Genomic DNA, 100,822 nt, shown 5'->3' with positions numbered 1-100,822 from the left:
GTGCCGAGGGCACCGCCCGCCCTTCGCGCGTTCCGCGGGGGCCCGTCTAGAGCAGCCCCCACCAGTACAGAACGCAGGCGAGCACCCAGACGACCACGGTTTCCATCGCTTGCTCCACTCTCCTCGATGTCGCTGTCCTCCATCATTCCCTTCCGGGCCGCCCACCGTTACGGCTCCCGAGAATTCCGGCATTTCCGGCCGCAAGGTCTTGTTAAGCGGGCCTTGAGCAGCGGGTCGCAGAGTAGTTCCCGTACCGAACAACCCGAATCGCCCGCGAGGGGTGGCGATCCGGGAACGAGGGGACGTCCGGCCGGACCGGTGCACGAGGGGTGATCGGTCCGGCCGGGTCGTCGGGGATGGGATGTGCAGCAGGCTCTTCCGGGTGCTGAAGGGCCGGCGCCGCGGGAGGCGGATGCCCGGCCACTGCCGAAGGTAACCGTTGCCGCCACTGCCCGACCCGTCCCGATTCGCACACGGACGGGCCGGCCGCGGGGGCGGGCCCGCACGGTCACCGCGTCGCGAGATACGCCTTCCAGCCGCCGTGCGCGGTGATGTCGGTACCCGCCACCGCGGCGTCGTAGCCGCAGCCGAAGCCGATCACACTGCGCCCGTCCGCGAGGTCGACGCTGGTCAGCGCCATGGGTGCGGGAAGTTCCGCGAGGAAGGCGCCGAGCCAGGCGCGCGACACCAGGAAGAGCTCGCCCGCGATCGGGGCACCGAGCCCCGGCCCGTGCCGCACCAGCCCCGGCTTCGGCGGCACCGTGTCCAGCGCGGCCAGCCGGTAGGCGTCGGTGGTGGCGATCTCCCCGGCGAAGCGGGCGTGCAGCGCGGTGAGCTGGTGGTGCAGCGGCTGCCCGCGCAGGTGCGCGCCGAAGACCGCGAGCGGTACCGCGTCGGGGATCAGCAGCGGCGGCTCGTCGCCGGTGACCAGCGCGGCGATGTCGACGGCGAGCTGATCGGCGAAGGCGGGGACCACGGCCATCACGCCGAAGGGCAGCCCGGCCGCGGTGGGTAGGCCGGGCACCGCGATCGAGGCCATGTCGAGCAGGTTGCAGAAGTTGGTGAAGGTGCCCATGCGGCGGTTGATCGCCAGCGGCTCGGCCTGCACCGCGGCGATCGTCGGGTGCTCGGTGGTGGTCGGCAGCAGCAGCCCGGCGCAGCCTGCGAGCAGGGCGGCCGCCTGGGCTTTGATCCGGGCCAGGGTGTCCAGGTCGGCGGCGAACGCGGCGGCGCTCGGCGTGGCGGCGGCGCCGATGATGGCCGCCACGGTCGGGTCGGCGCCCGCGGGGCCGGTCGCCAGGAACTCGCCGACCGCCGCGTACCGCTCGGCCACGATGGCGCCGTCGTAGAGCAGCCGCGCGGCGTCGAGCAGCGGCGCGATGTCGACCTCGGTCAGCTCCGCGCCGCGCTCGCGCAGCAGGTCGAGGGTGCGGTCGAAGGCGTCCCGGTACTCCGGGGTGAGCGCGGCCAGGTTCGCGGCGGCGGGCACCGCGATGCGCGGCGCCGCGGCCAGCGGGGTGTCGGCGGGCCAGCTCCGGCTGCGCGGGTCGCGCGGCTCCGGCCCGGCCATCACCCGGATGGCGGCGATGGCGAGCGGGAGTTCGGCGGCGAAGACGGTGACCGCGTCGTAGTCCGCGCAGGCGGGCAGGACGCCGTGCGCGGGCACGATGCCGAGCGTCGCCTTCACCCCGACGATGCCGTTGAACGCGGCGGGCACCCGGCCGGAGCCCGCGGTGTCGGTGCCGACCCCGATATCGGCGATGCCGAGCGCCACCGCCACCGCGGAGCCGGAGCTCGACCCCCCGGAGACCAGCTCAGGGTGCGGCGCGCTGCGGACCGCGCCGTAGGGGCTGCGGGTGCCGACCAGCCCGGTGGCGAACTGATCCAGGTTGGTCTTGCCGAGCAGCACCGCCCCCGCCGCCGTGAGCCGCTCGACCGCCGCCGCGGTCTCGCTCGGGGTCCTGGCGAAGCCGGGGCAGGCGGCGGTGGTCGGCACCCCGGCCACGTCGATGTTGTCCTTCACCGCGACCAGCAGCCCGGCCAGCGGCAGCTGTTCCCCGGCTGCCAGCCTGGCCTGCACCGCGGCGGCGTCGGCGCGGACCTCGAGTTCGGGGCGCAGGGTGATCCAGACCTCGGGGCGGTCCACCTCGGCGATCCGGTGGTAGGCGGCGCGCACCCGGTCCACCGGCGACGGGTGCAGTGCGGGTTCGTCGAGCAGGGCGGTCATGGCGGCTCCGATCAGGGGTTGCGGTCGGTGGCGAGCGACATTGCCGCGACGGCCCTGGTCACGCGGTCGAGGACGACGTCGAGCGATTCGCCGATGTGGGTGTGCAGCAGGCGGTAGGCGAGCGCGAGGTCGTCGGCGAGGACCGCGTCGAGGATGCCGAGGTGCTCGGCGATGGTGGTCTCGATCCGGTTGTTGACCATGAAGTCGTACATCCGCACGTGCCGGATCCTGGAGTTGACCTGCACCAGCGCGCGGACCAGCTCGGCATTGCCGGACGCGGTCAGCAGCGTCACGTGGAACTCCTCGTCCCGGACGACGAACCCCGGCTGCTGCTCCGGCGGGTCGGCGCGCAGCTCCAGCCAGCGCTCCCGCTCGGCGGCCAGCGCGGCCCGGTCGTGCCGGACCGCCGGGTTGGTCATGGCGCGCTGGATGCCGCCCAGCTCCAGGGTGATGCGCAGCTCGTAGAGGTCGCGGATGAGCGGGATGCTCGGCCGCACCGGGCTGAAGCCGTACTCCGCGCGCTCCAGCAGCCCGTCCGAGCAGAGCACGGTCAGCGCCTCCCGGATCGGCGTCCTGGAGATGCCGAAGCGCGCGGAGAGCTTGGGCTCGGTGAGCCGCTCGCCGAACTTGATGTCCCCGTTCATGAGTTCGCCGCGCAGCGCCTCGTAGACCACATCCCGCAGCGGGCGCCCCGCCGCGTCCGCGAGGGTACTCAACCGTGTCGACATGGCTGTATACGCTATGGACGCCGTGTTTCACGGGTGTGACGGTGCTGTAAGCGGTTGCGCACCCGGCCGGAGAATTCGCTCGCGTTTCCGCGCCGCACCCGCGATTGTTTCCGTGTGTCTGTACCTGAAACCGAGATCCTCCAGCGGACGGCGGCCAACCTCGCCGAGCACGCGGTCCACCTGCACCGCGGGCTGCCAGGGGCCAGGGTACTCGAGCCCGGCGACGTCACCATCGCGGACAGCGGGCTCGCCGACGACACCTTCAACCAGATCGTCGCCGCGCGCTTCACCGGTGGTCCGCGGATCGCGGAGGTGGCGGCGCTGGTCCGCGCCACCGGACGCCCCTTCTCGTGGTGGTCGGATTCGCCGGAGTTGGGCGCCGCGCTGACCGCGGCGGGCTGGACCGCGACCGAATCCGAGACCGCCATGTGGGCCCCGCTCGACGAGCTGCCCCCGATCGGTGGTGACCTGGCCATCCGGCCGGTGCGGAGCCGGGCCGAGCTCGCCGACTACGCCGCGGTGCTGGCCGCCAACTGGGAGCCGCCCGCCGCGACCGTCCGGCTCTTCTACGAGCGGACCGCCGCGGCGGCGATGGCCCCGGACTGCCCGGCCCGCTACCTGGTCGGCTACCTGGGGGAGCGCGCGGTCTGCGCGGCCGAGGTCTTCCGGTTCGCCGGGGTCGCGGGGATTTACAACATCGGCACGCTCGCCGCGTTCCGGCGGCGCGGCTTCGGCGGCGCCATGACCCGCGCGGCGCTGCACGCCGCGCGGGCGAGCGGCTACCGGACGGCGGTGCTGCAGGCGTCGGCGCAGGGCGAATCGGTGTACCGCGCGCTCGGCTTCGTGCCTGCAGGTGAGTTCACCGAGTACGCACTCTAGACACATCAGCGTATCTGTCTTACCGTCGGAACATGTTGCTCGATGAGTCTCGCGCCGTGTTCCAGCCGTGTACCGGCGCCACCTGGGCCGAGCCGTGGGGCATGTACCGCGCGCTGCGCGAGCACGACCCGGTGCACCACGTGGTCCCTGCCGAGCGGCCGGAGCACGACTACTGGGTGCTCACCAGGTACGCCGACGTCTACGCCGCGGCGCGCGACACCGCCACCTTCTCCTCGGGGCAGGGGCTCACCATCGAGTACGGCGAGCTGGAGCAGATCGGGCTGACCGCGAACCCGCCGCTGGTCATGCAGGATCCACCGCAGCACACCGAGTTCCGCAGCCTGGTCGCGCGCGGGTTCACGCCGCGGCGGGTGGAGGCGCTGGAGCCGATGGTGCGCGCCTTCGTCCGGGAGCGGCTGGAGCTGCTCGCCGACGGCGGCGATATCGTGCGCGCGCTCTTCAAGCCGCTGCCGAGCATGGTCGTCGCCTACTACCTGGGGGTGCCGGAGGAGGACCGCGACCGCTTCGACGGCTGGACCGACGCGGTCGTCGCGGGCGGCATCTCCGGCAGCGAGCAGGCGCGCGCGGCCTCCATGGAGATGGTCGGGTACTTCGCCGAGCTCATCCGGCGCAGGCGCACCGACCCCGGCGACGACACCGTCTCGCTGCTGGTGCAGGCCGGGCTCGGCGCCACCGACTCCGACGTGACCGGGCTGGTGCAGCTGCTCGCCTACACCTGGACCATGGTCGCGGGCGGCAACGACACCACCACCGGGCTGCTCGGCGGCGCCGTGCAGCTGCTGCACCGCAACCCGGTGCAGCGGGCGCAGCTGGTGCGCGAACCGGAGCTGATCCGCGCCGCCGTCGAGGAGTTCCTCCGGCTCACCGCGCCGGTGCAGGGGCTGGCCCGCACCGCGACCCGTGACGTGCAGATCGCGGGCGTGACCGTTCCGGCGGGCCGTAAGGTGCTGCTGGTGTACGGCTCCGCCAATCGGGACGAGCGGGTCTACGGCCCGGACGCCGCCGAGCTCGACATCCACCGCAACCCGCAGCGGCTGCTGACCTTCAGCCAGGGGCCGCACCACTGCCTCGGCGCCGCCGCCGCGCGCATGCAGGCGCGGATCGCGCTGGAGGAGCTGCTCGCCCGCTACCCCGGCTTCGCCGTCGACCCGGATGGCGTCGAGTACGCCGACGGCCCGTACGTGCGGCGCCCCACCCGCGTCCCGTTCCGGAGCGCCGGGTGAGCGACTGGCTGGCGGGGCCGCGCGGTGAGCTCGCCGCCGACCGCATCCTGGACGGGGTGCGCAGCCTCTTCCGGGCGCGCGGGCTGACCGGGGTCTCCGGGATCGGGATGGCCGAGGTGGCCGCCGCGGCGGGCTGCTCCCGCGCCACCCTGTACCGCTACTTCCCGAACCGGCAGGCGCTCTTCGTCGCCTTCGCCGACCGGGAGGCACAGCGCGTGGTGGCCCGGGTCTGGCGCGACCGCGGCGCGGTCGCCGACCCCGCCGCCGCGCTGCTCGACACCCTGGTCGCGGTGCTCGCCGCGGTGCGCGGCACCCCCTTCCTCGCGGTGTGGTTCGAGCCGGTGAACGCGGGCGTCGTCGCGCAGCTGGCCGACTCCTCGGACGCCGTCGATGTGCTCGCCCGCACGTTCGTCGCGAGTTACCGCCCGGACCTGGACGAGGACGCCGCCCGCAGGCTCGGCCGCTGGCTGGTGCGCAGCGTCGTCTCGCTGCTCACTATGCCCGCCGAGCCCGACGAGGAGCGGGAGCTGCTGCGCGCCTTCGTCATTCCCTTCCTGGTCGGCGCGCGCGTCCCGGCCTGATCAGCGCCGCGGCGCGGTGTCGCCGCGCTCGATCGCCGCGCCGACGCCGTCGATCGCGCCGCGGATGAGGTCGCCGTACGGGTCGGCGCCGAGTTCGGGGGCGTGCTTCCTGGCCAGGGCGAGGTGCTCGGCGGCGGGGGTGAAGGCGCCGAGGCGGCGGTAGTCGTCGGCGAGGTTGACGTGCAGCGAGGGGTAGAAGGCGGCGATCCGGAGCGCATCGTGGTGCTCTCGGGCCCGGTCGTCGGTGACCGACCCGGCGGCGTCGATGGCGCGGACGTTCCAGGCCAGGGCCTGGGCGGGCTCGTCGGGGTAGAGGTCGGCGAGGAAGTGCGCGAGGGTGCAGCGGTGGAAGGGGTCGCCCGCGGGGCCGATGCCCGCCCAGAGCTCGAGCAGGGCGGTGCGGGCGGCGCCGGTGTCGCCGTCGCGGCCGAGGGCGACGGCGTCCTGGATGGCGGTCATGGTGGGGTCGGTCATGGGGTTCCGATCTGTGGGTCGACGGGCATGGCGAGGGTGGTGAGGTCGCCGCGGTCGGCCGAGCGCAGGGTGATGGGCTGGTCCGGGGCGCGGAGGTCGAGCAGGAGCTCGGGGCCGATCGCGGTGGCGACGGCGGGGTGCAGGGTGGCGGGGTCGAAGTGCAGGGTCAGCGGCGGGCCGGTGACGGTCGCGGGCAGCGCGGTCGCGCCGACCGCGAGTTCGCCGGTGGTCGCGCGCAGCTCGACAGCGCCGCCGGGATGTTCCTCCAGCGCGCGGAGCAGCGGCTCCCGGCCGACGGTGACCCTGGTGCGGACGGGGGTGAGCGCGGCGAGCAGGCCACGGTAGTCCGGGAACTCCTCCGGCAGGATGCGGCAGCTCTGCGCGCCGAGGTGCAGGCGGTGCGCGGTGGCGCGCAGCGAGACCACCGGGGTGCGCCGGATCTCCGGCACCGCGGCGCGCAGCTCGGCTCCGGCGATCGGCGCCGACCAGCGCTCCGCGGACGGCTCCGCGGGGGCGATGGTGCGGGTGGAGAGCCGGTACCGGTCGGTGGCGGTGAGGATCACCGCGTCCGGCAGCGTCTCCACGAACACCCCCGCGAGCACCGGCAGCGCCGGGTCGACGCCGGTGGCCGCCAGCACCTGCTCGATCGCCGCCGCCAGCACCGGCCCCCGCACCGCGCCGAGCGCGTGCCCCGGCCCGGCCCCGAGCGCGGCCTCCAGCTCATCGGCGGTCCGCTCGGCGAGCGCCGCGTCCGCGGCCACCGCGGCGGCGTGCTCGCGAATCAGCCGCACCGCCTCCGCAGGCTCCCCCTCGAGCACCTGCAGCACCGGGGCCAGCGGCATCCCGATCTCGCGCAGCCTGCGCAGCACCCCGGCCCGCTCGACCTGGCGCTCGGCGTAGTAGCGGTACCCGGTCGCGGCGTCCACCTCGGCGGGGAGCAGCACCCCGGTGTCGGCGTAGAAGCGCAGCGCGCTGGCGGTGACCCCGCTGCGGCGCGCGAATTCCCCGATCGGCATGAGTTCTTCCGGCACGCGGCCATCATGGGGCTTCGAGCAACTCGAAGGTCAAGCCGCAGTCCGGCCTTTCGGCGAGTCCACGACTTCGGTCAGATGCCGTGCCTCTCCGCCAGATCTTGATCTACAATCTGCGGGCCTGGCTCGTCCGGGGCTGGTCCTGATCAGATTGGCCCGACAGTGGTCGTGCTGGGCTGGCCGGTTGGTGTAATGGTTGAACACGTCCTCCGGAAGGAGGAAGTTCCTGGGTTCGATTCCTGGGCCGGCGGAAGGCACGCGGCATGTGCCTTGCGCCGGCCTCGGAATACGTGATGGAATCTCGGCGGTGCGCAGTGAATCGTTCAAGCTGTGGTCCAAGTACCGCGAGAACCGCGACCTCGTAGATCAATCATTCGTAAGCGTATCTCGTTTGGGCAAGGACGCTATACGACAGGACGATCCTATCGCCCTCGAAGCGATCGAAAGCCTAGCCACTTTCTTGCTTGCAGCCTATGTCGAGAGCCGCCTGAATGAGACCATCTGGTACTATTCGGGGATGAAGGAAGTGCCTCGCGCGGCGCTGATGGAGCGCACCGTAGAGGAGCGTTGGTACCGGTTGATCGATATCGGTTTCGCGAAGCTGCGCGGTGTCGGTCTCCGGCAGATCCCGAATGGGCTCACCTTCACTGATCGAGCTAGGCGGGATGAACTCTACCTTGTAGTGTCGGAGTATCTGTCCCCGCTCATTACGGCTCGGAATTCCATCGCTCATGGACAATGGAAATATGCTTTCGCTTCTGACGGGAGCACGGTCAATCCAGGCCGCACTGCTTCACTGCGTAGGTACAGCATCTGGCGCTTGATCTTAGAGAAGAATTTGATCAATCATTTTACCTGGCTGGTGCACGACCTGGTAGTGACAGCTAGGACGCATGAGCGGGATTTCGACAAGCGGATCGCGGATCTTCATTCTGCAATCTATCGATTGAGAAGAGGTGATCGACAGCAGTGGGAGGACATGCTTCGTGACAGATATCATCGTCGGCCCCATGCCTAGGTACGCGCTGTCGGCTCACTAGAGGGGCGGTTGATCCCTTGTCTTTCGGGTCTCCGATTTCCCTGTGTTCGATAGCGGCGAATGTAACCTCTCCGACAACGTTGGGGACGGTGCCGCTAGAAAGGTGCGGTCCGACAAGAGACTGCTGGCCGATCTCGAAAGTCCTCTATCGAGTGTCGTCGAAATCGACTTCCTCGCTTGTGTCGCGTCGGGGTGAATACTGATCCTCTGGTTCCGGGCGGTTACAACAGCTTGTCGCAATGCTCCTGCTAAAGGCTGTCCCGTAAGCCGTTGTGCGGCACGGTAGTCTGCTGTCATGGCGGTAATCTCGGCGTCTGACCGGTGATGGTGGAGTTGTTCAGCGGCCTGCGCCCGCGCAAGTTCGCTGGTCTGATCACCGCGGCGCGAGGGCGCCGACGGCCCGTTGCGGGGCCCGCCCTGAACTTTTGGGGCTCGAGGACCGAGTACTGTTGGTGGCCTGCTACTGGCGGGCGAACCTGACGATGCGCCAGCTCGCAGCGGTATTCGGGACCTCGAAGTCGGCTGTGGCCCGGGTGATCTATCGACCTCGGTACTGCTCTTGCGGTCCGACCTCGGGCCCGCTTCCCACGGGGAACGGTGCTGATCGTGGACGGCACCCTGATCCCGACCCGCGACCACAGCATCGCCACGCAGTCCAAGAACTACCGGTACTCGACCAATCACCAGGTCGTCATCAACGCCGACACCGAACTCGTCGTCGCCCTGGGACGGCCCTTGCCGGGCAACCGCAACGACTGCCGCGCTTACGCCGAGTCCGGCGCCGCTCATGCCTGCCGCAATGCGACGGTGATCGCCGACGGCGGCTACCAGGGAACCAGTGCGATCATTCCGCACCGCAGGACGTCAGGCCGTGAGCTGCCCGCGTAGAAGCAGGCACACAACGCCTCTCACCGGCAGCTCCGGGCACGGGTGGAGCACGTCTTCGCGCGGATGAAGACCTGGAAGATCCTGTAAGACTGCCGCCCATGCGGCAACGGAGTAGCGGTCGCGATGGCCGGAGTCGCCCGGCTCGCGAACCTCGCCCACGCCGCCTGGCACTTCGGTCCGCTGCGGTCCTTCACAGCCTCGCAGGACTTACGGACAGCATTTAGAAGACGGTGTGTCGGTGGCAAGAGGGGATGCGAAGCGCAGGCTCGGATTGAAGTCTCGTTTCTGGGGTGTAATCGTCGCTGATATCGGCTTGGTCGAGGCTGCCCGGCGTGGGGATCTGGCGGGAGACGGGGATCGTTGACTGCACGGAACGGGATGCCGCAGGCATGGTTGGCCGAGGACGCCCATCCGGCTCGTTACCTGAGTCGGCTCGAAAGTCAGCGGATCGCGACGTTGCGGCAACGAGGGTGTCGATCCGTGAGATCACACGTCGGCTCGGTCGGGCGGCGTTCACGGTCGGCCGTGAAGTGGGACGCAATACCTTCGGTCACGATCGCGGCGGCTACGACTGCGACTCGGCTGATGCCGGGCCACTCAACCGGCGAACGCCGTCCGTCAGGTGCGTCCTCCTGCGATTGGGCGCGTCTCTTCGAGCTGGCGCTGCATGACCGCCGGTTGGACGTGCAAGCGAGTAGCGCCCGTCTCCGTAGCGCCCAGTAGTGAGCTGGTCGTCCGTTCGACGATCGGAATCAGCCGCGGCTAGGCGGACGCACTCGAACACTCAGGACTGGCCAGCCACTCACGATGCAAGCCACAATCGGCCTCCTGAACGCGTATCAGGAACCTGGGTGCCTGGACTGAGAGCGGTCTGGCCTGATTGACATCGGAGCCGGTGAGACACCGGTCGACCAACAAGAAGGCCCCTGACCAGATGATTCTGGTCAGGGGCCCTTCGTGTCTCAACCACACGAGTCGGGGTGACAGGATTTGAACCTGCGACCTCTTCGTCCCGAACGAAGCACGCTACCAAGCTGCGCCACACCCCGGGGAGGAGAACCTGAAGTAGCTTACAACAGGGGGCCTCCGGACGTTAAATCGGCAGGTCAGGGTTCGTAGGGGCGGATCGAGCCGACGATGCGCTTGGCGCCCGCCGGGTCGAGCGCCTGCGGGACGCCGGTGTCGGCGGCGATCACCATGACGAAGCTGCCGTTGGTGCTCGGCGCGGCCCAGGTGTACACCGAGTACTCGGCGGCGCAGCCGGGGGCGGGCTGCGTGATCCGGCCCCTGGTCTCCACGAACATTCCGTGCTGCCCGCCGTCCAGCGAGCTGAGCGGCTCGGCGGGGCCCGCGGTGCCGGGGTCGGCGTAGGCGAGCCGGGCCGCCTCGGCGCCGACGGCGGCGGCCGCGGCGGCGGGGTCACGCTCGGCGGCGGCGGTGAGGAAGGAGACGGTGCGGGTGGAGCCGGGGCAGTAGTCGCGGCCATCGGAGGCGTAGCCCTTGCCGGTGAGCGAGTCCGGGGCGCGGCCGAAGCCCGCCACCGTCTCCACCGGGGCGATCTGCCAGCCCGCCGGGACGTCGTAGGCGGCGTCCCGGTCCGGCGCGGGCACCACCCGGTAGCCGGGAATCACCGCGGGCGGCACCGCGACGCCCGCGGTCGCCTCCGTGGTCAGCGCGCTGACCAGTGGCGGGGCCCCGCCCTCCCGATCGTCCGAGCCGCGGGCGACGGCGACGGCGGTGGCGGCGGCCGCGAAGACGAGCACCGCGGCGCCCGCGGCGGGCAGGCTCCGGCTCGGGCCCGCGGGCTTGGCCCGGTACTCCGCGAGGAAGGTGTCGAAATCGTGCGGTGGCGGCACCGCGGGCCGATCCGGATCACGATCTCGGACGGCGGTGGCGCCCGCCGGGTGTGGCCCGGCGGCGTACGGCGAGCCGGATCCGTCCGGAAACGTCGGTCCGTTCCGCCTCCCCGCTTCGGATTCCAGCGCTCCGCGCGACGCCCCCGACTGCCCCCACGAGGTCGGGTCGGTGCGTCGCGCATCGGTTTCTGCCAATGTCGCGTCCCCTGCCTGATTTTCGGCCTCGGGACGCGACCTTAGCGGGCGATGGCCGCCGAAGCCGAACGGCCCCGGCCGGTTTCGGTCGACGGCTGCTTCGGCGGCGCGGCCACCAGGGTGAGCAGCGTCGCCTCCGGGCGGCAGCAGAAGCGGTACGGCGCCCACGGCGAGGTGCCGATGCCCGCCGAGACGTGCAGCCGGGTGTGCTCGCCCCAGCTGGACGGCCCCTTCACCCGGGAGCGGTCGATCCCGCAATTGGTCACCAGCGCACCGAAACCGGGGACGCAGAGCTGGCCGCCGTGCGTGTGGCCCGCGAGCACCAGGTCGTAGCCGTCGTCGGCGAAGCGGTCGAGGACCCTGGGCTCGGGCGAGTGGGTGAGCCCGATCCGCAGGTCCGCCAGCGGGTTCAGCGGGCCCGCGATGGTGTCGTAGCGGTCGCGCCGCAGGTGCGGGTCGTCCACCCCGGCGGTGGCGATCCTGATGCCGCCGACCTCGAGGTCGCGGCGCACGTGCGTCAGGTCCAGCCAGCCGCGCTCGTTGAACGCGGCGCGCAGGTCCTGCCACGGCAGCGGGGCGCCGTAGGTGCGGCGGTGGTCCTTCTTGAAGTACTTGAGCGGGTTCTTCGGCACCGGCGCGAAGTAGTCGTTGCTGCCGAACACGAAGAGCCCGGGGCGGGAGAGCAGCCCGCCGAGCGATTGCACGACGGCGGGCACCGCCTTCTGGTGCGACAGGTTGTCGCCGGTGTTCACCACCAGGTCGGGCTCCAGCCGATCCAGGTCGCGCAGCCACTGCTGCTTGAGCTTCTGGTTCGGCGTCATGTGCAGATCGCTGATGTGCAGCACCCGCAGCGACGCCGACCCCGGCTGCAGCACCGGCATGGTCGTCTCCCGGAGCACGAAGGCATTGCGCTCGACGAGGGAGGCGTAGCCGATTCCGGCGACCGCGGCTCCCGCGGCGACCGTTGCGGCGCGTCCGACGGCGGAGGTCGTGATGACGGGCATTTGACCAGCATAGGTGAGCCGTGCCGGTCCCGCCCCGTGTGTTCTCGCACAGCGGGTGCCACGGGCGCAAATGCGCTGGGAGCCGGGCTCCGGACGGGCTAGCGTGGGGGTATGTCGGAACTGAAGTCGCAGCTGCGGGCGGATCTCACCACCGCGCTGAAAGCCAAGGACACCCTGCGTCTCGGCACGGTCCGGATGCTGCTCGCCGCGATCCAGAACGCCGAGACGGCGGGCTCCGAGGCGCGCGAACTCTCCGACGCCGAGGTCGTCTCCGTGCTGCAGAAGGAGGCGAAGAAGCGCGGCGAGGCGGCGGAGGTGTACGCCCAGAACGGCCGCGGCGAGCTCGCCGCCAACGAGCACGCCGAGGCCAGGATCATCGACGAGTACCTGCCGACCCCGCTCACCGAGGCGGAGGTGGCCGATCTCGCCGACACCGCCATCGCGCAGGTCGCCGAGGAGCTCGGCGAGCGGCCTGGCATGCGGCAGATGGGACAGGTCATGAAGATCGCGACCGCGCTCGCCGCGGGCAAGGCGGACGGCGCCAAGATCTCGGCCGCGGTCAAAGCCCGGCTCTGAGCCCCGGATCGAGAACCGCCCCCGGCTTCGATGGCCGGGGGCGGTTCGCGTCTAGCGGGGGATCGGGATGGGGATGGGGATGGGCGGCAGGCGGAGCGGCGGCAACCCGGGGGCAACCGGGACGGGTGCGGGCGCGGGCGCCTGGGTCGGCACCTGCCGCTGGGTGCCGTCACTGACGTAGATGGTGATCACCGACCCCGGGATGGCCGACCCGTTCGGCGCGGTGCCCATCACCGTCCCCTTCGGCGCGGCGCCGCCCTGCGTCACCGCGGTCACCTGGAACCCCGCCCTGGTGAGCGCCGAGGTGGCGTCGCCCTGGGACATGTTGCTGACATCCGGCACCTGCGCCTGGTTCGACCCGCGCACGTACTTGTCGTCCAGCGGGGGGAGCACCGGCGGCGGGTACTGCCCGAGTACCGGCTTGACGGCGTTGAACCAGGTGCGCGCGGGTTCGTTGCCGCCGAAGAGGTCGCCGCTGTAGCAGTTGCGCAGCGGGAAGGAGCAGATCTCGCCGGGAGTCGGGCTGTCGCCGTAGACGTAGACCGCGGCGGCCAGCGAGTTGGTGAACCCGAGGAACCCCGAGGAGCGGTGGCTCTCGGTGGTGCCGGTCTTGCCCGCCATCGGCGCGTTCCAGGCGGCGGCCGCGGCGGCGCCCGCCGCGGTGCCCTGGGTGTCGTCCTTGCTCATGGCGTTCGCGAGGGTGTGCGCCAGCCCCGGCTCGACCACCTGCTCGCAGGCCTGCTGGGTCAGCGGAACCTGCTTGCCCTGGCGGTCGATCACCTCGCGGATCGGCGACGGCGGGCACCAGCGGCCGCCGGAGGCCAGGGTCGCGGCCACATTGGAGAGCTCGAGCGGGTTGATCGCGACCGGGCCGAGGGTGAAGGAGCCGAGGTTCTGCTCCTTGATCATGTCGGCCAGGCTCTGGTTGCTGAACCCGGAGGTGCCCGCCTCGGTGTACGAGCGCAGCCCGAGCCGGACCGCCATGTCCACCACCGGCGCCACCCCGACCGCCTGGATCAGCTTGACGAAGGTGGTGTTCGGCGAGGTCGCGAGCGCCTCGGTGACCGACATCGGGGACTTGTACCTGCCCGCGTTCTCCACGCAGTAGGTGGCCGCCGGGCAGCCGCGGGCGCCGCCGTTGCCCATGCCCTTGGCCTCGAAGCGGCCGGGCACGTCGAGCTGGGCATTGATGCCGAGCCCCTTCTCCATCGCGGCGGCGGTGGTGAAGAGCTTGAAGATCGAGCCTGCGCCGTCGCCGACCATGGAGTACGGCTGCGGCTGCACGGTCTCGTTGGCGTCCGGGTCGAGGCCGTACCGCCTGCTGCTCGCCATGGCGACCACGTCGTGCGAGTTCTCGCCCGGCGCGACCACCGACATCACCTCGGCGATGTTCGCCAGGTTGGGGTCGGCGGCGGCGCTGACCGCGTTGCGCACCGAGTCCTGCACGGCCGGGTCGAGCGTGGTGCGGATCAGGTACCCGCCCTTGTCCACCTGCTCGCGGCTGATGCCGGAGTCGGCCAGGTACTGCAGCGCGTAGTCGCAGAAGAAGCCGCGGTCGTTGGCGGCGATGCAACCGCGCGGCAACCCCTTCGGCTCGGGCAGCACGCCGAGCGGCTCGGTCTTGGCCGCGCGGAACTCGTCGGCCCGGCTCGGGATGTTCTGGATCATGGTGTCCAGGACGGTGTTGCGCCGCTGCAGCACGCCGTTCTCGTTGGTGTACGGGTTGAGCTTCGACGAGCTCTGCACCATGCCCGCCAACATGGCCGACTGCGCGACGTTCAGGTCAGCGGCCTCGACGCCGAAGTAGGTCTGCGCCGCGTCCTGGATGCCGTAGGAGCTGTTGCCGAACGGAACCAGGTTCAGGTAGCGGGTGAGGATCTCGTCCTTGGTGAGCTCGCGGTCCAGCGTCAGCGCCATCCGGATCTCGCGGATCTTGCGGGCCGGGGTGGTCTCGATGGCGGCCCGCCGCTCGGCGTCGGTCTTCGCCACCACCAGCAGCTGGAAGTTCTTCACGTACTGCTGGTCGAGCGTGGAGGCGCCCTGCTGGACCTCGCCGCTGGCGGAGTTGGTGAGGAACGCGCGCAGCGTGCCCTGCCAGTCGACGCCGTCGTGCTCGGCGAACCGGCGGTCCTCGATGGAGACGATCGCGAGCTTCATGTTGTTGGAGATCCGGTCGCTCGGCACCTCGAACCGGCGCTGCTCGTACAGCCAGGCGATCGGGTTGCCCGCGGTGTCGACCATGGTCGAGACGGCGGGGACGGTGCCCTCCACCAGCTCCGCGGACACGTTGTCGACGGCGTCGGCGGCGCGATTGGAGACGAACCCGAATCCACCGGCGAGCGGGAACAACAGCCCAGCGACGAGCACGGCGGCAAGCACACAGCTGCCTGCCAGTTTCGCGAGCGTTCGTGTCATCGGCACGGAGCCAGACTACGGGGTGCGCGGTACCCGGTCGCGAGGTGCGCAGGGCGAACGACACGCTGCCGGACGGCGGTGTCCGCCGCCCATGGGCGTGTCGCGGGATTTTCCCAGCGAGTCGGCCCGACTGGACGGTTCGGAAGTTGCTTCGCAGGCACGGACGTACCAAAAAGGTTGGAGCGCGGTCTTGCGTTGGTCCCAACCTTTACCTAGATTGAGAACCCAGTGTGATAGAGCTAACACTCAAAGTGGAATGTGGTGCAGTGCGCAGCGGGGTCTGGGTTGCCGCGTACTGAACGCGATTCCGGAGCGCCGGTTCATACGGTGTTCGGACTGCAAAGGGGCACACCAAATGCACATGACAACCCCCATCGCTCGCTTGAATGTGGAGCAGGCCGAGGCACGGATCGCCTGGGTCTCCGAGGCCCGATGCAAGGAAGTCGATCCGGACCAGCTGTTCGTTCGCGGTGCGGCGCAGCGCAAGGCAGCGACGATCTGCAGGCACTGCCCGGTGCTCATGCAGTGCGGCGCCGACGCGCTGGACAACCGGGTCGAGTTCGGGGTGTGGGGTGGCATGACCGAGCGACAGCGCCGCGCCCTGCTCAAGCAGCACCCCGAGGTCACCTCGTGGGCCGACTTCTTCCAGGCGCAGCGGCAGCACCAGATCGCGATGTAGCCCCCTGCCATACGTCCCCGCTACCGGAATCCGAGCCCGCAGCCGCGGGCTCGGTCCCGTTTCTAGGGGCGGACGTCGGCGGTCGGGCGGGGGCCTGCCAGCTGATCGCCGACCGCGCGCAGCGCGGCCAGGTCGGAGACCTCGAAGGGCAGCGCGCGCACCGCGACGATCGGCACCCGCGGGTGCGCCCCGGTGAAGCGCTGCAGCAGGTGCTGCTCCCGCTTCGCCGTCGCCACCCGCTGCGCGTGCACCCGCAGCACGGCGGCGGTCAGCGTCGCGTCGTCGCCGAGCTGCTCGGCCGCCGAGCGCGCCCGGTCGCCGGAGAGCGTGCTGAGCACCGGGTGCGTCCGGTTCAGCACCAGCCCGGCCAGCGGCATCCGCTCCGCGGAGAGCCGGTCGACGAAGAACGAGGCCTCGCGCAGCGCGTCCGGCTCGGCGGCGGCGACCACCAGGAAGTGCGTGCCCGGCTGGGCCAGCATGGCGAAGGTGCGGTTGGCCCGCTCCTGGAACCCGCCGAACATGGACTCCAGCGACTGCAGGAAGTTCGACGCGTCCTTCAGCAGCTGCCCGCCGACCACCGTCGAGACACCCTTGAGCGCCAGGCTCATGGCCCCGGTGACGAACCGGCCGACCCCGCGGCCCGGAGCCATGATCACCCGGATCATGCGGCCGTTCAGGAAGGTGCCGAGCCGCTTCGGCGCGTCCAGGAAGTCGAGCGCGTTCCGCGAGGGCGGGGTGTCCACCACGATCAGATCCCAGTCCTTGCGGCTGGTCAGCTGACCGAGCTTCTCCATCGCCATGTACTCCTGCGTTCCGCCGAAGGAGGAGGCGACGGTCTGGTAGATCGGGTTGGCGAAGATCTGCTGCGCCTTGTCCGGGCTGGTGTGCTCGAGCACCATCTCGTCGAAGGTGCGGCGCATGTTCAACATCATGGCGTGCAGCTCGCCGGGGACCTCGGGGCCGAGCTGCACCCGCTGCGGGGCGTTGTCCAGCTCCGCGACGCCGAGCGACTGCGCCAGCCTGCGCGCCGGGTCGATGGTCAGCACGACCACCCGGCGGCCCAGCTCGGCGGCGCGCAGCGCGATCGCGGCGGCCGTCGTGGTCTTGCCGACGCCGCCGGAACCGCAGCAGACCACGACCCGCGCGCTCGGGTCGGCGAGGATCGCCGCGACGTCGAGCCCGGCCCCTGTGCTCGGCGCTGTCATCGGACCCCCTGCTCGCTCAGCTTCTCGGCCAGTTCGTACAGCCCGCCGAGGTCGATGCCGTCGGTCAGCGCGGGCAGGTACAGCTGCGGCACGTCCACCTCGGCCAGCTCGGTGGCGCTGGTGTCCTGCGCGCGCAGCCGGGCCGCGTGCTCGACCGCCTCGGTGACCAGGCCGTCGAAGTCCTCGTCCGGCAGCGTGATACCCGCAGCGGCCAGCTCGGAGCGCAGCGCGTCCCGGTCCAGCTCGCCGTCGGCCACCGCGCCGCGCACGTCGGCGGGGAGGTAGCCGCGGCCCGCCCGGTTCACGATCACCGTGCCGATCCGCAGGTCGTTGGCGGTGAGCTCGGCGACGGCGTCGGCGGTCTCCTGCACCGGCAGCGCCTCCAGCAGCGTCACCAGGTGGATCAGCGTCTCGTCCGAGTGCAGCAGCTTGGAGACGCCCTCGGCCTGGCCCGCGATCGGGCCGCCGCGGGCGATCTCGGCCATGGCGGTGGTGACGTCGAGGAAGCTCGCGATCCGGCCGGTCGGCGGGGCGTCCACCACGATCTCGTCGTAGACCCGCTTGCCCGTTCCGCGATCCGTCCGGATCACGCACTCCTTGATCTTGCCGGTGAGGATGACGTCGCGCAGCCCCGGCGCGATGGTGGTGACGAACTCGATGGCGCCCATCCGGCGCATGGCCCGGCCCGCGAAGCCCAGGTTGTAGAACATCTCCAGGTACTCGAGGAAGGCGTGCTCGATGTCGAGCGCGAGCGCCCAGACCTCGCCGCCGCCGTCCGCGGAGGCGATCCTGGTCTCGGTCGGCGGCAGTGGCGGCAGGTCGAAGAGCTGCGCGATGGACTGCCTGCTCTCCACCTCGACCAGCAGCACCCGGCGGCCGCCCCTGGCCAGCGCCAGTGCGAGCGCGGCGGCGACCGTCGACTTGCCGGTGCCGCCCTTGCCGGAGACGTAGTGCAGCCTGGCGCGGGTCGCCCGTTCCGGCCAGCCCGTCGTCGGCGCTGCTGTTGGTGCTTCCACCCCAGCGAGCCTATAGGCCGGAAGACCGGTCCGTCCGTGTGATGCGCCACCGGCGGGTCCCGTTACGCTCTGCGCATGAGCGAAATCACCCAGTGGGAGTACGCGACCGTGCCGCTGCTGACGCATGCGACCAAGCAGATCCTCGACCAGTGGGGCGCCGACGGCTGGGAGCTGGTGACGGTGCTGCCCGGCCCGACCGGCGAACAGCACGTGGCCTACCTCAAGCGCGCGAAGTGACCGCGGCCGCCGGGTCCGCGACCCCGTGGCGGGAGAACCTGGCCAAGCTCGGCGTCACGCTGCCGCCGGTCAGCGCGCCGGTCGCCGCCTACGTGCCCGCGCTGCGCTCGGGCAACCTGGTCTACACCTCCGGCCAGCTGCCGTTCGTCGACGGTGAGCTCGTGGTCGAGGGCAAGGTCGGCGCCGAGGTCACCGTCGAGGCGGCCGCCGAGGCCGCCCGGCTCTGCGCGCTGAACGCGCTGGCCGCGGTGCACGACCTGGTCGGGCTGGACGAGGTGGTGCGGATCGTCAAGGTCGTCGGCTTCGTGGCCTCCGCGCCCGGCTTCGGCGACCAGCCGGTGGTGATCAACGGCGCCTCGCAGTTCCTCGGCGCGGTGTTCGGCGATGCCGGTGCGCACGCCCGCTCCGCCGTCGGCGTCTCCGAGCTGCCCCGCAACACCCCGGTCGAGGTGGAGCTCATCGCCGAGGTCCGCTGAGAAGCGAATCGAACCCGAAACACAGGGGGAGTGCCATGACCCTGACCCATCCCGCCTACGGACAGCTCCGCACCGTGACGCCGAACGCGTCGGTGCTGCTCGCCGACAATCCCGGCCAGATGACCCTGGACGGGACCAACACCTGGATCCTGAAGGCGCCCGAGAGCGCCGAGTACGTGGTGGTCGACCCCGGCCCGAAGGACCGGGCGCACGTGGACGCGATCGCCGAGGTCACCGGCGGCGCCATCGCGCTGACCCTGATCACGCACCACCACCACGACCACACCGGCGGCATCGACCGGCTGGTCGACCTGACCGGCACGGTGGTGCGCGCCAAGGACCCGACCTTCCTGCGCGGCACTGAGGCCGCGCTGGTCGACGGCGAGGTGATCGAGGCGGCCGGGCTGCGGATCGAGGTGCTCGGCACGCCGGGGCACACCACCGACTCGGTGAGCTTCGTGCTGGCCGACGGGGTGCTCTCCGGCGACACCGTGCTCGGGTTCGGGACGACGGTGCTGGAGAACCGCCCCGGCGCGCTCGCCGACTACCTGGGCTCGCTGGACCGGCTGCTGGCCGCGGGCGACGGCCGGGCGCTGCTGCCCGCGCACGGCCCCGACCACCCGGATCTGGGCCCGGTGCTGCGCTACTACATCGAGCACCGGCACCAGCGGCTGGAGCAGGTGCGCGCCGCGCTGGCCGAGCTCGGCGCCGACGCGGGCGCCATGGCGATCGTGCGCAAGGTCTACGCGGATGTGGACAAGAAGCTCTGGCCCGCGGCCAGAAGCTCGGTGCAGGCCCAGCTGGACTACCTGCGCGGTACCTGAGAAACAGCACAGCGCGCCGTGCGGACGAACCGCATCGGCGCGCTGTCTGCTGTGCGCGGAGGCTAGCGGGCGCGGCGCGCCAGCCGTTCCGAGTCGGAGATGAGCACGCTCTTGCCCTCCAGCCGCAGCCAGCCGCGGTGCGCGAAGTCGGCGAGGGCCTTGTTCACGGTCTCGCGGGAGGCGCCGACGAGCTGGGCGATCTCCTCCTGGGTGAGGTCGTGGGTGACCCGGAGGGCGCCCGCCTCCTGCGTGCCGAAGCGCTGCGCGAGCTGCAGCAGTGCCTTGGCGACGCGGCCGGGGACGTCGGTGAAGATCAGGTCGGCCAGGTTGTTGTTGGTGCGCCGGAGGCGGCGGGCGAGCACCCGCAGCAACTGCTCGGCGATCTCGGGGCGCTGGTCGATCCAGGCCTTGAGCGCGTCCCGGTCCATGGTCACGGCGCGGACCTCGGTGACCGTGGTCGCGGTCGAGGTGCGCGGGCCGGGGTCGAAAATGGAGAGCTCGCCGAACATGTCCGAGGGGCCCATGATCGTCAGCAGGTTCTCCCGGCCGTCCGGCGAGCGCCGCCCGATCTTCACCTTGCCGGTGGTGATGATGTACAGCCGGTCACCGGGCTCGCCCTCGTTGAAGATGATGTGGCCGCGCGGAAAGTCGACGGGCTGGAGTTGTTTGGCGAGGGCGGCCACCGCAGTGGGCTCGACGCCCTGGAAGATGCCTGCTCTGGCGAGGGCCTCGTCCACGAATGTGCTCCTTTGGGAAATGGCTTCCGTACCGGGACCGAATCGACCCGGCCACCAGCGGAGTCTACGCGGAGGGAGGCTCGGACAGTGACAGACACCACGTAAAGAGCGGATTGCGGGACGTTGATGGAACGAGTGATCGGAAGGCTCCGCGACCGGCTCACTCGGGCCGGACGCGGGGTGGGATGAGCTCAGCTCGCCCGGGCGACGTCGAGTTCGTCGGTGCGCGAGCGGCGCTTGCGCATCCGGGCGACGGCGGCGGGGAGACCGAGCTTGGTCAGCTCGCTGACCTCGGCATTGCTCGCCTTGTCCAGGTACTGCTGGACCTCCTCGTCGGGTTCGACGAGTTTCCGGAGGCGGCTCTCGAACCGCTCCATGCCGAGTGCGAACAGCATCATCGCCACTGGGAAGAGCACCACAGCGAGTCCTTGCATGACGAGCAGTAAACACGGTCGAGGTCTCAGATGGAACACGGCGGGAGAACTGGCAGGGCAACAGTGTCGGGCGGTTCCGTATGGTGGACGCGTGCGTTCTCCCGCTTCCCCCGCCGCCGCCGACGGCTCCGCCCGTACCGCGGCCGGGGCGGGGGCCGCGCCGGGCGGCGGCGTGGCGCCGCGCCGCAAATCCAGGGCGCGACAGGCGGAAACACGGCTCGGCCTCGTGCGCAGGGCGCGCCGGATGTATCGCACGCTGACCGTCGCTTTTCCGGACGCGCACTGTGAACTCGATTTCCGGACGCCGCTGGAATTGGCGGTGGCGACGATTCTTTCCGCCCAGTGCACGGACGAGAGAGTGAATCTCACCACTCCCGCGCTCTTCGCCCGGTATCGCGATGCCCGCGCCTACGCCGAGGCCGATCGCGCCGAACTCGAGGAATTCATCCGGCCGACCGGTTTCTTCCGCAACAAGACCAGTTCGCTCATCGGGCTCGGGCAGGCGCTGCTGGAGCGACACGACGGCGAACTCCCGCACACCCTGGGCGAATTGGTGCAATTGCCGGGAATCGGGCGCAAGACGGCCAATGTCATCCTCGGCAACGCGTTCGACGTCCCCGGCATCACCGTCGACACCCACTTCGGCAGGCTGGTGCGGCGCTGGGGCTGGACCGAGCTGGAAGACCCGGTCAAGGTCGAGCACGCGATCGGGGAGCTGATCGAGCGCCGGGACTGGACCATGCTCTCGCACCGGGTGATCTTCCACGGCAGGCGCGTGTGCCACGCCCGCAAACCCGCCTGCGGGGCCTGTCTGCTCGCCAAGGACTGCCCGTCCTACGGTGCGGGCCCCACCGATCCCGAGGTGGCCGCCAAGCTGGTGAAGGGGCCGGAGGCGCCGCACCTGCTCGAACTGGTCGGCCGGTGACGCGGTGGCCGGTCGCCGCCCGTCTCGCGCTCGTCGCGGTGATCGTCGCGGTGGCGCTGGCGGTGGCGCTCTGGCCGCGGAGCGCTGACGCGCCCGATCCCGGGCAGCAGGCGCCCCGCGCGGCGGCGGTGTCACCGGCGGAGCGGGCGGCGGCCGGCCTGCTCCCGTGCCCGGGCCCCGCAGGCGCTACCGCCGCGCCCGCGGAGTCGGGTGCTGCCGGAGAAACCCCGCTCGCCGGGCTGAACCTCACCTGCCTCGCCGACGGCGAGCCCGTCGACCTCGGCGCCGCGCTCGCGGGCAGACCCGCGCTGCTGAACCTGTGGGCCTACTGGTGCGCGCCCTGTGCCCAGGAACTGCCCCATCTGCAGGAGTACGCCCGACAGGCGGGTGACAGGATTACCGTGCTGACCGTGCACAGCGACCCGGAGGAGGCCAAGGCGCTCAGCAGGCTCACCGGCCTCGGCATCACGCTGCCCGGCGTGCTCGACCCCTCCGCCGCCCTGCGGAACGCGGTCGGCGCGCCCGCGGTGCTGCCGATCTCGGTGCTGCTGCGCGCGGACGGCACCGTCGCCGACGTCGTGGTGCGCAGCTTCACCGACACCGGCGATATCGGGCGGACCGTCGCGGCCGAACTGGGAGTTTCGCTATGAGGGTGGGAATGGCTGGGTCGGCGCGGGTTGTGCTGGTACAGGTAGTCCCATGAGCGTGCCCGCCGCCGGATCACCGGACCCAAGGGGTTTCCCCGCGCCCGCCCCGGACCCCACCGCGGCGCCCGCCTGGCTGCGCGCCGCCACCGAGCCGCCCGCGCCCGACTCCGGCGACACCCTGAGCATGGCCCGCACCCTGCGCCGCGCCATGACCATCACCGGCAAGCCGCGCCAGGCCGCCGTGCTCGTGCTCTTCGCGGGCAGCGAGCAGCCGGACCCGGCCGCGCCCGGCGGGCTGCCCGCCGACGCCGACGTCCTGCTCACCCAGCGCGCCGCCACCATGCGCCAGCACCGCGGCCAGATCGCCTTCCCCGGCGGCGCCGTCGACCCCGGCGACACCGGGCCGGTGCACACCGCGCTGCGCGAGGCGGAGGAGGAGACCGGGCTGGTGCCCGCGGGCGTGGCCCCGCTCGCCCTGCTGCCCGCGCTCTTCGTGCCGCCCTCGCGCTTCGACGTCACCCCGGTGGTGGCCTACTGGCGCGAGCCGAGCCCGGTCGGCGTCGTCGACCGCAGCGAGACCGAGCGGGTGGTCCGGGTGCCGATGGCCGAGCTGCTCGACCCGGCGAACCGGTTCCTGGTGCGCAGTGGTCTCGGGTACAAGAGCCCGGCTTTCCTGGTGGACAACATGCTGGTCTGGGGATTGACCGGCGGCATACTGGCCGGGCTGGTCAGCGCCGCGGGCTGGGAGCTGGAGTGGGACCGCTCCGACGTGCGTGACCTGGAGTCCGCGCTCGCCGCCGTGGGGATGGAGCTGTGAGCCCCTCCGGCTGGCTCGACCTGGCCGTCCTGCTGCTGGCGCTGCTCGCCGCCTCGTCCGGCTGGCGGCAGGGCGCGGTCTCCTCCGCGCTGGCCTTCCTCGGTGTCGTGCTCGGCGCGGTCGCGGGCATCCTCATCGCGCCGCACCTGCTGGTGCACGTGGACGAGGGCAGGGCGCGGGTGCTGGCGGGCGTGCTGCTGATCGTGGTGCTGGTGATTGTCGGCGAGGTCGCGGGCATGGTGCTCGGCCGGGCCGCGCGCAGCGGGATGCACAACCGGTTCGCGCGCGGGGTGGACAGCGCGGTCGGCGCGGTGCTGCAGGCGGTCGCGGTGCTGGTGACGGCCTGGCTGCTGGCGCTGCCGCTGGCCACCTCGTCGCAGCCCAATGTCGCGACCGCGATCAACGGCTCGCGGGTGCTGGCCGACGTGAACCAGGTCGCGCCGAACTGGCTGCGCAAGCTGCCGAACGAGTTCTCCCAGCTGCTCAACACCTCCGGGCTGCCCGACGTCATCGGGCCGTTCGGCCGGACCCCGATCGCGGCGGTGGAGCCGCCGGACGCCGGGGTGCTCGCGGGCCCGGTCGCGGCCTCGCTGCAGCAGAGCGTGCTGCGCATCCGCGGGGTGGCGCCGAGCTGCCAGCGCGCGCTGGAGGGGTCCGGGTTCGTGATCGCGCCGGAGCGGGTGATGACCAACGCGCACGTCGTCGCCGGGACCACCAGCGTCGCCGTCGACACGCCGCGCGGGCCGCTCGACGCCGAGGTGGTGCTCTTCGACCCGTCCAAGGATGTCGCGGTGCTCGCGGTGCCGGGGCTGACCGCGCCGGTGGTGCCGCAGGCGCCGAACGACGCGCGGCCGGGGGACAGCGCGATCGTGCTCGGGTACCCGGGCGGCGGGCCGTACACGGCCAGCGCGGCCAGGGTCAGGGAGACGCTCGACCTCACCGGCCCGACCATTTACCGCAACGGCACGGTGGAGCGCGAGGTCTACACGGTGCGCGGCCAGGTGCGCGCGGGCAACTCCGGCGGGCCGCTGGTCGACACCGGCGGCCAGGTGCTCGGCGTCGTCTTCGGCGCCGCGGTGACCGACGACGACACCGGCTACGTCCTCACCCTGGACGAGGTCGCCGACGAGCTGGCGATCGCGCCCACCGCGGCGAGCCCGGTCGACACCGGGGCCTGCGTCCTGAGCTGACCGCGCTCAGCCGAGCAGCTTGGCCAGTTCGGCGGTGACGAACTCCGGGTTCTCCTGGTGCGCGTAGTGCCCGGCCCCCGGCACCGAGACCAGCCGCCGCTCCGGCGCGAGCGCGCGGCCGCGGTGGAAGGTGGCGGGCAGGATGTACGGATCCCGCTCGCCGCGCAGCGCCAGCACCGGGATCGACACCGGCTCGCGCATGGTCGCCATGAACCGCCGCCCGTCCGGCCGCCACTGGCTGCGGAACGCCCAGCGCTGGTACTCCAGCGCGCAGTGCGCGGTGCCAGGGATCCGGATGGCGTTGCGCAGCCGCTCGGCGGCGTCGGCGAACTCCGGCCCCGCGGCGAACTCCGCGCCCGCCCGCGCGCGCAGCAGCCGCTCCACCGCGGCGCCGTCGTTCTTGGTCAGCTGGTGCTCCGGGTAGCGCGGGAGCTGATAGCGCAGGAATCCGGGCAGCCAGACCCGCCGCTGCCTGCGGTCGCGCAGCACCGAGCGCTTGAGCGCGGCCGGGTGCGGCGAGCCGACCAGCGCGATCGAGCGCACCAGCCGGGGGTGCAGCACCGCCGTCGTCCAGCAGCCGAGCCCGCCGTCGGCGTGCCCGACCAGCGTCGCCTCGGTGTGCCCGAGCGCCCGGATCAGCCCGGCGATGTCACCGGCGGTGGTCCAGCCGTCGTAGCCGCGCGGCGGCTTGTCGGAGTCGCCGTACCCGCGCAGGTCCACCGCGACCGGGCGGTACCCGAGATCGGCGAGCGCGGTCAGCTGGTGCCGCCACGACCACCAGAAGTCGGCGAAGCCGTGCAGCAGCAGCACCAGCCTGGCATCGCTCCGCTCCGGCGCCGCCTCCACGATGTGCAGCCGGATGCCGTTGGCGCGGACGTCCCGATGCGTCCACGGGCCCGCGTAGCGGACGCTGGACGGGTCAGGGGGAAAGGTCGCCGACACGCCGAAAGCCTAGTCGGTCAGCTGCGGAGCGCCTTCGGCTCGTCGTGGCTCGCGCCGAGCCCGCCGGGCAGCACGGTCTTGGCCTGCTTGAGCGAGTCGATGGTCTTCTCCGGCGCCCGCAGCTTCTTCACCCGCAAATAGCCGAGCAGCGCGAGCACCGCCGTCGCCACCACCATCAGCAGGAAGACGATGAGGAAGGCGGCCCAGCGCGCCAGCCAGACGTCCAGCAGCTCGCCGAGGAAGAAGAAAAAGAAGAAGGTGCTGAAGAGCAGCACGGTGAGCGCGAGGATGAAGAAGACGCTGCCCTGCAGCCCCTTCTTGACCTCCGCCGTCACCTCGGCCTTGGCCAGCTCGACCTCGGCGCGCACCAGCGTCGACATCTGCTCGGTGGCGTCGCGCACCAGGCTGCCGAAGCTGGCCGAGCCCACCGGGTCGGCGTCGGAGAGCGGGATGGCGGTGACCGGCCGGCCGCGCTGCGCGTCGTTTCCGTTACCGCCCTGTGTGAAGCTCACTTGGTCGACCCTTCTCCCTGTCCCGGCTCTCGCTGTACTCATACCCGCGTCGTCTCATTCCAGCGCACCGGTTCCCCGCCGCGCGAGCGGACACGCTCACGCGGCAACACTAGCGCCGAACCCGGGGGCGCCGTCGGCGACGTCGCCCCCGGGGCGCGGGGTTCAGGCCTTGTCCGCCCGGATCTGCTCGAACACCGACGGGTCGACCAGGGTGCTGGTGTCGCCCAGCTCCCTGCCCTCGGCGACGTCGCGCAGCAGCCTGCGCATGATCTTGCCGCTGCGGGTCTTGGGCAGCTCGGGGACCACGTGGATCTCGCGCGGCCTGGCGATCGGGCTGATCTCCCGCGAGACCTCCGCCTTGAGCTCGTCGACCAGCGCGTCGCCGGTGTTCTCGGTGGTGGCGGTGAGGATGACGAAGGCGACGATGCCCTGCCCGGTGGTCTCGTCGGTGGCGCCGACGACGGCCGCTTCGGCTACTCCGGAGTGCCCGACCAGCGCCGATTCCACCTCGGCGGTGGAGATCCGGTGGCCGGAGACGTTCATGACGTCGTCCACCCGGCCGAGCACCCAGAGGTCGCCGTCCGGGTCGAGCCGGGCGCCGTCACCGGCGAAGTACCAGCCCTGCTCGGCGTAGCGGTCCCAGTAGGTGGCCTGGTAGCGCTCCATGTCGCCCCAGATGCCGCGCAGCATGGACGGCCACGGCTGGTCGAGCACCAGGTAGCCGTTGGCCTCGGTCTCGCCGAGCACGACGGGGTTGCCCTCTTCGTCGACGACCTGCGCGGAGATGCCGGGCAGCGGGGTCTGCGCGGCGCCCGGCTTGGCGGCGGTGACGCCGGGCAGCGGGGAGATCATGATGGCGCCGGTCTCGGTCTGCCACCAGGTGTCCACGATCGGCGTCTTCCCGCTGCCGATCACGCTGCGGTACCAGCGCCACGCCTCCGGGTTGATCGGCTCGCCGACGCTGCCGAGCACGCGCAGGCTGGACAGGTCGTGCGCGTCCGGGATCTGCCTGCCCCACTTCATGAAGGTGCGGATCAGGGTCGGCGCGGTGTAGTAGATGCTGACGCCGTACTTCTCCACGATCTGCCAGTGCCGGTGCTCGTCCGGGAAGTTCGGGGTGCCCTCGTAGACCACCTGCGTGGCCCGGTTCGCCAGCGGCCCGTAGACGATGTAGCTGTGCCCGGTCACCCAGCCGATGTCGGCGGTGCACCAGTACACGTCCTGCCCCGGCTTGTGGTCGAAGACGTAGTGGTGGGTGTAGGCGGCCTGGGTGAGGTAGCCGCCGCTGGTGTGCAGGATCCCCTTGGGCTTCCCGGTGGTGCCCGAGGTGTAGAGGATGAAGAGCGGGTGCTCGGCGTCGAAGGCCTGCGGCTCGTGGTGCGGGTCGGCGTTGGCGACCGTCTCGTGCCACCACAGGTCGCGGCCCTCGGTCCACGGCACCTCGGTCCCGGTGCGCCGCACCACGAGCACGTGCTCGACGCTGTGCGGCACATCGCCGTTCGCGTACAGCGCCTCGTCCACCGCCTCCTTGAGCGGGGCCGCCTTGCCGCGCCGCCACTGCCCGTCGGTGGTGATCACCAGCCGCGCGCTGGCGTCGTCGACGCGCTGCCGCAGCGCCGATGGCGAGAAGCCTGCGAAGACCACCGAGTGGGTCAGCCCGAGCCGGGCACTGGCCAGGATGGCCACGATCGCCTCGGGGATCATCGGCATGTAGATGGCGACCCGGTCGCCCGCCTCGAGGCCCAGCTCGGTGAGGTAGTTGGCCGCCCGGCTCACCTCGGCGCGCAGCTCGGCGTAGGTGATGTCGCGGGAGTCGCCCGGCTCGCCCTCCCAGTGGATGGCGACCTGCTCGCCGTGGCCGTCCTCGACGTGCCGGTCCACGCAGTTGTAGGCGACGTTGAGCCTGCCGCCGACGAACCATTTGGCCACCGGCGCGCCGGACCAGTCGAGCACGTCGGTCCACTTCTGCTCCCAGTGCAGCCGGTCCGCCTGCTCGGCCCAGAAGGCGAGCCGGTCCGCCTCGGCCCGCTCGGCGAGCTCGGTGCCCGCGTTGGCCGCGGCCGTGAACTCGGCGGACGGTGCGTAGGCGGCCTGGTGTTCGGGGTTCTCGGTCATCTCGTGTCGCCCTTCCGTGGTTCGCTCGGCGTCGACATTAGTTCCCCCGACAAGCGCGGTCGGTCCCATACTGTCCTGACCAAGTTCTCGATCTTCGCGAAACGGGGAGATGCGTTGCGATCGACACGAATCACCGCACTGCTCGCCGCCGGGGTGCTCGCGCTCGGGCTCGGCGCGACGGCCTGCTCCACCGGCCCGGCCGACACCGAGGTGGTCACCGTCAACGGCGGCGAGCCGCAGAACCCGCTGGTGCCGACGAACACCAACGAGAACCAGGGCGGCCGCGTGGTCGACCGGCTCTTCGCCGGGCTCAAGTACTACGACGCCGACGGCGAGGCGCACGACGAGCTGGCGGAGTCCATCGAGACCACCGACCGGCGCAGCTACCGGATCACGCTGAAGCCGGACTGGACCTTCACCGACGGCACCCCAGTCACCGCGAAGTCCTTCGTCGACGCCTGGAACTACGGCGCGCTGAGCACCAACGCCCAGCTGCAGAACTACGTCTTCACCCCGATCGTCGGCTTCGACGAGGTGGCCGCCGAGAACCCGACGCAGACCACCATGTCCGGGCTGAAGGTGGTGGACGACCGCACCTTCACCGTCGAGCTGAAGGAGCCGTCGATCGACTTCGAGTCCCAGCTCGGCTACGCCCCCTTCTACCCGCTGCCCGAGGCGGCCTTCCGGGACATGAAGGCGTTCGGCGAGAACCCGATCGGCAACGGCCCGTACATGTTCGACGGGCCGGGCGCCTGGCAGCACAACGTGCAGATCGACCTGAAGCCGAACCCGGACTACCCCGGCGCGCGCCCGGCGAAGAACAAGGGGCTGCGCTTCGTCATGTACCAGTCCTTCGACACCGCCTACGCCGACCTGCAGGCGGGCAACCTGGACGCGCTCGACACCGTCCCGGACAGCGCGCTCGGCACCTACCAGCAGGATCTCGGCGACCGCGCGATCACCAAGCCCACCGCGCAGAACCAGCACATCGGCGTGCAGACCTCGGTGCCGCACTTCGGCGGCGCGGAGGGCGTGCTGCGCCGCAAGGCCATCTCACTGGCGATCAACCGGGAGCAGATCGCGCAGAACATCTTCAACGGCACCAGGATTCCGGCCCGCGACTTCACCGCGAGCACGCTGCCCGGCTTCGACGGCACCCTGCCCGGTTCCGAGGTGTTCCGGTACGACCCGGAGGAGGCCCGCCGGGTCTGGGCGCAGGCCGACGCCATCGCGCCGTGGTCGGGGCGGTACGAGATCACCTACAACAGCGACGGCGGGCACCAGGCCTGGATCGACGCCGTGGCCAACAGCGTCAAGAACACGCTCGGCATCGAGGCGGTCGGCCGCGCGCTGCCCACCTTCAAGAACGTGCGCGACGAGGTGAACGCGGGCACCATCGGCACCGCCTTCCGCTACGGCTGGCAGGGCGACTACCCCTCCATGCTGCAGTTCCTGACCTCGCAGTACTACAGCTACTCGGAGACGAACAACGTCGACTACAACAACCCGGAGTTCGACCGCCTGCTCGACGCCGCGCTGGCCGCGCCGACCCAGGACGAATCGCACCGGATCATCGCGCAGGCGCAGACCCTGCTGATCCGGGACATGGCCGACATCCCGGTCTTCGACTACGTCGCCGCGGCCGGGCGGTCGGATCGGGTGGTCCGCGCCGAGCTGGCCTGGAACGGGCTCTTCGACTTCGAGAACATCGAGAAGTAGCCGCGGCATGGGCTGGTACGTCGGACGGCGGCTGCTGCAGATGATCCCGGTGTTCCTCGGCGCCACCCTGCTCGTCTACGGTCTGGTCTTCCTGATCCCTGGCAATGCGATCCAGGCGCTGGCCGGGGAGAAGCCGCTCACCCCCGCGGTGGAGGCGCAGCTGCGCGCCCGCTACCACCTGGACCAGCCGTTCATCATGCAGTACCTGCTGTACCTGAAGGGGATCGTCACCCTCGACCTCGGCACCTCGTTCTCCGGGCGCCCGGTCAGCGAGGAGCTGGCCAGGGCCTTCCCGATCACACTGCGGCTCGCCTTCATGGCGGTGCTGATCGAGGGGGTCCTCGGGGTGCTGTTCGGGCTCGTCGCCGGGTTGCGCAAGGGCAGGCTCTTCGATTCGACGCTGCTGGTGGCGAGCCTGGTGGTGATCGCGGTGCCGGTCTTCGTGCTCGGTTTCCTCGCCCAGTTCCTGCTCGGCGTGCAGTGGGGGATCGCGCCGGTGACGGTCTCCGGCCGGGCGAGCCTCGCCGAGCTGCTGGTCCCGGCGCTCGTGCTCGGCTCGCTCTCCTTCGCCTACGTGCTCCGGCTGACCCGCAACGCGGTGGCGGAGAACATGATCGCCGACCACGTGCGCACCGCCACCGCCAAGGGGCTGCCCCGGCGGCGCGTCGTCACCGTGCACATCCTGCGCAACTCCATGATCCCGGTGGTCACCTTCCTCGGCGCCGACCTGGGCGCGCTCATGGGCGGCGCCATCGTCACCGAGGGGATCTTCAATATCCCCGGCGTCGGCGGCACGCTCTACCAGGCGATCACCAGGGTCGAGCCGCCGACGGTCGTCTCCTTCGTGACCGTGCTGATCGTGATCTTCCTGCTCACCAACCTGCTGGTGGACCTGCTCTACGCCGCGCTCGACCCGAGGATCCGCTATGCCTGAACGGCCCGGCCAGGAGTACTTCGTGGCGCCCGTGGACGACGAACCGGTGGTCACCGACAAGGTCCGGCTCACCGGCGGGCCGACCAGCGTCTGGGGCGACGCCTGGCGCAGGCTGCGCCGCAACCCGGTCTTCCTGGTCGCGGCCGTGCTGATCGTGCTCGTCGTCCTGGTCGCCGCCTTCCCGCAGCTCTTCACCGACCAGGACCCGCGGTACTGCAACGGCGACTTCAGCATGGACCCGCGCGGGCCGGGCCACCCCTTCGGCTTCGACCGGCAGGGCTGCGACATCTTCGCCCGCACGATGTACGGCGCGCGCGCCTCGGTGCTCACCGGGCTCGGCGCCACCCTGCTCTTCGTCGCCATCGGCGGGACGCTCGGCGCGCTCGCCGGGTTCTTCGGCGGCCCGCTGGACTCGGTGATCTCCCGGATCGCGGAGATCTTCTACGCGCTCCCGCTCATGCTGGCCGCCATCGTGCTCATGCAGCTGCTCACCCAGCGCGCGGTGTGGACGGTGGTGCTCATCCTGGCCGCCTTCACCTGGCCGCAGGCGGCCAGGATCGCTCGCGGCGCGGTGCTGGAGGCGAAGAACAGCGAGTACGTGACGGCCGCCGAGGCGCTCGGCGTCACCCGGCTGCGGGTGCTGCTGCGGCACGTGCTGCCGAACGCCGCCGGGCCGCTCGTCGTGGTGACCACGCTCTGGCTCGGCGTCTTCGTGGTCACCGAGGCGACGCTCTCCTACCTCGGCGTCGGGCTGCCGCGCACCATCGTCTCCTGGGGCGGCGACATCGCCACCGGGCAGCGCGAGCTCCGCACCGCGCCGATCCTCTTCTACCCGGCCACCGCGCTGGCCGTCACGGTGCTGAGCTTCATCATGCTCGGCGACGCGGTGCGCGACGCGCTCGATCCGCGGGCGCGGGTGCGATGACCTCGGACACGCCGCTGCTGCGGCTCTCGGACCTCGACGTCGACTTCGGCTCGGTGCCCGCCGTGCGCGGGGTGAACCTCGCGGTGTACCCGGGGCAGACGGTCGCGCTGGTGGGGGAGTCCGGGTCGGGCAAGTCGACCACCGCGCACGCCGTCATCGACCTGCTGCCCGGCACCGGGCGGGTGACCGGGGGCTCGATCGAGTTCGACGGCACCGAGCTGACCACGGCGTCGAAGCGCGCCATGGTCGGGATCCGGGGCACCGGGATCGGGCTGGTGCCGCAGGACCCGATGACCAACCTGAACCCGGTGTGGAAGGTCGGCTTCCAGATCCGGGAGACGCTGACCGCCAACGGCATCGCCAGGGGCGAGGCGGCCCGCGCGCGCACCGTCGAGCTGCTCGCCGAGGCCGGGTTGCCGGACGCCGCGCGCCGGGCCGGGCAGTACCCGCACGAGTTCTCCGGCGGCATGCGGCAGCGCGCGCTCATCGCCATGGCGCTGGCCTGCAGGCCGAAGCTGCTCATCGCCGACGAGCCGACCTCGGCGCTGGACGTCACGGTGCAGCGGCAGATCCTGGACCACCTGGACCGGCTCACCGGCGAGCTCGGCACCGCGGTGCTGCTCATCACGCACGACCTCGGGCTCGCCGCCGAGCGCGCCGAGCACGTCGTGGTGATGTACCGCGGGCGGGTGGTGGAATCCGGCCCGGCGCAGCGCATCCTGCGCGAGCCGCAGCATCCGTACACCCGGCGGCTGGTGGCGGCCGCACCCGCGCTGGCGAGCAGGCGCGGGGCCGAGCGGGAACGCGCCGCGGTGCGGGTCAGGGCGGCCAGAGCCGTCGAGAAGGAGCTGCCCGACCACGTCGTGGTCGCCGAGCGCCTGGTCAAGACCTTCCCGCTGCGCGGCCGGGTGCCGTGGCGCTCCGAGACCGTGCGCGCGGTGGACGACGTCTCGTTCCGGGTCGAGCGCGGCACCACCACCGCGGTGGTCGGCGAATCCGGCTCCGGCAAGTCAACGCTCGCCCGGCTGGTGCTCGGGTTGCTCCCGCCCACCTCGGGCAGCGTGACCTTCGACGGCCGGCCGGTCACCGGGCTCGACCGCGCCGCCGAACTGGACTTCCGGCGCCGGGTGCAGCCGGTCTTCCAGAACCCGTACGGCTCGCTCGACCCGCTCTTCACCATCGCCCGCGCCATCGAGGAGCCGCTGCGCACGCACCGGGTCGGCACCCCCGCCGAGCGCGCGGAGCGGGTGCGCGACCTGGTCGAGCGGGTCGCGCTCCCCGCCGACGTGCTGCGCCGCTACCCGCACGAGCTCTCCGGCGGCCAGCGCCAGCGGGTCGCCATCGCCCGCGCGCTCGCGCTCGCGCCGGAACTGGTGATCTGCGACGAGGCCGTCTCCGCGCTCGACGTGCTGGTCCAGGCGCAGATCCTGGAGCTGCTCGACGAGCTGCAGGCCGAGCTCGGGCTCACCTACCTGTTCATCTCGCACGACCTCGCCGTTGTCCGGCGGATCGCGGACCACGTGCTGGTCATGCGGGACGGCCGGGTGGTGGAGGAGGCGCCCGCCGCCGAGCTCTTCGAACAGCCGCGCGCCGAGTACACCCGCGCGCTGCTGGACGCCATCCCCGGACGCGACCTGCGGGTGGGCTGAGCGCCGCCGGTAGCCTCGTATCCCGTGACCGACCCGCTGCAGCCCCTCGTCGACCTGCCCGGCGTCGGCGCCGCCGCCGACCGCGCCCGCGACGCCCTCGCCGCGGTGCACCGGCACAAGAGCAACCGTCGCGGCTGGCCGACCACCGCGGCCGAGGCGGCGGTGCGCGCCGCCCGCTCGTCGGCCGCCATCGACGGCGGCAGCACCGAGCTGCCCAGCGCCGACGGCCGGGTCGACGACCCGATCCTGGCCGGCTCGCTGCGGGTCGGGCAGGCGCTGGACGGCGACGCGCTGCGCAACCTCACCAGCACCTGGCAGCGCGCGCCGCTGCAGGCGCTGGCGCGGCTGCACCTGCTCGCCGCCGCCGACCTGAGCGCGGAGGCGGCGCTGGGCCGTCCGCGCGCCGACGCCGGGGTCGCCGAGCGGCTCGACCTGCTCGCCCAGATCGCGCTGACCTCGACCGCCCCCGCCCCGGTGATCGCGGCGGTGGTGCACGGCGAGCTGCTCGCGCTGCGCCCCTTCGGCACCGCCGACGGCGTGGTCGCCAGGGCCGCCGCCCGGCTGGTCACGGTCTCCAGCGGACTCGATCCGCACGCGCTCGGCGTGCCCGAGGTGTTCTGGCTGCGCCGCAGGCAGGCCTACCTGGACGCCGCCGCCGGCTTCGGCTCGGGCGAGCCGGAGGCCGTCGGCGGCTGGGTCATCTTCTGCTGCGGCGGGCTGGAGGACGGCGCGCGCGAGGCGACCTCGATCGCGGACGCGGCTGCCGGACAGTAGCCACACACCACAGCGGGCGGTGTGTCGACATCGACTCACCGCCCGCGAGCACGGATCACCGGGCTACCAAGCGTGCTCGGTGGGTTGTGTTCTCCGGCCTCGGCGGATGGACCGGACTCCGGCGGTTCATCCCCGCAACCTGTGCGAGGCCATCGCCGCCACCAATCCGGAACCCGCAGGCCCACAACGCTTCTGCCCTTTCGCGGCGCGCTCCGCGTGGGTACCTGGCGTCCGTGCTGGGGAAGAAGGTCGGGAGACTGAGCCTTCTCTTCCGGCTCCGCCCTGGCCTTCCGTCCTCCCGTGGCACCCATTCTTACATTGTGACCGCACTCACATCAAGGGCTTCCAGCTATGGATTTGCGGGCCGGTTCTACCGTTTGCGCAGCAGTCGATAGCTGACCGCGCCCGCAACCAGCGCCCCGATTCCGACCACCGCGGTGGCCGCCACCGTGGTGGGGGAGGAGCTCGGGAAGCGCGACCAGAGCGACACCGGATTCGAGAAGGTCAGCACCGGCCAGCCGCGCGCCGTCGCCTCCCGGCGCAGCGCGCGGTCCGGGTTCACCGCCGTCGGGTGCCCGACCGCGCTCAGCATGGGCAGGTCGGTCACCGAATCCGAGTAGGCGTAGCACCGCGCGAGTTCGTAACCCCGGTCCGCGGCGAGCTTCTCGATCGCGGCCACCTTGCCCGGGCCGTAGCAGTAGAAGTCGAGCTCGCCGGTGTAGTGGCCGTCCGCCACCACCATCCTGGTCGCCGCCACGTGGTCCGCGCCGAGCGCCGCCGCGATCGGGGCGACGATCTCCTCACCGGAGGCGGAGACGATCACCACGTCGTGCCCGCGGATCCGGTGGTCGGCGATCAGGTCCATCGCCTCGGCGTAGATCAGCGGCTCTACCAGCTCGTGCAGCGTCTCCGCCACAATGGATTTCACCTGCTCCACATCCCAGCCCGCGCACATGCTGGTGAGGTGCGCGCGCATGCGCTCCATCTGGTCGTGGTCCGCGCCGGAGAGCTGGAAGAGGAAGTGCGCGTAGGTGTTCTCCAGCACCGAGCGCCGGTTCAGCAGCCCCTGCGCGTAGAACGGCTTGCTGAACACGAACGTGCTGGACTTGGCGATCACCGTCTTGTCGAGATCGAAGAACGCGGCCACGTGCCTGCCCCGATCCGGGGGCTCGTTCCGCGCGGCGGGGTCGTCGGCCGTCATCGGTCCAGGATAGGCATGCCGGGCGCGGGTGTGCCGGTCCGCGCGGTCCGGGGTCACTGCGGGTTTGCCACGCCGCCGAGCCGCTGCTCGCGGAGTGTTCGCAGCCCGCGCGCCGCGCGACACCGCCACGCGGAATGTGGCACGTCGGACTTGCGTCCGATGGCGATCGTGGGTGTAGTATGGCGAGTACCTGGACATCGTTCCAGGCGTGTTCAGCCCGACCCCCCGGGGCTGAACCCCGACGGCCCCAGCCTCCTCCCCCCCCGGCTGGGGCCGTCCCTTATTTCCAGCACGGTGCCCCGGGCCCGGCAGACACTCCCCGCGCGGTCCCCGGTGAGTTGTCCACAGCCTCGGAGTTATCCACATTCGCCGAGCGGGGGCTGGGCGGGCTCCCCGGATTCCACCACGCTGAACTGCATGGATACCGAGAACGGGAGTGCAGCCCCCGCCCTTGCGCTGGTGGCGGAGAGTGCGCTGCGCGCCGAGGTCCGCCGGGTCGCCGCGGCCGCTCAGCGCGCGCTCACCGAGCCATCGCCGCCGGTCGGCAGGCACGCCTGGAGCGCGGCCCCGCTCGTCGTGCTCGACACCGCCGCCGCCACGGGCTGCGCGGCCGCCGGGCACCCGCGCCGGGTCGGCGTCGTCCTGGTCACCGCGGGTGAACCGGAGCTGCCCGACTGGCAGGCCGCCGCGGCCGTCGGCGCCGAGCGGGTGGTCGCGCTGCCCACCGCCGCCGTCGAGCTGGTGCAGAAGTTTGCTGAGCACGGTGAGCCGCGCGCGGGCGACGGCGTCGTCGTCGCCATGGCGGGCGCGGTCGGCGGGGCGGGCGCCTCCACCCTGGCCGCCGCCACCGCGCTGCGCGCCGCCGCGCAGCGCTTCCGCGGGCACACCGTGCTGGTCGACGGCGCACCGCTCGGCGGCGGCATCGACCTGCTGCTCGGCATCGAAAGCGCGGCAGGCCCGCGCTGGGCCGACCTCGCCATCGAGGACGGCAGGGTCGCCGCGAGCGCGCTGCACCACGCCCTGCCCAGCGCCGCGCCCGGCCTCGCCGTGCTCTCCTGCGCCCGGCCCGCTGCCGGAATGTTGCCCGCCCCGATCGGCCCCGCCGCGAGCCACGCCGTGGTCGAAGCAGGCCGTGCCGCAGGGGATCTCGTGATCTGTGACATATCCGGCGAGCGCGGGCCGCATGCCGAGCAGATGCTGGACGCCGCGGATCTGGTCGTACTGGTGGTTCCCGCGCGGTTGCGGGCGCTCGCCGCGGCGGGCGCCGTCGCCACCGCCATCCGCCGCCGAAACCCGAACCAGGGGCTGGTGATCCGCGGCCCCGCCCCGGGAAACCTGCGCGGCGCGGAGATCGCCGAGGCGCTCGACCTCCCGCTGCTCGCCGCCGTCCGCGCCGAGCCGGGGCTGGCCGGGCGGCTGGAGCGCGGCGGGCTCGGCGCGAGCAGCAGGGGTCCGCTGGTCCGCGCGGCCGACGCCATCCTCGGCGTCCTCGGTGAAGGGGGCGCCCGATGAGCGCCCTCGTCACCGCCGAGCTCCTGGACCGGGTGCGCGAGCGGCTCGCCACCGGCACCGGCCCGCCCGAGCCGGAGCAGCTCGCCGCCGCCATCCGCGCCGAGGCGGGCGGCGTCCTCGGCGACACCGACCTGCTGCGCGCCCTGCGCCTGCTGCAGACGGAGATGACCGGCGCGGGCGCGCTCGAACCGCTGCTGCACGACCCCGCCGTGGCGGACGTCCTGGTCACCGGCCCGGACGCGGTCTGGATCGACCGGGGCGGCGGGCTGGAGCGCACCAGCGTCAGCTTTCCCGACGAGGCGGCCGTGCGCAGGCTCGCCCAGCGGCTGGCACTCGCCGCGGGTAGGCGCCTCGACGACGCGCAGCCGTGGGTCGACGGCAAGCTGCCCGGCCCCGAAGCCGGGATCGGCGCAGGATTCGGGGTCCGGCTGCACGCCGTCCTCGCCCCGGTCGCACACGGCGGCACCTGCCTCTCGCTGCGCGTACTCCGCCCCGCCACCCAGGGCCTCGACGCGCTCCTGCGCGCCGGTGCCGTCGCCCCCGCCGCGGGCGAGCTGCTCACCGCCGTCATCCGCGCCCGCCTCGCCTTCCTGGTCGTCGGCGGCACCGGCGCAGGCAAGACGACGCTGCTCTCCGGCCTGCTCGCCACGGTGCCGCCGAGCGAGCGGATCGTCTGCGTGGAAGACGCCGCCGAGCTCGCGCCGCCGCACCCGCACGTGGTGCGGCTGGTCGCGCGGCCCGCCAATGTCGAGGGCGCCGGTGCGGTGACCGTGCGCGACCTGGTCCGGCAGGCGCTGCGCATGCGGCCGGACCGGATCGTGGTCGGCGAGGTGCGCGGCGCCGAGGTCGTCGACCTCCTGACCGCCCTGAACACCGGGCACGACGGGGGAGCGGGCACCGTGCACGCCAACTCGCCCCGCGAGGTGCCCGCCCGACTCGAGGCGCTCGCCGCACTCGGCGGCATGGGCCGCGCCGCCCTGCACAGCCAGCTCGCCGCCGCCGTCCAGGTGGTCCTGCACGTGCACCGCCGCGCCGACGGGTCGCGCGGGCTGCGCGAAATCGGCGTGCTGCGCCGTGCCGCCGACGGCGAAGTGCGCATCGAGGCGGCGTGGAGTGCCGAAGCGGGCCCGACACCGGGCGCCGCCATCCTCAGCGCGCTGCTGACCGAGCGTGGAGTCACGGGGTGGTGGACATGAGCGCAGGATTCGCCCTCCTCGCACTCGCCATGCTGGTGGTGCCGCCCCCGGTCGCGCGCAGGCGGCTGGCGGCGCTCGGCTTCGGCGGCGCGCCGCGGTCCACCGGCGTTCGGCTCGTGCCGGGCAGGTGGTTCCCCGTCGAATCGGCGGCGTCGCCGCGCACCAGCCGGCGCAGCGAGCGCGGCGGCATCGTCGAGGCAGGCTGCCTGCTTGCCACCGCGGCAGCCGCCCTGCTCGGCATCGGCGCCTGCATCGCCACCGGCATCCTCGCGGGCACCGTCGTGCTCCGCCACCGCCGCTCCCGCGCTGATCGCACGCGGCGAACCGGCTCCGCCGACCTCCTGGACGCGCTCGAGCTGGTCGTCGCGGAGCTCCGGGTCGGTGCCCACCCCGGCGCCGCCGCCGAAACCGTCGCCACCGACGGCCGCGGTGAAGCCGCACGAGCCTTCGCGGTAGCAGCAGGCCGCAGCAGACTCGGCGGCTCCGCCGCGGACGGTCTGGAACACCCGACCTCGCCGCTCGCCCTCGAACTCACCCGCATCGCGACCGCATGGCGAATCGCCGAGCAGCACGGCCTCGCCCTCGGCGAGCTGATCACCGCCGCCCGCATGGACCTCCGATCCCGCCTCCGCTTCCGCGCCCGCACCGAGGCGGCCCTCGCAGGCGCCCGCGCCACCGCCACGGTCCTCGCCGCCCTCCCCGCACTCGGCATCGCCCTCGGCCACCTCATGGGCGCCGCACCCCTCACCGTCCTACTCGGTTCCGGCGCGGGCACGATCCTCCTGCCCCTCGGCGCCGCCTTCGCCTGTGCGGGCCTCCTGTGGACCGACGCCATCACCCGATCGGTGCTCCCATGACCAACACGCTGCTTGTCCTGTCCCTGCTGCCGTCCGCGCCCCTGCTGTCTGCGCCGCTCCTGCCGCCCGGGCCGCCCCTCTCAGCTGCGTCGAACCTGTTGGCCGCGCCGCTTCCGCCGGCCGCGTCGCCTCTGCTCTCTGCGTCGGTCCTGCCGTCCGCGTCGCTCCTGCCTCCCGTGCCGACCTTGCTCCCCGCCCCGCTCCTGATGCTCGCGGTGGCCCTGCTCGCCATACCGCCCCGCGCCCCGGCGCTGCATCGCCTGCGCATCCCCGGCAGTCGACCCCCGGAGCCGAAGGCCGCGCGCACCACCGACCCACTGGCGGGCGCCTCGGTCTTCGACCTACTGGCCGGGTGCCTCCGCGCCGGACTCCCGATGGCGTCCGCGGCCCGCGCGGTCGCACCGACGGCCCCACCGGCAACAGCCGCGGCCCTGCGCCGCGCCGCGGACCTGCTCGGACTCGGCGCGGAGGCAGGCACCGCGTGGCAGCGCGCCGCCACCGAGTGCGCGGGCACCCCCGGCGCCGAGGCGATCGATGCCCTCGCCCGCCTGGCCCGCCGCTCCGCGCGCTCCGGCACCGCACTGGCGACCGCCGTCACCGAACTCGCCGACCAGCGCAGGGCAGCGGTCGAGGACGCGGCCGCGGCGCGCGCCGAGCGCGCGGGCGTCCTGATCGCGGGCCCGCTCGGCCTCTGCTTCCTGCCCGCCTTCCTCTGCCTCGGCATCGTGCCGGTGGTGATCGGGCTGGCCGGCCGGGTCCTCGGGAACGGGCTGCTGTGAAGCGGCACAGGAACGGGCAGGCGCGCGGGGCGCCTGCCGAAGAGGAAGGGGAGAGGAATGACCGCAACGGGGAGGACCACGCTCGGCGCGCGGTTGCGCCACGCACTCGGCGCCGAGGACGGCATGTCCACCGTGGAGTACGCGATCGGCACGATCGCGGCCGCCGCCTTCGGTGCGGTGCTCTACACCGTGGTGACCGGCGACAACATCGTGGACGCGCTCACCGGCATCATCGACCGGGCCCTGCAGACCACGGTCTGACCGCCGCGCTCCGCGGCGACCGCGGTGCCGTGACCGTCGAGTCGGCCATCGCGATCGCGACCCTGGTCGCGGTGGTCGCGCTCTGCCTCGGCGCCCTGCTCGCGGCGTCGGCACAGGTGCGCTGTGTCGACGCCGCCCGTGAAGCCGCCCGCCTCGCGGCCCGCGGCGATCGCCCGCACGCCGAGGCGGCGGCGCGGATGGTGGCGCCGCCGGGCGCCGCCATCACCCTCCGCACCGACGGCGCGCTCGTCGTCGCGCAGGTCACCGCGTCGGTGCCGCTCCTTCCCGGGCTGCAACTCCGGGCCGAGGCCGTCTCGGCGCTCGAACCGGGAGCGGGCTCATGACCGGGCGCGGCAACGTGGGCCCGCGCGGCAGAGGAGGTACAGGAAGCGGCGCGAGCACGGATACCTGCGCAAGCACGCCCAGCGGCGCGAGCACGGCGGGTGCGGGCTCTCGCACGCGTAGCAGTGCAGGTGCGGGTCCCGGCGCGAGTCTGTGCGGCGAGCGCGGGAGCGCGACCGTGACCGCGTGCCTCGCAGTACTCACCCTGCTGGCCGTGACCGCGATGGTCGCGCAACTGGGCGCAGCCGTCGCCGCGAGGCACCGGGTGCAGTCCGCCGCCGACCTGGCTGCGCTGGCCGGAGCCGCCGCGCTCCTGGAGGGCCCGGTGGCAGGCTGCGCGGCTGCGCAGGAGCTCGCGGCGCGAGCGGGTGCCCGGCTGCGCGCGTGCGGCGTCGATCAATGGGATGTGACCGTCGTCGCGGAAGTGCGAATACCGCTAGGTCTGTTCGGTACCCGATTCGCCAGCGCAGCCGCTCGCGCCGGTCCGATGGACAAGATCGAGTGATCACGATGCGCTATTGCGCAAGCCTCGGTATCGTCACCGACGAGTTGAATTAATCGCGATTCTGCGGGAAATGCGAAGCCTCGCACTATTGCGCGGAGAACCAATCGAAACAGAACGAAATAAACCCAGCGGGTGCGATTAGATGACGTGGCAATAGGCTAGTTAACCTGAAATCAATCCTTTTTATTCCTCCGAGCCTCCTCCGGCGCCACCGGGCACCCGCGAGCGACGGGGGCGCCGAGCTTCGACGCAGCGCGGGTGGCGGAGCGGTCACGGTCCGGCGTCACCGCCGTCACGAATCGAGCCCGCACCGGTGATCTCGCGCAATATCGCCTGAAGCAGGCGAGCGGCACCGTCCTTGTCCAGCGGGGAGTTCCCACTGCCACACCGGGGCGACTGCACGCAGGACGGACAGCCGGCGGAGCACTCGCAGGCGGCGATCAGCTCCGCGGTAGCTGTCAGCCAGCGCTCCAGCGCCGCATAGCCGCGCTCGGCGAAGCCTGCGCCACCCGGCTGCCCGTCGTAGACGAAGACCGTCGGCAGCCCGGTGTCCGGATGCTCCGCCACCGAGACCCCGCCGATGTCCCACCGGTCGCAGGTCGCGATGAGCGGCAGCAGGCCGATGGCGGCGTGCTCGGCGGCGTGCAGCGCACCGGGAACATCCACGATCCCCGCCGCGTCCAGCAGTGCGGGGGTCACCGTGTAGAGCACCGCGACCGAGGGGAGGACCTGCTCCGGCATATCCAGTTCGACCAGGTCGAACACGGTTCCATCGGCCAGGGTGCGCAGGTAGCCGACCACCTGCCCGGTCACCCGGACCTCGGCCAGCGCCACCGTCACCCGGCCGGTGACCCGCCGCTCGATGCTGCGCACGATGTCGATCGAGGTCGTCTGCCTGGCGTGCGTGGTCCAGCCGGGATCCTCCGCGCGGACGAAGGCGACCCCCTCGTCCAGGTCGAGCTCCTCGACCTGGAAGGTCTCGCCCTGGTGCAGGTGGACCGCGCCGGGGTGCAGGGTGGCGAGCGCGCGCCCGGCATCGGCGGTGCCGAGCAGCCTGCCGGTCTCGCCGTCCACGATCACCACCGGATCGCCGATGCCGCCGCGCACATCCACCTCGTCGTGCGGCTGGCTGCCCGCGGTGACGTGCCAGCGGGACGGCTCACCCGCGACCCGCCCCGGCCGCAGCCGGATCAGCCCGTCGGCGGCCAGCTCGGCGACGACGGCGCGGGCGCCGAGCGCGTCGATCTCGTTCTCGGTGAGCGGCAGCTCGCACGCCGCGCAGAGCAGGTGCGGGCCGAGTACATAGGGGTTGCGCGGGTCGATGATGGTGGCCTCCACCGGCTTGCGCAGCAGCGCCTCCGGGTGGTGCACGAGGTAGGTGTCGAGCGGATCGTCCCTGGCCACGAGCAGGACCAGCGCTCCTTGGGTGCGCCGCCCCGCGCGCCCGGCCTGCTGCCGGAAGGAGGCGACCGTGCCGGGGAAACCGGACATCACCACGGCATCCAACCCCGCGATGTCCACGCCGAGCTCCAGCGCGTTCGTCGTCGCGACACCGAGCAGCTCGCCCTCCGAGAGCGCCGCCTCCAGCGCCCGCCGATCCTCCGGCAGGTACCCGCCGCGGTAGGCCGCCACCCGCCCGACCAGCTCGGGATCGACCGCGGCGAGCAGCCTGCGCGCCTCCAGCGCGGTGGCCTCCGCACCCCGCCGGGAGCGCACGAAGGTCAGCGTGCGGGCGCCCTCCAGTACCAGGTCGGCGAGGAATCGGCCCGCCTCCGCGGTCGCCGAGCGCCGCACCGGCGCCCCGTTCTCCCCGGTCACGCCGCTGAGCAGCGGCGGCTCCCAAAGCGCGACGGTGCGCGGGCCGCTGGGCGAGCCGTCCTCCTGCACCGCCGCGCACGGCCGCCCGATCAGCCGGGATGCCGCCGCTCCCGGGTCGGCGGCGGTGGCCGAGCAGAGCACGAAGACCGGGTCGGCGCCGTACCGCGCGGCCAGCCTGCGCAACCGGCGCAGCACCAGCGCCACGTGCGACCCGAAGACTCCACGGTAGGCGTGGCATTCGTCGACCACCACGTAGCGCAGCCTGCGCAGCAGCCTGGCCCAGCGGGCGTGCGAGCGCAGCACGCTGAGGTGCAGCATGTCCGGGTTGGTGAAGACCCACCGGGCATTGGCCCGCACCCACTGCCTGACCTCGGGCGAGGTATCGCCGTCGTAGGTCGCCGGGTGCACCTCGCGCAGCGCCCCGGTGTGCGTGAGCCCGCCCGCCGCGCGCAGCTGGTCCGCGCCGAGTGCCTTCGTCGGCGCCAGGTACAGCGCGGTGGCCTGCGGGTCGGCGTGCAGCGCGCTCAGCACCGGCAATTGGTAGGCCAGCGATTTGCCGGAGGCGGTCCCGGTCGCCAGCACCACGTCCGTGCCCGCGAAGGCCAATTCGGCCGCGCGGCGCTGGTGGCTCCACGGCTGCGGCACCCCGCTCTCTCGAAAAGCGGCGATGACCTCGGGCGGAGCCCACCCCGGCCAGGAATCCGGCGCGGCCGCGCGCGAGGGCAACTCGACGACGTGTGTCAACTGCCCGGCATTTTCTGGACCATCGACCAGAACACGGTTCAGCAACGATCGACCATAGGAAAGCGGGGAATCCGACACCGCGGAACGCGCGGTCGCATCGCTACTCACGCGTAACCGCGCCATCCGGCCATCGGCGCTGTGAACAGTGTGTGTCGGCGGCCCGCTCCGGCTGTATTCGATACCAAAGAGCGATCTGCATCACAGCCGGTTTGCTGTACTCGGACTTGGTTATCGCGGGGCAAACCAACCTGAAGTTTGGATTCCACCAATGGGTTCCTCACCTGCGCATTCGCAAGATCAAGTTTTTTGCAAATTGTCGGTAACTCGGCTGTTGAATTTGCGGGAGACATGGTTCACTGGTTCCTGGTCGCAAGCTTCTGTGTTCGAGGGACGGATCCAAAGTCCAAACCGTCAGCAGGATCGAGTTGCGAACGGTGTGCTCGGGCTTTCCTGCAGGGGGAAACCAACAGTACAGCGGTCGGAACGGGCCCGGTGGACGAACTCGATCGTTCGCCGTTCCGGTAAGAAAGAGAAGGAACAGAATGGCACAGGGAACTGTGAAGTGGTTCAACGCGGAGAAGGGGTTCGGCTTCATCGCGCCCGAGGACGGCTCCGCTGACGTCTTCGTCCACTACTCCGAGATCCAGGGCGCGGGCTTCCGCACCCTCGAGGAGAACCAGAAGGTCGAATTCGAGGTCGGTCAGGGCACCAAGGGCCCGCAGGCCACCGGAGTGCGCGCGCTCAGCTGAGCCACGCATCAGCGTTCGTCCCTCACCACCGGCTTCGGAGGTGAGGGACGAAGCTGTTTCAGGGGGAGGTTCGGGTCCGTCGCGGACCCTGCTCAGGGGGGTGCCCGTGCGGCCGGTGGGCCCGGCGCGCAAGCATCGCGCTCGCGGTTCGGTGCATACTGAACCGCTGAGAGGTCGTACGCTCGGTATTTCCGCCGCGCTCGCGGTATGCAGGCCGGGGGTATAAACGTCTCTGGTGGCGACGGTCGTCCCGCGCCGCCCACTGCAGCCGCGCCGGGCGCACACGCGCCGTGCGGGTAGATACGAAAGGTTGTGGAGTCGCCGGTGGCAACACGAGACCGCGGTACAGCCGACCAGGGCCGGCCCCTGCGTCGTCTCGTGATCGTGGAGTCCCCGACCAAGGCCAGGAAGATCGCCCCTTACCTGGGCCGCAACTACACCGTGGAGGCCTCGGTCGGCCACATCAGGGATCTGCCGCGCGGCGCCGCCGACGTGCCCGCCAAGTACAAGGGGCAGCCGTGGGCGCGGCTCGGCGTCGACGTCGACAACGACTTCGAGCCCATCTACGTGGTGAGCCCGGACAAGAAGTCCAAGGTCACCGAGCTCAAGAGCCTGCTCAAGGACGCCGACGAGCTCTACCTCGCCACCGACCCGGACCGCGAGGGCGAGGCCATCGCCTGGCACCTGCTCGAAACGCTCAAGCCGAAGATCCCGGTTCGCCGGATGGTGTTCCACGAGATCACCGAACCGGCCATCCGCGCCGCCGCCGCCGACACCCGCGACCTGGACAGCGACCTGGTGGACGCGCAGGAGACCAGGCGCATCCTGGACCGGCTGTACGGCTACGAGGTCAGCCCGGTGCTGTGGAAGAAGGTCATGCCGCGGCTCTCCGCGGGCCGGGTGCAGTCGGTGGCCACCAGGGTCATCGTGCGCCGCGAGCGCGAGCGGATGGCGTTCCGCTCGGCCGAGTACTGGGACATCGCCGCCAAGCTGGACGCGGGCGAGCAGGAGGCCGCGAGCAACCCGCGGGTCTTCGGCGCCAGGCTGGTCAGCGTGGACGGCGCGCGGGTCGCCGCGGGCCGCGACTTCGACTCCACCGGCGCGCTCAAGTCCGCCTCCGGCGTCGTGGTGCTGGACGAGGCGCACGCGCGCAGGCTCGCCGAGGCGCTGGACGGCGTCGACCTGGCGGTCAGCTCGGTCGAGTCCAAGCCGTACACGCGCAAGCCGTACCCGCCGTTCATGACCTCGACGCTGCAGCAGGAGGCCGGGCGCAAGCTGCGCTTCACCTCCGAGCGCACCATGCGGGTGGCGCAGCGGCTGTACGAGAACGGCTACATCACCTACATGCGCACCGACTCCACGACGCTGTCGGAGTCGGCCATCGCCGCCGCGCGCTCGCAGGCCACCCAGCTCTACGGCGCCGAGTACGTGCACCCGACCCCGCGGCAGTTCACCCGCAAGGTGAAGAACGCCCAGGAGGCGCACGAGGCGATCCGCCCCGCGGGCGACACCTTCGCCACCCCCGGCCAGCTGCACTCCCGGCTGGACACCGACGAGTTCCGGCTCTACGAGCTGATCTGGCAGCGCACCGTCGCCTCGCAGATGGCCGATGCCAAGGGCACCACGCTGACGGTCCGGGTCACCGGGCGGGCCGGGACCGGCGAAGAGTGCGTCTTCTCCACCTCCGGCCGCACCATCACCTTCGCGGGCTTCCTCAAGGCCTACGTGGAGAGCGTGGACGAGGAGGCGGGCGGCCAGTCCGACGACGCCGAGTCCAGGCTGCCCGCGCTCACCGAGGGCCAGGCCGTCACGGCGATCGAGCTGAACCCGGACGGGCACAGCACCAACCCGCCCGCCCGCTACACCGAGGCCTCGCTGATCAAGACGCTCGAGGAGCTGGGCATCGGCAGGCCGTCGACCTACTCCTCGATCATCAAGACCATCCTGGACCGCGGCTACGTCTACAAGCGGGGCAGCGCGCTGGTCCCGTCCTGGGTGGCGTTCGCGGTGGTCGGGCTGCTGGAGGCGCACTTCGGCAGGCTGGTCGACTTCGACTTCACCGCCGCCATGGAGGACGACCTGGACGCCATCGCCGGCGGCAGGGAGCGCCGCGGCGACTGGCTCTCCGGCTTCTACTTCGGCGGCCAGACCGGCGCCGAGGGCTCGGTGGCGCGCTCCGGCGGGCTGAAAGCCATGGTCGGCGACCGGCTGGACGACATCGACGCCCGCGAGGTCAACTCGATCGTCCTGTTCACCGACGCCGAGGACCGGGACGTCGTGGTCCGGGTGGGCCGCTTCGGCCCGTACCTGGAGCGGCTGGTCACCGACCCGGACGACCCCGAGGGCGACCCGGTCTCGCAGCGCGCCAACCTGCCCGACGACCTGCCGCCGGACGAGCTCACCCCCGAGGTCGCCGAGAAGCTCTTCTCGACCCCGCAGGAGGGCCGCTCGCTCGGCACCGACCCGGAGTCCGGGCACGAGATCGTGGCGAAGGAGGGCCGGTTCGGCCCGTACGTCACCGAGGTGCTGCCCGCCCCGGAGAAGACCGAGGCCGCGAAGACGACGAAGAAGCCTGCGGCGGCCAAGCCGCGCACCGGCTCGCTCTTCAAGTCCATGGACCTCGCGACCGTCACCCTGGAGGAGGCGCTGCAGCTGCTCTCGCTGCCCCGGGTGGTCGGCAAGGACCCCGCCACCGGCGACGAGATCACCGCGCAGAACGGCCGCTACGGGCCGTACCTGAAGAAGGGCACCGACTCCCGCTCGCTCGCCGACGAGAGCCAGATCTTCACCGTCACGCTGGAGGACGCGCTCAAGATCTACGCCGAGCCCAAGCGCCGCGGCAGGCAGGCCGCTGCCGCCCCGCCGCTACGCGAACTCGGCGCCGACCCGGTGACCGAGAAGCCCATGGTGATCAAGGACGGCCGCTTCGGCCCCTACGTCACCGACGGCGAGACCAATGCCAGCCTGCGCAAGGGCGACGAGGTCGAGAGCATCACCGACGAGCGCGCCGCCGAGCTGCTCGCCGAGCGGCGGGCGCGCGGGCCGGTGAAGAAGGTCGCCAAGAAGACCGCGAAGAAGGCGGCCGCCAAGAAGACTCCGGCCAAGAAGACGGCCACCAAGACCGCGGCCACCAAGACGGCCACCGCCAAAGCGGCCGTCAAGAAGGCGCCGGCCAAGAAGGCGCCCGCGAAGAAGGCGGCGGCGCGCAGCACCAGCGAGTAGGCGCTCGGCCTCGAGTTCGTCGCTCGAGGCTGGTGCGCCGTTCCGCGCGGCAGGCAGCCGTGCGCCCACCGGGCGGGTCCGCGCGGCCGGGTGGCGCAGCGCCGTCGGTGGGCACGGCTAGGGTGGTCGCCGTGGCGGGAGTCTTCGATCGATTGGTCGGTCAGGGAGCGGTCGAGGCCGAGCTGACCGCCGCCGCGACCGCCGCCCGCGAGGGCAGGATGTCCGGCGCCATGACGCACTCGTGGCTGTTCACCGGCCCGCCCGGGTCAGGGCGGTCGGTGGCCGCGGTGTGCTTCGCGGCCGCACTGCAGTGCACGACGCCGGGGGTGGTCGGCTGCGGCCACTGCCAGGCGTGCACCACCGTGCTTGCGGGCACGCACTGCGACGTGCGCCGGATCGTGCCCGAGGGACTCAGCATCAGCGTCAAGGAGATGCGCGACATCGTGCAGATCGCCGCCCGCAGGCCGAGCACCGGCCGCTGGCAGGTGGTCGTCGTCGAGGACGCCGACCGGCTCACAGAGGGCGCCGCCAACGCCCTGCTCAAAGCGGTCGAGGAGCCCCCGGACCGCACCGTCTTCCTGCTCTGCGCCCCCACCGTCGACCCCGAGGACATCGCCATCACGCTGCGCTCCCGGTGCCGACACGTCCACCTGGTCACCCCGTCCGTCCCCGCCATCGCCCAGGTGCTGAAGGAGCGTGACGGCCTCCCCGCCGACGCCGCCGACTGGGCCGCCTCGGTCAGCGGCGGCCACGTCGGCCGCGCCCGCAGGCTCGCCACCGACCCCGACGCCCGCGCCCGCCGCAAGAAGTCACTCGCCCTGGTCGGCGCCGTCGGCCGCGGCAACGGCTACACCGCCGCCGACGAACTGGTCAAAGCCGCCGAGGACGAGGCCAAGGAGATGAGCGCCGACCGCGACGAACAGGAGCGCGAGGAGCTCGCCACCGCCCTCGGCGCAGGCGGCACCGGCAAGGGCGCGGCAGGCGCCACCCGCGGCTCCGCGGGCGTCCTCAAGGACCTCGAGCGTAGACAGAAATCCCGCGCCACCCGCACCGGCCGCGATGCCCTCGACCGCACCCTGATCGACATCGCGGGCGTCTACCGCGACGCCATCGCCGTCCGCTTCGGCGCCGTCCGCACCGGCGTCCCGCTCACCCACCCCGACCTCAGCGACCCCATCCACGACCTCGCCGACCGCGTCTCCCCCGAGGGCCTGCTCCGCTCCGTCGAAGCCGTCCTCGCCTGCCGCGAAGCCCTCGACCTGAACGTCAAACCCCGCTTCGCCGTCGCCGCCATGGTCGCCGCGCTCATCGCCGCCCAGACGAAATGACCACCTGTTTTCGCGATCCCGGCCGGGGACGATAGACTTCCCTGGCCGAGAGGCACGCCGCCTTAGCTCAGTCGGTAGAGCGCTTCACTCGTAATGAAAAGGTCGGGGGTTCGATTCCCCCAGGCGGCTCCATTATCTCCCTTGCTACCGCTCGACGGGTTCAGTCGAGCGAGTCGAGAAGGTCGTGAACGCGGGCGGTGATGTCGTCGCGGATCAGGCGCATGCGCTCGATGCCTTCGATGCCGCGTTCGGAGGGTTCGTCGGTGTCCCAGCGCTCGACCGTGGTGCCGGGTGGCGGATCGATGTGAGCTTCGCGCCCGAGGACGATGATGAGGTCGGCGTGCGCGGCGGTGCCGAGGTCGATCGGTTTGGGATATTCGCCGTCGAGGTCGATGCCGACTTCTTCGAGGACCTGCACGGAGATGGGGTTCAGGACAGTGCCGGGGTCGGTGCCTGCCGAGGCGACGCGGATGCGTCCGGCGGCGCCCCGGCGGGCCAGCGCGGCGGCCATCTGGGACTTCCCGCTGTTGCGCACGCATACGAACAGCACCGACGGTGTCGTGACGGTCATGACGGAACTCGCTCGGTAGCACCGTTCTGCGAGGCGAAGCGGTTCCGGAGGGCGAGCGAGACGTAGACGAGCGCGACGAGGGCGGGGACTTCGATGAGCGGGCCGACGACGCCGGCGAGCGCTTGGCCTGAGGTCGCGCCGTAGGTCGCGATGGCGACGGCGATGGCGAGTTCGAAGTTGTTGCCCGCGGCGGTGAAGGCCAGCGTGGTGGTACGGGCGTAGCCGAGTCCGAGTACGGCGCCGAGTGCGTAGCCACCGCCCCACATGATCGCGAAGTAGGCCAGCAGCGGGATCGCGATGCGAACGACGTCGAGGGGGCGGGCGGTGATCTGTGCGCCTTGCAGGGCGAACAGGATGACGATCGTGAACAGCAGGCCGTAGAGCGCCCACGGGCCCAGCTTGGGGAGCAAGCGGGTCTCGTACCAGTCGCGGCCCTTGGCGCGTTCGCCGAGGCGGCGGGTGAGGTAGCCCGCGAGGAGGGGGATGCCGAGGAAGATGAGCACCGATTTCGCGATCTGCCACGGTGAGGCGTCGATTCCGGTTTGTTCGAGGCCGAGCCGGCCGGGCAGGACCGAGAGGTAGAACCAGCCGAGGGCCGCGAACATCACGACCTGGAACATCGAATTCAGGGCGACGAGCACGGCGGCGGCTTCGCGGTCGCCGCAGGCGAGGTCGTTCCAGATGATGACCATGGCGATGCAGCGGGCGAGCCCGACGATGATCAGCCCGGTCCGGTACTCGGGCAGGTCGGGCAGGAAGATCCAGGCCAGGGCGAACATCAGGGCGGGGCCGAGTAGCCAGTTCAGGGCCAGCGAGGCGGCGAGGAGGCGGCGGTCGCCGGTGACGGTGTCGAGGCGGTCGTAGCGGACCTTGGCCAGTACCGGGTACATCATGATCAGCAGCCCGGCCGCGATGGGCAGGGAGATGCCGTCGATCTCGATCGCGCCGAGTGCATCGCCGAGGCCGGAGACCCAGCGGCCCAGCAGCAGCCCGGCCACCATGGCGGCGCCGATCCACAGCGGCAGGAACCGGTCCAACCGCGACAGCCGCCCCACGACCGCGTGCTGCTCGGTGCCGGTGCTCATGCCGGGACCTCGATTCCGGCCTCGGTCAGCAGCAGCTCGGCGACCCCGGTCAGCGCGGCGGGGACCAGGCGGTAGTAGACCCACGAGGCGCGGCGCTCGCTGACCAGCAGCCCGGCCGAGCGCAGCACCTTGAGGTGGTGCGAGATCGTCGGCTGGGCCAGCTCCAGCCCCGCCGAGACCTCGCACACGCACGCCTCCTGGCCTGCCCTGACGGCGATTGCGCTCAGCAGCCGCAGCCGGACCGGGTCGGCCAGCGCCTTGAAGACCACCGCCGCCGAGCCCGCCGCGTCCGCTGACAACGGAGAACGGGTCACGGGTGCCGACTCGCACCCCGTGCTGAACGGCACCGGCCCCGGACCGGATTGATTCGACATGTATCGATATTGATCGATATCGAATCAGAGGGGCAAGTCGGGGCCGGAATGCCGCCGATGGGCCGGGCGTCAGCAGCAGGAGGCGCCGGAGGCGACTGCCTCCGCCTTGGCATCGCTGCCGCAGCAGGCACCCTCGGCGTCCGCTTCTGCGCGGGTGCCGCAGCACACCGCTACCGCGTCGGTCGAGGGCGGTGTGTCGGCGCCGAAGTGCTCGGTGTCGGCGAGCACGGTGTAGACCTCCCACCGCTCGGCGTTCGGGCCGGTCACCCACACCTTGTCCTGGGTGGCGAAGCAGCAGGTGGCCGCGATCTGCTCCTCGGTGAACAGCCCCGCCCCGGAGAGCCGGGCGATCTCGGCATGCACCTGCTCGGAGGACTCGACCTCGACCCCGAGATGGTTGAGCTGCCCGCCCTGGCCGGGGTTCTCGATGAGGACCAGCTTCAACGGCGGGTCCGCCACGGCGAAGTTGGCGTAGCCGGGCTTGCGCTTGGCCGGGCCGGTGCCGAACAGGGTGGAGTAGAAACCGATCGCGGTGTCGAGGTCGTCGACGTTCAGGGCGAGTTGGATACGGGACATGGCCGCCACCTCCGTGAGGTTGTGTGATGTATGTCGAAGAACTTGCGGGGTCGAGTCTGCGCGAAGAGTTCGACATATGTCAAGAAGGTGGGTAGGCTTCGGATATGCCCAAGACGCTGCCCGTGATCGACACGACCGCCCCGGTCTGCTGCGCCCCGGTCGCCGCCGCCCCGGTCGATGAGGACACCGCGCTGGCGATCGCGCTGCGGCTCAAGGCCATCGCCGACCCGGTGCGGGTGCGGCTGCTGTCCATCCTGCTCAGCGACCCGGAGGGGGAGCGCAACAGCGGCGAACTCGCCGAAGCTGTCGCCCTGGGCGAGTCCACCGTCTCCCACCACCTCACCCAACTCCGCAAAGCCGGGCTGATCGTCTCCGAACGCCGGGGTATGAACACCTATCACCAAGCCCGCCGCGAAGCCCTGTCCGCGCTGTGTGTGGTACTCGACCCCAACTGCTGCCGCTGAAAGGTTGCGCACTTCTACAGCGGGTTGTCCGATCGGCATTCCCCGTTCCAGCACCTCAGCGACATTGTGGACAGCGTGCTGCGCTCCGGCCGCGATCAGGATTTGGCAGTGACGATGTCGATGCACGACCTGATCGTCACGGCCCGGCCGGTGTCCGAAGCGCCGATCGAGGAGGTCGTCGTCCGTGCGCCGGGATCGCTGGTCCCGGTGGCCGACGGCACCGTGGTCATCGAGCGCTTCTCGGATGTCCATCCCGGCCAGGTCATCGGCCCGGTCGATGCGGCTGTCCCACTGTTCTGGCAGTCCGTCGCTACGGTATTCGGCATCACGCGGCCCTCGACCGACTAGGTTGATCGCCTCGATCAGCCGCTCTGCAGGCACTCAACCTTCCAGCGCGGCGCCCAGCGGAATCGCGGGTGCCAGCACTGCGACCGAGGCGCCGCAGAATGCGCACAGGTAGGTCTCCACCCTGCGATTCTCCCGCAGGGACGAATTCGGCCCGGTCGCGGACGGCCGGGCCGACATCGTTCCTGAGATCAGGTGGTGAGCACCGACGCCGCCGCGGTGCCGGGCGCGCCGTAGACCTGCGCGAACCCCACCTTCGGGTTCCCGGGCACCTGCCGCTCCCCTGCGGTTCCGCGCAACTGCTGCACGATTTCGTACACCTGCCGAATCCCGGACGCCCCGATCGGCTCGCCGTTGGCGATCAACCCCCCGTCGGTGTTGACCGGCAACCGGCCGCCGATCTCCGTCGCCCCCTCGGCGAGCAGCTTCTCCTGCTCCCCGTCCTTGCAGAACCCGTTCTCCGCCATGTGGATGACTTCGGCACCGGCGTCGGTGTCCTGCAACTGGATAACGTCCACATCTTCCGGCCCGATACCGGCCGTCTCGAAGGCGGCGCGGGAGGCGTAGACGGTGGGCGAGACGTCCTCGTCGATGGCGGCCCAGGTGCTGTGCACCTCGTACGCGCCGTAGCGGCGGGTACGGATCGCACTGCTGCGCAGGTAGATCGGCTTGGTGGTGTAGCGGGCGGCGAGGTCGCCGCGGCACATGATCACCGCCGCGGCGCCTTCGTCGGGGGAGCAGAACATGTACTGCGTCAACGGGTAGTTGAGCATGGTCGAGTTCAGGATCTCGTCCTCGGAGATCGGCTTGCGCCGGAAGGCATTGGGGTTGAGCGCCCCGTTGCGGAAGTTCTTGGCGGCGACCATCGCGAGCGTGCGCTGCGAGATGCCGTGCTCGTGGATGTAGCGGTTCGCCTTGATGCCGAAGAACTGGGTGGTGACGAACTGGCCGTTCTCCGCGTACCAGGAGGGGAGGCCGAGCTTCGCCGGGTCGTCGGTGAAGGCGCCGCGCGGGTGCTTGTCCATGCCGACGGCGATGCCGATGTCGTAGCGGCCGGAGCGGATGGCCTCCGCGGTCTGCTCGATGGAGCTCGCGGCGGTGGCGCAGGCGTTGAAGACGTTGGTGAAGGGAATGCCGGTGAGGCCGACCAGGCGGGTGACGGCGTCGGGGTTGCTCACCTCGTAGCTGCCGCCGAAGCCGAACTGGATGTCCTTCCACTGCACCCCGGCGTCGGCGAGCGCGAGCTGGATGGCCTCGGCGCCGAGTTCGATGGCGGTCTTGGGGAAGCGGCCGAACGGGTGCAGCCCCACGCCAATGATGGCGACGTCGTTCATTGTCGATCTCCTCACTGAACCGGCTGGAAGGCGCAGGTCATGACTTCTTCACCGGCGTCGTCGGTGTACAGCGGCACGAAGGTGAGCTCGACGTCCATGCCGAAGCGCAGCACCTCGGGGTCGGACTCGGTGAGCCTGGTCTCCACCCGCACGTCGTCGCCGAGCTGGACCAGGCCGACGCCGAAGGGCTGGAAGTTGTCGGCGTTCTCCTTGCCCGCGTAGGGCAGCTTCGGCACGAAGCCCTGGGTGGTCCAGGCGATCAGGGTGCCGGTGCGGGGCAGCAGCAGGTCGGCCATGTCCGGGCCGCTGCACCGGGGGCAGCGCGACTGCCGCGGCCAGGTGGTGGCGGCGCAGGCGGCGCACCGGCTACCGATCAGCTGCGGGTTGTCCTCGGGCCAGGTCGAGACCTCTGCCGCAAGCGCTTTGGCCATCAGTAGTCCTCTCCGTGAGAATTACATTCTCATTTCTGAGCTACAGATTTTCATGACGGCAGGGCGCAGTCAACCTTGCGGTGTATCGACGCAGGTGAAAGGTGTGCTGTAGGAGAATTAGGTTCTCAGCGGGCGCAGCAGAAGGGGTTGTCGCAGGGCTGCCCGATCTCGCTGCCGTAGACGGCGAACGGGCGGACCGGGGTGAGCGCGGCGCGAATCGACCGGCGACCGAGCCGGCGCAGGCCGGTGCGGAGCCCGGTCCACGCCTCGGGGGCATCGCTGAAATCGAACCGGACCTGCCCGTCCACGAAGAGCGTGTACATCTCGTGGTCGGGGAAGGGGTTCTGGCGCACGACCCACCAGCGGCCGTCCACCTCGGCGGCCGCGGGGAAGCGGTGGTCGCCGGTGCGGCCCCAGCGGACCGCCACCTCGGCTTCAGGGAAGGGATCGGTCACTCGGGTTCCTTCGGTCTCGGTGCTTGCCATCAGTTCTACCGGCTTGAGCGGGCCATCGGTGTACGCCAACGTTCTTCTATGGGAAGCGTAGTCAGCGTGTGGGACCTCGATGCCGACCTCGGGCAGCTGGAGGCCTTCGAAACCGCGTGGAAAGCGCAGGTCGAGAAGCTGTCGTGGGCGGCGGACACGATGACGCGCGCGGCCGGGCGGGTGATCGGCGGGGGCGAGTGGGACAGTCCGGCGGCGGATCGGTACGACGCGCACCGGCGGAAGCTGGTGGCCGATCTGGACGACTGCGCGGAGACGGCGGGTGCGGTGGCCGGGGCGCTCCGGGGCTGCATCGACGTGCTGCGGTTCAACCAGGGGTTGCTGGACGACGCGCGCGCCGCGGTCGCGAGCCGGGTCCGGTGCACGGTGACCGGGGTCGACGGGCGGGTCGACCTCTTCCCGGAGGACGACGAGCAGGTGGAGTTGGCCAACGGGTTGGTGAGCACCTACACCCAGATCCGCTCCAGGGTGGACGGGAAGCTGGACGGGTCGATCGCGGTGTTGCGGTCCGCGATGGACAAGCTGGATGGCTGGTCCGACGCGTGGTCGGGGCGCACCCTGCGGATGCTGAACTACAACATTCAGCAGGGCGGGGGAGGGAACCGGATGCCGCTTCCGCCGGCTTTCCGATACGACGACATCCGGGGGCTGGCGCAGCGGCTCCAGATCGGCGACATCGATATCGCCACGCTGCAGGAGGTCTTCCGCGACGACGCGCAGGTTCTCCAGAACGAGTTGAACGCGCACGCTGCCCCGGGCGAGAAGTGGGAGGTGAATTTCGGGCAGGGCTCGAACAAGGCGAATCTGGAGGGGCCGTGGAAGACGAACGACTTCGGCAATGTCGTCGTCGTGCGCACCAGGGACGGCGTCTCGGCCACCGGCACCTCCGTCACCGACCTCGGCCCCGGCGACGAGGGGCGCTCGGTCATCGAGGTCGAGGTCGAGCTCGAATAGCCCCGGTCACCAGGCGGGCAGCGTCACGTCGGCCCGCTGCCCGTCGTGGTCGGAGAAATCTCGATCCCAGCGCTCCGCGTCGGAGGTGGCCACTCCGCGCGGCATCACGTAGTCGATGGGCAGATTGCTCGCCGAGGTGCCGCCCTGCCCGTCCGCGATGCGCCCGGCGTCCGGGTCGAAGCCCTGCGCGGTGAAGCCGTCGATGGCGTGCGCTCCGGGGTAATCCCGATCCCGATTCGTGTTGAAATCACCGTTGACCAGGGTATTGCCTTGATCCGGGCCGCCGGCCAGGTCGATCAGGGTATTGATCTGGCCGACCTGATCCTGCTCGTGGCCGTCGCTGTCAACGGTCAGGTGGGTGCTCAGCACCCGCAGCCCGTTCCGATTCTGCGCCAGCAGGTTCTCGGCATTGTCCGCGTCCATCGTGCGGTAGAGCAGGATGGCGAGCTCCAGGCGCTCACCGTCCGCGTCGACCGTTCTCGCGAAGGCCCCGAGCGCCTGCTCACCGGAGCCGTAGGTGGACGCGTGCGTGCTGACCAGCGTCTTTCCTGCCGCCGTATTGCCGAACGGGTTCCGATTGCCGACCGGGATCTCCGCCACCGGGAACGGCCCGCCATTGCCGACGCTGATCCTCCGCGGCATGGCGGTCCGCCCACCGCCGAACAACTGCACCCCGTGGTCGAGCGAACTCTGCGCCCGCCGTACCTCGCTCAGCAGCCGCTGCAACTCACCGATCTCGACCTTCATCCATCGAGGCTAGCTCCGGGCGAGCCCCCTGTAAGCCCGTAATTCATTGGGCTGGAACGAGAATCAGCCGGCTACCGCCGCGACCCCGCGAGAGGCCCCCGCCATCCGCGCGATCTCGGCATTGAACCGCTCGGCCTCCTCGACATTGCCGAGGTGCCCGGTCGGCCACACCTGGTAGTCGACCGTCCCGCCCGCCTCGACGATGTGCTGCACGATCGGCCGGGAGAGCCGCTCGGGGAGCAGCTTGTCGTGCTCGCCCGCGATCACCGTGGTCGGCACCGCGGCCAGGTGCGCGGCGGCCTCGCCGAGGTCGAGCTCGGCGAGCGCGGCGGCGTGCAGGCCGCGGGAGAGCGGGCGGCAGGAGCGGACGACGCCGAGCGCGAAGGAGACCTGCTCGTCGGTGGCCTTGCTCGTCATGACCCGGTGCTTGAGCGCGAGCCCGACCGGCCAGACGTCTGGTACCGGGAGCGGGGCGAAGAGCAGCGCCTCGGCGACGAACATGGGCATCCGGACGGCGGCGCCGAGCAGGGTGAGCGGGTTGCCGCCCACCGAGAGCTGCTTGTTCAGCAGCGGAAGCAGGTCCGTTTCGTTCTTGATGTCCCTGGACGCGGTGTTGGCCAGGATGACGCCCGCCGCGCGGCGCGCGACCTGCTCGGGGTAGCGCTGGGCCCAGGCCTGGATGGTGATGCCGCCCATGCTGTGCCCGACCAGGAGCGCCTTCTGGCCCGGCCGCAGCGTCGCGTCGAGCACGGTGGCGAGGTCGTCGGCGAGGGTCTCGCCGCTGGGGGCGATCCGGCCGAGGCCGCTGTCGCCGTGGCCGCGCTGGTCGTAGGAGATCACCCGGTAGTTCTCGGCGAAGGCGTTGATCTGCGGGTTCCAGTACTCGATGCAGCAGCTCCAGCCGTGGATGAGCACGATGGCGTCGGCATCGGCGGGGCCGTAGGCGTGGACGCGGAGCTTGGCGCCGTCGACCGTGGTGACCGGGAAGTCGTCCGGCTCGACCGTCGGCCGGTTCAGGGAGGCGGAGCCGTAGGTGCGCGAGCGCAGCGCGGCGCGGTAGGCGGCGGTGAAGGGTTCGGATCCGCGGAGCCCGGCGACCGTCCGCATCGACTTGACCAGCATGCGAGCACACTCCTTTGTGTCTACCGCCACACCATACGCTGCAAGCAGGGTGCTTGCCAGAGCAAGCGCTCCACGCGGGAAATCCTTGCTCGTGCAGCGTTTATACCCGGAATTCAGAGCCCTGAACGTGTTTTGGACGCTGGATATATTGCGCACGATTGAAGCAGGCCTTTTGTGAGGTTCGGCCAAAACCGTCGGGCCGTTACGGTGCCGGGCCGCCGGGTACCCGGTGCGCTACCGTTGGGCGCTGTGACTACCGCTACCCGCAGCAGGCTCGGAGTGGTCGCGCCGCTGGCCGTCGCGGGCGCCGGGATCGGCGTCGCCGTGCTGCTGCACCTGCGCGATCCGCACGTCGAGGGCTCCTACGGGATCTGCCCGGTCTACGCGCTCACCGGGTGGTATTGCCCGGGCTGCGGCGGGCTGCGCGGCACGCACCTGCTCACCGAGGGCGACGTGGTCGGTTCGCTGCAGAGCAATTTTCTGGTGCTGCCGCTGGTGCTGGCCTTCGTGCTGTGGGTGGCCGACTGGACCCGCCGGGCCTGGCGCGGCGATGCGGTGCGGCTGCCCCGGCTGGAGAAGTGGATGCTCTGGGCATTCCTCGGGTTGCTCACGGTTTACACGGTGCTGCGCAACTCGCCGTGGGGCGGCTGGCTCGCCCCCGTCTAGATTCGCGGCGGCCCTCCCGGGGAAGGCCCCCGGTATGAGTGACACGCTGAAATCCCGGATCCGGGAGAAGTTGGAGCGCCAGCTCGCGGAGGACGGCACCCCTTCTCCCGAGCACGACGACACCAGGCAGAACGCGGTGCGCACCGATCTCATCGACCTCGACGCGGTGGCCGACGACGATCCGCTGATCGAGGAGCTGGCGGCCCGCTACCTGGCGCCCTGAACCCCGCCGAGCGGCGGTAGCTGCGGCAGCGCCGCGCTGTGCAGCCAGGCGTCCCAGAGCGGGCGCAGCGGGAGCGTGGTGAAGTGTCCGGCCAGGTCGGTGAAGTCCTCGGTGATCACCGAGGAGTGCCGGTAGCGGGCGGTCCACTCGCGCAGCAGCGCGAAGAAGGCGCGGTCGCCGAGTTCGAGGCGCAGCGCGTGCAGGGCGAGCGCGCCGCGCTTGTAGACCCGGTCGTCGAACATCCTGGCCGCGCCGGGGTCGCCGACCACGATGTCCTGCGGCTGCCTGGCCAGGTTGTGCCGCGCGGCGCGGGCCATCCGGTCGGCGCCGGGCCCGCCGGACTCCTCGGACCAGAGCCACTCGGCGTAGCAGGCGAAGCCCTCGTGCAGCCAGATGTCGCGCCACTGCCGGATGGTGACGCTGTTGCCGAACCACTGGTGCGCGAGTTCGTGCGCGACCAGCCGCTCGGCGGTGCGCCTGCCGTCGCAGTGGTTGGCGCCGAAGATCGAGATGCCCTGCGCCTCGATCGGGATCTCCAGTTCGTCGTCGGTGACCACGACGGTGTAGCCGGCGAAGGGGTAGGGGCCGAAGCGGTCGGTGAAGAGCCGCATCATCTGCGGCTGCCTGGCGAAGTCGTGCTCGAAGGCGGCGCGCAGCCGGGTCGGCACGACGGCGTCCATCGGCACCGGCGCGTGCGCGGGGCCGATCCGGTGCCTGCGGTAGTGGCCGATCTGGATGGTGGCGAGGTAGCAGGCCATCGGCTCGGGCTGCTCGTAGACCCAGGTGGTCTGGCTGGCCTTGGTCTGCTTGCGGACCAGGGTGCCGTTGGCGAGCGCGTAGTACGGCGAGTCGGTGGTGACCGCGATGCGGTAGCTGGCCTTGGAGCTGGGGTGGTCGTCGCAGGGGAACCAGGAGGCGGCGCCGTTCGGCTGGCTGGCGACCAGCGAGCCCTCGGTCAGCTCCTCCCAGCCGACCTCGCCCCACGGCCCGCGCACCGGCCGCGGCACCCCGCCGTACTGCACGACGAAGGAGAGCACGCCGCCCGCCGGGATCCGCTGCTGCGGGGTGACCACGAGTTTGTGGTGCTGGTGCACGTAGCGCGCGGCCTTGGCGCCGTTGACGAAGACCTTGGTCACCCGCATGGCCTGCGAGAGGTCGAGCGCGAAGCGGTCGCGGACCTCGGTGGTGACGGCGGTGATCACGGCCCGGCCGGTGAGCCGGTTGCCCGCGACCCGGTAGCCGAGCTCCAGCTCGTACCGGGAGACGCGGTAACCCCGGTTGCCGTTCTGCGGGAGGTACTCGTCGATGGGGGCGTCGTAGAACTTGCCGCCCATCACACCGTCCCGGGGTCGTTCAGGTACCACGGAGCGATCGGGTTGCCCCACCAGCGGGTGGAGGCGGGCACGGTGTCGCCGCGCATGACCAGCGAGGCCGGGCCGACGGTCGCGCCTGCCCCGAGCGTGGCGGCGGGCAGCGCGACGCAGTGCGGGCCGAGGGTGGCGCCCTCCGCCAGCACGACGGTGTCCATCGCCATGATCCGGTCGTGGAAGAGGTGGGTCTGCACCACGCACCCCCGCTCCACCGTCGCGCCGTCACCGAGCGTCACCAGGTCGGCCTCCGGCAGCCAATAGGACTCGCACCATACCCCGCGGCCGATCTTGGCGCCGAGTCCGCGCAGCCACAGAATCATCACCGGGGTACCCGTCGCGGCCCGGGCGAACCAGGGGGCCGCCACGGTCTCCACGAAGGTGTCGGAGACCTCGTTGCGCCAGACGAACGAGCTCCACAGGGGGTGCTCCTCCTGCCCGATCCGGCCGACCAGCAGCCACTTGGCCAGCACCGCGATCCCGCCCGCCACCGCACCGGCGACCATCAGCACGATGCCGCTGAGCAGCGCGGTCGCCAGGTGCCCGATGCCGCGGGCCAGCGCGGCGAGGGCGAAGAGCACGCCGAGGCCGATGGCGAAGGTGACCAGCACCGGGATCAGCCTGCAGGTCTCCACCGCGGCGCGGGCCAGCCGCAGCCGCGGCGGCGGGTCGAAGGTGCGGGTGGTGTCGGCGTTCTCCGCGGCCCGGCGCAGCCGCACCGGCGGGCTGCCCAGCCAGGACGAACCCGCCTTGGCCTTCGACGGCGCCGCGGAGAGCACCGCGACCAGGCTGTTCTTCGGCACCCGGCGGCCGGGCGCGGTCATCCCGGAGTTGCCGAGGAAGGCGCGCTTGCCCACCTTGGCCTCGCCGATGCGCAGCCAGCCGCCGCCCAGCTCGTAGCCCGCGATCATGGTGTCGTCGGCCAGGAAGGCGCCGTCCGCGACGGTGGTGAACTTGGGCAGCAGCAGCACCGTCGAGGCCTCGACGCTCTTGCCGATCCTGGCGCCGAGCAGCCGCAGCCAGATCGGCGTGAGCAGGCTGGCGTAGAGCGGGAAGAGGAAGGTGCGCGCCGAGTCGAGCAGCCGCTCGGTGGACCACGCCTGCCAGCCGACCCGGCTGCGCACCGGGTGGTACCCCTCGGTCAACCCGATGGCGAGCAGCCGCACCGCGACGATGGTGATCGCCGCGTAGACGCCGAGGCTGATCAGCACCGCGGGCGGCAGCAGCAGGAAGGCGCGCAGCGCGCCCTGGCCGAGGGTGGTGGTGTCGCGGATCATCCAGGCCAGGAAGAGCCCGCCTGCCGCGAGGCCGATGATCGGCACCGCGGCCAGCCCCATGGAGGAGACGCCGAAGATCGCGACCCAGTGCGCGGCCCGGTCCGGGCGCTCGGCGGGCCAGCGGTGCCGCGCCTTGCCGACCTTGCTCGCGGGCGACCCCGCCCACTCCTGGCCCGCCTTCACCTTTCCGGCCACCGCGGAGCCGGGCGCCACCTCGGCGCCGCGGCCGATCTTGCTACCGGGCAGCAATACCGAGCGGGACCCGACCACCGCGCCCGCACCGACCACGATCGGGCCGATGTGCACGACGTCGCCGTCGATCCAGTACCCGGCCAGGTCGACCTCGGGCTCGACGCTGCAGCCGTCGCCGAGCTCCAGCATGCCGGTGACCGGCGGCAGGCTGTGCAGGTCGACGCCGCGGCCGATCTTCGCGCCGAGCGCGCGGGCGAACGGGACCATCCACGGCGCGCCGGACAGGTTCTCCGCGCCGGACGCCTCGGAGAGCCGGACCGCGGCCCAGAGCCGCAGGTGCACCGAGCCGCCGCGCGGGTAGCTGCCCGGCCGCAACCCGGCCAGCAACGTGCGCGCCCCGACGACGCAGAGCGCCATCCGGCCGGGCGGCGAGATGAAGAGCACGAAGGCGACCAGCGTCCACCACCAGGAGAGCGCGGGCAGCCAGGGCAGCGAGCCGGACCACGCCGCCACATTGCCGACGATCGCCAGCCAGGTCAGCCACTGCAGCCCGGTCAGCGTGGTGAGCGGGACGGTCGCGAGCACCTGGGCGAGCTGCGCCGAGCGCGGGGTCGGGCGGACCGTGCGGTCCACCACCGCGACCGCGGGCGTGCTCTCGTCCAGCAGCTCGGCCATGGCGCCGAGCCGCGGGTGGTCGTAGATATCGGCGACGGCGACCGTGGGGTAGCGCTCGCGTAACGCGGTGACCAGCTGCGCGGCCGCCAGCGAGCCGCCGCCGAGGTCGAAGAAGTCGGCGTCGGGGCCGGTGATCTCGGCGCCGAGGATGGAGTCCCAGATCCCGGCGATCCAGAGCGCGGTGCCGGTGAGCTCGTTCTCCGGGTCGTCCTCGGCGGCGTTCGGCAGCGGCCAGGGCAGGGCATTGCGGTCGACCTTGCCCGAGGTCCTGGTCGGCATGTCCTCGACGATCGCGAGCCGCGGCACCAGCGGCGCGGGCAGCTGCTCGGCCAGCGTGGCGCGGGCGGCGCGCAGGTCGTAGTCGGTGTCCGGGCCGGTCAGGTAGCCGATCAGGATCTTGTTGCCCGCCTTGGTGGTGCGGATCGCCGCCGCGGCGCCGGTGACGCCGGGCAGGTGCTGCAGGGCATTGTCGATCTCGCCGAGCTCGATGCGCCTGCCGCCGAGCTTGATCTGGTCGTCGGCGCGGCCGAGGAAGACCAGCCCTTCGCGCTCGTTGCGCACCAGGTCGCCGCTGCGGTAGGCGCGGTCCCAGCCGAGCGTTGGCAGCGGGGCGTACTTCTCCGCGTCCTTGGCGGGGTCCAGGTAGCGGGCCAGGCCGACGCCGCCGATCACCAGCTCGCCGGTCTCGCCCTCGGGCACCGGGTTGCCGTCGGCGTTCACCACCACCAGGTCCCAGCCGTTCAGCGGCAGCCCGATGCGGACCGGCGGCTCGCCGGTCAGCCGGGCGGCGCAGGCGACGACGGTGGCCTCGGTGGGGCCGTAGGTGTTCCAGACCTCGCGGTCGCTGTCGCGGGCCAGCCGCTCGGCCAGCTCCGGCGGCACCGCCTCGCCGCCGAAGATGAGCAGCCGGACGCCGTCCAGCGCCTCCGCGGGCCAGGTGGCGGCGAGCGTCGGCACGGTGGAGACAACGGTGATGCCGCGCCGCATGAGCCACGGCCCCAGGTCGGCGCCGGTGCGCACCAGGTCGCGCGGGGCCGGGACCAGGCAGGCGCCGTTGCGCCAGGCCAGCCACATCTCCTCGCAGGAGGCGTCGAAGGCGACCGAGAGGCCGGCGAGCACCCGGTCGCCGGGGGCGATGGGCTCGTCCGGCAGGAAGAGCTCGGCCTCGGCGTCGACGAAGGCGGCGGCATTGCGGTGCGTCACCGCGACGCCCTTGGGGGTGCCGGTCGAACCGGAGGTGAAGATGATCCAGGCGTCGTCGTCCGGGGTGGGCAGCGATGCCCAGTCGGCGTCGTCGGCGGGCGCGGCATCCCGGGTGCCGGGTCGGATGCCGTCGGCGGTGACGATGGCGGCCACCTTCGCCTCGCCGAAGACCAGCTGGGCGCGCTCCTCGGGGTCGTCGGCGTCCACCGGGACGTAGGCCGCGCCGCAGTAGAGCACCGCCAGGATGGTGACGTACAGCTCGCGATTGCCGGACGGTAGCCGAATGCCGACGCGGTCGCCGCGGCGCACCCCGGCCTCGGCGAGCCGGTTCATCGCCGCTTCGATCTCGACCACCAGTTCCAGGTAGCTGAGGACCGTGTCGCCGTCATCGATGGCGGCGGCGTCCGGGAATTCCTGGGCGGTAGCGGTGACGATGTCGACGAGTGTGCGCTGCGGTGCGGCGAGCGCGCCGCGGCGCAGCGGGTCGGGGAGCGTGGCCGTTCCGGGTGGCGCCGAGCCGGGGGCAGTGGGGTCGAGATCCGCCGGATGGAGCTGTGGTCGGACCATGACGTCCCCACCACCTTTCATCGAGTGCCCACACTTCCCGCTCGTTCTGCCATGTCCGGGTTACCAGCGGGCGAACCCGGTGGCGACCGGTTGTCCACGCTACTCGGCCGGACGCGTATTTGCGCAGGTCGAGCGGGTGCGTCGCTGTTCACCCCGCGTTCACCCCGCGCCTTCCGGCTGGTGGGGACCGCGCCACGGCGGGGGAGTGATCTTCGCCGGAGCGGTGCTTGACAACCGCGGTCCGGCTTTGTCACGCTCTTCGGCAGGTCATGAGTGCCAGCGTTCAGCCCCGGCTTGCTGGTCGGCAACCCTCCTCCGCGGTGGGGTGCTCCGGGTGACGACCGGGCCGCCGTCCGACCGGACGCGGCAAGCGCGGACTCGACACCTCTCTCGTTGCGGGTCCCCGACCGTTGGGATGACGTGATGACCGCTGTTCTCGAACCGACCTGTGCCCCGCTCGCGGCGACCTCGGGCGACGACCTCGTGGTCCCGCTGGTGCAGGGCGGCGCCGTCGGCTACGCGAACTTCGACTACGCCGCGAGCGCTCCGGCGCTCGCCGCGGTGACCGAGCGGGTCTCGGCGCTGCTGCCGTACTACGCCAGCGTGCACCGCGGGGCGGGGTACGCCTCGCGGGTCTCCACCGAGTGCTACGAGAGCGCGCGCGGCACCGTCGGCGCGTTCTTCGACGCCGAGGACGACCAGGTGGTCGTCTTCACCCGCGGCACCACCGACTCGCTGAACCTGCTGGCGGGCTGCGTGCCCGGCGACACCGTGGTGCTCGACATCGAGCACCACGCCAACTTCCTGCCCTGGCTCGCGGGCGGGCGCCGGGTGGTGACCGCGGCCGACACCGTCGCCGAGACGCTGCGCAGGCTGGTCGCCGAGCTCTGCTGCAAGCCCGCGGCGCTGCTCGCCGTGACCGGCGCCTCCAATGTCACCGGGGAGCTGCTTCCGCTGCGCGAGCTGGCCGAGATCGCGCACCGGTGCGGGGCGCGGCTGCTGGTCGATGCCGCGCAGCTCGCGCCGCACCGCCGGATCTCGCTGCGCGAGACCGGGATCGACTACCTGGTGTGCTCCGGGCACAAGCTGTACGCGCCGTTCGGGGCCGGGGTGCTGGTCGGGCGGCGGGACTGGTTGGACGCGGCGCCGCCGTACCTGGCCGGGGGTGGTGCCGTTCGCGCCGTCTCGGTGACGGAGACCGAGTGGGCTCCCGCGCCGCAGCGGCACGAGGGCGGGTCGCCGAATGTGCTCGGGGCGGCGGCGGTGGCCGCGGCCTGCGACGCGCTGGCCGGGATTCCGGAGGAGCGGTTCGTGGCGCACGAGCGGGCGCTGACCGAGCGGTTGCGGGACGGGCTTGCCGGGGTGCCCGGGGTTTCCCAGCCGCGGATCTTCAGTGACAGCGGGGAGGGGGTGGGGATCGTGGCGTTCACGGTGGACGGGTTCGCGCCGGGGCACGTGGCCGCGTACCTCTCCGCGGAGCACGGGATCGGGGTGCGGGACGGGCGGTTCTGCGCGCACCCGCTGCTCGAGCGGCTCGGTCTGCCCGCCGCGCTGCGGGCCAGCGTCGGGGTGGGGACGACTGTGGAGCATGTGGACCGGTTGATCTCCGCGCTGCACACGCTGGTGCGCGGGGAGTCGGCGTGGTCCTACGCCGCCGAGGGCGGGGCCTGGAGCCCGGTCCCCGAGACCCGCCCCCTCGGCGCCGATGCCTTCGGCGCCGCGCCCTGCGCCGGGTTCTGACCCCGGCATCGGGGCCGTAAGCGGCCGCCTCGACTCGGTTGCGCCCGAGTCGGAGGAGGGCCGGGCCGGCCGGACCATCGCCGTGGTCCGGCCTGCCATCTCAGCCGAGTTCGGTGGGCTGGTGGTAGCGGCCGTCGTAGTAGAGGAGCGGCGCCGCGGGCGCGGATTCCTGCGTTTCGTCGTGCACCCGGGTGACGAGCCCGGCGACGAAGGTGTGGTCCCCGATGTCGAACCGCTGGTGCACCTCGGCCCGCAACCAGAGCGGGGTCCCGTGCAGCACCGGCTCCCCGGACTCCAACTCGGCCCAGAGCGCCGGATCGGCGAACCGCTCCGCCGCGCTGCGCGAGAACCGCTGCGCCAACTCCCGCTGGTGCGCCCCGAGGAAGTGGATCACCACCGACTCGGCGGCGAGCAGCGCCGCCAGGCTGGACGAGGTGTGCGCGATGTTGAACGACACCAGCGGCGGGTCGAGGGAGAGCGAGGCGAACGAGGTGGCGGTGAAGCCGACCGGGCCGTGCGCGGCCCGCAGCGTCACGATGGTGACGCCCGCCGGGTAGTGCCGCATGGAGGCGCGGTACTGGTCGGCGGTGATGCCGTCGGAACGTGGTGCACTCACAGCAACGAACGTACGCGTGCTCAGCTCATATCGACCGGTTGTCCGGCGGTGATCCGCACCAGTTCGGTGAACGAGGTGCGGAACAGCGTGCCTGGGTGCCCGCCCGCCGCCCACAGCTGCGGGTGCCCGGCGAGCGCGGTGTCCACCCAGGTGGAGAGGTTCGTCGGGTGCCCGAGCGGCGCCACCCCGCCCGCGGGCTGTCCGGTGACCTCCCTGGTCAGCGCCTCGGGCGCCGGGGCGAGGGTGCCCTCCAGCCGCGCCGCGGTGCGTTCCAGGTGCACCGGGCGCGCGCCGCCGACGAGCAGCAGCACCGGCTCGTCGTCGAGCAGGTAGACCAGCGCTTCGACGATGGCGCCGGGGTCGACGCCGAGTGCGCGCGCGGCGTCCTCGGCGGTGTCGATGGGTTCGGGGCGGGTCAGGATCACGCCGTGGTGCCCCCGGGAGATCAGGGTGTCGGAGACCCGGACCGCGCCCGGCGGCAGACTCGACTTGCGCATGCGACCAGGGTAGGGCCGCAACCCCGCTCGGGGGTCGCGGTTCGATCGCCCCGCAGTCTCGATGCGGCAGAGCGGGTCTCGCGCTCAGTACTCGGGGTAGCCGCCCTCGGGGCCGAGCATCCGCTCGACCCGCGCGGAGACGATCTTGGCGAGCGTCTCGACGGTGCGGTCCCCGCAGGCCTCGTGCACGACGGTGTCGAAGGTCCGCTCCAGGTCGCCGGGGGAGAGCGCGAGCAGCTCCAACTCGACGGCATTGTGCAGGTCGTCATGGTCGCGGTAGGGGCGCCCCGCGCTGATCCGCGCCGCCCAGGTGACGCAGCAGCAGCACTCGAAGAGCGCGTGCACCGCGCGGGCGTTCGGCATGGCGTTGAAGCGGTCGAGCCCGATTCCCTGATGCATCAGCATGGCGACCTCCGAGGGGCGAGATGACCATCATCGGCTCCGCCGCACCGCCGAGACCAGCATCGGAGCCCGGAATTTGCACAAGCTTTACAAGCCGCGGCACCGCCTCGATACGCTGTACAAATGACTGATTGGCAGGCCTTCACGGTCGAGACGAAGGACCAGGTCGCCCAGGTGACGCTCACCGGGCCGGGCAAGGGCAACGCCATGGGCCCGGATTTCTGGCGCGAACTCCCGGAGATCTTCGCCGGGCTCTCCGCCGACCCCGAGGTCCGCGCGATCGTGCTGACCGGCTCCGGCAAGCACTTCTCCTACGGCCTCGACCTGGCCGCGATGTCCGGCTCGTTCGGCCCGCTCATGGCCGACCGCGCGCTGGCCGCGCCGCGCACCACCTTCCTGAACGAGATCCGGGTGCTGCAGGCGTCGATCACCGCGGTCGCGGAGTGCGTCAAGCCGGTGATCGCCGCGGTCTCCGGCTGGTGCATCGGCGGCGGGCTCGACCTGATCGCCGCCGCCGACATCCGCTACGCCAGCGCCGAGGCGAAGTTCAGCCTGCGCGAGGCGAAGGTGGCGATCGTGGCCGACGTCGGCTCGCTGCAGCGGCTGCCCGCGGTGATCTCCGAGGGGCACCTGCGTGAGCTCGCCTTCACCGGCAAGGACATCGACGCCGCGCGCGCGGAGCGGATCGGCCTGGTCAACGAGGTCTTCGAGGACCAGGAGGCGGTGCTGGCAGCGGCGCACGCGCTGGCCCGCGAGATCGCCGCCAACCCGCCGCTGGTGGTGCAGGGCGTCAAGGACGTGCTGAACGAGCGGCTCACCGCCGAGGTGGCGGCCGGGCTGCGCTACGTCTCCGCGTGGAACGCCGCGTTCCTGCCGTCGGACGACCTGACCGAGGCGATCACGGCGGTCTTCGAGAAGCGGCCGCCGCGCTTCGAGGGTCGGTAGAAGCTCGCCCCAGGGGTGGGTGTCACCACCCCTAGGGGTGGCTGTACCAGGGGTTTTCCGCTCGTAATGTTCCTGTCGACAGAGCAAGACGAAGTACCGACAGGAGCAACGAAATGCGGATCAAGTCCTTCGCCATGGCCGGCCTGCTGGCTGCCGCCGCCGTCGCCGGGGTGTCGACGGCGGCGACCGCCTCCGCCGCGCCCGAGTACCGCACGGTCGAGACCATCTGGGTCGGCACCTACTCCACCTACGCCGCCTGCTCCGCCGACGGCGAGTACGGCCCGGCGCACCCGGACTGGAAGTACTACGAGTGCGTCCTGAACTACGACGGCGAGTGGGATCTGTACTACTCCACCTGGTGACCAGGCCGGCCTCCCCCTCCACCGGCCAGGCACCGCAACGAAGAGCGGGAAGTCCGAATCCATCGGACTTCCCGCTCTTCGCGTCGCGGGGTCAGTGCCCGCCGCTGTCCTGCAACCGCTTCAGCGAGGCCTGCACCTCGGCCTCGGCCTCGGCGCGGCCGACCCACTCCGAGCCCTTGACGAACTTGCCCGGCTCCAGGTCCTTGTAGCGCTCGAAGAAGTGCTTGATCGCGGCCAGCTCGAACTCCGGCACGTCCTGCAGGTCCTGGATGTGCTCCCAGCGCGGGTCGCCCGCGGGCACCGCGAGGATCTTGTCGTCGCCGCCCGCCTCGTCGGTCATCCGGTACATGGCGACCGCCCGCGCCTCCACGATCACCCCGGGGAAGACCGACTCGGGCAGCAGCACCAGCGCGTCCAGCGGGTCGCCGTCCTCACCGAGGGTGTTCTCGATGAACCCGTAGTCGGCCGGGTACGCCATGGAGGTGTAGAGGTAGCGATCCAGCTTCACCCGGCCGGACTCGTGGTCCACCTCGTACTTGTTCCGGGAACCCTTGGGAATCTCGATGGTGACGTCGAACTCCACGCCATCTCCTTCATCGGTCGTGCGGAGTCTGCCGACTGCGCCAGGTTGTACTGAGGAACGATTGCGCAACGAGGATAGTGTGGGCGTCGAGCACTCGGGTGCGGGAGGCGGCCGCGCGGGCGGCCGGAGGAGGAGCGGCGGACACGTGACGGGTGGGAACAGCAGGAACACCGGCGATCTGGCCGCGCGGCGCCGCCGCCGCACCCGGCTCTGGGTGGGGTTGGCGCTGGCGGTTCTGGTCTCGATGGTGGCCTCGGTGGCGCTGATCGTGCAGCCGTGGAGCCCGGAGTTCCAGCACGGCGGGCTGACCGTCGCGGCGCCGCCCGCGCCGGTGGCGGTGGACCCGCAGGTCGACCCCGCGCCCTCGAACGCCACCGCCCCCAGCGCGAGCGGCATCCGGGCGGCGCTCGCCGGGGTGGTCGCCAACCCGGACCTCGGCGCCTTCTCCGGCCAGGTCACCGACGCGGACAGCGGGGCGGTGCTGTGGAGCGGCGGCCAGGACACCCCGATGATCCCGTCCTCCACGCTCAAGGTGCTGACCACCGCGGCGGCGCTGCTCGCGCTGCCCGCCGACAGCCGGGTGACGACGCAGGTGGTCGCGGGCGCCGCGCCGAACGAGGCGGTGCTGGTGGCCGCGGGCGACCCGACCATCACCGCGCGGCCGGACGGCAAGGGCTACTACCCGGGCGCGGCCAAGCTCGCCGACCTCGCCGCCGGGCTGCAGGGCCGCGGCATCGACACCATCGTGGTCGACACCTCGAGCTACACCGGCCCCACCATGGCCAAGGGCTGGGAGGCGGCCGACATCCCCGGCGGCTCGATCGCGCCGCTGGAGCCGGTGATGATCGACGGCGGCAGGCTCGACCCGTTGGTCGAGTACGCGCCGCGCAGCACCACCCCCGCGCTCGACGCAGGCCGTCAACTCGCCACCCAGCTCGGCCTCGACCCCGGCAAGGTCGAGCTCGGCACCGCGGCGCCCGGCGCGGCCGAGCTGGCGAGCGTGCGCTCGGCGCCGCTGCGCGACCGGCTCAGGCAGCTCATGGTGTGGTCGGACAATGTGCTGGCCGAGACGGTCGGCCGGGAGGTGGCCGCCGCGCGCGGGCTGCCGCAGAGCTTCGACGGCGCGGCCGACGCGGTGCGCGCCGTGCTCACCGAGGCGGGGTTCGACCTGACCGGGGTGAGCATGCACGACAGCAGCGGGCTCTCGGTGGACGACCGGGTGCCCGCCCGGGTGCTCGCCGCCGTGCTCACCGCCGCCGCCGAGCCGACCGGCGCCGCCGCGGTGCAGCCTGCCGGGACGAGCGCCAGGCCGGAGCGCGGCGCGCGGTCCGCGACGCTGGCGCCGCTGCTCGACACGCTGCCGGTCGCCGGGGCCACCGGGTCGCTGGCGAGCCGGTACACCGGCGGCGATCCGGCGGGCGCCGGGTGGATCCGGGCCAAGACCGGAACTCTCTCGGTCGCCAGCGCGTTGGTCGGGTATGTGCTCGATCGCGATGGGCGCGTGCTGACGTTCGCGCTGATGTCGAACGACCGGCCACCGGAGGTGAGCAGGCCCGCACTCGACGCCATCGCAGGCACACTGCGCAACTGTGGCTGCTCCTGACGGGTGGGTGAGATGAGCGAAGGATCCAACGGGGCCGACGTCGGCCTGGTCGAGGCGGAGCCGCGGCGCTCCGCGCTGACCGGGACGGTGGACTGGCGGCTCGCCGCCCGCACCGGCGGCGCGCTGGTGCCCGCCGGGCCGCGCACCTCCCGGTACTCGGCCCAGCAGGTGGTCAGCGAGCTGGCCGAGGCCTCGCGGCGGGCCGAGGGGCCGGTGCGCGAGGTCAGCATGCTGCTCGATGACCGGCCAGTGCCCGCGGCGAGGATCGTGGACCGGCCGGGGTGGATCTCCGCCGCCGCTGCCTCGATGGCCCAGCTCACTGACGGGCCCGACGGCGCCGCCGACCCGGGCCGGTTCGCGGGCAAGCCAGCGGGGGTGCAGGCGGGCGCCATGCTCGCGCTGCTCTCCACCGCGATCCTCGGCCAGTACGACCCGTTCACCGGGGAGGACGGCACGCTGCTGCTGGTCGCGCCGAACATCATGGCGGTGGAGCGCGCGCTGCGGGTCTCGCCGAGCGACTTCCGGCTCTGGGTCTGCCTGCACGAGGTGACGCACCGGGTGCAGTTCTCCTCGGCGCCCTGGCTGGCCGGGTACATGCGGAGCAATGTCGAGCTGCTCGGCGCGGCCGCCGACGAGCCGCCGAGCGAGCTGATCGGCAGGCTGCTCGCCGAGGTGCGGCGCAGGCGCGGCGGCGCGGGCGCGGACGATCCGAACAACCAGGGCGTGATCGGGCTGCTGCGCGCCGCGCAGGCGCCGGAGCAGCGGGCGGCGCTGGACCGGCTGCTCGTCCTCGGCACCCTGCTCGAGGGGCACGCGGACCACGTCATGGACGCGGTCGGCCCCGCCGTCGTGCCGAGCGTGGAGCAGATCCGCGCCGCCTTCGACAAGCGCCGCAAGCGCGCGGTGAACCCGGTGCAGCGGGTGCTGCGCGCGCTGCTCGGCGTGGACGCCAAGCTGGCGCAGTACGTGCGCGGGAAGAAGTTCGTCGACGAGGTGGTCGCGACCGTCGGCACCGCCCGCTTCAACGCCGTCTGGACCGACGAGAGCACGCTGCCGCTGCCCGACGAGATCGATGAGCCGGGGCGCTGGATCGCCCGTGTGCTCGGGTAGGGGGGGTTCCTCCGGGCCTCCGGCCCGGACCCCGGCCGACCCGGTCGGCGGCGGTGCGCCGAGTGAACTCGGTGGCGACCCGCGCGATGCCGGTGGTGCGCCGAGCGGTCTGGGGGGCGACCCGAGCGGTCCCGGCGCGCGTGGTGTCGTGCGATCCGGCCTGGACAGTGGTGATGCGCCCGTCCGGGGCCGTGTTGCGCCCGGGCGCCTGCCTCTTCCGGGGACCTGGGCTGCCGGCGTGCCACGTGCCGCTACCCCCCTCTTGCCGGAGACCGAGGCCGCCCTGGTCGTGCGGCGTGCGGTGCGCGCGTGGCTGGCCGCGTACGCGGCGCCGGACGCCGAACTGGCCGTCGCCCTCTCGGGTGGCGCGGATTCGCTGGCGCTGACGGCCGCGGCCGTCGCCGAGGCGGGGGCGGTGCATGCGCTGGTGGTCGATCACCGGTTGCAGCCGGGATCGGCGCGGATCGCGCAGGCCGCGGCCGAGGCGGCGGCGGAGCTCGGGTGCGCGTCGGCCACCGTGCTGCCCGTCGAGGTGACCGGCCCCGGTGGGCTCGAAGCCGCAGCGCGGGCCGCGCGCTACGCCGCGCTGGACGGGGCCCGCGCCGGGCGGCAGGTCCTGCTCGGCCACACCATGGACGACCAGGCCGAGACCGTCCTGCTCGGCCTGGCCCGCGGCTCCGGCCCGCGCTCGGTGCGCGGCATGGCCCCGCACGCCGAGCCGTGGGGCAGACCGCTGCTCGCGGTGCGCCGCACCGACACCGTCCGGCTCTGCGCCGACCTCGGCCTCGAACCGCACCTCGACCCGCACAACTCCGCCCCGGAGTTCACCAGGGTCCGGCTGCGCCACGAGGTGCTCCCGCTCCTGGAGGACGTCCTCGGCGGCGGCGTCGCGGCGGCGCTCGCCCGCACGGCGGCGCAGCTCCGCGAGGACACCGCCGTCCTGGACGACCTCGCCGCCGAGTTGCTGGCCACCGCCCGCACCGCGGGAACCGGCCCGCACCCCGACCTCGCGGTGCACCCCCTCGCCGCCGCCCCCGCCGCGCTCCGGCGCAGGGCGATCAGGTCCTGGCTGCTCGAGGCGGGCGCCCGCGCGCCGGGCGACACCACCCTGCGCGCGGTGGAGGCGCTGGTCGTGCGCTGGCGCGGCCAGGGCGCGGTGGCGGTCGGCGGCGGTACCCCGGCCCGCCGGTTGGTGGTCGAAAGGCGGCATGGCAGGCTGACCCTGCGGCTCCGCGGCCGGGCGGACGGTGCGTGATCGACCACGGAAGGACACCAACGGACGTGTACGGGGACGACATCGCCTCGGTGCTCATCACCGAAGAGCAAATCGCCACGAAGACGAAGGAACTGGCGGAGCGGATCGCCGAGCGGTTCCCCGCGGGCGCCCCCGAGGGCGATCTGCTGCTGGTGGGCGTGCTGAAGGGCGCGATCTTCTTCATGACCGACCTGGCGAAGGCGCTGCCGATCCCCACCCAGATGGAGTTCATGGCCGTCTCCTCCTACGGCTCCTCCACCTCGTCCTCCGGCGTCGTCCGCATCCTCAAGGACCTGGACAAGGACATCGCGGGCCGGAACGTGCTGATCGTCGAGGACATCATCGACTCCGGCCTCACGCTCTCCTGGCTCAAGCGCAACCTCTCCACCCGCAACCCCGCCGCGCTCGAGGTGGTCACGCTGCTGCGCAAGCCGGACGCGCTGCGCACCCAGGTCGAGGTGGCCATGGTCGGCTTCGACATCCCGAACGACTTCGTCGTCGGCTACGGCCTCGACTACGCCGAGCGCTACCGCGACCTGCCCTACATCGGCACCCTCGACCCGAAGGTGTACGGCGGCAGCTAGTACGGCGGAGCCGTCAATCCGGCTCGGTGGGCGCGACAACCCGCTCCAGCGCCGCCAGATCCGCCTCCAGAGCGCGGAAGAGCACGTAGGAGGCGATGAACGCGGCGATGCCGCCGACGCAGAGCACCCGCACCGCCACGATCACCGACGGAATGTCCGCGGGCGGCAGGAAGGTCACCCCGGCCACCGCGAGCAGCGGCACCGAGGCCGCCACCGCGAGGTAGCGGGTGCTGCGCCTGGCCAGCCCGCGCAGCCGCACGGCGTCGCTCTCGTCCACCGCGCCGTGCCGGAGGAAGATCGGGTAGATGCAGCGCACCAGGTAGAAGTTGGCGAGGAAGAACGGGTACGAGACGGCGATGGCGCCGCACACCACCAGGGACGCCATGAAGTGCACCACCGCCCCGCCGTCGATGTCGCCGGTGGCCAGCCAGAGCGTGAACGGGAAGGTGATGCCCGCGATCACCCACATGGCGAACGGGATCACCACCGCGCGGTCGCCGAAGGCGAGCGTCTGGTCCCTGGCTCTGCGCAGCGTCGCCACGTCGTACCTGCGGCCGTGGCGGAGCCCGGGCGGCACCGTGACCATGGTCCGCGACAGGTAGATCAGCAGCAGGAACCCGAGCGGGAAGAAGATCCCGTTCAGCGTCCCGGTGGCGGCGGAGAAGGTGCGCTGCGACTCCTCGGTCAGCCGCGCCACGATCAGGTGCTGGTTGTGGTGGATGTTGTACAGCGAGGCGAGCATGTTCGGCACGCCGACCGCGATCGTGAGAATCGGGACCAGCCACGCCCGCAGCTTGACCCGCCAGCTGCCCGGCGCCGGGTCGACCAGTTCCCTGGCCCTCGGGTCGAGGCAGAGCTCGAACTGCTTGGCCAGGCCCGCCCCGCTCGACCAGCGCCGGTCCCGGTCCGGCTCGAGGCAGGTGCGCAGGATGCGGAGCAGCGCGGTCGGGGTGCCCGGTGGCACCCGGCTCAGCGCGTTCGGCTCCAGGCCCCTGGTGCGGCGCTCCAGCATCGCCTCGAAGGTGGTGTCGTCGCCGTGGCCGTTCGCCTCCGCGGTGCTGTCGTCGAACGGTTTCGCGCCGGTGAGCAGCTCCCACAGCACCACGCCGAGCGAGTAGATGTCGCTGCGGGTGTCCAGGTCGGCGGCGGTGCGGTCCATGCCGGGGTGGCAGGCCTCCAGCTGCTCCGGCGACATGTAGGCCAGCGAGCCGCCGAAGTAGGCGACCGGGCTCGTTCCCTCGAGATTGCGGCTGAAGCTGATGTTGAAGTCGGCCAGCTTCGGCACCGCCTCGGCCGTGAGCAGCACATTGGCGGGCTTGACGTCGCGGTGCAGCACCCCGTGCTCGGCGGCGTGGTCCAGCGCCTCGGCCAGCCGCCTGCCCAGCCAGGCCACGGTCTCCGGCCAGCTCAGCGCGGCGATCTCGGCCCGGACGCTGGAGTCGGTCGGCCGGATCTCCCCCTTCTCCTCCATGGCCGCGTCGACCGCGTCCAGCAGCAGCTTGCCGGTGCGCTCGCCCTCCGGGGTGGCGCGCACCCAGCGCAGCACGCCGAGAAGCGTGCCGCCGGGCAGGAACTGCATGTAGAGCAGGCGCAGCCTGCGGGCGAGCGGGTCGCCGGACCTGGCGTCGAGCAGCCGCTGGTCGAAGACCCGGACGATGTAGTCGTGGTCGAGCTGGGCCAGGGTCTGCGGCTCGGTGCCGTGGTCGGCGGAGATCTTCACCGCGACGAGCCGCTGCAGCGACCGCTGGCGGGCGAGGAAGACCCGCGCGAAGGCCCCGCTGCCGAGCCCGGTGAGCAGGTCGAAGTCGTCGATGCTCCGCCCGACCTCGATCCGGTCCAGGATGTCGAGCCTGCCCGCGTCGGAGATGCCCGTCGACGGCGCGCTCGGCAGCGCGGTGGCGGTTCCGGTCAGATCTCCTGATGGCACCGCGGTACCACGGTGCAGCACCGTCTCCTGGTTCACCGCCTGGGTCGCGTCCGGCTCCGGCGGCTCGGACCGGCGGGTGCTCTGCTCCAGGTCGTCGACGTTGAGCAGTGCGCGCAGCGCGCTCGCCTGCGCCGGGTGCTCGCTCAGGCACTGGCCGGGATCGAGCCGCTCCCCGCTGTGCCTGCGGATCACGAACTCCTCGTAGATCAGCTCGGCGGGCAGCGCGGCCGGGTCGAGCTCGTCGAACTCGCCGCAGTAGTCGCGCAGCTGCTTGCGGGTGTGCGCGCCCGCGCCGCGCCCGACCCAGCGCTCCCACAGGTCGACCCGGATGAGCTCGACCAGCGCTTCGCGGCGCAGCGTGGTGGCGTCCGGCAGGTACTCGGCCAGCACCGGCGGGCCCGCGGCCGCGAGCACCGCGGAGTCCCAGGCCGCGGCGAAGGCGGCGACCCTGGTGTCCGTGCCTGGCCCGCCCGTGCCCGCGGGGCCGGGTCCGGGCGCGGGATGCGAATCGGCGCTCATGCTCTCGACGGCCTTCTGTTCCGGTGGTACCACCCGGGGGCGGCCACGGCTGGGACGGCCCTGCTCCGACGGCCCCTGCCCGGGTACCCGCGCCCACCGAGCGGGCACAGGGGAGGAATCGAGCCCGGGAGGATTCTATCCCGCGCGGCCGCCGCGGACCCCGGCGATCAACCCGCGAGCGCCGCCGGGCGCCCCGCGAAACCGCCGTCGGTGGCGCGCGCGGCGAACTCCAGGATGGTCGGACGGGAGTCGTCGGCCCGCCAGGCCACCGCGAGCTCGCACGGGGGCAGCCCGGCCACCGGCCGCGCGGCGAGCCCGGGCCAGCGGTACATCGGCACGTTGTTCTCGGCGAGCAGGCAGATCCCGAGGCCGAGGCTCACCGCCTCCAGGCGGTCCTCCGGGGTGGTCGCCTCGGCGCCGATCCTGGCCTGCCTGCCGTGCCTGGCGTCGTTGCCGACCCAGAAGTCGCGGACCGCGCCCGCCTCGGCGGGCAGCGCGACGAAGATCTCGTCGGCGATGTCGGCGAACTCGATCCGGTCCCGGTCGGCGAGCGGGTGCGTCTCCGGCAGCAGTACCCAGCGCGGCTCGCTGCGCAGCACCTGCCAGCGGTACCGGTTCGGGTCCGGGAGCGGGAGCCAGACCAGGGCCAGGTCGGCCTGGCGGCCCGCGAGCCCGCTGGAGCCGTCGGTCCAGGAGGCGGCGTGCAGCGCGAGCCGGTGCCCGCTGGCCGATTCCAGCTCGTTGAGCAGCCCGCGGCCGAGCGCCGACTGGATGCCGACCCGCAGCACCTCGCCCGCCTCCTGCAGCGAGGCGTTGGTGTTCTCCCAGAGCTCGAGGATCTTGCGGGCGCCGTCGAGCAGCTCCTTGCCCGCGACGGTCAACGCCACGCTGCGCTGGTTGCGATCGAAGAGCACCACGTCGAGCTGGCGTTCCAGCTGCCGGATCTGCCGCGACAGGGTGGGCTGTGCGATGTGCAGCCGCTGGGCGGCGTTCGTGAAATGCAATTCCTCAGCGACGGCGACGAAATACCGCAGATCGCGCAAGTGCGGGTCCATAGCTCTTTGCTATCAGAATCCGTGTCCGATTTCCAGCCTAATCGAGCCGTGAAGTCCGAACTGGCTGAGAAAAACAGTCGTCAGGTTTGTTAGCAACAGCATATGGGGCGAATCGGTCTCCCGCATGCCGAGTCGAGCGAATGCCGGGCATTCGGACGTCCGTCCAACTCGGCTGCGGACCGCACCGGACTGACCAGGTGCGATGGCGGGGTCGGCGTGGTTGCGGTTGCAAGGCCGCGATCGGCGCGCGAATCCGGCGATCGGGCAGTGACGTCCGATGATGTGATGCCTCGGCGGAAGTGGCGCAGCCCTCTGTGATATATATCACAGAGGGCTGCGTGGTCCGTGTCAAGCCGGTCAGACGGTGCGGGCCCGGTCCTCGTAGGCCTTGCGCTGCTCGCTGTCCACGTCCTCCAGGAAGGTGTGCGAGGCGCCGAGCGAGCGGGCGATGGCGTCGCCCGCCGCCTCCGGCAGGAAGTTGACGATCCGGGAGATCGCTCCCGCCACCTTCGTCACCCGCACCTTGGACTTCGGCTTGACGATCAGCGCGGCGATGGCCGCGGCGATCTCCTCCGGCTCCGCGGGCGGCATCACCTTCGGCGTGCTGACCCCGGAGCCGAGCTCGGTCTTGGTCAGCGTCGGCAGCACCGAGGAGAAGTGCAGCCCGGTGCCGCGGTACTCCTCGCGCAGCGTGTCGGTGAAGCCGAGCACCGCGTGCTTGCTGGCGTTGTAGGTGGCGAGCCCGGGGATGTGCGACTCACCGGCCAGCGAGGCGATATTGATGACGTGGCCGCTGCCGCGCGGCAGCATCCTGGCCGCCGCCAGCTTGGAGCCGAGGATCACGCCGTAGACATTGATGTCCAGGATGCGCCGGGTGAGCGCGTCCGGCTCGTCCACCAGCCGCCCGGTCGGCATGATCCCGGCGTTGTTGATCAGCACGTCGATCGGGCCGAGCTCGCGCTCCACCTCGTCCAGGAACCGGGTGAACGACTCCTCGTCGGTGACGTCGAGCTTGCCGTACACCTCGAAGTCGTGGTCGGTGCCCGACTGCTTGACGGTGGTCTCGTCGATATCGCCGATCGCGATCTTGGCACCCTGCTCGCGCAGCGTGCGGGCGGTGGCGAGGCCGATGCCGCGCGCCCCGCCGGTGATCACGACGACCTTGCCGCGGACGGCAGTGCTCACTTGTCTCCTCCTTGGATCTTGCGGACGGTGGCAAGGTCGAACCGACGCTTGCCGCGCGCCCCGGCCGCGCGCATGGCGCCGAGCGCGACCATCAGCTTCGGCATCTGGTACGGGAACCAGGTCAGTTCCTTCTGGGTGGTCGGCAGCAGCGGGGTGGTGATCGCCTTCTGCCTGCAGTACTTGCGCACGCCCGCCGCGCCGCCCCAGCGGGCGCCGATCCCGGACTGCTTCCAGCCGCCCATCGGCAGCGCGAAGTTGAAGAGGTTGGCGAAGACGTCGTTGATGTTCACCGCGCCCGCGTTCAGCTGCCGGGCGACCCGCTCGCCGCGCGCCTTGTCGCCGGTCCAGACCGAGGCGGAGAGGCCGTACTGGGAGTCGTTCGCCAGCCGGACCGCCTCGGCCTCGTCGGCCACCTTGACCACCGGGAGGGTCGGGCCGAAGGTCTCCTCGCGGATGCAGGACATGGAGTGGTCGACGTCGAGCAGCACCGTCGGTTGGAAGAGCGTGCCCTGGCCGGTGCGCTGCCCGCCGATGGCGACCCGGGCCCCGGCCGCGACCGCCTCCTCGATGTGCCGCTGCACGATCGACACCTGGTTCTCGTTGGCCAGCCCGCCGACGTCGTGCTTCGATTCCCGGCCGTCCAGCCCCTGCCGCAGGTTCGCGACCGCGTCGGTGAGCTTGGCGACGAACTCGTCGTACACCGGCGCCTCGACGTAGACCCGCTCGACCGAGATGCAGACCTGCCCGGAGTTGAACATGCCGCCGAAGGCGACGCCGTGCGCGGCCCGGTCCAGGTCGGCGTCGGCCAGCACGATCGCCGGGTCCTTGCCGCCCAGCTCCAGGCTGTAGGGCACCAGCCGCTCGACGCAGGCCGCGGCGATCTTCTTGCCGGTCGCGGTGGAGCCGGTGAACTGGATGTAGTCGGCGTTCTCCACCACCGCGGCGCCGGTGGCGCCGCCCCCGGTGACCACCGCGAAGACCGGGGGAGCGCCGATCTCGGCCCAGCCGCGGGCCAGCTCCAGCGCGGAGAGCGGGGTGACCTCGGAGGGCTTGAGCACGACGGCGGCGCCCGCGGCCAGCGCCGGGATGACGTCCAGCGCGGGCATGGCCAGCGGGAAGTTCCACGGCGTGATCACGCCGACCACCGGGTACGGCGAGTACACCGTGGTCAGCCGCTTGACCCTGGCCAGCGGGCTGTGCGGGGACGGGTGGTCGTCGGCCAGGAACTTGCCCGCCCGGCGCGCGTAGAAGCCGATCAGGTCGATGGCGAAGGCCGGGTCGATGAGCGAGTCGGCGCGCGGCTTGCTGGTCTCCGACTGCAGCACGTCGGCCAGGTGCTCGGTGTTGTCGATGATCCAGTCCTGCAGCTTCATCAGCCATTCCTTGCGCCCGTCGGCGCCGATGGCCTCCCACTCGGGCTGGAACAGCCGCAGCTCCCTGACGACCGCGGCCACCTCGTCGGCGGATTGGTCGGGCACGGTGCCGACCACATCGCCGGTGCCCGGATTGCGAACCTCGATCGCCGGTGTCTCGGCCTCGGTATTGGTCACGGCTGTGCTCCCACTTCGTCGTGTCTGGCGGATACCGCTGTGAATCAGCTCACTGAGCTATGAGGATGGCACAATCGTTGTCGACATTCTTGGCCCGATCCGTCAACGGAGTGCGGCCGGTTTGTGTCAGCGGTACAAAAGAGGGAGTGGCCGATGTCTTCCGGCACACGCGACGAGGTCGTCCGGGACTGGCTGGCCGAGTACGCCTTCGAGACCATGCGCACGCAGACCCTGGACCAGGTGGTCGAGCGGCTGGACGCGGTGATCGTCGACCGGGTGCCCGAGCTGCGCGACCACGACATCCGGCGCGACCTCACGGCGAGCACCCGCGCGCACGCCAGGCTCATGCTCGGCGGGCTGACCAGCGACAGCTTCGATGTCCCGCTGCCGGAGGAGGTGCACGCGCTGGCCCGCACCATCGCGCAGCGCGGCTACGACCTGCGGCTGCTGCTCCGGACGTACCACGTCGGGCTGGAGGCGGTGCTTGACTACCTGCGCGAGTCCTTCGAGCAGCGGCGGACCCCGCCGGAGATCGAGCGCACCGTGCTGGTCCGCACCTTCGAGCGCGCCACCCGCTGGGTGAACACCTCGGTCGAGCTGCTCACCGAGACCTACCTGGCCGAGCGCGAGCAGGTGCTGCGCGCGGCGCTGAACCGCAGGGCGGAGACGGTGCGCGCGCTGCTCGCGGGCGACGACGTCGACCCGGAGCAGGCCGCGGTGCGGCTCGGCTACCGGCTCAACCAGCAGCACCTCGCCTTCGTGCTGTGGAGCGACGAGCCGTTCGGCGGCGCGGGCGACGTGATCGGCGGGCTGGACCGGGTCGCCACCGGGATCGCCACCGCGCTCGGCACCAACCGGCTGCTCACCGTGGCCTCGGGAGCGAGCGGGATGTGGGCGTGGGCCGGGCTGGACGACGCGCAGGCCGCCCGGCTCGCCGGGCCGGAGGAGCCGCTGCTGGCGGCCGCCGGGGAGATCGAGCCGCCGGTGCGGGTGGCGTTCGGGGTGCCCGCCCCGGCCACCGCGGGGTTCCGGCGCGGGCATCGGGAGGCGGTCTCGGCCAGGCAGGTGGCCGAGCGCTCGGGGGCTCCGGTCACGGGGTACCGGGCGGTGGAGATCGCCTACCTGGCGGGGGTGGACCGCGCCGCCATGCGCGGGCTGGTCCGGCGCGAGCTGCGGGCGCTGGCCGGCCGGGACGCCGCGACCACCCGGCTGCGCGAGACGCTGCACGCCTACCTGCGGCACCAGCGCAGCCCGGAGGCGGCGGCGCGCGAGCTCGGGGTGCACAAGAACACCGTGCGCTACCGGATCCAGCGGGTCGAGGAGCTGCTCGGGCACCCCGTCGAGGAGCGCGGGCTGGCGCTGGAGGTGGCGCTCACCTGCGTCGCCGCCTACGGCCACGGCGCGCTGGACTGAGGGCTACTCGGCGCCGTTCTCCGCGGCCTCGCGCGCGGCGATCCGGCGCAGCGGCGGGTCGGTGCTCGGCGGCACCCTGCGGTCGGGCAGCTCGGCGAGCAGCTGGGTGGTCGCCGCGGCGATCGCCGCGACCGCCCGGTCGACCGCGGGCTTGGTGGTGCTGCTCAGGCCGGAGACACCACCGACCTTGCGCACGTACTGCAGTGCGGCAGCATAGATCTCCTGCTCGGTGGCGGCGGGTTCCAGGCCACGCAGGACGGTGATGTTTCTACACATGGATGCACGATAGCCCCCTGGCACGCCCGGGGTCAGGCCAAGAAGCGCAACTGAACCAGCGACCTGTAGGGGAGGTCATAGACTCGGAGTATGCCTGCCCGCGGTAAAGCGACGTTGACACCCTTTCCGTACGAGGAGCTGGACAATCGCGAGGAGGACCACTGGTCCGGGGCGCACCTGGACGACAACCGGTTGCGCGCGCTGGCGCTCGGTGCCTTCTACTCCGCGCGCTGGGACGCCTTCCACGATTCGCTGCTGCTCGGCCCGGAGCGCGAGCACCCGCTCGGCGACCGCCGCGAGCTCGCCATCGACACCCTGACCGGCGCGTGGGGCATCACCGACGGCACCGAGGCGCAGGCGTCGATGGAGCAGCTGCTCAAGGGGATGCACGCCCCGCTCTACGCGCTGGTGCACCCGCTGGTCACCGCGGCGCTCACCGCGGGCGAGCGGGACCGCTTCGGCGAGCGCGCCGACCGGCACCGCGCCTTCCTCCGGCAGGTGGCCGCCTTCCGCGGCATGGAGAACCCGGAGGCGCTGGTCCGCGACTACGACATCTGGTGCCAGGCGATCAAGATCGGCTTCACCTCGCACCTGGCCCGGCCGGTCGCCACCTGCATCCACGCCTGGGACCTGGCCCGGGTGACGGCGGTGGCCAGGATGGCCTACACCGCGGGGTACCTGGAGGCCGACGTCGCCTGGAGCTACATGGCCCGCGCGCTGCCGCTGGCCCAGCGCAAGTACCGGAACTGGCGCCAGTTCGGCGACGCCTACCTGGCGGGCTGGACCTACTGGCAGGCCTGCGAGGACCTCGCCGTGCTCAAGGACGGCGGCGTCGACCGCAGGATGGAGCTGCTCCGGCTCTGGAACCGCCCGACCAGCCCGTGGCGCCGGGTGGCCCTGCACCCCCGCGAGGAGGCGCAGGACCTGTCCGCGTAGCGGCTCAGCAGCGGTCGGGCAGCGAGCGCAGGATGCCGCGGCCGAACCGCTGGAACTGGCTCTCGTCCACCATGCCGAGCGAGTGCCGCTCGACCAGCAGCTCCCACTCCGCGTAGAGCGTGGAGACCCCGGGGTCCGGCGGCGCGATGGCGCCGTGCGCCGACTCCAGCCGCACCGCGAAGTTCACCGCGCGCGCCATCCGCTCCAGGTCGGCCCGCTCGCCCGCGGCGAACTTCAGCGTCAGGAAGCCGTCGTGCACCGAGAGCAGGGTGCGCGCCTCGCTCTCCTCGTCGGCGCCGGTGCGCGCCCAGAGCACCGCGGGGATCGGCAGCTCGTGCGCGACCCGCAGGTCGAGCGCGATGAAGAGCAGCCTGGTCGTGGTCGCCGCGATCAGCCCGTGGCCGACCTCGGGCACCCGCGCGTTGACGACCGCGGTCTCCAGCAGGTACTCCTCCGGCGTCACGTAGCGCTGCAGCGCCGCGATCGCCTGCCCGGCGCCGCGGCGCGGCGTCATCCGCTGGGTGGCGGCGTCGACGTCGGCGCGGGCGGGCCCGGTGCGGCCCCAGGTCGGCGCGGGCGGCTCCAGGTCCGGCTGCTCGATCTCGACCCGGCGCGCGGCCAGGATCTGGGTGTTCAGCCTGGCGACGATCTCGGTGGCGGCCGGGACGTCGTGCTCGGCGATCAGCACCGGCAGCGGGGTGCGGTCGGCGGGCACGCCGACCAGCAGCGGCGCCGGGTCGCGCAGGTAGATCTCGATGACGACGGCATCGTCGGCGCGTCGGTTCAACCGCGCCTTGAGCAGCTCGGCGATCGGGACGTCGAGGACCCGCTCGCCCTCGGTACCCGGTCGCAGCACCACCAGCCGTCCGCCGCCGTGCCGCAGGATCGCGGTTGGCGTCCGTAACTCGACTATGTCCATACCCCCTGCGCTCATTGTGGTCCGCTCGCGCGCCCGGGGTACTTCGCTGGCCACGCGATTCGCCGCTCCGGCCCAGGGGCGGCGAGGCTGTGTCGTCGCTCACCATAGGCCGGACATGCCATGATTGTTGCCACTTGCAATAAGCCGGACGGGGCTCCTCGGGAACCAACGCGGCTCCCCGGCCGTTGACCACGTCGACTGCACCAGCAGCCGAACTGTGCGATGTATGCGAGTAGACCGTACGCGGTAACGTGGCATGTCCGCATCCGAACCCGACGCCGAACGGTGGGGAGGAGCGGGGCGGCGCGACCGCTGCCCGCATCGCTAGGCACGAACCGGAGACACCGGAAAGGACTGGCCGCCCGGCCTACGCTCTATGAACCGCAAGACAGTGTTCCGCACCCTGGCCATAGTCTCGGGCATTCTGCTGGTCGTCTACGCGTTCAGTTACTTCGGGAACGACACCCGCGGCTGGAAGAGCGTCGACACCTCGGTGGCCCTCAGCCAGCTGGCGGACAAGCCGAATGTCAAGAATGTGCAGATCGACGACCGCGAGCAGCAGCTCAGGATCGAGCTGAACAACGGCAACGACGCGACCGGCGGCGAGTCCAGGATCCTCACCAAGTACCCCGGCGGCAGCGAGACCTCCGCGCAGATCTTCGACGCGGTGCAGCAGTCCGGCGCCCCCTACAACACGGTGGTCAAGCAGGACAGCTGGTTCACCCAGATCCTGCTCTTCGTGCTGCCGATGGTGATCCTGCTCGGCCTCTTCATCTTCGTCATGGCCCGCATGCAGGGCGGCGGGCGCGGCGGGATGATGGGCTTCGGCAAGTCCAAGGCCAAGCAGCTGAGCAAGGACATGCCGAAGACCACCTTCGCCGACGTCGCGGGCGCGGACGAGGCGGTCGAGGAGCTCTACGAGATCAAGGACTTCCTGCAGAACCCGGTGCGCTACCAGGCGCTCGGCGCCAAGATCCCGAAGGGCGTGCTGCTCTACGGCCCGCCCGGCACCGGCAAGACGCTGCTGGCGCGGGCGGTCGCGGGCGAGGCCGGGGTGCCGTTCTTCACCATCTCCGGTTCGGACTTCGTCGAGATGTTCGTCGGCGTCGGCGCCTCCCGGGTGCGCGACCTGTTCGAGCAGGCCAAGCAGAACAGCCCGTGCATCATCTTCGTCGACGAGATCGACGCGGTCGGCCGCCAGCGCGGCGCCGGGCTCGGCGGCGGCCACGACGAGCGCGAGCAGACCCTGAACCAGCTGCTGGTCGAGATGGACGGCTTCGGCGACCGCACCGGCATCATCCTGATCGCGGCCACCAACCGGCCCGACATCCTGGACCCGGCGCTGCTCCGCCCCGGCCGCTTCGACCGGCAGATCCCGGTCGGCAACCCCGACCTGGCGGGGCGCCGCTCCATCCTCCGGGTGCACTCGCAGGGCAAGCCGATCGCGCCGGAGGCCGACCTGGACGGGCTGGCCAAGCGCACCGTCGGCATGTCCGGCGCCGACCTCGCCAATGTGATCAACGAGGCCGCGCTGCTCACCGCGCGCGAGAACGGCTCGGTGATCACCGGCGAGGCGCTGGAGGAGTCGGTGGACCGGGTGATCGGCGGACCGCGCCGGAAGAGCCGGATCATCAGCGAGCACGAGCGCAAGATCACCGCCTACCACGAGGGCGGGCACACCCTCGCGGCCTGGGCGATGCCGGACATCGAGCCGGTCTACAAGGTCACCATCCTGGCCCGCGGCCGCACCGGCGGCCACGCCATGACCGTGCCCGAGGACGACAAGGGGCTGATGACCCGCTCCGAGATGATCGCCAGGCTGGTCATGGCGATGGGCGGCCGGGCCGCCGAGGAGCTGGTCTTCCACGAGCCGACCACCGGCGCCTCCTCCGATATCGACCAGGCCACCAAGATCGCCAGGGCGATGGTCACCGAGTACGGCATGAGCGCGCGGCTCGGCGCCGTCCGCTACGGCCAGGAGCAGGGCGACCCGTTCCTCGGCCGCTCGATGGGGACTCAGTCGGACTACTCGCACGAGGTCGCGGGCGCCATCGACGAGGAGGTGCGCAACCTGATCGAGGCCGCGCACACCGAGGCGTGGTCGATCCTGAACGAGTACCGCGACGTCCTCGACGACCTGGCCACCGCGCTGCTGGAGCGGGAGACGCTGCACCGCAAGGATCTCGAGCAGATCTTCACCCAGGTGGAGAAGCGGCCGCGGATCACCGCCTTCAACGACTTCGGCGAGCGCGTCCCCTCGGACAAGCCGCCGGTGAAGACCCCGGGCGAGCTGGCCGCCGAGCGCGGCGAGAAATGGCCGCCGGAGCCGATCGCCTCGCTGCCCCAGCGGCAGCCGACCGGCGCGCACGCGGGCGCCAACGGCGTCCCCGCCGCGCCGAACGGTGCCCCCGCCGGATTCCAGGGCAGGCCGCAGGGGTACCAGGGCGGTCGCCCGCCCGCCCCGCAGCAGGGTTTCGGCAGGCCGGGCACGGGCGCGGGCGGGACGCACGGCTCGCGGCCGGACTACGGCGCACCGGCCGGTTGGTCGGCGCCCGGCTGGCCGCCGCGCGACGAGGACCAGCGCCAGGCCAACCCGTACGGCCCCGGCGAGCAGCGCCCGGGCGCCGACCGGTGGAACCGGGGGCCGGACGGGCAGAACCACGGCTACCAGGGCGAACCCGGCTACGGCGGGGAGCAGGGGTACGACCAGGGCTACCCCGGTGAGCAGGGCCGCTACCCCGGCGGCGACGGCCGCCCCGAGGGCCAGGACTGGGACGGACCGAACGGTCGCCGCTGATCGGTGGGCACTAGGCTCGGCACGGGGTGTTCGGGTCTTGTGCCCGCACTGAGATTGGGAGGTGTCCGTGATGTCGGCCAACGAGAAGTCGGTCAGCCAGAACGGTGGCGCCGGTGACGGTTCGAGCGGCAGCGCCGTCGACCTGGTGAACGAGGACGGCGTGCGCATCGACGCACCCGCGGACGACGCGGTCGCGGTGGCGACCGGGAGGACCTTCGATCAGCCGCGCGCCGAGGCCGCGGTGCGCGAGCTGCTGATCGCCGTCGGCGAGGACCCCGAGCGGCCCGGCCTGCTCGACACGCCCGCCCGGGTCGCCAGGGCCTACCGCGAGGTCTTCGCCGGGCTCTACGAGGACCCGGACGCCGTGCTGAACACGACGTTCGACGAGGGGCACCAGGAGATGGTGCTGGTCAGGGACATCCCGCTGTACTCGACCTGTGAGCACCACCTGGTGGCGTTCCACGGCGTCGCGCACGTCGGCTACATCCCCGGCCCGCACGGCCGGGTCACCGGGCTGTCCAAGCTGGCCAGGCTGGTCGACCTCTACGCCAAGCGCCCGCAGGTGCAGGAGCGGCTGACCAGCCAGATCGCCGACGCCCTCATGCGCAAGCTGGACCCGCGCGGCGCCATCGTGGTGATCGAGGCCGAGCACCTGTGCATGGCCATGCGCGGCATCCGCAAGCCGGGGGCGAGCACCACCACCTCGGCGCTGCGCGGCATGCTGCAGTCCAACCCCGCCTCCAGGTCCGAGGCACTGGACCTGATCCTGCGGAAGTGAGTACCGGGGGAGGCGGGCCGGTCGGGATCGGCTCCCGCGCTGGCCGCTCCTGCCTGGTGTTCGGCGTCGTCAACGTCACCAGCGACTCGTTCTCGGACGGCGGCCGCTACCTCGACCCGGAGCACGCCGTCGCGCACGGCGTCGCGCTGTACGAGGCGGGCGCCGACGTGATCGACGTCGGCGGCGAGTCGACCAGGCCCGGCGCGGTCCGGGTCGAGCCGGAGACCGAGGCGGCGCGGGTCGTTCCGGTCATCGCGGGGCTCGCCGCGGCGGGCGTCTCGGTCAGCGTCGACACCATGCGCGCGGGCGTCGCCGAGGCGGCGCTCGCGGCGGGCGCCACCATGGTCAACGACGTCTCCGGCGGGCGCGCCGATCCGGACATGGCCCGGGTCGTCGCGGCCGCGGGGGCGCCGTGGATCCTCATGCACTGGCGCGGCGGCAGCGGTTTCCGGCACACCGGCCCGGCCGACCACTACGACGACGTGGTCGCCGAGGTGCTGGCCGAGCTGACCGCCCAGGTCGAGCTCGCGCTCGCGGCGGGGGTGCGCGCCGACCGGCTGGTCCTCGACCCCGGCCTCGGCTTCGCCAAGAACGCCGAGCACAACTGGGCGCTGCTGGCCGCGCTCCCGCGGCTGGTCGCGCAGGGCCTCCCGGTGCTGATCGGCGCCTCGCGCAAGCGTTTCCTCGGCACGCTGCTCGGTACCGCCGCCGGCCCGCGCCCGCCGGACGGCAGGGAGTCCGCCACCGCCACCATCTCCGCGCTGGCCGCGCTGCACGGCGCCTGGGGCGTCCGGGTGCACGACGTGCGCGGCTCGGCCGACGCCATCGCCGTCGTCGACGCCTGGCAGCGCGCCGCCGCCACCCTCACCCCTGGAGTCCGCTGACGTGTCCGACCTCTCCCGCATCGAGCTGCGCGGTCTCACCGCCTTCGGCCGCCACGGCGTCTTCGAGTACGAGCGCAGGGACGGCCAGGACTTCGTCGTCGACCTGACGCTCTGGGTGGACTTCACCGCCGCCGCTGCCAGCGACGACCTCGCCGCCACCGTGGACTACGGCGCGCTGGCCCAGCGCGCGGTCGACATCGTGGCGGGGCCGCCGCGCAACCTGATCGAGACGGTGGTCACCGAGATCGCCGACGACGTGATGACCGACCCGAGGGTGCACGCCGTCGAGGTGGTGCTGCACAAGCCGTCCGCGCCGATCCCGCACACCTTCACCGACGTCAGGGTGGTCACCCGCCGGGAGCGCGGATGAGCCGCGCGGTGCTGTCGATCGGCTCCAACCTCGGCGACCGGCTCGGCGCCCTGCGCGCGGTGGTCGCCGGGTTCGGGGACCGGGTCACCGCGGTCTCCCCGGTGTACCGGACGGCGCCGTGGGGCGGGGTCGAGCAGGAGGACTTCCTGAACGCCGTGCTGCTCGCCGATGACCCCGCCTACGAGCCCGCCGCCTGGCTGCGGCACGGCGCCGCGCTGGAGGACGCCGCGGGCCGGGTGCGCGCGGTGCACTGGGGGCCGCGCAGCCTCGATGTCGACGTGGTGTGGTGCGGCACCGCGGCGGGGCCGGTGCACAGCGCCGACCCCTGGCTCACGCTGCCGCACCCGCAGGCGCACCGCCGCGCCTTCGTCCTGGTGCCCTGGCTCGATGTCGAGCCCGCGGCGGTGCTCACGGCCGACGGCGCGACCAGGCCGGTGCGCGAGTGGCTGGCCGCGCTCGACCCCGGCGAGCGGGACGGCGTGCACCGCACCGGCGACGACCTCGGAGCGGCGGGGTCGCGGTGAAGCTGAAACCGGCCAGGGTCTTCGACCTGGTGGTCACCGTGCTGACCGCCGCCATCGCCACCTGGATCGTCACCAGGGTCGCGTACGGGCGATTTCCGCCGATCTCGGTATTCGCGGGTGCGTCGCTGTACCCGGTGGCCGCGATCGAGGTCGCGCTGGCCTTCGTGATCAGGCAGCGGGTGCAGGACGACCGGATCGGCGCGGGGCCGCGCAGGCTGCACCCGATCACCGCGGCGCGCGCGGTCGCGCTCGCGAAGGCATCGATTCAGGTGGGTGCGCTGGTCTCCGGGATCTGGCTCGGCTTCCTGCTCTGGGTCTTCCCGCAGCGCGGCACGCTGCGGGCCGCCGCCGACGATGCCCCGAGCGCGGTGGTCGGCTTGGTCGCCGGGCTCTGCCTGCTGGCGGCGGCGCTGTGGCTCGAGTATTGCTGCCGCGCCCCCGACGATCCCACCGACGACGCAGCAACTACTTAGCAAACGTTTTGAATGGAAATAATACCGCGGGCGGTGTTCGGCGCAGGTCAACCCGGCTACCCTTGCGGGCATGGTTTCACCCTCCCGTAGCAGCGCTTCCCGTCGACGGCGGGATGATGCGGGAAAGTACTTCGTCGGCGCCCTGATCCTGCTCGGACTGGTTGCCAGTATTTTTCTGGTCTTCAGCAACAGCCTGCAGTACGTCCGGGTCGGGCTGGTCGCCGCGCTCTGGGCGGCGGCGATCGGCGCGCTCGCGGCCACCCGCTACCGCAAGGAATCCTCGGTCGACCGGGCCAAGGTTCACGATCTGCAGACCGTCTACGAACTGCAGCTGGAGCGCGAGGTCTCGGCGCGGCGCGAGTACGAGCTCGGCGTCGAGGCCAGGGTCAGGCACGAGGTCGGGGCGGACGCCGCCGAGCTGGCCGCGCTCCGCGGCGAGCTGGCGGTGCTGCGCACCAATCTGCAGCGGCTCTTCGACGGCGATCTGCCCGGGCAACGCCCCGCGCTGCACGCCGACGCCACCCGGGTGCCGGAACTTCCCGGCGGGGCCGCGGGCGCGGCGAACGGTAGCTCGTCGAATGCCGAGTGGCCGACCCCGATCTTCGAGCCGGGCCACCCGGCCTCCCCGAGCTTCGCCACCCCCTTCGACGAGCCGGTCACCGCCGAGACCGCGACCGTGCCCGAGGAGGACCAGGGCCGCTCCGGCGGCTGGTCGGGCGCCTTCACCGAGGCACCCGCCGACCCGCCGCACGGCTCCACCGTCTGGTCCCCGCCCGGGCAGGGCGGGGAGCCGCCCAAGTGGCCGTGGGAGGTCAAGCCGGGCGCCGACGACGCCGCGGGGCGCCGCGCCCCCGGCCCGGACGACGACACCGACACCGGCCCGCAGCGCGCGGTGCCGCCGCGGCTGAGCAGGCCGGGCGGTACGGCCGCCGCGCCGGGCAAGCAGGCGGGCGGGCAGCCGTTCGTGGCTCCGCAGGCAGGGGCGGGGTCGCCCGCAGGCGCGACAGCGCAGTCGCCCGCGAGCAAGCCCGCGGCCGGGAAAGCGTCCGGTGGCGCGACAGCGCAGGCCCCCGCCGGTCCGCGGCTCACCGCGGCCCCCGACCCGCTCTCCGGCCCCACCACCGGCCCGGTGGTGAACCCCGCCCGCGCCTCGGTCGGCACCCCGACCTCGGCGGTCTCCGGCTCGCCCGTCGCCCCCGAGCCCGCCGCCACCTCCACCTACGGCCTGCCGAGCACCCCGCCCGCCGACCCGGCGGATCCCGCCGCTGCGCCGGGCCGCGGCGCGGGCGGCGCGATCGGCACCCCGAGCGCGCGCCGCCGCCGCAGGGCCGACACCGAGGAGGACTCCGCCACCCGGCGGCTCTCGGTCGCGGAGATCATGGCCAACCTGCAGTCGGAGCAGAAGCGCGGGAGCTGACGCCGCCGGGGTGCGACAGATCACCCCCGCACCCCGTGGCGTGCGCTCCGCACCGCTCTATATCCTCGTCTCGTACCGTCCGGTACCCGCCAAGCGGGACTGGAACGACATCGAGAGGACAGTGTTGACCTCGAGAAGCGTGGATTCTGCTGCCACGCCCGGCTTCGACCCCGCGCCCGCACGCCTGACGGTGGGAATCGTCTCGGCGGGACGCGTCGGTTCGGCCATGGGCGCGGCGCTCGAGCGCGCCGGGCACGTGGTGTTCGGCGTGACCGCCATCTCCGGCGCCTCCGTGCGGCGCGCGACGGAGCGGCTGCCCGACTCCGAGATCCTCCCCGCGGAGCAGGTCGCGGCCCGCAGCGAGCTGCTGCTGCTCGCCGTGCCGGACGCCGAGCTGCCCGGCCTGGTAGCCGGGCTGGCCGCGGCGGGCGCGGTGCGGCCGGGCACGATCGTGGCGCACACCTCCGGCGCGAACGGCATCGCGGTGCTCGCCCCGCTCACCGAGCTCGGCGCGCTGCCGCTCGCCATCCACCCCGCCATGACCTTCACCGGCCACGACGAGGACCTGTCCCGGCTCGGCAATGCCTGCTTCGGCATCACCGCCGCCGACGAGGTAGGCCACGCCATCGCGCAGTCGCTGGTGATCGAGATGGGCGGCGAGCCGGTCCGGGTGCCCGAGGAGCACCGCGCGCTCTACCACGCCGCGCTGGCGCACGGCAGCAACCACCTGGTGACCGTGGTCCTCGACGCCGTCGACGCACTCCGCGCCGCGCTCTCCGGCCCCGGCCTGCTCGGCCAGCAGGCCGTCGACGGGCAGCCAGGCGGGCTGCCGGAGCGGCTGCTCGCCCCGCTCGCCTCGGCCGCGCTGGACAACGCGCTGCGCCGCGGCCAGGCGGCGCTCACCGGCCCGGTCGCCCGCGGCGACGCGGACGCCGTCGCCGCGCACCTCACCGCGCTCGCCGCGGCCGACCCCAGGATCGCCGACGGCTACCGCGCGCTCTCGCTGCGCACCGCGCAGCGCGCCCGCTCCGCCCCCGCCCTGCTCGAGTTACTGGAAGGACGTCGCTGATGGACCCGAGGCTGCGCGGAACCTACCGCCCCGGTCAGCTCACCGTGCACCACGACCCCGCGGTGCTCGGCACGGTGGCGCGCGCGCTGCGCGGGGTCGGCCGCACGGTCGCGCTGGTGCCGACCATGGGCGCGCTGCACGAGGGGCACCTGGAGCTGGTGCGCCGGGCCAAGCGCACCAACCAGGTGGTGATCGTCTCGATCTTCGTCAACCCGCTGCAGTTCGGCGCGAACGAGGACCTGGACCGCTACCCGCGCACCCTGGACGCCGACGTGGAGCTGCTCCGCGGTGAGGGCGTCGAGCTGGTCTTCGCCCCGTCGGCGGCCGCGATGTACCCGGACGGCCCGCGCACCACCGTGCAGCCGGGCCCGATCGGCGCCGAGCTGGAGGGCGCCACCCGCCCCGGGCACTTCGCGGGCATGCTCACCGTGGTCGCCAAGCTGCTGCAGATCGCGCGGCCGAGCGAGGCCTTCTTCGGCGAGAAGGACTACCAGCAGCTCACCCTGATCCGCGAGATGGTGCGCGACCTGAACTTCGACACCGCCGTCATCGCGGTGCCGACGGTGCGCGAGCCGGACGGTCTCGCGCTCTCCTCGCGCAACCGCTACCTCGATGCCGCGCAGCGGGATTCGGCACTCGCGCTCTCCGCGGCGCTGGCCGCGGGCAGCCACGCGGGCGGGCTCGGCGGCGCCGCCGTGCTGGAAGCGGCGCGCGGCGTGCTCGCCGCCGCCGGCGGCGTCGAGCCGATCTACCTGGAGCTGCGCTCCGCCGGGCTCGGCCCCGCGCCGGAGTCCGGCCGGGCCAGGCTGCTGGTCGCCGCGCAGGTCGGCGCCACCCGCCTCATCGACAACGTCGCCGTCACGCTCGGCGCCCCGATCGACGGCCACCCCACCACCCCCGCGGCCACGGCGTCCGCGCAGTAGAGAGAGGCGACGACGCGATGTTGCGCACCATGATGAAGTCCAAGATCCACCGGGCCACCGTGACCCACGCCGATCTGCACTACGTCGGCTCGGTCACCGTCGACCAGGACCTGCTCGACGCCGCCGACCTGCTCGAGGGCGAGCAGGTCTGCATCGTCGACATCGACAACGGCGCCCGGCTGGAGACCTACGTGATCGCGGGCGAGCGCGGGTCCGGGGTGATCGGCATCAATGGCGCCGCCGCGCACCTGGTGCACCCCGGTGACCTGGTGATCCTCATCGCCTACGGGATGATGGACGAGGCCGAGGTGCGTGCCTACACCCCGCGCGTCGTCTTCGTCGACGACCGGAACCGGGCCATCGAGCTCGGCTCCGACCCGGCGCACGCGCCGGAGGGCTCCGGGCTGCTCACCCCGCGCACCCTGACCACCGCCTGACATGCTGCTCGCCGTCGACGTCCGCACCACGAGCACCGAGCTCGGGCTCTTCTCCGGCAGCGGCGGGCACGCGAGCCTGGTCCGGCACTGGCGGCTGCGCACCGACCCGCTGATGACCGCCGACGAGTTCGCCATGTACCTGCGCGGGCTGGTCGGGGAGCGGCTCGGCGAGGTGGTCGGGGTGGTCGCGCTCTCGACCGTGCCGCCGGTGCTGCGCGAGCTGCGCACCATGCTGGAGCGGTACTACGACCACGTCGCGCACGTGGTGGTCGAGCCGGGGGTGCGCACCGGCATCCCGCTGCTGGTGGACAACCCCAAGGAGATCGGCGCGGACCGGATCGTGAACGCCCTGGCCGCCTACCACCGGTACGAGGGCGCCGCGATCGTGGTCGACTTCGGCACCGCCACCACCGTCGACCTGGTCTCCGCCAAGGGCGAGTTCCTCGGCGGCGTGCTCGCCCCCGGCGTGGAGATCGCGAGCGAGGCGCTGATCGAGCGGGCCGCGCTGCGCCGGGTGGAGCTGGCCAGGCCGCGCGGCGTGGTCGGCAAGAACACCGTCGAGGCGATCCAGTCCGGGGCGGTCTTCGGCTTCGCCGGGCTGGTGGACGGGCTGATCGACCGGATCCGGGACGAGGTCGACGCCTTCGCGGGCAGCGACGTCACGGTGGTCGCCACCGGCGCGATCGCGCCGCTCATCGTGCCCGAGTCGGAGACCGTCGACCACTACGAGCCGCACCTCACGCTGACCGGGCTGCGCCTCGTCTACGAGCGCAATCAACAGCGGAAGCGGGGCTGACGTGGCCGAGCGCACAGCCGCTGGTGCCGCCCCCGCGGCGCTGCTAAGCTGACCGCCGTGATCACCGGCATGCGCGCCCAGGAGTGTTGTCGAGGCTGACCGCCTCGACCGTTCGAGGCATCGCGCCCTCGACCGATCACGACTTCTGGAGATCCGCTCGTGCGTTCTTCCGTTCTCTCCTTGCCTCGCTCGTACACCGCGGCCCGTGACGCCAGATCCGCGCTGCCGCCGGTGGACCGTCCGACGGCCTCCGCCCTCCCCACCCGGCTGCGCCCGGCCGACCTGCTCCGCCTCACCGACGAGGGCGCCGAGGACGTGCTGGCCGGCCGGTACGACCAGCTGCTCCCGTACGGCGGGCAGTGGCCCGTCGAGGAGCGCTGGGCCTGCAGGCTGAGCTCCGACGACGAGGTCGACGTCTGGCTGATCAGCTGGACGCCGGGCAAGTCCACCGAGCTGCACGACCACGCCGGTTCGCTCGGCGCGCTCACCGTGCTCAGCGGCGCGCTCGCCGAATACCGGTGGAACGGAAGCGAACTGCGGCACCGCACGCTGGAGGCGGGCGACCAGGGGTCGTTTCCGATCGGCTGGGTGCACGACGTCATGCGCGCCCCGGAGGCGCCCGCCGCCGACCCCGCCACCGAACCGACGCTGAGCGTGCACGCGTACTCGCCGCCGCTCACCGCCATGTCCTACTACGAGGTGACCGGCCACGGCACCCTGCGCCGCACCCGTACCGTCCTCACCGACCAGCCCGAAGGTGATATCTGATGGCCAAGCTGACCATCGAGCAGATGCTGCAGAACGCCCGCGCCCGGCTGCGCAGGCTGCACTCGCACGAGTACCCGGCCGCGCTGGAGCGCGGCGCCGTCCCGGTCGACATCCGGCCGCAGGCCCAGCGGGCCAGGGAGGGCGCGCTGCCCGGCGCGCTGGTGATCGAGCGCAATGTCCTGGAGTGGCGGCTCGACCCGAGCAGCTCCGCCCGGATCGCGCTCGCCACCGACCACGACGTGGAATGGGTCATCGTCTGCTCCGAGGGGTACACCTCCAGCCTGGCCGCCGCCGCGCTGCAGGAGCTGGGGCTGCGCAACGCCACCGACCTGGCCGGCGGCTACCGGGGCCTGGAGGCGGCGGGGCTGCTGCACGCCGGAATTCGGACCCCGCACTTCGCCAGGGAGGTCGCCTCGCTGGCGACGCTCTGAATTATCGTAGTTCCGCGGCCCCGGCTAGGGTTGGGGCTTGTGAGCACCGCGAACAAGTCATCGGCAGTGGGGTCCGCTGATCCCGACGTACCCGAGCAGATGCGTATTCGCCGCGAGAAGCGGGAGCGGCTGCTCGCCGAGGGGCGCGAGCCCTATCCGGTTATCGTGCCGCGCACGCACACGCTGGCCGAAATCCGGGCCGCCTATCCCGAGCTGGAAGCCGATACCGCGACCGGGCTGCACGCCGGGGTCGCCGGGCGCGTCATTTTCCTGCGCAATACCGGCAAACTCTGCTTCGCGCAGCTGCAGGAGGGCGACGGCACCAAGCTGCAGGCGATGATCAGCCTGAACGGGGTCGGCGCGGATTCGCTCGCCGCCTGGAAGGCCGATGTGGATCTCGGCGATTTCGTCTTCGTGCACGGCGAGGTGATCTCCTCGCGCAGTGGCGAATTGAGCATCATGGCCGATTCCTGGTCGATCTCGGCGAAGGCGCTGCGGCCCCTGCCGGTGGCGCACAAGGAGCTCAGCGAGGAATCCAGGGTGCGGCAGCGCTACGTGGATCTCGTGGTGCGCCCGGAGGCGCGGCACAATGCCCGCACGCGGGTCGCGGTGGTGCGCGCGCTGCGCGCCGCGCTGGAGCGCCGCGGCTTCCTCGAGGTCGAGACGCCGATGCTGCAGACGCTGCACGGCGGCGCCGCCGCGCGCCCCTTCGTGACCCACTCGAACGCCCTCGACATGGACCTCTACCTGCGTATCGCGCCGGAATTGTTCCTGAAGCGCTGCGTGGTCGGCGGCCTGGAGAAGGTCTTCGAGATCAACCGCAACTTCCGCAACGAGGGCGCCGACTCCACGCATTCCCCGGAGTTCGCGATGCTGGAAACCTACGAGGCATACGGCACCTACGACGAGTCGGCCCGGATGATCCGGGAATTGGTGCAGGAAGTGGCGCAGGAGGCGCTCGGCACCCAGCGGGTGATCCTGGCCGACGGCACCGAATACGACCTGTCCGGGGAGTGGACCACGGTCGAGATGTATCCCTCGCTCTCCGACGCGCTCGGCACCGAGATCACGCCGGAAACCACGGTGGCGGAATTGATCGGCCACGCCGAGCGGGTCGGGCTGGAAATTCCGCAGGGCAAGGGCTACGGCCACGGCAAACTCGTCGAGGAACTCTGGGAACACACCTACGGCGACAAGCTCTACGCCCCGACTTTCGTGCGGGACTTCCCGGTGGAGACGTCGCCGCTCACCCGGGAGCACCGCACCCGCGCCGGCGTCACCGAGAAGTGGGATCTGTATGTCCGCGGCTTCGAGCTGGCTACCGGATATTCGGAGTTGGTCGATCCGGTGATCCAGCGGGAACGCTTCGTGGATCAGGCGCGGCTGGCCGCTCAGGGCGACGACGAAGCGATGGTTCTGGACGAGGACTTCCTCGCCGCGATGGAACACGGGATGCCGCCGACCACCGGAACTGGCATGGGAATCGACCGGTTGTTGATGGCGCTCACCGGCCTCGGAATCCGGGAAACGATACTCTTCCCAATTGTGCGACCGGTCACCCGCTGAGCCGTTCGTTTGCATGTAGGTTGCCGTCTTGGAATTCTGTGAATTCGAGGTATTCTTGCCTCGGGTATTCGGCCTGGCACCTGGGTCGCACGATTTCGAGAGGACGTTCATCTCATGGCAAAGAAGGTCACAGTTAGCCTGATCGATGATGTCGACGGTGAGTCCATCGCGGACGAGACCATCGAGTTCGCAATCGATGGGGTGTCGTACGAGATCGATCTGTCGACGACGAATGCGGCGAAGCTGCGCGACGGGCTGGAGGAGTGGGTTTCGAGTGCGCGCCGGGTGAGCGGACGGCGTCGGGTGAAGGCGGCCGCCACCGGTGCGACGGCCGCCCCGAAGAACCGCGTTCCGATCGATCGCGAACAAAGCGCGGCAATTCGCGAGTGGGCGCGCCGGAACGGCCACAAGGTTTCCGCCCGCGGCCGGATCTCGGCCGACATCACGGACGCCTACAACAAGGCTGCCAAGGCCTGAGCACGCCGGTGACGAGCCGCTGCCAGGGTGAATCGTGCGACACTCCGGCAGCGGCTCGTCCTCGTCCCGGCGGTAAATCTTGCTCAGGAGACCTCGGAGGCGGCACCATGAGAGCCGTTGTGTGACCGTCGTCGGCGGTACCGGGGAGAGATGAGGTAGCGGGCGCGGTGACCGGAAGCGGCGGCTCATTCCTGCGTTTCACCGACGACACCGGGCGCCAGCACGAGCTGGAGCTCGCTGCGGCGAACGAGCGGATCACCATCGGCAGGGCTCCGCAGGCCGACGTGGTGCTGAGCTGGGACGCGGAGGTGTCCAGGCTGCACGCCGCGGTCGAGTACCTCGGTTCGCAGTGGACCATCGTCGACGACGGGCTCTCCCGCAACGGCACCTTCGTCAACGGCGAGCGGCTGGTCGGCAGGCGCAGGCTGATGGCGGGCGACCGGATCAGGATGGGCACCTCGCTGCTCTCCTTCCACGACTTCACCGGCGGGGTGGACGACGCCACCCGCACCTCCACCGCCGCCATCCCCACGCTGCGCTCGCTCACCGAGACCCAGCGCTCGGTGCTGGTGGCGCTGTGCAGGCCGTACAAGAACGGCACCGGCTTCGCGACCCCGGCATCCAACCAGCAGATCGCCGAGGAGCTCTTCCTCAGCGTCGACGCCATCAAGACCCACCTGCGGGCGCTCTTCGCCAAGTTCGGGGTGGAGGACCTGCCGCAGAACCAGAAGCGGGTGCGGCTGGCCGCGCTGGCCATGCAGAGCGGGCTGATCTCGGACCGGGACCTGTAGACGATCCGGTAGGTGCCCGAGCGTCCGGCGTATGTCGCCGAGGCCCGCGCGGCGGTTGACTCGAAGTCGGAAGGTTTCCCCACCGGCAGGAGAGTCACATGATCGGCATTCGGATCGCCGCCCTGGTCGCCGCGGTCGTCGGCACCGGCCTGGTCGCGGGGGTGTTCTACGCCTACGCCATCTCGGTGATGCCCGCGCTGCGGCAGACCGGGGACCGGGTGATCCTCGACGTCATGCAGCGGGTGAACGTCGTCATCGTCAATCCGTGGTTCCTCGCCGCGTTCCTCGGGAGCGTCGGATTCACCGGGCTCGCCGCGGCGCTGCACCTCGGCTCCGGGCAGCGGGCGGTGCTGCTCTGGATCGCAATCGGACTGGCGCTCAACGTGTTCGCATTCGCGGTCACGGTCGCGCTGAACGTTCCGCTGAACACCATGCTGGAAGCGGCGGGCGACGTGAACTCGATGGCCGACCCGGCCGCCGTGCGCGCCGAATACGAATCCCCGTGGGTGCGTTGGAATGTACTGCGCGCGGTTCTGCACACGGCCGCGTTCGCGGTGCTCTGCGGCGCGCTCTTCGTCGCCGGAATTCGGCACGCCGAGCACGGCTGAGCGCGGTATACCGATTGCGGCAGAGACGTTTTCGACTGGAACAGTGTTGCCGAACCGCGGCGCGGGCGCATTTCCGGCCCGCGCCGCTTTCGTGCGCGGCTGTATTTTCGGCGGGGCGGCGTCGGTGCCCGGCGCGTATTCGGCGGGGCGGGGCGGACGGCGCGCGCGGCAATTTCTGCCGGGGCGCCGCGCCCGGTGTCGGGTGTGCCGGAAATTCCGCCGACCCGTCCGGCCCGTCCCCGACCGGGCACCGGGGAACGATCCGGCCGGTCCCGGCGTTACACCGGCGACAGCAGCAGGCCGCGCGGCGCGGCCCGGCCCCCGACCCCGGCCGGCCCCCCGTTCGCTCACAGCGGAACGGGGGCGGAAACGATTCCCCGACCCGCGGCGTTGGCAAGGATGACGATCGAGTCACCCGGCCGCAATAAGGTGGACCGGAAGCGACACGACCCCCCGCCAACTAGAGTGGAGGCGGGGGCTGCGAGCCCCGGGCTTCATGGCAGGCTGACGTCACACCAGTCCAGCTGGAAGCGTCGATCGCCGGAATGTCGGAGCAGGAGAGTGAGGGAGCGATGTTCGAGAGGTTCACCGACCGCGCGAGGCGTGTCGTGGTCCTGGCCCAGGAAGAGGCCAGGATGCTCAACCACAACTACATCGGCACCGAGCACATCCTGCTTGGGTTGATCCACGAGGGCGAGGGCGTCGCCGCCAAGTCCCTGGAATCGCTCGGCATTTCGCTCGAGGGTGTCCGCAGCCAGGTGGAGGAGATCATCGGCCAGGGCCAGCAGGCCCCGTCCGGGCACATCCCGTTCACCCCGCGCGCCAAGAAGGTGCTGGAGCTGAGCCTGCGCGAGGCGCTGCAGCTCGGTCACAACTACATCGGCACCGAGCACATCCTGCTCGGGCTCATCCGCGAGGGTGAGGGCGTCGCCGCCCAGGTGCTGGTCAAGCTGGGTGCCGACCTCAACCGGGTGCGTCAGCAGGTCATCCAGCTGCTCTCCGGCTACCAGGGTGGCAAGGAGGCCGTCGAGTCCGGCACCCGCGGCGAGACCGGCACCCCGTCCACCTCGCTGGTGCTCGACCAGTTCGGCCGCAACCTGACCCAGGCCGCCCTGGAGGGCAAGCTGGATCCGGTGATCGGCCGGGCCAAGGAGATCGAGCGGGTCATGCAGGTGCTGAGCCGCCGCACCAAGAACAACCCGGTGCTGATCGGCGAGCCCGGCGTCGGCAAGACCGCCGTCGTCGAGGGGCTGGCCCAGGCCATCGTCAACGGCGAGGTGCCGGAGACGCTCAAGGACAAGCAGCTCTACACCCTCGACCTGGGCTCCCTGGTCGCGGGCAGCCGCTACCGCGGTGATTTCGAGGAGCGCCTGAAGAAGGTGCTCAAGGAGATCAACACCCGCGGCGACATCATCCTGTTCATCGACGAGCTGCACACCCTGGTCGGGGCGGGCGCGGCCGAGGGCGCCATCGACGCGGCCTCGATCCTGAAGCCGAAGCTCGCTCGTGGTGAACTCCAGACGATCGGCGCCACCACCCTCGACGAGTACCGCAAGTACATCGAGAAGGACGCCGCCCTGGAGCGCCGGTTCCAGCCGGTCCAGGTGGGCGAGCCGACCGTCGAGCACACCATCAACATCCTCAAGGGGCTGCGCGACCGGTACGAGGCGCACCACCGCGTCTCCATCACCGACGGCGCCCTTGTCGCCGCCGCCACCCTGGCCGACCGGTACATCAACGACCGGTTCCTCCCGGACAAGGCGATCGACCTGATCGACGAGGCGGGCGCGCGGATGCGCATCCGCCGGATGACCGCGCCGCCGGATCTCCGCGAGTTCGACGACAAGATCGCCGACGCGCGCCGGGAGAAGGAGTCCGCGATCGACGCGCAGGACTTCGAGAAGGCCGCGCGGCTGCGCGACAAGGAGAAGCAGCTCGTCGCCAAGCGCGCCGAGCGGGAGAAGCAGTGGCGCTCGGGTGACCTGGACGTCGTCGCCGAGGTGGACGACGAGCAGATCGCCGAGGTGCTGGCGAACTGGACCGGCATCCCGGTCTTCAAGCTCACCGAGGAGGAGACCACCCGGCTGCTCCGCATGGAGGACGAGCTGCACAAGCGGATCATCGGCCAGGAGGACGCGGTCAAGGCCGTCTCCAAGGCGATCCGCCGCACCCGCGCCGGGCTGAAGGACCCCAAGCGGCCCTCGGGCTCGTTCATCTTCGCCGGCCCGTCCGGCGTGGGTAAGACCGAGCTCTCCAAGGCGCTGGCGAACTTCCTCTTCGGCGACGACGACGCGCTCATCCAGATCGACATGGGCGAGTTCCACGACCGCTTCACCGCCTCGCGGCTCTTCGGTGCCCCTCCCGGGTACGTGGGGTACGAGGAGGGCGGCCAGCTGACCGAGAAGGTGCGGCGCAAGCCGTTCTCGGTGGTGCTGTTCGACGAGATCGAGAAGGCGCACCAGGAGATCTACAACACCCTCCTGCAGGTGCTCGAAGACGGCAGGCTCACCGACGGCCAGGGCCGCACGGTCGACTTCAAGAACACCGTGCTCATCTTCACCTCGAACCTCGGCACCTCGGACATCTCCAAGGCGGTCGGGCTCGGCTTCGCGCAGTCCAACAACGCGGGGTCGAACTACGAGCGGATGAAGCTCAAGGTCAACGACGAGCTGAAGAAGCACTTCCGCCCGGAGTTCCTGAACCGCATCGACGACGTGATCGTCTTCCACCAGCTCACCAGCGAGCAGATCGTCGAGATGGTGGACCTGATGGTCAACCGCGTCGCCACCCAGCTGCGGAACAAGGACATGGGGATCGAGCTCACCCCGCAGGCCAAGAGCCTGCTGGCCAAGCGCGGGTTCGACCCGGTGCTCGGGGCTCGGCCGCTGCGCCGCACCATCCAGCGCGAGATCGAGGATCAGCTGTCCGAGAAGATCCTCTTCGGGGAGATCGGGGCCGGGCAGACGATCGTCGTCGACGTCGAGGGTTGGGACGGCGAGGGGACCGGTGAGGATGCCAAGTTCACCTTCGCCGGGAAGGCCAAGTTGACCAAGTCGGTCGACGAGAAGCCGGAGGTTGTTCTCACCGGGGCCGGTGAGGGTTCTTCCGCCGAAGCGTCCGGCGAGTAGTTCCTACTCGGGAAAGGCCCGCTC

97 protein-coding genes, 3 tRNA genes, 1 pseudogene and 1 riboswitch are annotated in these 100,822 nt (G+C 71.8%); of the genes and pseudogenes, 63 read left to right on the top strand and 38 right to left on the bottom strand.

What is annotated here, in order from left to right:
• Positions 1–508 precede the first annotated feature (508 nt).
• Both atzF and ACFUUZ_RS13305 read right to left on the bottom strand, forming a co-directional pair.
• On the bottom strand, positions 509–2,227 hold the full coding sequence (gene atzF, locus ACFUUZ_RS13310; RefSeq protein ID WP_378695693.1) for an allophanate hydrolase: 1,719 nt from the start codon (positions 2,225–2,227) through the stop codon (positions 509–511).
• 11 nt (positions 2,228–2,238) lie between these two features.
• Positions 2,239–2,955, bottom strand: coding sequence for a GntR family transcriptional regulator (locus ACFUUZ_RS13305; RefSeq protein WP_378695691.1), 717 nt, complete (start codon positions 2,953–2,955; stop codon positions 2,239–2,241).
• A 114-nt stretch (positions 2,956–3,069) separates the two neighbouring features.
• Between ACFUUZ_RS13305 and ACFUUZ_RS13300 the strand changes: the two genes are divergently transcribed.
• From ACFUUZ_RS13300 to ACFUUZ_RS13290, 3 genes are read left to right on the top strand one after another with little or no spacing between them, the layout of a single operon-like run.
• A complete protein-coding gene (locus ACFUUZ_RS13300; RefSeq protein ID WP_378695689.1) occupies positions 3,070–3,834 on the top strand; it encodes a GNAT family N-acetyltransferase in 765 nt (254 codons plus the stop codon).
• A gap of 32 nt (positions 3,835–3,866) precedes the next feature.
• The gene (locus ACFUUZ_RS13295; protein ID WP_378695688.1) at positions 3,867–5,078 is read left to right on the top strand and encodes a cytochrome P450; all 1,212 of its coding nucleotides are present in this window, start codon (positions 3,867–3,869) and stop codon (positions 5,076–5,078) included.
• Complete coding sequence (locus tag ACFUUZ_RS13290; protein ID WP_378695686.1) at positions 5,075–5,659, top strand: TetR/AcrR family transcriptional regulator; 585 nt, start codon at positions 5,075–5,077, stop codon at positions 5,657–5,659. The genes ACFUUZ_RS13295 and ACFUUZ_RS13290 overlap by 4 nt, the downstream gene beginning before the upstream one ends.
• Here the strand turns inward: ACFUUZ_RS13290 and ACFUUZ_RS13285 are convergent, their stop codons facing one another.
• Complete coding sequence (locus ACFUUZ_RS13285; protein WP_378695684.1) at positions 5,660–6,133, bottom strand: hypothetical protein; 474 nt, start codon at positions 6,131–6,133, stop codon at positions 5,660–5,662.
• Entirely contained in the window at positions 6,130–7,164 is a 1,035-nt protein-coding gene (locus ACFUUZ_RS13280) for a MerR family transcriptional regulator (RefSeq protein WP_378695682.1), read from the bottom strand. The genes ACFUUZ_RS13285 and ACFUUZ_RS13280 overlap by 4 nt, the downstream gene beginning before the upstream one ends.
• 178 nt (positions 7,165–7,342) lie before the next feature.
• On the opposite strand from ACFUUZ_RS13280, the gene ACFUUZ_RS13275 reads away from it, so the two are divergent.
• The 3 genes and pseudogenes from ACFUUZ_RS13275 to ACFUUZ_RS13265 form a co-directional block, all read left to right on the top strand.
• Positions 7,343–7,415: transfer RNA gene (locus ACFUUZ_RS13275), tRNA-Ser, on the top strand.
• A gap of 56 nt (positions 7,416–7,471) precedes the next feature.
• Positions 7,472–8,182, top strand: a complete 711-nt coding sequence (locus tag ACFUUZ_RS13270; RefSeq protein WP_378695680.1) for a hypothetical protein — start codon at positions 7,472–7,474, stop codon at positions 8,180–8,182.
• A 316-nt stretch (positions 8,183–8,498) separates the two neighbouring features.
• Positions 8,499–9,253, top strand: a pseudogene (locus ACFUUZ_RS13265) (transposase); the annotation flags it as partial.
• 813 nt (positions 9,254–10,066) lie between these two features.
• Here the strand turns inward: ACFUUZ_RS13265 and ACFUUZ_RS13260 are convergent.
• The 3 genes from ACFUUZ_RS13260 to ACFUUZ_RS13250 all read right to left on the bottom strand — a co-directional run bounded on the left by ACFUUZ_RS13260 (position 10,067) and on the right by ACFUUZ_RS13250 (position 12,146).
• Positions 10,067–10,140: transfer RNA gene (locus ACFUUZ_RS13260), tRNA-Pro, on the bottom strand.
• A 57-nt stretch (positions 10,141–10,197) separates the two neighbouring features.
• The gene (locus ACFUUZ_RS13255) at positions 10,198–10,947 is read right to left on the bottom strand and encodes a hypothetical protein (protein ID WP_378695678.1); all 750 of its coding nucleotides are present in this window, start codon (positions 10,945–10,947) and stop codon (positions 10,198–10,200) included.
• A 236-nt stretch (positions 10,948–11,183) separates the two neighbouring features.
• The gene (locus tag ACFUUZ_RS13250; protein WP_378695676.1) at positions 11,184–12,146 is read right to left on the bottom strand and encodes a metallophosphoesterase; all 963 of its coding nucleotides are present in this window, start codon (positions 12,144–12,146) and stop codon (positions 11,184–11,186) included.
• A 111-nt stretch (positions 12,147–12,257) separates the two neighbouring features.
• Here ACFUUZ_RS13250 and ACFUUZ_RS13245 point away from each other — a divergent pair, with 111 nt between their 5' ends.
• Positions 12,258–12,722, top strand: a complete 465-nt coding sequence (locus ACFUUZ_RS13245) for a GatB/YqeY domain-containing protein (protein ID WP_378695674.1) — start codon at positions 12,258–12,260, stop codon at positions 12,720–12,722.
• A gap of 51 nt (positions 12,723–12,773) precedes the next feature.
• Here ACFUUZ_RS13245 and ACFUUZ_RS13240 read toward each other — a convergent pair whose 3' ends face one another.
• Positions 12,774–15,137 (bottom strand): penicillin-binding protein, encoded by a 2,364-nt coding sequence (locus ACFUUZ_RS13240; RefSeq protein ID WP_378695708.1) that lies wholly within the window; start codon positions 15,135–15,137, stop codon positions 12,774–12,776.
• 355 nt (positions 15,138–15,492) lie between these two features.
• Here ACFUUZ_RS13240 and ACFUUZ_RS13235 point away from each other — a divergent pair, with 355 nt between their 5' ends.
• Positions 15,493–15,816, top strand: a complete 324-nt coding sequence (locus ACFUUZ_RS13235; protein ID WP_378695672.1) for a WhiB family transcriptional regulator — start codon at positions 15,493–15,495, stop codon at positions 15,814–15,816.
• 62 nt (positions 15,817–15,878) lie between these two features.
• Here the strand turns inward: ACFUUZ_RS13235 and ACFUUZ_RS13230 are convergent, their stop codons facing one another.
• Positions 15,879–17,021, bottom strand: a complete 1,143-nt coding sequence (locus ACFUUZ_RS13230) for an ArsA family ATPase (protein ID WP_378695670.1) — start codon at positions 17,019–17,021, stop codon at positions 15,879–15,881.
• The gene (locus ACFUUZ_RS13225; RefSeq protein WP_378695668.1) at positions 17,018–18,037 is read right to left on the bottom strand and encodes an ArsA-related P-loop ATPase; all 1,020 of its coding nucleotides are present in this window, start codon (positions 18,035–18,037) and stop codon (positions 17,018–17,020) included. The genes ACFUUZ_RS13230 and ACFUUZ_RS13225 overlap by 4 nt, the downstream gene beginning before the upstream one ends.
• Before the next feature lie 75 nt (positions 18,038–18,112).
• Between ACFUUZ_RS13225 and ACFUUZ_RS13220 the strand changes: the two genes are divergently transcribed.
• From ACFUUZ_RS13220 to ACFUUZ_RS13210, 3 genes are read left to right on the top strand one after another with little or no spacing between them, the layout of a single operon-like run.
• Positions 18,113–18,274 carry a DUF4177 domain-containing protein gene (locus ACFUUZ_RS13220; RefSeq protein WP_157103589.1) on the top strand — a complete coding sequence of 54 codons (162 nt, stop codon included), beginning with the start codon at positions 18,113–18,115 and terminating at the stop codon, positions 18,272–18,274.
• Positions 18,271–18,750, top strand: coding sequence for a RidA family protein (locus ACFUUZ_RS13215; protein ID WP_378695666.1), 480 nt, complete (start codon positions 18,271–18,273; stop codon positions 18,748–18,750). The genes ACFUUZ_RS13220 and ACFUUZ_RS13215 overlap by 4 nt, the downstream gene beginning before the upstream one ends.
• Before the next feature lie 35 nt (positions 18,751–18,785).
• On the top strand, positions 18,786–19,574 hold the full coding sequence (locus ACFUUZ_RS13210) for an MBL fold metallo-hydrolase (protein WP_378695664.1): 789 nt from the start codon (positions 18,786–18,788) through the stop codon (positions 19,572–19,574).
• Between the two features lie 62 nt (positions 19,575–19,636).
• Here the strand turns inward: ACFUUZ_RS13210 and ACFUUZ_RS13205 are convergent, their stop codons facing one another.
• Together ACFUUZ_RS13205 and ACFUUZ_RS13200 are read right to left on the bottom strand one after the other, a co-directional pair.
• Positions 19,637–20,311 carry a Crp/Fnr family transcriptional regulator gene (locus tag ACFUUZ_RS13205; protein WP_067648128.1) on the bottom strand — a complete coding sequence of 225 codons (675 nt, stop codon included), beginning with the start codon at positions 20,309–20,311 and terminating at the stop codon, positions 19,637–19,639.
• 191 nt (positions 20,312–20,502) lie between these two features.
• Positions 20,503–20,730 carry a hypothetical protein gene (locus ACFUUZ_RS13200; RefSeq protein ID WP_378695706.1) on the bottom strand — a complete coding sequence of 76 codons (228 nt, stop codon included), beginning with the start codon at positions 20,728–20,730 and terminating at the stop codon, positions 20,503–20,505.
• A gap of 187 nt (positions 20,731–20,917) precedes the next feature.
• Between ACFUUZ_RS13200 and nth the strand changes: the two genes are divergently transcribed.
• From nth to ACFUUZ_RS13180, 4 genes are read left to right on the top strand one after another with little or no spacing between them, the layout of a single operon-like run.
• Entirely contained in the window at positions 20,918–21,670 is a 753-nt protein-coding gene (gene nth, locus ACFUUZ_RS13195; protein ID WP_378695704.1) for an endonuclease III, read from the top strand.
• Positions 21,667–22,320, top strand: coding sequence for a TlpA family protein disulfide reductase (locus tag ACFUUZ_RS13190; protein WP_378695662.1), 654 nt, complete (start codon positions 21,667–21,669; stop codon positions 22,318–22,320). Before nth ends, ACFUUZ_RS13190 begins: the two co-directional genes overlap by 4 nt.
• A 49-nt stretch (positions 22,321–22,369) precedes the next feature.
• The gene (locus ACFUUZ_RS13185) at positions 22,370–23,134 is read left to right on the top strand and encodes an NUDIX hydrolase (RefSeq protein ID WP_378695660.1); all 765 of its coding nucleotides are present in this window, start codon (positions 22,370–22,372) and stop codon (positions 23,132–23,134) included.
• Positions 23,131–24,324 (top strand): MarP family serine protease, encoded by a 1,194-nt coding sequence (locus ACFUUZ_RS13180; protein ID WP_378695658.1) that lies wholly within the window; start codon positions 23,131–23,133, stop codon positions 24,322–24,324. The genes ACFUUZ_RS13185 and ACFUUZ_RS13180 overlap by 4 nt, the downstream gene beginning before the upstream one ends.
• Positions 24,325–24,330: 6 nt before the next feature.
• Here ACFUUZ_RS13180 and ACFUUZ_RS13175 read toward each other — a convergent pair whose 3' ends face one another.
• From ACFUUZ_RS13175 to acs, 3 genes are all read right to left on the bottom strand, one after another.
• Positions 24,331–25,266 carry an alpha/beta fold hydrolase gene (locus ACFUUZ_RS13175; RefSeq protein ID WP_378695656.1) on the bottom strand — a complete coding sequence of 312 codons (936 nt, stop codon included), beginning with the start codon at positions 25,264–25,266 and terminating at the stop codon, positions 24,331–24,333.
• 17 nt (positions 25,267–25,283) lie between these two features.
• Positions 25,284–25,778: a phage holin family protein gene (locus ACFUUZ_RS13170; protein ID WP_378695654.1), complete on the bottom strand. Its 495-nt coding sequence runs from the start codon at positions 25,776–25,778 to the stop codon at positions 25,284–25,286.
• Between the two features lie 162 nt (positions 25,779–25,940).
• Positions 25,941–27,893 carry an acetate--CoA ligase gene (acs, locus tag ACFUUZ_RS13165; RefSeq protein ID WP_378695652.1) on the bottom strand — a complete coding sequence of 651 codons (1,953 nt, stop codon included), beginning with the start codon at positions 27,891–27,893 and terminating at the stop codon, positions 25,941–25,943.
• Between the two features lie 114 nt (positions 27,894–28,007).
• Here acs and ACFUUZ_RS13160 point away from each other — a divergent pair, with 114 nt between their 5' ends.
• From ACFUUZ_RS13160 to ACFUUZ_RS13140, 5 genes are read left to right on the top strand one after another with little or no spacing between them, the layout of a single operon-like run.
• Positions 28,008–29,612: an ABC transporter substrate-binding protein gene (locus ACFUUZ_RS13160; protein ID WP_378695650.1), complete on the top strand. Its 1,605-nt coding sequence runs from the start codon at positions 28,008–28,010 to the stop codon at positions 29,610–29,612.
• 7 nt (positions 29,613–29,619) lie between these two features.
• Complete coding sequence (locus ACFUUZ_RS13155) at positions 29,620–30,546, top strand: ABC transporter permease (RefSeq protein WP_378695648.1); 927 nt, start codon at positions 29,620–29,622, stop codon at positions 30,544–30,546.
• The gene (locus ACFUUZ_RS13150) at positions 30,539–31,471 is read left to right on the top strand and encodes an ABC transporter permease (RefSeq protein WP_378695646.1); all 933 of its coding nucleotides are present in this window, start codon (positions 30,539–30,541) and stop codon (positions 31,469–31,471) included. Before ACFUUZ_RS13155 ends, ACFUUZ_RS13150 begins: the two co-directional genes overlap by 8 nt.
• Positions 31,468–33,120: an ABC transporter ATP-binding protein gene (locus ACFUUZ_RS13145; RefSeq protein WP_378695645.1), complete on the top strand. Its 1,653-nt coding sequence runs from the start codon at positions 31,468–31,470 to the stop codon at positions 33,118–33,120. Before ACFUUZ_RS13150 ends, ACFUUZ_RS13145 begins: the two co-directional genes overlap by 4 nt.
• A gap of 24 nt (positions 33,121–33,144) precedes the next feature.
• Positions 33,145–33,894: an oxidoreductase gene (locus ACFUUZ_RS13140; RefSeq protein ID WP_378695643.1), complete on the top strand. Its 750-nt coding sequence runs from the start codon at positions 33,145–33,147 to the stop codon at positions 33,892–33,894.
• Between the two features lie 370 nt (positions 33,895–34,264).
• Here ACFUUZ_RS13140 and ACFUUZ_RS13135 read toward each other — a convergent pair whose 3' ends face one another.
• The gene (locus ACFUUZ_RS13135) at positions 34,265–35,095 is read right to left on the bottom strand and encodes an HAD family hydrolase (protein WP_378695641.1); all 831 of its coding nucleotides are present in this window, start codon (positions 35,093–35,095) and stop codon (positions 34,265–34,267) included.
• Between the two features lie 417 nt (positions 35,096–35,512).
• Between ACFUUZ_RS13135 and ssd the strand changes: the two genes are divergently transcribed.
• The 7 genes from ssd (at position 35,513) to ACFUUZ_RS13100 (ending at position 40,547) form a co-directional block, all read left to right on the top strand.
• Positions 35,513–36,607, top strand: coding sequence for a septum site-determining protein Ssd (ssd, locus tag ACFUUZ_RS13130; protein ID WP_378695639.1), 1,095 nt, complete (start codon positions 35,513–35,515; stop codon positions 36,605–36,607).
• A complete protein-coding gene (locus tag ACFUUZ_RS13125) occupies positions 36,604–37,803 on the top strand; it encodes a TadA family conjugal transfer-associated ATPase (RefSeq protein ID WP_378695638.1) in 1,200 nt (399 codons plus the stop codon). Before ssd ends, ACFUUZ_RS13125 begins: the two co-directional genes overlap by 4 nt.
• Positions 37,800–38,660 carry a type II secretion system F family protein gene (locus ACFUUZ_RS13120; RefSeq protein WP_378695636.1) on the top strand — a complete coding sequence of 287 codons (861 nt, stop codon included), beginning with the start codon at positions 37,800–37,802 and terminating at the stop codon, positions 38,658–38,660. Before ACFUUZ_RS13125 ends, ACFUUZ_RS13120 begins: the two co-directional genes overlap by 4 nt.
• A 185-nt stretch (positions 38,661–38,845) precedes the next feature.
• On the top strand, positions 38,846–39,439 hold the full coding sequence (locus ACFUUZ_RS13115; RefSeq protein WP_378695702.1) for a type II secretion system F family protein: 594 nt from the start codon (positions 38,846–38,848) through the stop codon (positions 39,437–39,439).
• A gap of 57 nt (positions 39,440–39,496) precedes the next feature.
• Positions 39,497–39,700, top strand: a complete 204-nt coding sequence (locus tag ACFUUZ_RS13110; protein ID WP_378695634.1) for a DUF4244 domain-containing protein — start codon at positions 39,497–39,499, stop codon at positions 39,698–39,700.
• A gap of 29 nt (positions 39,701–39,729) precedes the next feature.
• On the top strand, positions 39,730–40,044 hold the full coding sequence (locus tag ACFUUZ_RS13105; protein WP_378695632.1) for a TadE family type IV pilus minor pilin: 315 nt from the start codon (positions 39,730–39,732) through the stop codon (positions 40,042–40,044).
• A 149-nt stretch (positions 40,045–40,193) separates the two neighbouring features.
• Entirely contained in the window at positions 40,194–40,547 is a 354-nt protein-coding gene (locus tag ACFUUZ_RS13100) for an Rv3654c family TadE-like protein (RefSeq protein WP_378695701.1), read from the top strand.
• Between the two features lie 270 nt (positions 40,548–40,817).
• Here the strand turns inward: ACFUUZ_RS13100 and ACFUUZ_RS13095 are convergent, their stop codons facing one another.
• Positions 40,818–43,232: a DEAD/DEAH box helicase gene (locus ACFUUZ_RS13095; RefSeq protein ID WP_378695630.1), complete on the bottom strand. Its 2,415-nt coding sequence runs from the start codon at positions 43,230–43,232 to the stop codon at positions 40,818–40,820.
• Positions 43,233–43,651: 419 nt separating this feature from the next.
• On the opposite strand from ACFUUZ_RS13095, the gene ACFUUZ_RS13090 reads away from it, so the two are divergent.
• The 4 genes from ACFUUZ_RS13090 to ACFUUZ_RS13075 all read left to right on the top strand — a co-directional run bounded on the left by ACFUUZ_RS13090 (position 43,652) and on the right by ACFUUZ_RS13075 (position 48,540).
• A complete protein-coding gene (locus ACFUUZ_RS13090; protein WP_067648074.1) occupies positions 43,652–43,858 on the top strand; it encodes a cold-shock protein in 207 nt (68 codons plus the stop codon).
• Between the two features lie 324 nt (positions 43,859–44,182).
• Positions 44,183–47,080, top strand: coding sequence for a type I DNA topoisomerase (gene topA, locus ACFUUZ_RS13085; protein ID WP_378695629.1), 2,898 nt, complete (start codon positions 44,183–44,185; stop codon positions 47,078–47,080).
• A gap of 131 nt (positions 47,081–47,211) precedes the next feature.
• Complete coding sequence (locus tag ACFUUZ_RS13080) at positions 47,212–48,408, top strand: DNA polymerase III subunit delta' (RefSeq protein ID WP_378695627.1); 1,197 nt, start codon at positions 47,212–47,214, stop codon at positions 48,406–48,408.
• A gap of 56 nt (positions 48,409–48,464) precedes the next feature.
• Positions 48,465–48,540 (top strand) — tRNA-Thr (locus tag ACFUUZ_RS13075).
• 28 nt (positions 48,541–48,568) lie between these two features.
• Here ACFUUZ_RS13075 and ACFUUZ_RS13070 read toward each other — a convergent pair.
• From ACFUUZ_RS13070 to ACFUUZ_RS13055, 4 genes are all read right to left on the bottom strand, one after another.
• Complete coding sequence (locus ACFUUZ_RS13070) at positions 48,569–48,979, bottom strand: low molecular weight phosphatase family protein (protein WP_378695625.1); 411 nt, start codon at positions 48,977–48,979, stop codon at positions 48,569–48,571.
• Entirely contained in the window at positions 48,976–50,064 is a 1,089-nt protein-coding gene (gene arsB, locus ACFUUZ_RS13065; protein WP_378695623.1) for an ACR3 family arsenite efflux transporter, read from the bottom strand. The genes ACFUUZ_RS13070 and arsB overlap by 4 nt, the downstream gene beginning before the upstream one ends.
• Positions 50,061–50,438, bottom strand: coding sequence for an ArsR/SmtB family transcription factor (locus ACFUUZ_RS13060; protein WP_378695621.1), 378 nt, complete (start codon positions 50,436–50,438; stop codon positions 50,061–50,063). The genes arsB and ACFUUZ_RS13060 overlap by 4 nt, the downstream gene beginning before the upstream one ends.
• A 69-nt stretch (positions 50,439–50,507) precedes the next feature.
• Positions 50,508–51,014 (bottom strand): ArsI/CadI family heavy metal resistance metalloenzyme, encoded by a 507-nt coding sequence (locus tag ACFUUZ_RS13055; protein WP_378695619.1) that lies wholly within the window; start codon positions 51,012–51,014, stop codon positions 50,508–50,510.
• Positions 51,015–51,118: 104 nt separating this feature from the next.
• Here ACFUUZ_RS13055 and ACFUUZ_RS13050 point away from each other — a divergent pair, with 104 nt between their 5' ends.
• Both ACFUUZ_RS13050 and ACFUUZ_RS13045 read left to right on the top strand, forming a co-directional pair.
• Positions 51,119–51,478 (top strand): Rv2640c family ArsR-like transcriptional regulator, encoded by a 360-nt coding sequence (locus ACFUUZ_RS13050; RefSeq protein WP_378695617.1) that lies wholly within the window; start codon positions 51,119–51,121, stop codon positions 51,476–51,478.
• 75 nt (positions 51,479–51,553) lie between these two features.
• Complete coding sequence (locus ACFUUZ_RS13045) at positions 51,554–51,826, top strand: hypothetical protein (RefSeq protein ID WP_378695615.1); 273 nt, start codon at positions 51,554–51,556, stop codon at positions 51,824–51,826.
• Positions 51,827–52,014: 188 nt separating this feature from the next.
• Here ACFUUZ_RS13045 and ACFUUZ_RS13040 read toward each other — a convergent pair whose 3' ends face one another.
• The 3 genes from ACFUUZ_RS13040 to ACFUUZ_RS13030 form a co-directional block, all read right to left on the bottom strand.
• Positions 52,015–53,157: a thiolase family protein gene (locus ACFUUZ_RS13040; RefSeq protein ID WP_378695614.1), complete on the bottom strand. Its 1,143-nt coding sequence runs from the start codon at positions 53,155–53,157 to the stop codon at positions 52,015–52,017.
• Between the two features lie 11 nt (positions 53,158–53,168).
• Complete coding sequence (locus ACFUUZ_RS13035; RefSeq protein ID WP_378695612.1) at positions 53,169–53,588, bottom strand: Zn-ribbon domain-containing OB-fold protein; 420 nt, start codon at positions 53,586–53,588, stop codon at positions 53,169–53,171.
• 125 nt (positions 53,589–53,713) lie between these two features.
• Positions 53,714–54,043, bottom strand: coding sequence for a hypothetical protein (locus ACFUUZ_RS13030; protein ID WP_378695610.1), 330 nt, complete (start codon positions 54,041–54,043; stop codon positions 53,714–53,716).
• Positions 54,044–54,121: 78 nt separating this feature from the next.
• On the opposite strand from ACFUUZ_RS13030, the gene ACFUUZ_RS13025 reads away from it, so the two are divergent.
• A complete protein-coding gene (locus tag ACFUUZ_RS13025; protein WP_378695608.1) occupies positions 54,122–55,045 on the top strand; it encodes a hypothetical protein in 924 nt (307 codons plus the stop codon).
• A 6-nt stretch (positions 55,046–55,051) separates the two neighbouring features.
• Here the strand turns inward: ACFUUZ_RS13025 and ACFUUZ_RS13020 are convergent, their stop codons facing one another.
• Both ACFUUZ_RS13020 and ACFUUZ_RS13015 read right to left on the bottom strand, forming a co-directional pair.
• Positions 55,052–55,792 (bottom strand): hypothetical protein, encoded by a 741-nt coding sequence (locus tag ACFUUZ_RS13020; protein WP_378695606.1) that lies wholly within the window; start codon positions 55,790–55,792, stop codon positions 55,052–55,054.
• A 63-nt stretch (positions 55,793–55,855) separates the two neighbouring features.
• Entirely contained in the window at positions 55,856–56,914 is a 1,059-nt protein-coding gene (locus ACFUUZ_RS13015) for an alpha/beta fold hydrolase (protein ID WP_378695604.1), read from the bottom strand.
• 249 nt (positions 56,915–57,163) lie between these two features.
• On the opposite strand from ACFUUZ_RS13015, the gene ACFUUZ_RS13010 reads away from it, so the two are divergent.
• Together ACFUUZ_RS13010 and ACFUUZ_RS13005 are read left to right on the top strand one after the other, a co-directional pair.
• Positions 57,164–57,580, top strand: a complete 417-nt coding sequence (locus tag ACFUUZ_RS13010) for a DUF2752 domain-containing protein (RefSeq protein ID WP_378695602.1) — start codon at positions 57,164–57,166, stop codon at positions 57,578–57,580.
• Between the two features lie 34 nt (positions 57,581–57,614).
• On the top strand, positions 57,615–57,803 hold the full coding sequence (locus ACFUUZ_RS13005) for a hypothetical protein (RefSeq protein ID WP_378695600.1): 189 nt from the start codon (positions 57,615–57,617) through the stop codon (positions 57,801–57,803).
• On the opposite strand, the gene ACFUUZ_RS13000 is transcribed toward ACFUUZ_RS13005, so the two are convergent.
• Positions 57,788–59,137, bottom strand: a complete 1,350-nt coding sequence (locus ACFUUZ_RS13000; protein WP_378695598.1) for a M1 family metallopeptidase — start codon at positions 59,135–59,137, stop codon at positions 57,788–57,790. The two genes, ACFUUZ_RS13005 and ACFUUZ_RS13000, sit on opposite strands and share 16 nt — an antisense overlap.
• On the bottom strand, positions 59,137–63,084 hold the full coding sequence (locus ACFUUZ_RS12995; protein ID WP_378695597.1) for a Pls/PosA family non-ribosomal peptide synthetase: 3,948 nt from the start codon (positions 63,082–63,084) through the stop codon (positions 59,137–59,139). Before ACFUUZ_RS12995 ends, ACFUUZ_RS13000 begins: the two co-directional genes overlap by 1 nt.
• Positions 63,085–63,349: 265 nt before the next feature.
• Positions 63,350–63,463: riboswitch (SAM riboswitch) on the top strand.
• Between the two features lie 44 nt (positions 63,464–63,507).
• Between ACFUUZ_RS12995 and ACFUUZ_RS12990 the strand changes: the two genes are divergently transcribed.
• Positions 63,508–64,824, top strand: a complete 1,317-nt coding sequence (locus tag ACFUUZ_RS12990; protein WP_378695596.1) for an aminotransferase class V-fold PLP-dependent enzyme — start codon at positions 63,508–63,510, stop codon at positions 64,822–64,824.
• A gap of 100 nt (positions 64,825–64,924) precedes the next feature.
• Here ACFUUZ_RS12990 and ACFUUZ_RS12985 read toward each other — a convergent pair whose 3' ends face one another.
• The 3 genes from ACFUUZ_RS12985 to ACFUUZ_RS12975 form a co-directional block, all read right to left on the bottom strand.
• The gene (locus ACFUUZ_RS12985; protein ID WP_378695699.1) at positions 64,925–65,389 is read right to left on the bottom strand and encodes a flavin reductase family protein; all 465 of its coding nucleotides are present in this window, start codon (positions 65,387–65,389) and stop codon (positions 64,925–64,927) included.
• Positions 65,390–65,460: 71 nt separating this feature from the next.
• Positions 65,461–65,937: a YbaK/EbsC family protein gene (locus ACFUUZ_RS12980; protein WP_378695594.1), complete on the bottom strand. Its 477-nt coding sequence runs from the start codon at positions 65,935–65,937 to the stop codon at positions 65,461–65,463.
• A gap of 84 nt (positions 65,938–66,021) precedes the next feature.
• A complete protein-coding gene (locus ACFUUZ_RS12975) occupies positions 66,022–66,342 on the bottom strand; it encodes a 2-oxo-4-hydroxy-4-carboxy-5-ureidoimidazoline decarboxylase (protein WP_378695592.1) in 321 nt (106 codons plus the stop codon).
• 120 nt (positions 66,343–66,462) lie between these two features.
• Between ACFUUZ_RS12975 and ACFUUZ_RS12970 the strand changes: the two genes are divergently transcribed.
• The gene (locus tag ACFUUZ_RS12970; protein ID WP_378695590.1) at positions 66,463–67,284 is read left to right on the top strand and encodes a crotonase/enoyl-CoA hydratase family protein; all 822 of its coding nucleotides are present in this window, start codon (positions 66,463–66,465) and stop codon (positions 67,282–67,284) included.
• 113 nt (positions 67,285–67,397) lie between these two features.
• Positions 67,398–67,646 (top strand): hypothetical protein, encoded by a 249-nt coding sequence (locus ACFUUZ_RS12965; RefSeq protein ID WP_067648029.1) that lies wholly within the window; start codon positions 67,398–67,400, stop codon positions 67,644–67,646.
• Positions 67,647–67,737: 91 nt separating this feature from the next.
• On the opposite strand, the gene ACFUUZ_RS12960 is transcribed toward ACFUUZ_RS12965, so the two are convergent.
• Positions 67,738–68,229, bottom strand: a complete 492-nt coding sequence (locus ACFUUZ_RS12960) for an inorganic diphosphatase (RefSeq protein WP_378695588.1) — start codon at positions 68,227–68,229, stop codon at positions 67,738–67,740.
• 145 nt (positions 68,230–68,374) lie between these two features.
• Here ACFUUZ_RS12960 and dacB point away from each other — a divergent pair, with 145 nt between their 5' ends.
• The 4 genes from dacB to hpt all read left to right on the top strand — a co-directional run bounded on the left by dacB (position 68,375) and on the right by hpt (position 72,781).
• Positions 68,375–69,832: a D-alanyl-D-alanine carboxypeptidase/D-alanyl-D-alanine-endopeptidase gene (dacB, locus tag ACFUUZ_RS12955; protein ID WP_378695586.1), complete on the top strand. Its 1,458-nt coding sequence runs from the start codon at positions 68,375–68,377 to the stop codon at positions 69,830–69,832.
• Between the two features lie 12 nt (positions 69,833–69,844).
• A complete protein-coding gene (locus tag ACFUUZ_RS12950) occupies positions 69,845–70,942 on the top strand; it encodes a zinc-dependent metalloprotease (RefSeq protein WP_378695584.1) in 1,098 nt (365 codons plus the stop codon).
• A gap of 262 nt (positions 70,943–71,204) precedes the next feature.
• Entirely contained in the window at positions 71,205–72,197 is a 993-nt protein-coding gene (gene tilS / locus ACFUUZ_RS12945) for a tRNA lysidine(34) synthetase TilS (protein ID WP_378695582.1), read from the top strand.
• A gap of 26 nt (positions 72,198–72,223) precedes the next feature.
• Positions 72,224–72,781, top strand: a complete 558-nt coding sequence (gene hpt, locus ACFUUZ_RS12940) for a hypoxanthine phosphoribosyltransferase (protein WP_378695580.1) — start codon at positions 72,224–72,226, stop codon at positions 72,779–72,781.
• Positions 72,782–72,794: 13 nt separating this feature from the next.
• Here the strand turns inward: hpt and ACFUUZ_RS12935 are convergent, their stop codons facing one another.
• From ACFUUZ_RS12935 to ACFUUZ_RS12920, 4 genes are all read right to left on the bottom strand, one after another.
• A complete protein-coding gene (locus ACFUUZ_RS12935; RefSeq protein ID WP_378695578.1) occupies positions 72,795–75,227 on the bottom strand; it encodes a serine/threonine-protein kinase in 2,433 nt (810 codons plus the stop codon).
• A gap of 167 nt (positions 75,228–75,394) precedes the next feature.
• Positions 75,395–76,282: a LysR family transcriptional regulator gene (locus tag ACFUUZ_RS12930; RefSeq protein ID WP_378695576.1), complete on the bottom strand. Its 888-nt coding sequence runs from the start codon at positions 76,280–76,282 to the stop codon at positions 75,395–75,397.
• Positions 76,283–76,639: 357 nt separating this feature from the next.
• Positions 76,640–77,467, bottom strand: coding sequence for an SDR family oxidoreductase (locus ACFUUZ_RS12925; RefSeq protein ID WP_378695574.1), 828 nt, complete (start codon positions 77,465–77,467; stop codon positions 76,640–76,642).
• Positions 77,464–79,017 carry an aldehyde dehydrogenase family protein gene (locus ACFUUZ_RS12920; RefSeq protein ID WP_378695572.1) on the bottom strand — a complete coding sequence of 518 codons (1,554 nt, stop codon included), beginning with the start codon at positions 79,015–79,017 and terminating at the stop codon, positions 77,464–77,466. The genes ACFUUZ_RS12925 and ACFUUZ_RS12920 overlap by 4 nt, the downstream gene beginning before the upstream one ends.
• A gap of 153 nt (positions 79,018–79,170) precedes the next feature.
• On the opposite strand from ACFUUZ_RS12920, the gene ACFUUZ_RS12915 reads away from it, so the two are divergent.
• The gene (locus ACFUUZ_RS12915) at positions 79,171–80,430 is read left to right on the top strand and encodes a PucR family transcriptional regulator (RefSeq protein WP_378695570.1); all 1,260 of its coding nucleotides are present in this window, start codon (positions 79,171–79,173) and stop codon (positions 80,428–80,430) included.
• 3 nt (positions 80,431–80,433) lie between these two features.
• Here the strand turns inward: ACFUUZ_RS12915 and ACFUUZ_RS12910 are convergent, their stop codons facing one another.
• A complete protein-coding gene (locus tag ACFUUZ_RS12910) occupies positions 80,434–80,706 on the bottom strand; it encodes a DUF2277 domain-containing protein (RefSeq protein WP_357019965.1) in 273 nt (90 codons plus the stop codon).
• A gap of 90 nt (positions 80,707–80,796) precedes the next feature.
• Here ACFUUZ_RS12910 and ACFUUZ_RS12905 point away from each other — a divergent pair, with 90 nt between their 5' ends.
• The gene (locus tag ACFUUZ_RS12905) at positions 80,797–81,642 is read left to right on the top strand and encodes a DUF1266 domain-containing protein (protein ID WP_378695568.1); all 846 of its coding nucleotides are present in this window, start codon (positions 80,797–80,799) and stop codon (positions 81,640–81,642) included.
• Positions 81,643–81,646: 4 nt separating this feature from the next.
• On the opposite strand, the gene ACFUUZ_RS12900 is transcribed toward ACFUUZ_RS12905, so the two are convergent.
• Positions 81,647–82,561 carry a hypothetical protein gene (locus tag ACFUUZ_RS12900; RefSeq protein WP_378695566.1) on the bottom strand — a complete coding sequence of 305 codons (915 nt, stop codon included), beginning with the start codon at positions 82,559–82,561 and terminating at the stop codon, positions 81,647–81,649.
• Positions 82,562–82,937: 376 nt separating this feature from the next.
• Here ACFUUZ_RS12900 and ftsH point away from each other — a divergent pair, with 376 nt between their 5' ends.
• The 18 genes from ftsH (at position 82,938) to ACFUUZ_RS12810 (ending at position 100,798) form a co-directional block, all read left to right on the top strand.
• A complete protein-coding gene (ftsH, locus tag ACFUUZ_RS12895) occupies positions 82,938–85,358 on the top strand; it encodes an ATP-dependent zinc metalloprotease FtsH (protein WP_378695564.1) in 2,421 nt (806 codons plus the stop codon).
• Between the two features lie 70 nt (positions 85,359–85,428).
• Positions 85,429–86,136: a GTP cyclohydrolase I FolE gene (folE, locus tag ACFUUZ_RS12890; RefSeq protein ID WP_378695562.1), complete on the top strand. Its 708-nt coding sequence runs from the start codon at positions 85,429–85,431 to the stop codon at positions 86,134–86,136.
• On the top strand, positions 86,133–87,020 hold the full coding sequence (folP, locus tag ACFUUZ_RS12885; protein WP_378695560.1) for a dihydropteroate synthase: 888 nt from the start codon (positions 86,133–86,135) through the stop codon (positions 87,018–87,020). The genes folE and folP overlap by 4 nt, the downstream gene beginning before the upstream one ends.
• A gap of 1 nt (position 87,021) precedes the next feature.
• The gene (gene folB / locus ACFUUZ_RS12880; RefSeq protein ID WP_378695558.1) at positions 87,022–87,390 is read left to right on the top strand and encodes a dihydroneopterin aldolase; all 369 of its coding nucleotides are present in this window, start codon (positions 87,022–87,024) and stop codon (positions 87,388–87,390) included.
• Complete coding sequence (gene folK, locus ACFUUZ_RS12875; protein ID WP_378695556.1) at positions 87,387–87,914, top strand: 2-amino-4-hydroxy-6-hydroxymethyldihydropteridine diphosphokinase; 528 nt, start codon at positions 87,387–87,389, stop codon at positions 87,912–87,914. The genes folB and folK overlap by 4 nt, the downstream gene beginning before the upstream one ends.
• Positions 87,915–87,916: 2 nt before the next feature.
• A complete protein-coding gene (locus tag ACFUUZ_RS12870; protein WP_378695697.1) occupies positions 87,917–88,387 on the top strand; it encodes a DUF3180 domain-containing protein in 471 nt (156 codons plus the stop codon).
• 70 nt (positions 88,388–88,457) lie between these two features.
• A complete protein-coding gene (locus tag ACFUUZ_RS12865; protein ID WP_378695554.1) occupies positions 88,458–89,804 on the top strand; it encodes a DUF6779 domain-containing protein in 1,347 nt (448 codons plus the stop codon).
• A gap of 139 nt (positions 89,805–89,943) precedes the next feature.
• Entirely contained in the window at positions 89,944–90,873 is a 930-nt protein-coding gene (locus ACFUUZ_RS12860; RefSeq protein ID WP_378695552.1) for a Rossmann-like and DUF2520 domain-containing protein, read from the top strand.
• Complete coding sequence (panC, locus tag ACFUUZ_RS12855; RefSeq protein WP_378695550.1) at positions 90,873–91,796, top strand: pantoate--beta-alanine ligase; 924 nt, start codon at positions 90,873–90,875, stop codon at positions 91,794–91,796. Before ACFUUZ_RS12860 ends, panC begins: the two co-directional genes overlap by 1 nt.
• A gap of 17 nt (positions 91,797–91,813) precedes the next feature.
• The gene (gene panD, locus ACFUUZ_RS12850) at positions 91,814–92,233 is read left to right on the top strand and encodes an aspartate 1-decarboxylase (protein WP_357019940.1); all 420 of its coding nucleotides are present in this window, start codon (positions 91,814–91,816) and stop codon (positions 92,231–92,233) included.
• Position 92,234: 1 nt separating this feature from the next.
• Positions 92,235–93,029, top strand: coding sequence for a type III pantothenate kinase (locus ACFUUZ_RS12845; protein ID WP_378695548.1), 795 nt, complete (start codon positions 92,235–92,237; stop codon positions 93,027–93,029).
• A 231-nt stretch (positions 93,030–93,260) separates the two neighbouring features.
• Complete coding sequence (locus tag ACFUUZ_RS12840; RefSeq protein WP_378695546.1) at positions 93,261–93,797, top strand: cysteine dioxygenase; 537 nt, start codon at positions 93,261–93,263, stop codon at positions 93,795–93,797.
• Between the two features lie 8 nt (positions 93,798–93,805).
• Positions 93,806–94,228 carry a rhodanese-like domain-containing protein gene (locus ACFUUZ_RS12835; RefSeq protein ID WP_378695695.1) on the top strand — a complete coding sequence of 141 codons (423 nt, stop codon included), beginning with the start codon at positions 93,806–93,808 and terminating at the stop codon, positions 94,226–94,228.
• 99 nt (positions 94,229–94,327) lie between these two features.
• Positions 94,328–95,794, top strand: coding sequence for a lysine--tRNA ligase (gene lysS / locus ACFUUZ_RS12830; protein ID WP_378695544.1), 1,467 nt, complete (start codon positions 94,328–94,330; stop codon positions 95,792–95,794).
• A gap of 114 nt (positions 95,795–95,908) precedes the next feature.
• Positions 95,909–96,271, top strand: coding sequence for an Lsr2 family protein (locus tag ACFUUZ_RS12825; RefSeq protein ID WP_067647966.1), 363 nt, complete (start codon positions 95,909–95,911; stop codon positions 96,269–96,271).
• 167 nt (positions 96,272–96,438) lie between these two features.
• Positions 96,439–97,062: an FHA domain-containing protein gene (locus tag ACFUUZ_RS12820; protein ID WP_378695541.1), complete on the top strand. Its 624-nt coding sequence runs from the start codon at positions 96,439–96,441 to the stop codon at positions 97,060–97,062.
• A gap of 98 nt (positions 97,063–97,160) precedes the next feature.
• On the top strand, positions 97,161–97,670 hold the full coding sequence (locus ACFUUZ_RS12815) for a DUF1772 domain-containing protein (RefSeq protein WP_378695539.1): 510 nt from the start codon (positions 97,161–97,163) through the stop codon (positions 97,668–97,670).
• Positions 97,671–98,242: 572 nt separating this feature from the next.
• A complete protein-coding gene (locus tag ACFUUZ_RS12810) occupies positions 98,243–100,798 on the top strand; it encodes an ATP-dependent Clp protease ATP-binding subunit (RefSeq protein WP_378695537.1) in 2,556 nt (851 codons plus the stop codon).
• Positions 100,799–100,822 lie beyond the last annotated feature (24 nt).

Origin of the sequence: Nocardia sp. NPDC057353, from assembly GCF_042667085.1 — a bacterium.
In the GTDB taxonomy this organism is placed as follows: domain Bacteria; phylum Actinomycetota; class Actinomycetes; order Mycobacteriales; family Mycobacteriaceae; genus Nocardia.
Note: the sequence above shows the minus strand (reverse complement) of the source record. Positions and strands in the feature narration are given on the sequence as shown.

Excerpts from the sequence above, each read along its gene's own strand:
- ACFUUZ_RS13000 (WP_378695598.1), bottom strand. The coding sequence starts at position 59,137 with ATGGGCGGCAAGTTCTACGACGCCCCCATCGACGAGTACCTCCCGCAG.
- ACFUUZ_RS13005 (WP_378695600.1), top strand. The coding sequence starts at position 57,615 with ATGAGTGACACGCTGAAATCCCGGATCCGGGAGAAGTTGGAGCGCCAG.
- ACFUUZ_RS13020 (WP_378695606.1), bottom strand. The coding sequence starts at position 55,792 with ATGAAGGTCGAGATCGGTGAGTTGCAGCGGCTGCTGAGCGAGGTACGG.
- arsB (WP_378695623.1), bottom strand. The coding sequence starts at position 50,064 with ATGAGCACCGGCACCGAGCAGCACGCGGTCGTGGGGCGGCTGTCGCGG.
- ssd (WP_378695639.1), top strand. The coding sequence starts at position 35,513 with ATGGATACCGAGAACGGGAGTGCAGCCCCCGCCCTTGCGCTGGTGGCG.
- ACFUUZ_RS12995 (WP_378695597.1), bottom strand. The coding sequence starts at position 63,084 with ATGGTCCGACCACAGCTCCATCCGGCGGATCTCGACCCCACTGCCCCC.
- ACFUUZ_RS12970 (WP_378695590.1), top strand. The coding sequence starts at position 66,463 with ATGACTGATTGGCAGGCCTTCACGGTCGAGACGAAGGACCAGGTCGCC.
- ACFUUZ_RS12845 (WP_378695548.1), top strand. The coding sequence starts at position 92,235 with ATGCTGCTCGCCGTCGACGTCCGCACCACGAGCACCGAGCTCGGGCTC.
- ACFUUZ_RS13210 (WP_378695664.1), top strand. The coding sequence starts at position 18,786 with ATGACCCTGACCCATCCCGCCTACGGACAGCTCCGCACCGTGACGCCG.
- ACFUUZ_RS13135 (WP_378695641.1), bottom strand. The coding sequence starts at position 35,095 with ATGACGGCCGACGACCCCGCCGCGCGGAACGAGCCCCCGGATCGGGGC.
- ACFUUZ_RS13125 (WP_378695638.1), top strand. The coding sequence starts at position 36,604 with ATGAGCGCCCTCGTCACCGCCGAGCTCCTGGACCGGGTGCGCGAGCGG.
- ACFUUZ_RS13120 (WP_378695636.1), top strand. The coding sequence starts at position 37,800 with ATGAGCGCAGGATTCGCCCTCCTCGCACTCGCCATGCTGGTGGTGCCG.
- ACFUUZ_RS13305 (WP_378695691.1), bottom strand. The coding sequence starts at position 2,955 with ATGTCGACACGGTTGAGTACCCTCGCGGACGCGGCGGGGCGCCCGCTG.
- ACFUUZ_RS13025 (WP_378695608.1), top strand. The coding sequence starts at position 54,122 with ATGGGAAGCGTAGTCAGCGTGTGGGACCTCGATGCCGACCTCGGGCAG.
- ACFUUZ_RS13090 (WP_067648074.1), top strand. The coding sequence starts at position 43,652 with ATGGCACAGGGAACTGTGAAGTGGTTCAACGCGGAGAAGGGGTTCGGC.
- ACFUUZ_RS12810 (WP_378695537.1), top strand. The coding sequence starts at position 98,243 with ATGTTCGAGAGGTTCACCGACCGCGCGAGGCGTGTCGTGGTCCTGGCC.
- lysS (WP_378695544.1), top strand. The coding sequence starts at position 94,328 with ATGCGTATTCGCCGCGAGAAGCGGGAGCGGCTGCTCGCCGAGGGGCGC.
- panC (WP_378695550.1), top strand. The coding sequence starts at position 90,873 with ATGGACCCGAGGCTGCGCGGAACCTACCGCCCCGGTCAGCTCACCGTG.
- acs (WP_378695652.1), bottom strand. The coding sequence starts at position 27,893 with ATGACCGAGAACCCCGAACACCAGGCCGCCTACGCACCGTCCGCCGAG.
- ACFUUZ_RS13015 (WP_378695604.1), bottom strand. The coding sequence starts at position 56,914 with ATGCTGGTCAAGTCGATGCGGACGGTCGCCGGGCTCCGCGGATCCGAA.
- atzF (WP_378695693.1), bottom strand. The coding sequence starts at position 2,227 with ATGACCGCCCTGCTCGACGAACCCGCACTGCACCCGTCGCCGGTGGAC.
- ACFUUZ_RS12915 (WP_378695570.1), top strand. The coding sequence starts at position 79,171 with ATGTCTTCCGGCACACGCGACGAGGTCGTCCGGGACTGGCTGGCCGAG.
- ACFUUZ_RS12965 (WP_067648029.1), top strand. The coding sequence starts at position 67,398 with ATGCGGATCAAGTCCTTCGCCATGGCCGGCCTGCTGGCTGCCGCCGCC.
- ACFUUZ_RS12825 (WP_067647966.1), top strand. The coding sequence starts at position 95,909 with ATGGCAAAGAAGGTCACAGTTAGCCTGATCGATGATGTCGACGGTGAG.
- ACFUUZ_RS13185 (WP_378695660.1), top strand. The coding sequence starts at position 22,370 with ATGAGCGTGCCCGCCGCCGGATCACCGGACCCAAGGGGTTTCCCCGCG.
- ACFUUZ_RS13060 (WP_378695621.1), bottom strand. The coding sequence starts at position 50,438 with ATGTCGAATCAATCCGGTCCGGGGCCGGTGCCGTTCAGCACGGGGTGC.
- ACFUUZ_RS12980 (WP_378695594.1), bottom strand. The coding sequence starts at position 65,937 with ATGCGCAAGTCGAGTCTGCCGCCGGGCGCGGTCCGGGTCTCCGACACC.
- ACFUUZ_RS13070 (WP_378695625.1), bottom strand. The coding sequence starts at position 48,979 with ATGACCGTCACGACACCGTCGGTGCTGTTCGTATGCGTGCGCAACAGC.
- ACFUUZ_RS13050 (WP_378695617.1), top strand. The coding sequence starts at position 51,119 with ATGCCCAAGACGCTGCCCGTGATCGACACGACCGCCCCGGTCTGCTGC.
- ACFUUZ_RS13095 (WP_378695630.1), bottom strand. The coding sequence starts at position 43,232 with ATGGCGCGGTTACGCGTGAGTAGCGATGCGACCGCGCGTTCCGCGGTG.
- ACFUUZ_RS12865 (WP_378695554.1), top strand. The coding sequence starts at position 88,458 with ATGGTTTCACCCTCCCGTAGCAGCGCTTCCCGTCGACGGCGGGATGAT.
- ACFUUZ_RS12990 (WP_378695596.1), top strand. The coding sequence starts at position 63,508 with ATGACCGCTGTTCTCGAACCGACCTGTGCCCCGCTCGCGGCGACCTCG.
- ACFUUZ_RS13040 (WP_378695614.1), bottom strand. The coding sequence starts at position 53,157 with ATGAACGACGTCGCCATCATTGGCGTGGGGCTGCACCCGTTCGGCCGC.
- ACFUUZ_RS13110 (WP_378695634.1), top strand. The coding sequence starts at position 39,497 with ATGACCGCAACGGGGAGGACCACGCTCGGCGCGCGGTTGCGCCACGCA.
- ACFUUZ_RS13285 (WP_378695684.1), bottom strand. The coding sequence starts at position 6,133 with ATGACCGACCCCACCATGACCGCCATCCAGGACGCCGTCGCCCTCGGC.
- ACFUUZ_RS13240 (WP_378695708.1), bottom strand. The coding sequence starts at position 15,137 with ATGACACGAACGCTCGCGAAACTGGCAGGCAGCTGTGTGCTTGCCGCC.
- ftsH (WP_378695564.1), top strand. The coding sequence starts at position 82,938 with ATGAACCGCAAGACAGTGTTCCGCACCCTGGCCATAGTCTCGGGCATT.
- ACFUUZ_RS12900 (WP_378695566.1), bottom strand. The coding sequence starts at position 82,561 with ATGGACATAGTCGAGTTACGGACGCCAACCGCGATCCTGCGGCACGGC.
- ACFUUZ_RS13295 (WP_378695688.1), top strand. The coding sequence starts at position 3,867 with ATGTTGCTCGATGAGTCTCGCGCCGTGTTCCAGCCGTGTACCGGCGCC.
- ACFUUZ_RS13150 (WP_378695646.1), top strand. The coding sequence starts at position 30,539 with ATGCCTGAACGGCCCGGCCAGGAGTACTTCGTGGCGCCCGTGGACGAC.
- ACFUUZ_RS13250 (WP_378695676.1), bottom strand. The coding sequence starts at position 12,146 with ATGCCCGTCATCACGACCTCCGCCGTCGGACGCGCCGCAACGGTCGCC.
- ACFUUZ_RS12910 (WP_357019965.1), bottom strand. The coding sequence starts at position 80,706 with ATGTGTAGAAACATCACCGTCCTGCGTGGCCTGGAACCCGCCGCCACC.
- ACFUUZ_RS12950 (WP_378695584.1), top strand. The coding sequence starts at position 69,845 with ATGAGCGAAGGATCCAACGGGGCCGACGTCGGCCTGGTCGAGGCGGAG.
- ACFUUZ_RS13220 (WP_157103589.1), top strand. The coding sequence starts at position 18,113 with ATGAGCGAAATCACCCAGTGGGAGTACGCGACCGTGCCGCTGCTGACG.
- folE (WP_378695562.1), top strand. The coding sequence starts at position 85,429 with ATGTCGGCCAACGAGAAGTCGGTCAGCCAGAACGGTGGCGCCGGTGAC.
- ACFUUZ_RS13235 (WP_378695672.1), top strand. The coding sequence starts at position 15,493 with ATGCACATGACAACCCCCATCGCTCGCTTGAATGTGGAGCAGGCCGAG.
- ACFUUZ_RS13035 (WP_378695612.1), bottom strand. The coding sequence starts at position 53,588 with ATGGCCAAAGCGCTTGCGGCAGAGGTCTCGACCTGGCCCGAGGACAAC.
- ACFUUZ_RS13245 (WP_378695674.1), top strand. The coding sequence starts at position 12,258 with ATGTCGGAACTGAAGTCGCAGCTGCGGGCGGATCTCACCACCGCGCTG.
- ACFUUZ_RS13145 (WP_378695645.1), top strand. The coding sequence starts at position 31,468 with ATGACCTCGGACACGCCGCTGCTGCGGCTCTCGGACCTCGACGTCGAC.
- ACFUUZ_RS12930 (WP_378695576.1), bottom strand. The coding sequence starts at position 76,282 with ATGGACCCGCACTTGCGCGATCTGCGGTATTTCGTCGCCGTCGCTGAG.
- ACFUUZ_RS12985 (WP_378695699.1), bottom strand. The coding sequence starts at position 65,389 with ATGCGGCACTACCCGGCGGGCGTCACCATCGTGACGCTGCGGGCCGCG.
- ACFUUZ_RS12815 (WP_378695539.1), top strand. The coding sequence starts at position 97,161 with ATGATCGGCATTCGGATCGCCGCCCTGGTCGCCGCGGTCGTCGGCACC.
- ACFUUZ_RS12935 (WP_378695578.1), bottom strand. The coding sequence starts at position 75,227 with ATGAGCGCCGATTCGCATCCCGCGCCCGGACCCGGCCCCGCGGGCACG.
- folK (WP_378695556.1), top strand. The coding sequence starts at position 87,387 with ATGAGCCGCGCGGTGCTGTCGATCGGCTCCAACCTCGGCGACCGGCTC.
- ACFUUZ_RS13230 (WP_378695670.1), bottom strand. The coding sequence starts at position 17,021 with ATGACAGCGCCGAGCACAGGGGCCGGGCTCGACGTCGCGGCGATCCTC.
- ACFUUZ_RS12905 (WP_378695568.1), top strand. The coding sequence starts at position 80,797 with ATGCCTGCCCGCGGTAAAGCGACGTTGACACCCTTTCCGTACGAGGAG.
- ACFUUZ_RS13055 (WP_378695619.1), bottom strand. The coding sequence starts at position 51,014 with ATGTCCCGTATCCAACTCGCCCTGAACGTCGACGACCTCGACACCGCG.
- ACFUUZ_RS12975 (WP_378695592.1), bottom strand. The coding sequence starts at position 66,342 with ATGCTGATGCATCAGGGAATCGGGCTCGACCGCTTCAACGCCATGCCG.
- panD (WP_357019940.1), top strand. The coding sequence starts at position 91,814 with ATGTTGCGCACCATGATGAAGTCCAAGATCCACCGGGCCACCGTGACC.
- ACFUUZ_RS13155 (WP_378695648.1), top strand. The coding sequence starts at position 29,620 with ATGGGCTGGTACGTCGGACGGCGGCTGCTGCAGATGATCCCGGTGTTC.